Source organism: Shewanella sp. NFH-SH190041 (assembly GCF_024363255.1).
Lineage (GTDB): Bacteria > Pseudomonadota > Gammaproteobacteria > Enterobacterales > Shewanellaceae > Shewanella.
Map to the genome: position 1 here is coordinate 288358 of NZ_AP026070.1, position 115343 is coordinate 403700.

Consider the following 115343-nt stretch of genomic DNA (forward strand, 5'->3'; position numbering starts at 1 on the left):
CGGTAATGCTTAAATGTCTCAATAAAAAAGCCACAGCGAGCTGTGGCTTGGGGGATATGGCTAGCGGGATTAAGGCGTGTAGTAGGTTGCGGAGCCGGGACCGACGGGGAGGCCGAAACCAAATACCCAGATAAAGAAGAAGCTGACCCAACCGACGAAGAAGATCAGGGTATAAGGCAGCATGGTGGCGATGAGCGTACCGATCCCGAGATCCTTTTTATAGCGGCAGGCTACTGCCAATATCAAACCAAAGTAACTCATCATCGGGGTGATCAGGTTAGTGACTGAATCACCGATACGGTAAGCCGCCTGAATGGTTTCTGGTGCGTAGCCAATCAGCATCAGCATAGGCACAAAAATCGGTGCTGTGACCGCCCACTGGGCTGAAGCACTGCCCAGCGACAGGTTAATCAGCCCACACATGGCAATAAAGAACACAAAGACCAGCGGGCCGGTCAGACCAATGGCGTTCAGAGCATCGGCCCCAGCAACAGCCATTACCGCGCCTAGATTGGTCCACTTAAAGAAAGCGACAAACTGAGAGGCAAAGAACACCAGCACAATATACATACCCATGGTGCTCATGCTTTCGGACATGGCATCAATCACGTCTTTGTCTTTGTTAAATAAGCCTATCGCTTTACCGTAAACCAGCCCCGGAATCGCAAAGCCGATGAAAATAAAGGCCACGATGCCTTTAAGAAACGGTGAGCCTGCAACTTCGCCGGTTGCTTGGTTACGAAGTGGCGCGCCTTCAGGCACCACTAATGCCGCTACAATCAAGGTAACGGTTAACGCTGCCAGACCTGCCAGTTTCAGAGCGCGTTTTTCATCTGCGGTCACGGTTTCCATCTTTTGGGCTGATAAATCAATTGCCGCTTCTGCCGGGTTATATTGCCCCAGGTTAGGCTCGACAATTTTTTCAGTCACAAAGGCACCCAAGAAGGTGATCAGGAAGGTGGAGGCAAACATAAAGTACCAGTTCACTTCCGGGCCAACGGTATATTGTGGGTCGATCATCTGAGCAGCTGCTTCAGTAATGCCTGACAGCAGCGGGTCAACGGTGCCCAGCAGCAGGTTGGCACTATACCCCCCCGAAACTCCGGCAAAGGCTGCGGCTAAACCGGCCAGCGGGTGACGACCTAACGAGTGGAAAATCATCGCAGCCATAGGGATCAGAACCACATACCCCAGCTCAGATGCTGTGTTGGAGACAATACCGGCAAACACGATCACCAAGGTGACCAGTCGGCGAGATGCCCCGATCACCATCAGACGCATTGCGGCAGAGAGCATACCGGAGCGCTCTGCGATCCCCACCCCGAGCAAGGCAACCAGTACCGTTCCCAGTGGCGCAAAGCCGGTGAAATTGGTGACCAGATTGGACACTATCATGCGCAACCCTTCGCCACTCATCAGGCTGACGACATGGATCAGACCATCAGGACTGCGGCCGGAAGCACCTTCTGGCCTAGGATCAACCACGGCCAGGTCAAAATAACCGGCGACACCGGAAATTAAGATAACTGCAAGACAAAACAGGGCAAACAGGGTGATAGGGTGGGGGAGCAGGTTGCCCAACCGCTCAACAATATTGAGGAATTTAACAAACCAGCCTTTGCGGCTGAGATCGTTCGGGCCCGGGGTATTGGGAGAGGTCATAGCACCGTCACCTGATTTCAGACTCATGGGATATCCTTTTATCATTGTTATTGGCAATGCAAGGCGGTGACGGACAGTGGCCATGGGGATGCTGCTGTGGCGTCTGGCAATTAAGATTATTCTGATTATGAAGCCATTCCCGCGATGTTTATCCGGGAAACCGCTGCACCATCATACTGACTGTCTTTAATGGGTTAAAGTGAAAAAGTTAAAATATTTAACTGTTCGATGTGTTTTTTGTATCAAGTCTGCATTTTTAATAATTTTTTCATGGATAAATCGCTTTTTCAGCGATAAATTCTGTAGCCTTGTATAAAAAATAACACCACAGTTAAAATTGATATTGTTACAAATTCAGATGGTTAGTTTGTTTTTGTGAGCGATTTAAGGCTTAAATTTGTCTTCACCTAGCCATAGCGTGTATGTGCGATATTTTGTAACAAATAGCTGGTTTGGTGCGATTTGTTGCGCCGTTTGTGGGCAATTGCTTACTTGCGATTACTTGGCTTGGCCGAGTTTTCCACGACATGTTTTCTCTCAGTCTCACTGTTTTGGGTAATGGCGGCATTAACTGCTGAGATTGACTGAGATCTGGTTGGGGATGAACTTGGTTGCTTTAGGCAACGAAAGGGCATAAAGCATTCATGCGTGCAAACTTACGGTATTAAGGTGCTAGTAAGTTAAGGCATAAAGGCTAATAAGGGTAAAAACCAATGGAGATAAGCTGCCAGTGACGCAGGCATATTATTTATTGCGCTATATCCGCGCGGGGCTGGTGCTTGTATGCATATCACTTGCGCAACTGGTCTCAATACCTGTTATTGCCGCGGTTGATAACAGTGCCAACGGACAGTCCAAGGGTGTGCGAGTGTACACTTACAGCAAGCCTGACGGCACTATGGCTTTTAGTGATACGCCACCAAGTGAAGGGCACTTTATGGTGCGTTGGTATGACTGTTATGCCTGTCAGGTCGACAGTGATATTAACTGGCAGACACTGGCGCTGCATCAGCATCCTTTCCGAGACAGTATTATCCGGGCAGCTAAATTGCACCAATTGGAACCGGCCCTAATCCGCGCGGTGATCCATGCCGAATCAAATTTTGATGTTAACGCGGTATCCCGTAGTGGCGCGATGGGGCTGATGCAATTGATGCCGGTGACTGCGGCCGAAGTTGGGGTCAGTAATGCATTTGATGGCGCGAGTAATATTCTTGGCGGCAGTGCATATCTGGCAAAAATGTTACGTCGGTTTGATGGCCGGTTAGATCACGCACTTGCCGCGTATAATGCTGGGCCAGGTAATGTGGAAAAGTACCGTGGTATTCCTCCGTTTAAAGAAACCCGCACGTATATCAAACGGGTGAAACTGCTATTGCATCGATATCGTGCCCAGAGCAGTTAAATTCGTCGTATAGCAAAAAAACTTTGATTTTTTCTTGCTCTTACGTCTTTATTTCCCCTTCGTGCACTTCGTGTAGCAAACGCAGTTTGTGCTTCGTGGTGATCCGCTATTGGCTTTTACAAGCAGAATCAAAAGCTTTAACCACGAAGGACACGAAGAGCACGAAGAAGAGCAAAATCACAAGCTAGGACTTGTTGTTTTTTCTTATCTTTTTCCTTCGTGCACTTCGTGTAGCAAACGCAGTTTGCGCTTCGTGGTGATCCGCTGTTAGCTTTTTCAAGCAGAATCAAAAGCTTTAACCACGGCGAATATGGCGCAGCCATTTGCTTATGAGCGAGAGCCAAGGATTGGCGAACTGGCTTTTTAACAGGGATGTTATTGAGCACGAAGAAGGGCAAAAGCGTTAAAAATAAAAAGCTTTGAGCTTTTCTTGCTCTTACGTCTTTATTTTCCCTTTGTGATCTTCGTGTAGCAAACACAGTTTGTACTTCGCGGTGAGCTGCTGTTGGCATTTACAAGCAGAATCAAAAGCTTTAACCACGGCGAATATGGCGCAGCCATTTGCTTATGAGCGAGAGCTAGGGATTGGCGAGCTGGCTGTTATACATGGATGTATTTGCGCTACGCTCACGGCGAATATGGCGCAGCCATTTGCTTATGAGCGAGAGCCAAGGATTGGCGAACTGGCTTTTTAACAGGGATGTTATTGGACACGAAGAGTACGAAGAAGAGCAAAGACCTTTAATCACAACAGCTTTGTTCTTGCTTTGATCTTTACCCTTCGTGCACTTCGTGTAGCAAACGCAGTTTGCGCTTCGTGGTGAACTACTTTTAGCTGTGAAAGACAGCTGTGCAAGCTTATTACCGAGATAACCGAAAGGGGCTTATTCGCCCACTTCCCATTCTACCCGGGTAAAGCCACCGCCACGGTTAAAGGTGCGATCCAGCACGGCTAACGTATCGCTGGCGAGCTGATCAAACTGCCAAGGTGGGTTGATCACCCACAGGCCCGCTGCCGTCATGCCTTTTTCATCACTATCAGGGCTGATGCCTTGCTCAATCCGCAGTTGACGGCGAATGCCGCTAGCTTTGAGCTTATCGAACATGGCCTCGGTGCGGGCGCGATCCACCACGGGATACCAAATCATATACACCCCAGTGGCAAAGCGTTTGTGCGCTTTGATCACCGTGTCGGCAACATCCAGATAATCGGACTTAATTTCATAGCTAGGGTCAATCAGGATCAAACCTCGGCGCTCAATCGGGGGAACCGCAGCAATCAACCCCGCCAGACCGTCACCATTAATCACCTTGATTTGTCGATCGCCGGCAAACCCTTGGGCTAACAGCGGATAATCAGTGCCATGCAGTTCGTGCAGTACCATGCGGTCTTTTTCCCGCAGGGTCATATCCACAAATGCCGGTGAGCCGGGGTAATAATCCAGATCATCTGATTCAGTATTAAAGGCTTTTACCGCCGCAATATAATCATTGAGTGGCTCAGGCAGATCGGTCTGGGGCCAGATTTTGGCAATACCTTCAAGATACTCTCCGGTTTTCTGGGCAAACTCATCTTTTAAGCTGTAGCCACCGGCCCCGGCATGGGTGTCGATATAGACATAAGGTTTATTTTTCTTCTGCAGCAGCTTGATAGCCTGCAGTAGCATGGTGTGCTTCAGCACATCGGCATAGTTGCCGGCGTGGTAGCCGTGTCGGTAACTCAGCATCTTGATGTCATCCGGAAAAACAATATCGCCGGAGTATACCGCAATCGGGACGTGAAGGCTTTCTTCGCGCTCCGGGCACCCTTGAGGCATAATAGAGCCACTTTTGACTGACAGAACCTTATCCGTGACCCACAGCATTTTCTTCGACCAATCTGATGCCCGCGTGGCAGATATTTGTGCTCGCCAACAATTAACTTTCGCCGCCGATGCCCCGTTTGAATTGGTATTTGAACAGGACTGCCTAACCTTGAAAAAGCGCGATGAGCCTAAATTGGGCGGCATTATGGTTGATTTTGTCTCCGGCGCAGTGGCGCACCGGCGCAAATTTGGCGGCGGCCGGGGGCAGGCGATTGCGAAGGCGGTCGGGCTGAAACAGGGGGAAAACCCCACTGTAGTAGACGGAACAGCCGGACTTGGGCGAGATGCTTTTGTGCTGGCCAGCCTCGGGTGTCGGGTAACCATGGTGGAGCGTCATCCTGTGGTTGCAGCACTATTGGAAGATGGTTTACGCCGCGGATATGAAGACAGTGAAATTGGGGAATGGATGCGGGAGCGTATGCAGATGGTACATGCATCCAGTCTAAAAGCATTGCCGGATTTGGGGTTAGCGCCGGATGTGGTGTACCTCGACCCCATGTATCCCCACCGGGAGAAATCGGCGCTGGTGAAAAAAGAAATGCGAGTATTTCAGTCCCTAGTTGGGGCGGATTTAGATGCAGATGGTTTGTTGGCCCCAGCGCTGGCATTGGCGGGCAAACGGGTAGTGGTAAAGCGCCCGGATTACGCCGAAGATTTGGATGGCATTAAACCCAGCGCCGTGATTGCCACTAAAAAGAACCGTTTTGATGTGTATGTTAAAGCGGCGATGCAATAATTGCTGATACGACAGCGACAGGCTAATAGCACCTCTGTCGCTGAACCCATAAGTTGACATAAATAGATAATCGGGTTCTTGCGTCAATTCCTATTGAGGTGTTAAATCAATTTTTTTAATTATATTGATTGCCATGTATCACAGCATTTCACCTATATATCTTTAAGCAGCCATTTCTTTTATCGTGGTATAAATGGTAATTGCTATAACTTATATAGTTGATTTTAAAATTAAACTGTTATTATAAATAATATCTTTTCCTATTTTAAAGGTGAATAACGCAAACCGTTTTTAGATAATAATCTATTTTGTGGTTCATCATACTGTGGGGAATAAACATCAAATTAAAATATCAGTATGGTATTGTTTTTGGCTTTATCAGTATTGATAGTAAATTGTTATCATAATTTTTAATCATGAGAGAAAACTGAAGTAAGTAAATAAACTGTTGTAACGATAATACTGCTGTTGTTGGCACAATTGGAGTTTGTATATTAGCCTGATTTGTCTTGTTATTAGCTGTGCTTTATTCCAGCATTCATCACTATTTATATTATTTGTCATCGTCTTTAGTAAAATGATAGTGATACACTCAGTATTAATTTCAATTAAAAATAATATTTATGCTGGGATATTAAATCTATCGACTTTATATGGTTGATACAGGTTTATTCTTTTGCGGCAGATCTTGGTGAGGATAAAATGACGATTGATACCCATATTGACCAATTTTTTGGTATGGACATTGAGAATTTTGATGCTGAGCAGGGAATTAAAAATAGCCAAATAGCTATTAAAATCAGCAGTGATGATGATAACTATGATGATACTGGGTTATTTCAGCAGCAAATGGCTAAATTGCTGAGCGATAGCAAATTGCCTGAGGTCCAAGCATTGATCGTTGGCGCTTGGCCTGAGGCGTATGATGAAAGTGCGCAGGTTTATATCGATATGCTGCTGGCCAATGCGGATAAGCTGGAAAATATCAAAGCATTATTTATTGGCGAAATGACCTACGAAGAAAATGAGATATCTTGGATTGTCCAAGGTGATTATGCCCGCGTGTGGTCAGCTTTTCCGGCATTAACGCATATGCAAATTCGAGGTGGGCAGTCTTTAACCCTGTCTTTGGGTGAGCAAAGCGCCCTGAAAACTTTAATTGTTGAATCCGGTGGTTTGCCTGCAAGTGTGGTTAATGAAGTTGCCACATGTCAGATGCCAGAACTGACCCATTTGGAGTTATGGTTGGGGACAGAGGATTATGGTTGGGATGGTAATATTGATACCGTATTGCCATTACTGTCAGCAACAAAATTCCCTAAGCTGACACATTTAGCTATTAAGAATAGTGAAATTCAATCAGAGATATTATCCGCTGTGCTTGACAGTGATATTCTGTCGCAATTGACCCATATTAATATGTCAATGGGGATATTAACGGATGCTGATGCACAATTACTATTGGATAACAAAGCTAAATTAGCCGATAAAATTATTGATGTATCTCAAAACTACCTCAGTGATGTCATGGTGCTTAGATTAAAAGAAAATTTAAATGTTATTACCGATGATCAAGGTGAAGTCGAGAGTTATGATGGTGAAGATTATTATTATGTTTCGGTCGCTGAATAATTAAGAATTAATATTAATATATTTTTCCAGTTGTTATTTTTAAGTAGTAACTGGTTATTCTTTATTGATAAAAATCATATTTATATAAAATCAAAATTTAAAGTTTATTGTTGGAGTATTCCAGTGGCAATTCGTAAGTATATTAGTGAATTTTATAATTTACCTATTGAACAGTATAACCCTGAAAATGGTGTTAAAAATGAGAATGCAGCGATCAGATTAAGTTCTTATCAAGAAACTGAAGAATTAATCGAAAGTTTAATACAAGATCCTAAAATTGATAAAATTCAAGCAATTATTCTTGGGATGTGGTCTGAATGGTGTAGTGATGAATCGGATCAAACCTATATTGATTTTTTGATTGCCAATGTTGATAAGCTCACAAATTTAAAAGCTCTGTTTTTTGGTGAAATGACTTTTTATGACTGTGAGATTTCTTGGATCCAACAGGGAGATTACTCTCGCCTTTGGGCGGCATTGCCAAACTTACAACATTTACAAATTCGTGGCGCTGATGGACTTTCATTGGGGACTATTCCACAGAATCAATTGACCCATTTGATTATTGAGTCTGGTGGTTTGCATAAGGCTGTATTATCAGAAATTGCTCAAGGCTTATGGCCGCAATTGCAGCATCTGGAATTATGGCTTGGCTGTAGTGAATATGGCTGGAATGGTGATATTAGTACCGTGACCCCGTTATTATCCGCAGCATTATTGCCAAAATTGACTACGTTGGCATTGAAAAATAGTGAGATCCAGCCACAAATTCTGGCGGCACTCATTAGTAGTGACATATTACCGCAACTGACCGAGATCGATATGTCGATGGGAATTTTAGGTGATAAAGAGGCGGAATTAATTTTACAGCACAAGGACAAATTCAGTGGTAAGAAACTGAATCTATCAGAAAATTTTCTCTCGACGCCTATGGTTGAAAAACTGCAAGCCTGTCTTGATGTGATTGCTGATGAGCAGGAATATGACGAATTAGATGAAGAGGATTTGGATGATGAAGATTGTCGCTATGTTTCGGTAGCTGAATAACCGTTTGCTTATGTCTACAACAGATCCCGATACTTTGTGGTTGTTTATCGGCAATCCAGAAAACCGTCGCTGTGAGTTTTTTCTCGCAGCGCTGTCAACGCATAGCCAACGGCATATTATTAGTTACCAGCAATTGCTGGCTGCAGATGATATTGCCGGTATGTTGATTGCACAATTGGCTCCTTTTCAGTTTTCTCGACTTAATATCAAAATTGACTCGGCCGGCGAAAATTTTGCTGTTGAAAAAGCCCTGTTGTGTCAGGTTAATCTGCCACGATATCAGGCATTAGTCGATGATAAGGGGCGCTTTGCCCATTTGCATGATTGGTTCAACGGATTTTCGGCGCTGCTGATACGACTAGAAAATGCCTTACTGGAAGTGTTACTGCAGCGACAATTACCCCGTGACAGTTTGCACTATCTTAATACTCCGGCAGCCATCACCCTGATGACGGATAAGCTGGCTTGTCAACGGCATTTACTGCGCTGCGGGGTCGCTGTGCCGGCCTTATTACCCCAGATGCAGAGTTTTAGCCAGTTAGTGGCCTATATGATGCAACAGCGCTGTTTTCAGGTGTTTATCAAAACGCGTTTTGGTTCTTCCGCTTCCGGGGTTGTGGCCTTGCGCCTATCTCCTCGGGGACAGATGGTAGCCCGCACCAGTTTGGAGTTGGTTACGGACGGTACGGCATATAGTTTTTATAACTCTCTAAAAATTCGTACTTACCAACATCCAGATCAGATTGCTCTGTTATTTGATGCCATTATTGCGCAGCAAGGGTATGTGGAGCGTTGGCAGCCTAAACCTGTCCTGCAAGGTAAGCATTTTGATCTTCGTATTGTGGTTCTGGGTGGAAAAGCCATGCATTACATTGCGCGTTGCAGTAGTTCACCGATGACAAACCTACATTTAGGTAACTGTCGTGGTGATATTTTGCAGTTGGAGAATGGCCCGCAGTTGCTGGCCCAAGCGAAACAGGTTGCAGAGCAAGCTGCCGCTTGTATACCTGGTGCTGGTTGTATTGGTGCTGATGTTATTTGTGCCGCTAAAGGCGCTAAGGTGATCGAGCTTAATGCCTTTGGCGATCTGCTTCCCAATGTATTGCATCAGGGGCTAAGCAGTTATGAGGCGCAAGTTAGGTTGATGTCATGCTGCTGATTTTTGATTTAGATAATACTCTGATCGATCGAGATGCGGCTTTTGTGTGTTTAATTAAGCAGCTATTTAACCATTATCAGCAACCGCTGCCGCAGGTTGAATTAGCGTTAATTTTGCAGCAGGATAACCATGGCCGGACACCAAGACGCCCCTTTTGCCATTTTTTGATGCAGAGGTATGCTTTTTTACCGCAAGTGTTTGCTGAGCTATGGCAGCACTTTACCCATCTGCCAGACTTTATTACACCGGATTATCCCTTACAGCAAATGCTGACCCGCTTGGCTACCAAGCATGAGCTAAGGCTGCTGACCAATGGCAGTATCAGTATGCAAGAGGCCAAGCTTCAGCAGGCGCAATTGAGCGGTTTTTTTTCCAAAATTGTGATTTCAGAGGCTGTTGGGTTCAGTAAGCCGCAAACAGCTATTTTTCACCATATTCTTGGTGCCTGCCCCCCGGCGCAGAGCATGATGATCGGTGATGATCCACTGCGGGATATTGCGCCTGCCGTCCAGTTGGGAATGGGGACGGTTTGGGTCTCGCCGCAGCCTGATCCTAAGGTCACTTGCAGTGCCCACATCGCTTCCATTTACCAATTAGAACAGATACTCACCCATGCTTGATATGAACCAGATTGTTGGCAGCCATGATATTGTGCTGTTGACCTTGGATACCCTGAGATTTGATGTCGCTCAGCGGGAGTTGGCCCAGGGCAATTTACCAGTATTGTCGCGCTATATTTCAGCCTGGCAGCCGCGCCACAGCCCCGGCAGTTTTACCTACGCGGCACACCATGCCATTTTTGCTGGATTTTTCCCGACTGAGATTGATAATCCTGCCGCGCCCCGGTTGATGGCGGTGGATTTTAATGGCAGCCGAACCATTGACCCTCGCACCCGGGTTTTTAATGAGGCCAATATTGTGGCAGGGCTGGCTCAGGCCGGTTATTTCACTCTCTGTATTGGTGGGGTGGGGTTCTTTAATAAAAAGACCCCTTTGGGGATGACGTTGCCGGGCCTATTTCAGCAAAGTTACTGGGCGGAAAACACAGGTGTGACCGATCCGGCCTCGACCTTTAATCAGATTGAGATGGCAAAACAATTGCTGGATCAGCAGCAGGGGCAAAAAGCCTTTTTGTTTATCAATGTGTCAGCCATTCATCAGCCTAATTACTTTTATCAATATTCCAATAAACAGCCGGATGATATTGAGTCCCATGGGGCGGCGCTGCGTTATGTCGATAGCCAGTTAGCTAACCTGTTTGATTATTTCAAACAGCGCCGAAATACCTTGTTTATTCTCTGTTCTGATCATGGCACCTGCTATGGCGAGCAGGGTTATGTGGGTCATCGTCTGGCCCATAACAATGTCTGGACCGTGCCTTACGCCGAATTTATCCAAAGAGCAGTAGTAGAATGACCCAGCAACAATATGCATTACAGGGGCTGTTAAATAGCCCGGTTTATCAGGCTTATGCCTACTCTTATCCCCATAAAATGGCTTATCGCCCTTTCAGCGATAAAGTGGCGCTGCGCGAGATTTGGCAGCAAGAAAAACTCGATGCGCTGTACCTGTATGTCCACATTCCTTTTTGTAAAATCCGCTGCGGGTTTTGCAATTTGTTTACCTTAGTTAAGCCAGATGACAGTTTGCCGGATCTGTATTTGGATGCTCTGTCACGGCAGATTAATGCATTGGCTCCAGTGATAGAACAAGCGGGTTTTTCTCACTTCAGTATCGGTGGCGGCACCCCGACATATCTGGATGAAAAACAATTAGAGCGGCTCTTTACGCTGACGAGTTTTCCTGGCATTACTGCGGCAACGGCGAAAGGGATTGAGTGCTCTCCAGAAACTGTCACAGCAGGCAAGATCCAGCTGTTGGAGGCCAATAATATCCGCCGTATCAGTATGGGGGTGCAGTCATTTACCGAGCTGGAAGTGAAGAATTTAGCCCGGCGGCAGAATTTAGACCAAGTTATCAATGCGATAGAGACTATCCGCAGTCATAGCCAAGCTGATCTGAATTTGGACCTGATTTATGGCATTCCCGGGCAGACGGTGGACTCTTGGCTGTACTCATTGGCTCAGGCGGTCTCTTTCCAGCCGGAAGAGTTGTATCTGTATCCTCTGTATGTGCGTGATGATACAGGGCTTGGCAAGGTGCTAAATAAACAGGGAACAGCAGATACGGCGGCGCAAACCCTTGATGAACATAAACTGATGCTATTTAGGGCTGGGCGAGATTATCTGCTAGCTAACGGATATCAGCAGATCTCTATGCGCATGTTCCGGCGGGTGGGATTGCCAGCGCATGATCAGGCAAATTATTCTTGCCAACGGGACGGCATGTTAGGGCTAGGCGCCGGTGCGCGTTCTTATACCAATAGCCTGCATTACTCCTCCGAATATGCAGTAGATCGCCATAGTATCCGGGATATTATCAGCCATTATCTGGCTCAGTCAGAAACCGATTTCAGCTTTGCTCATTATGGTATTAGGCTGGATTTGGAAGAGAAAAAACGCCGCTTTGTGATCCAGTCTTTACTGATCGCTGATGGGCTGAATTTAGCTGATTACCATGCCCGTTTTCATTGCGACTGTTTAGTGGAGTTCCCTTTGCTTAATACTTTGCTGCAGGCGCAATTTGCTGTGCGGCAAGGCGATGTGATGCAACTGACGCCCAGCGGATTTGAGCGGGCAGACAGTATTGGCCCTTGGTTTGTATCCGACAAGGTGAAACAGGCGATGGCAGAGTATCGCACGGGATGCTGATCGATATTACCTACCGTGGGCCACTGGCCAGTTGTAATTACAGTTGTGGTTACTGCCCGTTTGCCACCATGGTGGACTCGGCGGCTACCCGGCAACGGGATAAACAGGCGCTGACACGTTTTTATCACTGGCTAACAGCCCAACCTGTAGGGCGACGATTTAGAATATTGTTTACCCCTTGGGGGGAGGCGCTTGTAAAGAGTTGGTATCGGCAGGCAGTAGTGGCGATATCCCAGTTGCCGAATGTGCAGCAGTTGGTGGTGCAGACTAATTTAAGTGGCGAGACAGCTTGGCTAGCGGCCGCAAATCGGCAAGCTGTGGCGCTGTGGATTACTTATCATCCGACTCAGGTGTCTTTGGCCGCATTTATCTCTCAAACCAAGCAGTTGGATGCACTGGGGATCAATTACAGTGTGGGCTGTGTCGGCATGAAAGCCCATAAAGCGGAAATTGCGGCACTGCGCCTGCAGTTACCTGAATCTATTTATCTCTGGGTGAATGCATTTAAGGATGAGGCGGATTATTACTGCGCAGAGGATATTGCATTTTTTCAGCAGATTGACCCGCTGTTTCAGCTTAATTTGACTGATTACCCCAGCCAGGGACAGGCATGCCGCGCTGGTGTGTCGGCATTGTCTCTTGATGGTGAGGGCAATGTCCGCCCTTGCCATTTTGTCTCTGAGATTCAAGGTAATATCTACCGAGATGATTTAGAGCAGATCTTGCACTCACAATACCAGTGCCCTAATCGGCAGTGTGATTGTTATATCGGTTATATCCATCTAGAGCAGTTGAGATTGGAGCAAGTCTACGGCGACAACATCCTCGCCAGGATCCCAATAAACTAGGGGCTGTTGACCTTTTATGGTTAAATTTTGTTCGAGATAAAAGCGTTTTAATCGCGGCGAGTGGTTTGCCGCCTAGTTATTCTAAGCAAGAACCGCTCAACAAAGAGTAAAACGCTTTTAGCCGAACCCTTCGGGCAGCGTTTGAGGCGCCTTTCTACTGCGTTATCGGCTTATCAGGTAGCACACTACCTATCAAAGCTTCTGCCTTGTATAAAGCACCCTCAAATCGCTGCAAAAACAAACTTGAAAGGTCAACAGACCCTAGCGTAAGAGTAAAAGCTGTTAACCAAGCAGCATGCATTAGAGAGAAAATCACAAGCTAGGACTTGTTGTTTTTCCTTATCTTTTCCCTTCGTGCACTTCGTGTAGCAAATGCAGTTTGCGCTTCGTGGTAGGTCGCTGTTAGTCATTAAAAAAGCCAAAAGCTATCACCACAAAGGACACGAAGAGCACGAAGAAAAGCAAAGTCACAAGCTAAGATTGTGCCCTGTTCTTACTCTTACGCTTTTCTTTATTTTTCCCTTCGTGCACTTCGTGTAGCAAACGTAGTTTGCGCTTCGTGGTAGGTCGCTGTTAGTCGTTAAAAAAACCAAAAGCTATCACCACGAAGGACACGAAGAGCACGAAGGAAAGCAAAATCAAAAGCTAAGATTGTGCCCTGTTCTTACTTTTACGCTTTTCTTTATTTTTCCCTTCGTGCACTTCGTGTAGCAAATGCAGTTTGCGCTTCGTGGTAGGTCACTGTTAGCAGTTAAAAAAACCAAAAGCTATCACTACAAAGGACACGAAGAGCACGAAGAAAAGCAAAATCAAAAGCTAAGATTGTGCCCTGTTCTTACTTTTACGCTTTTCTTTATTTTTCCCTTCGTGCACTTCGTGTAGCAAATGCAGTTTGCGCTTCGTGGTAGGTCGCTGTTAGCAGTTAAAAAAGCCAAAAGCTATCACTACAAAGGACACGAAGAGCACGAAGAAGAGCAAAATAAAAAGCTAAGATTGTGCCCTGTTCTTACTCTTACGCTTTTCTTTATTTTTCCCTTCATGCACTTCGTGTAGCAAACGCAGTTTGCGCTTCGTGGTAGGTTGCTGTTAGCAGTTAAAAAAACCAAAAGCTATCACCACAAAGGACACGAAGTGCATGAAGAAAAGCAAAATCAAAAGCTAAGATTGTGCCCTGTTCTTACTCTTACGCTTTTCTTTATTTTTCACTTCGTGCACTTCGTGTAGCAAATGCAGTTTGCGCTTCGTGGTGATCTGCTTTGGGCTTTAACGGGTATGAAGTCCGTATTTTTGTTGGGCTAATTTTGCTTGTCTGGGAAGTATTTTTGTACCAGCAGGCTGACTTCGGCATTAAAGGCAGCGAGGCGTTCTGGGTATGACATGGTGGCGATGTTGTCTGCTGCTGTAGCGACCTTAATATCCGGTAGTGATTCAATCATGCCGGCGGCGACAGTGGCATTGGTTACGCGGTCTATCATAATAAATCCACCTGTGGTGCGGCATTGTTGATATGTGCTCATAATCCCCTGTTGGTGCAAGGTTACCGTTACACTGGCCACTTCATTAAGCTGGAGCATCTTCGCGGGATGAGGCGTCAGGCTATTAATATCCAGTCGGTGGTGAATATTGCTTATCTGACCCGAAATAGTTTGGCCACCAAGTTTAAACAGATACGGTTGCCCGATAATCAGCGCTGTGGCCGACATCCAGATAAGATTGGCGGTTACTGTATCAGTTACCTTAACGGCATCCGTGCTAGCCGCATGCTGGTTGTTGATCAGCATATCGCCCCGAGAAATATCTAATTCATCCTCTAACGTCAGAGTTATTGCCTGCCCTGTGATGGCCTTAGACAGATTACCATCAGCAGTGACAATGGCACTGACCCGGGACTGGCACCCAGAGGGCAGGACAGTGACAGTGTCCCCGGGTCTAATCGTGCCAGAGGCTATGGTGCCACAAAATCCCCTAAAGTCTGCTTCGGCGCGGTTTACCCACTGAACCGGAAAACGAAATGGCATCTCGTGTTGCTGATCTTGCGATGGCCATAACCCCTCGCGCTGGCTGGCCAGGGGGATATTTTCCAGCGCTTGCATCAAGGTTGGATAATGAGAGGATGCGTCAGATGGCTCTGAGGATGGCAAAATATCATTGCTTTGTGTCGTTGCCGGTGTAAACCAAGGCATATGTGTGCTGGGGATGACAATGTTGTCACCCTTCAGGGCTGAAATCGGCATAAAATGAACGGTGGTGATATTTAATTGCTGGGCTAATTGACGATATTGGGCTGCAATGGTGTCGAAGACAGTTTGGCTGTAATCAACCAAATCCATTTTATTTACCGCCACAATCAGCTGTTTAATCCCCAATAAGCTAACAATACAAGAGTGGCGTTTAGTCTGTAACTGCACGCCTTTGCGGGCATCAATCAAAATAATGGCAAGTTCACAGTGAGATGCTCCGGTTGCCATATTGCGGGTATATTCTTCGTGGCCGGGGCAGTCAGCAATAACGAATTTACGTTTATCGGTTGAGAAATATCGGTAGGCCACATCAATGGTAATCCCTTGTTCCCGTTCAGCTTGCAGGCCGTCAACCAATAGCGCCAGATCCAATGGGTGTTCTGCCCGATTGCCCTTTTGTGAGTCACGTTTAATGGCCGCGAGTTGATCGTCAAAAATCAGTTTTGAATCATGAAGCAGACGGCCAATCAGCGTGGATTTGCCATCATCCACATTGCCACAGGTTAATAAACGCAAAATGGTCTTTTTTTCTTGCTGTTGTAGGTAGCCAAGAATATCGGTTTCAATCATTTGGGCTATGTGCGCCATCAAAAATACCCTTCAACTTTTTTCTTTTCCATCGAGCCACTGCTGTCATGGTCAATTGCTCTACCTTGCCGTTCAGAGGTGGTGGTAAGCAGCATTTCCTGAATAATATCCGGTAGCGTTTGGGCATGGGATGGGATGGCTCCGGTGAGGGGATAACAGCCTAGGGTGCGAAAACGTACCATGCGCTGTTGTACCGTTTCCCCATTAGCCAGTGGCATTCGCTCATCATCCACCATTATCAGCATGCCATCGCGTTCCACTACCGGACGCAGTGCAGCGCGGTAAAGTGGCACAGTATCGATTTTCTCCTGGTAGATATATTGCCAGATATCCAATTCAGTCCAGTTGGACAGGGGAAATACCCGGATACTTTCTCCTGGATGGATTCGGCAGTTACTCAGTTGCCACAGTTCTGGCCGCTGCTGTTTGGGGTTCCAGTGCTGGTGGCGGTCTCGAAAAGAATAGACTCGCTCTTTAGCGCGGGACTTTTCTTCATCCCGACGAGCACCGCCAAAGGCGGCATCAAAACCATAGTGGGTTAGCGCTTGTTTTAATGCGGCGGTTTTCATCACATCCGTATGTAAGGCTGAGCCGTGGATAAAGGGATTAATCCCTTGTTTCACTCCATCCGGATTAATGTGTACCAGTAATTCCATGCCCAGTTTGGCTGCCATATGGTCTCGAAATTCAATCATTTCTTTAAATTTCCAGCCGGTATCAACATGTAGCAGGGGAAAAGGGGGCTTGGCAGGATAATAGGCTTTGGCGGCCAGATGCAGCATTACGCTGGAGTCTTTACCGATAGAGTAAAGCATCACCGGGTTTTCACATTCCGCGACGATCTCGCGGATGATATGGATGCTTTCAGCTTCAAGTTGTTGTAGGTGGGTCAGATGTTCAGGGGACAGATTCATTCAAATAATTGCAGTATCAGGGTTGGCTTAATGCCATAAATGTATCGCGCCAGAGCGGGTCTGGACGGTTACAGACAATAAAAAACGGGTTAAGTAAATCAGCTTTTTGGCCGTATTGCAGCGGGGTTAAATCTGGTTGCAGTACCTGGCCACCGGCCTGCTCGACAATCGCCTGCGCAGCGGCAGTATCCCACTCACAGGTGGGAGCCAGGCGGGGATACAGATGTGCACTGCCTTCCGCGACCAGACATAGTTTCAGTGATGACCCCATGGATACGGCTGACACATGTTCCAGTGCGGCGGCAAATTGCGCCAGTGTGTCAGCCCCGTGGCGGCGACTGCCGACAATACGCCAGTTATCGCCACTCTGCGGTGTTGGCGCGACAGTTATTTCCCGGGGGGATTGCCCGGCATCAAGCCGAAATGCGCCTAGCCCCGCAGCGGCGTAATACAGCCGGTCGAGTGGCGGACAATATACCACGCCAAGCACGGCTTTGCCTTGATGGATAAGGGCGATGTTGACGGTAAACTCATCATTGCGCTGGATAAATTCTTTGGTGCCATCCAACGGGTCAATCAACCAGTAGGTTTGCCACTGCCGGCGTAATGCCCAAGGTTGGGTTTGGGGATCTGATTCTTCTGACAGCACAGGATAATCACTGATTTGCCCTAGCGCCGTAACAATGACCTTGTGTGCGGCTAAATCTGCCTCGGTTACCGGGCTGGCATCTTGCTTTTGGTAGCGGGCAAAATCAGTGTGGTACACCGCCATAATGGCATCACCTGCCTGCCGGGCAATATGAATTGTTTGGTTCAGCAGCTGTTGCATCTGAGCAATATCCTTCAACCTGAATCAGTTTGAATGACTGTACCATTCCCGTATAGCGCTGACACCCTTTTAGCTTTTAACTGATATTGTCGCGGTAGATATTTTTTTGCTATTCGTGGTAGGTCGTTGTTAGCAGTTAAAACACCAAAAGCTACCACCACAAAGGACATAAAGAGCACGAAGAAGAGCACAATCACAAGCTAGAACTTGTTGTCTTTTTTTATTTTTCCCTTCGTGAACTTCGTGTAGCAAACGCAGTTTGCGCTTCGTGGTAGGTCGCTGTTAGTCGTTAAAAAAAACAAAATCTATCACCACAAAGGACACGAAGAGCACGAAGAAGAACAAAATTACAAGCTAAGATTGTGCTCTGTTCTTACGCTTTTCTTTATTTTTCCCTTCGTGCACTTCGTGTAGTAAACGTAGTTTACGCTTCGTGGTAGGTCGCTGTTAGTCGTTAAAAAACCAAAAGCTATCACCACAAAGGACACGAAGAGCACGAAGAAGTGCAAAATCACAAGCTAAGATTGTGCTCTGTTCTTACGCTTTTCTTTATTTTTCCCTTCGTGCACTTCGTGCAGCAAACGCAGTTTGCGCTTCGTGGTAGGTCGCTGTTAGTCGTTAAAAAAACAAAAGCTATCACCACAAAGGACACGAAGAGCACGAAGAAGAGCAAAATCACAAGCTAAGATTGTGCTCTGTTCTTACTCTTACTTTTTTCTTTATTTTTCCCTTCGTGGTGTTCCGCTTTTGGCTTTTTGCTGTTAAACCATAAACTCCAGCGTATGTTGGTTAAAGTTGCTTAGACTGGGGAAAAGATCCAACAGCTCAGAGTCTGATGCGCCAAACCATCTAGCCAAAGTGGCAAAATACTGCTCATTACTCACTTGGGGAATTAACCGGCCACCGCCAACATCAAAAGGGCTACCCAAGCGCTGCTCCATCAGTGAGCCATAAATCTCCCCGCCTTTGACTGCGCCGCCCATTACCAGTTGATTGCCAGCCCAGCCATGGTCGGTACCATCACCATTAGACGTTAATGTGCGGCCAAAATCAGACATGGTAAATGTGGTGACACTATCACGCATACCTAATTGCCCTAATGCGGCATCAAACTCGCTAAAACCATTAGCTAACTCAGCCAATAACCCTGGGTGCTTAGTATTTTGATCATCATGGGTATCAAAGCCGCCCATAGTGACAAAAAATAGCTGCCGCTTAACACCAAACTGACTCTGCACCGAGAGTGTACGGGCTACCGCCTTAAGCTTATTAGATAAGCTGGTATCACTAAATTGATCAGTAAAATCAGTTGCCCCGCCTAAGGCTGCATTTAACTGCTCCGTATTGGCCACTGCACGGGTTAACTTCTGGCTATAAGCCATGGCCAGCGGGTGGGTAGCATTGGCAAACATCTTCTCCAGTTCAGCCCGAAATGCTAAGCGATCAGGATGGGTACTGTTATAAGCATGAATAGGGGTAATACCCGCGGTGCTCATAGCAAAGGGTGTTGCTTGGGTACCAGTTTGCCAAAGATTAGTGCCGGCCAGAGAAATATTGCTGGCATAAGATTGGCTCTGCTCAAGCAATTCTAATAGCCGTGCCCCCCAACCATAGTTAAGTGAGGCTTTTTCTCGACCCTGCATCCAGGTAGCTTGCTGATCATTATGAGAGAAAAGATGCTTAGGTATCGCAGCAGACTTTGCTTGATACTCTGCAAGAGTAATGGGGCTGATAAGGCTGCCGACTCCGCCAACAGCGGCAAGGCGCTGTTGTAAAAACAGTGACTCAAGCGGTGCCAGCGCAGGATGTAGACCTACTCCATCATTAATGGCCGTGAGCGGGCTTAACGCAATGGCATTGGTAGCCGCTAGGTTTTGTTTGCTGTCTTGATAGCTGGCAAGGGATTCGCCAGCCAACGGCAACAACATATTGAATGAGTCATTACCACCCATTAAAAAAATGCATACTAAGGCTTTATTGTCATCCAACTGCTGTTGCCCAATGGCGGATGAATTAGTGTTTGTTTTTTGGCTATTTTTGTTATGAATCAGCCCTTGCAGCGCCTGTAATTGCAAACTGGTTAATGCCGCCAGAGATACGCCACCTTTAAGGCAAAAATGTAAAAATGCACGCCGGTTAGTTGCTGTCATTACTCACTCCTTACGGATAGTCAAAACCATTCTCCTGGCAAACCATATTGACCCGGATAATAGGCTTAATTAGGTTGCAGGTGATCAGTGTTGCAATACATATTCTGGCGATACTGAAATGGTAAACAGCAGGAAGCCGACTTTTTCATAATCGGGCCAATTAGCAAAAATATTGTGGGTATTGATCAGGGTTTGACGCATTGCCACTGACATACGGCCACTGAAGAACAGCACATTGTAGTGATCCAATAGGGCATCTAACCCCTGATTATTCAGGCGATCAACATGGGGCTGCAGTGTTAAGAGAATGGTGTTTTCGTGGGGATTGTTGGCGAGTTCTTTTATTCGCCAAACTTGATAGGAAAATTGATGATTGAGCTGTCCAATTAAGGTGGCGTCATTGGCAATTTGCAACTCAGGTGCGACTAAAGGGGCGTTAAGAGAAGAGTTAAAAGGCGAAGTAGGTTGCCAGTCCTGCAATTCAGATGGTTGATAGTCGGGTCGGAAGAAATTGAACACGGAAGGAGAGCCTAATGGAACTTGGCCATGACTGTTTTGTGACCACACATAAAACCAATCACTGGCACTGGCGGCATTCAGTTCTCGCCAAAATTGCACTGTACGTAGCAGTGGCTCACGAATTTTGCCTGAATATTGCAATACGCCGCTGGGGTGGCGAGCTTCATCATCTAGCAAAATTGCTTTGATGACGGCAGCTAAATCGCCGCGAACGCCTTCGCCGTTATCAGTGAACACATCTGCAACCCGTTTAACATACTGAGGGGTTGGGTTAGAGGTGACTAAGCGTTGAATTAACTGCTTGCTGATAAAGGGGGGGACATTGGGATGATAAAACAGGTTATCTAGTGCCTGATCTAAATCTTGGTGTGCGCTTTGTCCGGCTGGTAAGACAGTGCTATTAAGCAGGATTTTTTTACCTTTATCATGAAACTCTTCCCATGGCTGCATGGAGTCAATAAAGTTGCGTGGCCATTTCCAGGATGTGGAACCGGCATAAGTCCAGCCGGTAAAAACATGGGCAAAACCGGTGATTTGATCTTGGCTATAAGTGGGAATGTGGTTGCCATTGTCATCTAATTTTGGTGTACCATCTTGATTTAACTGTACTAAGCCAATGGTGAATAGTTGCATCACCTCTCGCGCATAGTTTTCATCTGGGCGAGTATTCTTTGCTGTATCGGGCTTTTTATTACCTAAGTGGCTTAAATAGGTGCCCATAATGGGGGACAGAGTGATAGCTTCCAAGAGATCACGGAAATTACCAAAAGCATCTTGACCAAGTTGATCATAATAGTGGGCCATGCCAATAGGATTGGCTACCAAAGTGTCACTACCGGTATCTGATACCACAAATATTTCACTTAAAGCAAAAGCAATCCGTTGGCGCAGTTGATCCTGTGCACTTAATGTTGCCTGCCACCAAGCATTTATGAGAGAGACATGGTGAGGTCTATCCGTACCTGGTTCATTGAAAACTAAAGGAGTATGCAGTGTTGCCGGTTGTTCAATTTGGCTCGATAGCCACTCCTGTTCATCTAAGCCTATTGCTGCTTGAATTTCATCCGAAGTAGGCCCCATCGTAGCTTGATGCAACAAGTGCGCAGCCTCAAATTTATCCATACCGTAATGACTTGAAAAGCTGATTTCTGCGTTGGTTGATGCACCATCATCATCTGTGACAGTTACCTGAAAACGGTAACTAGAGGAATCGCTATTTTCGCCATTATCTATTTCAGGCAGCATAAAACTGAGTTGCAGGCCATCCTGGCCAGATAATTCCAGTGTGGGTCCGGCTATTTGTTGCCACTGAATTTGGTTGGTACTGCCATCAGGATCATTAGCTTGAGCGGTTAGCGTATGGCTGCGCCCTTGGCGCAAACTGGCATGAATAGGTGAGATGGAAACAATAGGGGGAATATTTTGGCTAACAATGATCTCAGCCTGAGAAGTTTTGTCAGACTCAGACCCGCAGCCAGCGAGTAGACAGCTAACAGCTAAGAAAATAGTAAGTCTGCGACCTGTCATATCCATGTAGAGAGTTATATCCATATAGCGTCCTTATGATCGAAAATCATTGTTTGCTAATGGCTTAACTGGCAAACACCTTGAGAAAATGTTGCATCTTTAGGAATGTTTAAGGAAAACAGTGTCAGTTAAGCTATGGATATAACATCGTCAGACGAGGAGATTTCTTGAGGATAAATTTAATCACCACCAAATAAATCACGGGTGTAAACTTTATCCATAACATCATTGAGTTCATCAACCATACGATTGGATACAATCACATCAGATAAGTCTTTAAACTCAGCTAGATCAGTAATCACTTTTGAATTAAAAAATTCAACTTCATTTAGTACCGGCTCATAGACAATTACTTCGATACCTTTGGCCTTAATACGTTTCATTACTCCTTGAATGGCTGAAGTGCGGAAATTATCAGAACCAGATTTCATAATTAGGCGGTAAATACCAACAACTTTTGGTTGTTTAGTTATGATTGCATTAGCGATAAAATCTTTTCTAGTGGTATTTGCATCAACAATAGCGCGAATAATATTATTGGGTACAGTATTATAATTAGCTAATAGTTGTTTGGTATCCTTGGGTAAGCAATAGCCACCATAACCAAAAGAGGGGTTATTATAATGGCTCCCAATACGAGGATCTAATCCAACACCTTTAATTATTTGTTTGCTATCCAATCTATAAGTTTGTGCATAACTATCAAGTTCATTAAAATAAGCAACTCGCATAGCTAGATAGGTATTGGAAAATAACTTAACAGCTTCGGCTTCAGTGGAGTCAGTAAATAAGACTGGAATGTCTTTTTTAATTGCCGCCTCAACTAGTAAATTAGCAAAAATTTTAGCTCGTTCGGTTTTTTCACCTATGATAATGCGAGAAGGATATAGATTATCATAAAGTGCTTTACCCTCACGTAAAAATTCAGGTGAGAAAATAATATTATCGCAATTGAATTTTTCTTTAATAGCTTTGGTATAACCAACCGGTACCGTAGATTTAATAATCATCACAGCCTTAGGGTTAATCTCCATTACCTGTTTGATGATTGATTCTACACTAGATGTATTAAAATAATTAGTTTCTACATCATAATCAGTAGGTGTGGCAATAATAACAAAATCAGCATCTTTATAAGCAAACTCTGCATCTAGTGTAGCAAATAAGTTTAAATTTTTTTGAGCTAAAAAGCTTTCGATTTCAGTATCTGCAATAGGTGATATTTTATCATTAATTAAATCTACTTTTTCTTGAATAACGTCAACAGCAATAACTTCATTATGCTGAGACAAAAGTACAGCATTAGATAGTCCAACATATCCTGTACCAGCAATAGCAATTTTCATTTTTAAAATACCATATCAAAAATAAATAATAAAATTATAGTTTTAAACTTTACAAGAAATTATCTTAAAATATTTCGTATTTAAACTAAGTGTAAGTGTCTTTCAATCTATTTACTGATGCTTAAATTTATTATTTTATTAGCAATCATATCTATTGACAATTGTTTATATAAATCTGTTTTATCATATGGGGTTGGTTTTTGTTGTTTAAGAACATTAAGGGTTGTTTCTAGAAATTGATTATCATCTACTACGTATGCGTTGGGTGAAAATTTACTTGCATATACGACGTCACCAACTTTTCGTGAAACAACAGGTAAATTTATTGCCATTGCTTCTTTAAAAACTTGTGGCGATCCTTCTCGATCTGATGTTAATAACATTATTTTGGAGTTAGAAAATAATTGAATGATCTCTGAACGATTTTTATCTTCAAGAGTTACTATTTTTGCATTTGGATAGTTTTTTTCTATGGTATGAAAAATTTTTAAAAAAAATTTATAATTTTTTTCTTTTCTTGATGGTGAGCTTGGGAAAATTATATTGTAGTTTTTAGGTGTATTATTAATTTCAAAGAAACTTTTATTTATTCCGCACGGGATAATAAAAATTTTATTTTTAAGTTTTATAGGAGATATGGAAATTAACTTATTTTTTATTTCTTTACTTACAGCAATAGATTTATAAGAAGCAATACAAGCTAAAAGAGATATGATCCTTACAATTTTGCTTTCACCAAGAACATCAGAGCCATGAAAAAATGTTAAGAGCCTAATTTTTTTTATAAAAATAATTGGCATTAATGGTAACATGGTAATAAATGACAACCCAAAATGTAAGTGTATAATATTAAAATTGTTTTTTAGTATGATAAAAAAAAGATAAGATATTGCCCTTAAATATTTCAGAAAATTATTTCCATATTTGTCTATATTAAATACACATATATTATATTTTTTATTTTCCAACTCATCATTTAACTCTTTAATAAAAATTCCTTTCATTTGTTTTTCTGCTGGGTACATATTTGTTATGCATAATATTTTTTTCAAAAAAAACTCCATTAATTATAAAAAAGATATTTAAAGTTTGTGAAGTCTAAAGCTTCTTTTCCATAGTCAGATATTATTGAAATAGGTAAGTATGCTGTTGATACAGTAATAAAAATTATAGCTGAAATATAGTTTTTATTAAATTTTAATAGCAAATAGCTCAATAAATAACTTGTGGTAAATAAATTACTCATTGTTAAATATGATAATGGTCTAAGGAATATATGATTTGCATTCATAAACATGATAGAGCAAATTCCACCTAAAATAGTTGCTGTATAGCAAATATTAAATAATGTACCTTTGAAAAATTGTTTTAATTTATCAGAAAATAATATTATAAAAAATAAATTAATTATTATGCAGTAAGTTCTTGGGCCAAAGTTTTTAATTGAGCTATTATTGATGAAATAATCTAAATTCTCTGAATATGAATCATAACCTATTACTTTCAAAAGATAAGTAGCATTGATTATATTTATAAATGAATTATCTGTTTGAGATATAAATATAGATAAAAAAAGAAGTGTAAAAGCGACATATTTATATTTAAATATATCAAATTTTAAAATAAAATAAAAAGGAATTAACACTATGGCGGACTTGTGAATAAACATTGCCAAACATATAAAAAGTAAATACTTTATAAGGTTTTTATTTTTTATGAAGTTAAACGCATAAACAAATGCAGTGGCGACAATCATTTGTCTAATACCATTTGTTAGACTCAAAAAATAAGGTCCTAAAAAAATTAATAATGGTATATAAGGATATAGAAATGGTTCATTTTTTATAGCTTTAAAGATAAAATAAATTTGTATAAAGCCTAAAAATGCAAAATAAAAAGAATAATGTATATTAAGAGATGTGAATAACTTTGTTATGTATTCAAATCCTATTTCCATATTTTGAAAAGAATAACCAGTCTGAATTAAACTATCATAGTTTTTTAAATAAGATAAATAATCAACACCAACATTCCAGCGAACTCCACAAATAGTAGCGAATATTAAATATAATAATATTAACTCAGGATTATTATGTGTGAAATTATATTGATTTATGCATCTTAGATAAGAAAGATATGCTAAAAAACTCAATATAATTAAGAATATAAAATAGGATAAAATACTTGTAAACATAATGTCTTATTTAAGTAAGCTGCGATTAATTAACTAACACCTATTTTCCGAGTGGATGCCAAAGAGCAATTTTTCGACGTAAATTTGGTCAATTTTCAAGCCTAAAATCAGCTTTATGCAACTCATTTATTTAGGCTATTTTCGGAGCATTCCTAGAGTCTGTTGACGTTTCGTGATTAAATTTCATTCGAAATAAAAGCGTTTTAATCGCGGCGAGTGGTTTGTCGCCTAGTATCCTAAGCAAGAACAGCTCAACAAAGCGTAAAACGCTTTTAGCCGAACCCTGCGGGCAGCGTTTGAGGCGCCTTTCTACTGCGTTATCGGCTTATCGGGTAGCGCAACTACCTATCAAAGCCTCTGCCTTGTATAAAGCATCCTCAAATCGCTGCAAAAACAAACTTGAAAGGTCAACAGACCCTAGGTTTTAGGTTGATCTCACCTATGCTCGTCTCATTTAATCGATTGGCATAAGGTTGACTGTGAATAAAATCGACAATTAATGATTGTTTTTAGATAGTCTCGTGAACTGAGTTCTGACAAAGCCGAGTTGATATTTGATAACCCATGGAGTTTTACTTTGGCCTTGATACTGACCTTCAGGTATTCATAATGGATAGTAATTTGTTCTTTCACGATAGTTTCTTCAGAGAATCCATCTTCCTGAGGGGAAGCAGCTAAGTTAATTTGAGCTGGACATGGCTCTGTTCCAACGTTTTCAGCCTCTGATAAACCACATCCGCAGAGATGAACGTCTCATCAGCGTGTAATAAAATTTATGATTGTTTGAAATCATGGTCATAGATTGACGTATGGACAGATCGATTTTGGCATGCGCTTTTATACTGAAATGTTACTGGTTATCTTTCTTATTTTATTTATTTCCTTATAGTGGGCACAGTCTTCATTTTTGGTGGAGCGAGATTCTTGAATTATGGATGGTATCCATCAATGTTTTCAAAGTTATCAGTCCACCGATCTCTGCATGCATTGACCAAAGATATTGTATGCCAACTGCTAGTATCTTAAATTTATGGTAGTACTACAGAGACTGGGATGGCTTTATCTAATTATAAGCGTATAATCTGTCGTATAGAGAGCACCTTCTATGACCTTTTATACCTCTACATAACTTTTAATTATAGGCTAGATTACTCTAAATAAATTTTCCTAGTGTAGTTTTCTTTCTACGAAGGAATATTTCCTTATGATTTTCACAAAGTTATTCTAAAATATACTTTTGACACAGGGCTGTTGCTGGAAAATTGTCTTATCTATTCCTTGTTTAAGTACGCCAAATTTTAATTTCTTCGTATCAGCCTTCACTATTTTAGTAGTTATTTTAACTTTCAATATGAAGTTTTAACGCCTTGGCAGAATTTACCCATGTATTTTTTTTATTACTATTTTTTATTTCATTTGAATCATAATAATGAAAATTATCAAGTAAATTTTTTAATTCATTGGCGAAGCTAATTCTATTATCATTACAAATAAATCCATTTTTATTATTAATTATTAATCTATTCTCAGATGTTGCCGTTCCTAAACAGATCAAACCAGAGTTGATATATTCATGTGTTTTTGTTGGTGGTTGACAATCAAAATACTCAGTTATTGGGATAAATGAAATCCCAATATTGCAATTATCAAAGAACTTTTTAGATAAGGTATGGTCTAGTTTTCCATGCATAAAAATATTTGAATTTAAATTCAAATTAGCAATTAAATTTTGCAATTCTTCAACTAATGAACTCTTTCCTGTTCCTACTACATCAAGAGTTAATGTTTTTTTATATTCTTTATGTTTTGTTATAAATGTTTTTATACCATAAAATAATTCATCAATATTTCTGTCATCCAAAGTTCCTATATAAAATAGTTTTGGTTCTTTGAATTCTTTTATTGTGTTTGAAATAATGTTTGCTCCAGATGGAACTAAAAATGTTTTTGTGGTTGATAAATTTAATTTATTTTTTAGTGCTAATGATATAACAGAAATTGAGTCAAAAAAGTATGATTCAAAAGTATATAAATTATTGAATAAAAAACGTTTTAATTTATTTTTTGAAATATAGCCACTCCTAAAATCTAATGTTATTTTTTTTTTGCTTAATTTCATTAAACTACAAAAAGGAAAGTATACTAGATATATATAATGATAATTTTTATTTATCTCTTTGAACACTTCTAGATAAAATCTGATGGTTCTTCTGATCAAACAACCTTTATATGTAATATATTTTACATTTACATTATATTGTTTTGCTTTATTTTGTCCGGTATCAAAACATAAATAAGTAACTTGATACCATTGACATAATTCTTTAGAAATATAGTAAGTGTCAATGTTATGACCGAATTGAGTTCTGTTAATTATTAGTATTTGTTTTTTTTTCATATTTTCAATTAAGTGTTAGATAAAAAATTTAAAATTTCATTTTTTTTGAAAAAACTAATTTTTTTATATTTCCGAGGTGAAAAAGTACGCATTTTATTTACTAATTTATCAATATCTTTAAGCTTCCAGCAAACTAAAGCGTGATTATTTTTTTCTACAAAATTAGAAATATCACTTTGATGTTTATCTACTCTATAAAGGTTAGGGACAACTAGTATATTCTTGTTTAGCTCAAGCAGTTTATAAATGCTTCCCGCACCAGCATGTGTAATTATGAAATTAAACTGATTGTAATATGAGTTAATGTCTTCAGTAAATTTAAAGTACTCCCCATTTTGTGGTTTAAATATTCCATCTGCGATTTGAAATACAAATTCAAAATGTTGATTTTTTTTTGCAAATTCATCAATTATTTCAATAAGTTTATCAAATGACGTTGTACCAACAGTAACAAATATTCTCATAGTCTACCTGCGAATATAGCTTTAGGATATATTTTTAATAGTTCTATATTTTGAATGTAAAATTTATCTGCAATATAATACATATACTTATCCGTGATAGATTTTGTATTAAATCTTGACCATGTTGCCACGTGAATTATTTTTACGCCTTTAATTTTAAAAATTATAGATGTTAATAGGCTTATACCTGGACCAGTTGTGATTACAGCTTTTACGTTAAACGATGAGTTTATTTTTAGTAGTTTATAAAAAATAAATAATGGTCCTAGGTTCGTAAAAATCTGTAAGTGGGAGTTTTTTTTTCTGACCTCTTTTGTAATAAAATGCTTATATGAATATTGAGGATTATTTTTTTCATCTGAAATTGTTACTATTTTATACTTGTTAAGGTCATTAATTAAGATATTTACTAATCGATGCATTTGAGTAGCATGACCTCCTTGGCCATAACTAAGTAATATTACTTGTTGTTTCATTTTTTGATATAACCATTTTGATATAAAAATTTTTGATTATAAATATAGTTATAGCTTGAATTATTTGGAGAGCAATAACCCCTATTAAACCATATTTAGAACAGGCTAGACCTATAAGTAAGATATATAAAGAGTTAGTTATTAATGCAATTATGAGTGCATTTTTTTCCAGCCCGGAGTATATGAAAACTGTATGTTGATAAAACATTGAGCTGGTTATAGCTATATATATCAAATATATTGTTATAAGATTTAAATTGTTTAATATAACGCTTGGGATATATTTTTCAAAAAAAAATGATAAAATATAAAATGTTATTATTAGTAGTGAGGAGTTTATTATAAATAAGTAAGTAAATTTATTACCTATATGCATAATGGTTTGCAGTTTACCTGAATGGATAAGCTTGCTTATTTCAGAACCAAAATATTGAATTAATATTGAAATTACTACTCCTACAATTGCGCCTAATTTTTCCAAAAGCTTATATATTCCTACATTTTCAATTGGAATGTTTGATGCAATAATAATAGGAGTGAATTGCTTTACTGGCAGATCTATTTGTTTTGTAATATTTGTAATCAAATTAAATTTGATTACTTTTTTGTATATTGATTTTGGAAAATCAAACTTATAAGAAATTTTTTCTTTTATAATAAAGAAATATGTAATATCAAAGATAAGTCTTATTATTGATGTTGACACCATAATGTATGCAAAATAATATATGCTTCTATTAGTTTGATAGCCATAAAAATTAAGCAGTAATATAATTCCTGAGCATATAGTATTTCTTATAGAAATCCAACTGAAATACTTATAGTATCTATATACTCCATCAAATGTTCCAGTTATATTAAATAATCCTTGCAATAATAATATTAGATATAATTCACCTGTTTTGTTATTCCATGAGAAATATTCGAATAACACCCTATAAATGGAAATTCCAATTATCACAGTAAATAGTGCTGTAATTAAATCGGTCGTAAATAGCTGATTTATTAGTGAAGAGCGAAATCCTTTTATTTCGTAAGAAGGCATGAATTTTATCAAAGCATCAAAGGATTGAATATTAAATACAGAACTTATAATGCAAACATATGAAAAAGAAAGCATTAGATAGCTATAATCTTCCAACCCAATTGCTTTTATTGTTAATGATAATGATAAAAGGGAACAAATAGATACTAACGCTGAACTTGATAACAAAGATAATAATTGTTTATACATGTTGTAAGATGGCTGATTTATATATTTCTATAGTCTTTTTAGTAGTATTTTTTATGCTGAAGTTGTTAGCTGTTTTTTGTGCATTATTTAAGATGTAATTATATTTTTCTCTATCATTATAGATGTCGTTAATTATTTCATTTAAAAATGTCATGTCATTAATTATTATACCGTTTTCATAATTTTTAATTATTTCGTGTACTACAGGAATATTTTTATTAATAGTTATTTTCCCTCTAGACATAACCTCTAATATGGCAAGACTAAAATGTTCACATTCAGAGTAAAATATAAAAACATCACATGAGTCAATAAATTTATTAATTTTCTCTCTTGGTAATATTCCATTGTAAAAAAAATTATCAGGCAATAATAATTTGTCTACATCACCTTTTCCAGCAAAATTGAAGGAAAACTTATTTTTGTCTAAAGTTTTACAAAAGTTGAAAATATCAAAAAAACCTTTTTGTTTTTTTAAACTTCCAATATATCCAATATTAAGCATAACTATATATTTACCCCGTTATAGCATATTTCGATATCTTTTTTTATATTAAATTCATTTTTTGCTTGTTCTTTAGAAAATTTAGAAACAGCAATTAAAATATCTGAATTTTCAATTGCTTTTTTTTCAAAAAACTTTATATCACTATCTTCTTTTATTTTGTAAATTGAGTTTAATACGGTTTTCGAACCATGTAATCTTATTACTATAGAATAGTTTTTGTTTTTATCCATATAAGCTCCATATCCTAGATAATCGTTAAATTCAATTATGTTTATATTATTGGCTGTTGAATATGCTTTAACGGTTTCCGCTATTTTTTTATAATATTTTATTTTAAAAAATTTAAATACTTTAGATACTCTAAGTATATTTTTTAATATAAATGTATTATCAATTAAATCAATTATAGTATTAATGTTTTCAATTTTTCCAAGGTGTATAGTCTTCAGATTTACTCCATCTTTACTTGATGTTGAATTCTTTCCATTAAAACCAAGGATATGAACATCAATACCATTTTTATAAAGATTTTCACTTAAAGTCTTAATGAATACACCTATGCCACCTGTTGGAGGAAAGTTGCCATGATCTAACTCATTTGTGACAAAACAGACTCTTATCTTTTCCATTTTCCACTACTTCATTAAAGATGATAGTTATTAAACTCTATTTAACTCAAACATAACCTTTAATATCTATATATAATTTTTCAACATAAAAAATTAATAAATAATAAGTTAAAGATATAATTAAAAATATATAGAACATTGCAAATTCAGCAATTTTATAAATGTCAGATACAATTCCTATAATTGCAAATAATGCTGATAATGAACAAATTAAACATAAAGTTTGTTTAGATGAAAACCCTAACCTTTGACAAATATGATGTAAATGTTCTCTATCAGGTTTAAAGGGAGAATGCCCTTTACTAATCCTTCTTATCATAATTGTAGCCATATCCAGAAGTGGAATAGCAATTAACCATAATGCTGTTACTGGTTTGAAGGCGGTTATTCCATGCGATTGAGAACCTTTAACTAGTAACCAAACGACAGTAAAACCGATAAACATACTGCCTGCGTCACCCATAAAGACTTTAAATTTTTTACCAAAAGGTAAGCCTAAGTTCAGCAAGATGTAAGGCAGCATAGCGACAATAAACATAAAGCAGATGGTGGATAAATAAGTGTCGCCATCAAGATAAAACATTACCCCTAATGCGCCAAAGGTTACCGATGATAATCCTCCCAGCAACCCATCAATACCATCTACCATATTAAAGGCGTTGATTGCGCCTATTACTGCAAATACGGTTACTAGAGTGCCAATAAACTCAGAAAGCTTAATCGTCTCACTACCCATTAAATAGCCTAAATTATGCAAGCTATAATCACCGACATAAATCATGACCATGGATACCAGTGTTTGTACGACTAAGCGCAACTTAAAACTGAGATCAAAATAATCATCTAATGCACCTAACACAATGAGTACTAAGCCACAGGATAGGTAAATTGATAAGCTAGGCTGATAGGGAACAAATAACATAAAACTGATAAATAATGATAGGTAAATTGAAATACCACCTACCAGAGGAATTAAACCTTTATGTTGTTTGCGGGCACTAGGTTTATCGACTAAGCCTATACGTTTAGCGATTTTTCGCATTAAAAATAAAACGATAAATGATAAAATAAAAACTAATACATACTCTTTCATATAATAATCCTTTATATTTAAGGCAATCCCTCCTTGTTTAGACTGCCACTTAATACATTTATTTTGATTTAAGGTATGTCAGTTAATTAAATCAAAGATGATTAAGATTTTTCACCATACTGGTAATGATAATAGCCATAATTACCGTAATAACTACTAGCACTTTTTATTACCGCATTGAGAATTAGTCCTTTAATTTCAATACCATTTTGCTCAAAACGATTACGGGTAACTTCAATTTCTTTTAAGGTGTTCTGGCCGAAGCGGGCAACCAGCATATTAGTTCCTGCATGTGCGGCAACAATAGCTGCATCGGTTACGGCCAATAATGGTGGCGTATCAATAATGACTAAATCATAGTGTTGTTTTGCCCAATCTAATAATGCAGTAAATCTTGGGTGCATTAATAATTCAGAGGGGTTAGGCGGTGTGGTTCCCCGACAAATTACGGCTAAATCATTTACTGTCGTGGGTTTTACTAGTTGTTCTAATGATAATTGCCCTGCCAGGTAATCTGCTAAACCGTGATTATTGCTAGTTGCTAATTGTTTGTGTAACTCACCTCGGCGCATATCTGCATCAATTAACAATACTTTTTTATTACTGTTGGCGATTACTGCGCCCATATTGGCTGAGGTAAACGATTTACCTACTGATGGACTTGGGCCTGAGATCATCACAATATTGTTTTTTGCTTCCAGCATGGCAAAGTGTAGTGAGGTTCTTAAACTGCGAAATGCCTCAATAGATAAATCTGCTGGGTTTGCTACGGCTAAAAGGGTTTGTTCAATACTTAGCTGTTTTTTATGTTTGTTTTTCTTTTCTGCTTTTTCTTCCCATTCAGAAAATGGAATGCTGGCATAAACAGGTAGACCTATGGCCTCAATATCATCTGGATTTTCTATTCCTCGGTGCATGGCTGCTTTTAACAGCACAATGGCGACTGAGAAAATACCGCCCAACAATACACTGAGTACGACGATCAGTGGCTTTTGGGGTTTTACCGGTGCGGCATACACTTGGGCATTATCTAAAATACGTACATTGCCTACTGTACTGGCTTTGACAATATTTAGCTCTTGTACTTTATTCAGTAATTGCAGATAAATTTGCTGGTTTACTTCAACATTGCGCATTAAACGCAAAATTTGCCGTTGGGTTTTTGGCAGCTTTTCTACCCGATGGTTAATACGACTCTTTTCTTGTAGTAGAGTTTTGCGTTTATCTATTAATGCAATATAAGCAGGGTGCTGTTTTGTAAAGCGCTGCGAAATTTCACTTTCTTTAAAGGTCAGTTCATTTAACTGGCCTTCTAATGCCACCATGGATTCCAGGGTGGATTTAGCTTCCAGGTTTAAGTCAACCGATTCACTGGCCTGGCGATACTGGTTTAATTCATCCTCTGCCTGAGTAAGTTTCTGTTTAATATCAGGTAATTGCTTGGTTAAAAAGACTAAGCTGCTTTCTGCTTCTGCCGCATTACGGGCGACATTTTGCAAAAAATAGTTTTCACTGATGTCATTTAAGATTGCGCGGATTAATTGCGGGTTACTGCCGGTAAAAGACAGTTGTAAAATCCCAGTTTGTTTTCCTCGCTCACTTACCGCTAAATTTTCCTGTAAGTTTTGGATAGCTTGCATGCGGGAGATTTTGCTGATGTTGAATACAAAATCATTCTCTGCTTGCATATCAGTTACCAATAAACGATAGCCATCGCGCTCTGCTAATTGGCCCACTTTACCGGTAAGAATTTTATTTCCGTCTACTGTCGTGAGTTGATATTTTCCATTGCTGTGATTTACTACAGTCAATTTAAAATCTGTATCAACTCGGTTATCTGGCGTGACGAAACGACTGATCACTAATAGGTTATTGTCTCCGCTTAGCCGGGCAATGCCTTTACCGATCACCGGTAGATAATCTGGACTTATCAAGGTGGTCAGATTTAATTCATCGACGGTTTTACCCAGTACCATGCGGGAGCGGATAATTTCAATCTCTGTGGTGGCAGAGGATTCACTGCTGAATAGATCGGCCATATCGCCAGACAGTGATGGCAGCCCAGTACTCTTTTTTTCTACTTGCAGTAGGGCATCGGCTTTGTATACCGGAGTAGCCAGCAGCGCATAGGCCACACCAATCAGGGTAAAGATAAAGGTGCAGGTAATAATAAATTTTTTGTTGTCCAGCAACAGGCCAAACAATTTTTGCAGGTCGATAACCTGAGGTTCGTTATTCATAGTTTTTCTCGGAGGGACTCAACAGCGTTATCGATAAGCTGGTAACAGAATTCAAAAGCTTCAGTACTTTGCCGAAATGGATCTGGGATCTCTTGATTGATCCATTTCCCCAGCGGGATTATTTTTCCTTGGGATTCCGGGCTAATGGCGGTGACACGAGAAACGTGTTTTTGCTCCATTACCAGAATTAGTTCCGCTTCGTGACACATTTTGGCGGTTAATTGTTTGGCTTTGTGGCTGTCGGTATGCACTCCCCGTGATTGTGCTACCGGAATTCCAGTTTTATACCAAGGGGCATTGGCCAGTCCGCTTTTATTCACCGCAATACCGGCTGAGGAGATCTGTTTAGTCGGAAATACCTGCTTTAACTGCTGTTCTGCATAAGGTGAACGACAAATATTGCCAACACAGACCACGAGAATATTGTTAAACATTTACCAGTCCTTGATCCGTTTGACGCCTTCAGTTAATTGATTAAAGCCGTTAATGGATGGCAGCAGGTTGGTCATTACTCGATTCCAACGGGCAATTGGCGCTGCGGTGACGTATACAATATCCTGTGGCCGCAGTTTAAATTGATTACCGATTATCAAATTACTGGCATTGGTAATATCTAACTGAAATACATCTGCGATAACGCTTTCATTTTTACTCTTGCGGATCACAAATATGCCGGTGGCATCTGAGCTGAGTTCATTAATTCCACCTACTGTGCCTAGCGCTTCGGTCAGTGACATATCATCTCTGCCGAGTTTGACTACGGATGGTTTAATTACCTCACCTAAAACAAACACTTTCTGCTTATCATTTACCGGTACGTGCACAATGTCTTTGGCTTTCAGCATCCGGTTATTACTGGTAACGCCATATTTCATTAAGTCCCGCAGTGAAAGTGGAATCACTTGGTCTCCACGGGTGATAGTGACATTATTCCAGTCAGCATCTTGGGTAATGCCCCCAGCTTGGTTAATGGCATCTATCAGGGTTAACGGCACATTGGTAATGGGGAGCTGCGATGGCTTAGATACTTCGCCAGTAACATAAATCCGTTGACTGCGATAGGCGGCTACACTGACATCGACTTGAGGTTGCTCAATATACACAGCTAGACGGGCGGCAATAATGTTGCGCACTTCAGAGACTGTGCTGCCATCTACTTTGACTTTACCGATATAAGGGTAAAAGATCGTGCCATCAGAATGGACCACATTGCCGGACTCTGCCGCAGAACGATAAGAACCCGCTGGGGTGGTTAATTCTGGATGATCGTAAACAATAATATTTAATACATCACCAATACCAATTCGGTATTCATATTGCTGAGCGAGCTTAATAGTTGCTAAATCCTGTTCTGCTTTTTTGATTGATGGATTAAAGCTACTGACATTTTGAAACGTTAACGGGTGGACATTTAAATTATCATAAGTAGGGTCCATATAAGACCCGGCGCAGCCTCCAAGTAAAGAGGCTGTAACTAAAAGCTTAATATTTCTGTTCACTGATAATACCTATTGAAATGAATATCTCAATTTACTCATTTTCATAGACACTATAAATTAATAGCGCAGATGTTTATAAAATACGGTTTTTATTATTTTGTTAGTTATATGAATGACTGGCTAATAGCTGCTGGAGACAACTATTAGCCAGCATTACATACTGATTTAACGATGCTGCCCGATAACAGCAAAAGGTGTGGTAAAACTGAGATGGAGACAATCTTATTATAATGTGTACATTTGAGACATTTTCGACACAATATTTTGCCGTAGAAGTTAAATCACTATGAATATCGGTTTCAGCCATGGCTACCGCACGGGTTTTAACAGCATCGCCCCTGCCGTAACTTCAACATATTGTTCAGTGGTTGATTATTCATGGTGTTATTCTCCTGAGTCATTCAGTCATGCAGTATTCACTGTATGACTGTTACATCCTTTCTATAACTTCTTTGGCTGCTTCTTCTATCAAAATAGAGGAAGTTGGTTGCCATCCTTGGCCGACCTTCCTTGGCCGTCAAATAACTGACATACCCCTTTGTGGGTAACGCATGATAACTTGCGTCAGAATTTTGACAACACTAAATTTGTTTTTAAAATTGCAAAACTGTTAGCTGAATACGCTTTTAGTTGTTTAATTGTCTCTATTGGTTGGCGGTGTGTTTTTATTATTGTTGCTCGTTATTTGCTTTAGTGTTTAGATTGACTCTATCTTTTTATTTTAGATTTATCTTATTGATTACTTGGAAATTTACTTACTATCGCATGCGCTTCGCGGTGTTCAGCTACTTATCGGCAGAATGTGGCTGTTCTTAATTGTTGATATTATGTTTTGTTAATATGTATTTGCTTGATAATTAAACTTTTCTTGGTAAGTGGACCCATCTTTCCGTCAATACGTGACGTATGTCACAAGTGGTGTTGCGCCAATATTTTGGCTTGCGAGATTTTGTACCCGCTTTCGTTGGTTTTCGATGAAAAAGCCACATTGCTGCAGCGCTAGTAAAACTCGTTTCATTAGCACGTGGGGCGACATTTGCGGTGTCGTTTTTTTGACGCAACATGCGAAAGCATCGTTCATACATCCAAAATGACTAAGATGACGGATACATACTGACTCTGTTCTGACGGCGATATATTCGCCGCGAGGTTTTGTTATTGCATGGCTACCGCACGGGTTTGTCAGCTTCCCCATTGCTGTTTAGTACCGGGCAAATTTTACTCCTTCACTAATTTTTGGGCTGAACTGGCAATAAGTTGACAGACTCAACAAATCAGTTTTAAAGGGAGTGCAAATTTAAGGTTGAGCTTAGAAATGACGAGATATGTCAGCGTAACGAGGGGCAGAAGTGGGAGGCACCATCCTGGTTGCTTGTACATTAACATCCAATTGTCAAATATAATGCTATCGCTTTAATTTAGCGCTAGCATTATTTACAGATGGAGGGATGTTGACAATAGGCTTTATGTATTAGTTTGTATCATGGATATATCTATCAGATACAAATTGAATTAAATATAGATGATTGTACTTAAAGTTATATTTCTAACTTATTATTGTTTAACAGTTGTTTTGTATCGACATTAATCAATATTTGAGTGTGCTAATCTTTGTTTTACTTAAATTGCAGTGGAGTCAGCTTTCTGAGGGCGGCGCTTATTTTTAAACTGAATAGATTAAATCTCTGTGTTAATAGGGTGTAAGCATTTATCTATTATGGCATTATTTTTGTCGGCGGCGTCATACTTTGGTTTTAATCTATTATTTGTGAGATTAATCTTACTTTGTTTTTCGATTTAAATGGCTTTTTTCATCGACTCCTATTGTAAATTTATATAAATAGATTACTTAAGTAAGAAATATATCTTTTTATTTGTAAGAGATATCTTACGTTAATTAATGTTATTCGAAAATTTTTTACAGTTTTTTATTTGAGCCATTCGTTGTTAATGCCAAACACAGATGACATATTTGATACTGTTCTGTGGATGGATGTTCTCCGTTGTTGATGAACATTCAAGCGATCATCCTTTGTCGGCCACTCAGTAAGCGTAGTATGGTTTAGAGGATTTGCTGCTTTATAACAATGACTTATGTTATTTCAGTCCTGAGAAGTGGAGGACTGATACTTTGTGTTGAAGTTAATCCTGTTGATAACTGCTTTCCCCTAGGCGTTTGGGAGTTCTACTGGGAGGGAATGCCTTTCAATCTCGATGAATATTTTGGGTGAAGAGTGTTCTAGGGACGAGTTATTACTCGGATTGAGAGCAGGCTTTATCATGGTGAAAAGAGGGACAGATTCCTGCCCCTCTTGTACTTAAGTTTGGTTACTGATTTTCCATGGTGTATTTATTTTACTTTGAGTGGCTATTTCTGCCCTATGGGCTTGTCTGGTTGTTTTCGTAGCCATACCTGAGCGCGTAGGCCGCCTTCTGGCCGGTTGGTGAGGACCACTTTGCCATGGTGGATATCAATAATGCGCTTGATGATAGCCAGCCCAAGCCCTGAACCTACGCAGCCTCTGGCTGTATCCCCTTGGGTGAAAGGTTGGAACAGCTTGCTGACCTGTTTGGGGTCAATCCCCGGGCCGTTATCTTCAACGCAAAATCCTATGGTTTCGCCGCGGTTTTGGCTGCTAAGGCGGATCCACCCATGGCCGTAGCGCAGGGCATTTTCTACCAGATTGGTGATGACCCGCTTGATAGCAATGGGGGCCATGGGAATATCCGGGCAGTCGTCTAATGCTAGTTCAATATTGGTGCAGCGGGCAGACTCAGCTTGGGCAACTTCTTGTAGCAGGCGGTTGATATTATCCGGTTGCAGATTGGGTTTCTGATCTCGGCGGATATAGGCAATAAACTGATCGATAATGATATCCATATCTTCGATGTCATTGATAATCCCTTCTTTCAGATATTCATCTTCTTTGACCATCATTTCTGAGGCTAACCGTATTCGGGTTAGCGGGGTGCGTAAATCGTGGGAAATCCCCGCCATCAGCAATGCGCGGTCTTGTTCTAGTTGCTGCATGCTTTGCGCCATCTGATTAAAGGCTTTGGTCACTTCAACAATTTCAGTGGAGCCTTTAAGAGGAAGCGGATCGGGGAAGTCCCCGCCGGAAACCGCGATGGCGGATTTTTCCAGCGCTTTTAATGGCTGATTTTGCTGCCTTGCAAACAGCCAGCCGCCAAAGACACTCAGTGCGCCAATGACTAACAAATACAGGGTCAGCGGGGACAGTTCATATTCGTTGAAACTCGACAAGGTGACACGGATCCACACTGACGGCGCTTGGGGTGGGCGGATCCAAATTTGGAACAGGTGCCCTTGTTCCACCCGAACTTCTGCTTGTCCGCCAAGATATTCAGACATTTGGGATGAGAGAAAACGATAGTAGGTAGCATGTTCTAACCCGGCGGCTTTGGCCTGCTGCGGGTTGTAGACATGGATATCCTGATTATGGATTTTTTTGTTTAGCGCTTCGGCAACGGTGAGATTTTCCCGGTTGATGCTGACGCCATCAGCAAACAGCAAATTGACTTGATGGGCAATGAGCTGATTGATCTGCTGATAAGTGGGCTTAATAAAGTACACCGCTACCGTAAGGTAGGAGACCACCTGATTAATTAGCAGCAGGCAGGCGATCAGTAAAAATACCTGACTGAATGCACTACGGGGCAGCAGCTTGCGCCAGCCTTTGCGACTCATTTACGGGCGCTGCCGTCAGGAACAAACACATAGCCCAATCCCCATACGGTTTGGATATATCTGGGGTTGGCGGCATCTTTTTCGATCAGGCGGCGTAGGCGGGAAACCTGCACATCAATGGAGCGCTCTAGTGCTGAGTAGTCACGGCCCCGGGCCAGATTCATCAGTTTATCCCGGGATAACGGCTCCCTTGGGTGGCTGACCAGCACTTTTAGTACGGCAAATTCGCCGCTGGTGAGGGCGATGGCTTCATCACCATGGGTCATTTCCCGGGTGGCGAGATTGAGTTGGAAGTCGCCGAAGCTAACCATTTCTTCTTGCTGGGATGGTGCGCCGGGAATTTCTTGTACCCGGCGGCGCATCACGGCATTGATGCGGGCCAGTAATTCGCGGGGATTGAACGGCTTGGGCAGGTAGTCATCTGCGCCCAGCTCCAGGCCAATAATACGGTCTACTTCATCACCTTTGGCGGTCAGCATAATAATGGGGAGTGGATTACCAGCTTGACGCAGGCGGCGGCAGATAGACAGGCCGTCTTCGCCGGGGAGCATAAGATCCAGCACTAGCAGGTGGAAGTTTTCCCGTTCCAATAAACGGTTCATCTGCTCAGCGTTACCGGCGGCACGGACCTGAAATCCCTGCTCGACCAGATAGCGCTCCAGTAGTGCTCGCAGGCGCATATCATCATCTACTACCAGAATTTTTGAGGTTTCTTGTCCCATGGTTGGTGTCCATTATGTGGCCGGTTTCTGCGCTGAGTTAGCAAGGCTAGAAACAGGTTAGTGACTGATCTGCAAATGATATAACGCCAGCTTGGCGCAAGACCAGCATAGGGAAGGTTCCTGCTTGTTTCCTGTTGGCACAGGATATGGACATAGCGGATAAGATAATGAATTTTCTTTATAAATCTATGTGTTATCAGAGTGAGTAAAATTGTAACCAAGTTTACCCTCGATGACTTTATCCCGCTATGACATCAGATCTTGGGAAAAGCGAACAGTTAACAGCGGATCACCACGAAGCGTAAACTGCGTTTACTACACGAAGAGCGCGAAGGGAAAAGATAAGGATAAGCAACAAATCCTAGCTTGTGATTTTGCTCTTCTTCGTGTCCTTCGTGAGCGCAGCGCTTTGTGGTAGATCGCTTTTGATTCTGCTTGTAAAAGCTAACAGCAGTTCACCACGAAGCGTAAACTGCGTTTACTACACGAAGACCACGAAGGGAAAAGATAAGGAAAAGCAACAAGTCTTAACTTGCGATTTTGCCCTTCTTCGCGCTCAATAACATCCCTGTTAAAAAGCCAGTTCGCCAGTCCTTGGCTCTCGCTCATAAGCATATAGCTGCGCTATATTCGCCGTGAGCGTAGCGCAAATACATCCATGTATAACAGCCAGTTCGCCAATCCCTGGCTCTCGCTCATAAGCATATGGCTGCGCCATATTCGCCGTGGTTAAAGCTTCTGATTTTAAAAGACAACAGCAGTTCACCACGAAGCGTAAACTGTGTTTACTGCATGAAGTTCACGAAGGGAAAAGATAAGGAAAAACAACAGTCCTGGTTTGTGATTTTTAAGGTAAATAAATGGCGCAGGTTTAGCTGCGCCATGATGATCAGGCTTTATGGGGTTTGAGTTTAAACAGTGCCAATAGAGGAATAAGCAGCAGGTAGGACACGAGAATAAAGCCGAAGGTGTAGACAAAGGCCAATAAGGTCGATTGTTGGTGTAGTAGTTCACCCCACTGCGCCAAGAAGCTTGGGTTGGTAATCGTGGTGTGTTTGAGCATGGCGGCTTGTTGTAGTAGCGGGTTATCTGGGGTTAACCCTGCGCCGAGGTTATGCCATTGGGCTTGCTCGGTGCGGCTGAAATAGGTGTTCACGATGGAGATCCCAAACGAGCCGCCGATGGTGCGACACAGGTTAAATATCACCGCACCACCCACAGTATCTTGTCTACTCAACGTGGCGTATGCCAGTTTACTCAGCGGAGCAAATACCAGCCCCATACCTGCGCCCTGAATAATACTGGGCATAATCACCCAGTGCAGATCGATATTCATGGAATATTGCGTCATAAACCAGGTGCCTAGGGCATTGAGTAATATCCCCACTAGGATCAGCAGCCTAGAATCGATCCGGTCCATAAAACGGGCTAGTCCCAACAATACAATGGCTGAGGTTAGCCCTCGGGGCGCCATCATAAAGCCGGTGGTTTCTACCGGGTATTGCAGCAATTGCTCCAGCATCATGGGTTGCAGCTGGGTGATACCAAACATGCCCATGGAAAAGCCGGACATGACCAGACAGGACACCGCCAGATTACGATCTTTGAGTAACCACATAGGGGCGATATTGCCCTTGGTGATAAAGGATCGGGTGATAAAAAACACCAATGCGATAGCGCTAATCACGGTGGAAAAGAGGATCATATTAGAGTTGAACCAACCTTCCTGATTGCCCCTGTCTAATACCATTTGCAGCAGGCCGATACCGATGGCCATACCAAATACCAGCGGCCAATCCACCGAGGTTTTTGCCCGGCCGTCAATACGAACAAAGAAATACAGTAATGCCAGACATAGCATCCCGACTGGCAGGTTGACGTAGAAAATCCAGCGCCAATCCATATTTTCCGTGATGATACCGCCTACGGTGGGGCCAAGGATCGGCCCCAGCAGTACGCCAACACTGAATAGTGCCATGGCTTTGCCGCGCTCTTCTGCCGGGAAAATTTGCACCATGATGGATTGCGACAGGGGGATCACTGACGCGCCAAAAGCACCCTGTAGTACCCGGAATATCACCATTTCGGTCAGAGATTCAGCCTGGCCACAGAGTGCTGAGGTGATGATAAAACCGGTCACGGACACCAACAGGAGATTGCGGATCCCCATCTTCAGTGACAGGTACATGGCCAGCGGAATAAAGATGGCTTCGGCCATAGAGTATGACGTCAGCACCCAGGTGACCTGTTCTGAGGTGACCCCCAATGCCCCCATCATATGGGGTAGTGCCACGTTCGCAATGGTCATATCCAGCAGTACCATCACGGCTGACAGCATGACTGCCAGCACGATTAACAGGCGTTTGCTGCCGGAGATCTGGCTATCGTCAGCGGGCGCAGTTGCGGCAGCTGTCATCGGGTTTGCGCCCCAGTGCTCAGGGTATCAACGGTTACTTCGGCACTGGCGCCGACCCGCAATGCAGGTTGGTTGGCGGTGCGCTCAATACTGATGCTAACCGGGAAGCGTTGGGGAACTTTGACCCAGTTGCCGGTAGCGTTTTCCGGTGGCAACAGGGAGAAAGATGAGCCGCTGGCTGGAGAAATCGCCTGTACTTTGCCCTGATATATCACGTCCGGATACATATCCATCACTATGGTGGCTGACATGCCGGGATGCAGATGACCAACCGCGCCTTCTTTATAGTTAGCCTGTAGCCAGAAGGTATGATCTTCCACCAGTGGCATCATGGCGGTGCCGGGGGCCACCACGCTACCGGGACGGACACTGATTTTACCTAAGTGGCCATCATGGGGAGCGGTAATGGTGGTGTAAGACAAATCCAAAGTTGCTTTGCTCAGTGCCGCTGCCGCCTGTTTCACTTGTGGTGCGGCATCGCCTTTGGCGCCTTGGGCGGTGATCAGTTGTGACATTTTCGCCCGGGCGGCTTCTACTGCGGTTTCCGCCGCGGCCAGTTGCGCTTTGGCATCATCGGCTTGTTGTTTTGACAGTAAGGATTTTTTTACTAAGTCCATGGTGCGGCGGTAGCTTTGCTGTACATCGGTCAGTTGTGCTGTTGCGCGGCGCACATCGGCACTGGCAGCCAATATGGCATCGTCGGTGGCTTTATTGCTTTGGCTGGCCATCTCATAGGCTGCTTTAGCCTGTTCATAGCTGGCCTGATAAGGCGCGGGGTCCAGCTGTACCAGCAAATCACCGGCATTAACATGCTGGTAGTCTGCCACATCAACTTTAATGATTTTGCCACTGATTTGAGGGGCGACATATAGCACATTGGCATGGACATAAGCGTCTTCAGTGCTGGGATATTGTTCCTGATGGCGGACATAAAAATAGCCGGCCGAAATAAGTGCTGCTGCGAGCAGGATCAGGATAAGGAGGTTTCTGATAACGCGTGAGCCACCTTGGGTCATCTGGTACCCCTGATTGGATATTGTGATGGGAATAATGTTTTCAAAAATAACAGAACTGCTAATGAATGGGGAGCTTAAATTTGGTAACTAATTATTTTGAAGCATAAGCTGCTGTATTGATTTTTTAAACTGGTTTTATATGTTGTTTTTAAGCTGCAGTTAATGAAAATTTTAAACAGGGGATTCGTGAGCTATGCCGCCAAGGCTTAATTAGCTGGTCTTTATACTAGCGGTGGATAAATCGGCAGTTAACTCTTCAGATAAGGTTTTTCATGAACAGACCCCTTTTGCGTGCCAGTATGCTGGCTGTGTCTTTGGCTGTGACTCAGGTAGTAGCGGGTGGCGCTATGGCGGCGACAACCGGCATGAAACCCATCCCTGCGGCAGGTGCGCCGTTGGGCTATCTTATCCACAATCCCTATGACAATGCGCCATTAACTGCGCTAGTGACCCTCAATGGTCATCGTATTACCGATGTTGCCGTGACTGTGCATGCCAAAGGCAAAAAAGGGGTACCTATCCACTATAAAGTGTCGGATATACGGGTAATGGATGAGGGCGGGGTGCCGATTTTTGGTTTATATCCAGACTACCTCAATACCTTTACGGTCAGCTGGCGGGAGAATGGTAAGCAGAAAAGTCATGACTATAAAATGCTGACGCCAGATGTGGATATGGGCTTTTCTGAAAGCCAGTGGGCCAAAGCGCCCAAGGTGGAAGTGAAGCATGTGGATGCGGATTTTAAAGACCGGCTGTATTTTGTTAATTGGACCAATGCTGACGGTAAGGCATCGCCATTGATGCACAATAATCCCAAGGCGCCGGGCGCATTTGCTTGGGATGGCACACCGGGATTTTTCATTATTGATACCGCTGGGGATATCCGCTGGTATCTCAATCCGTACACCACCCATAACTCAAAAAATTATGATGATGCCGGTTATGCCATGGGGATGAATGTCACCCAAGATGGCAATATGGTGTGGATTCAGGGGCAGAGCTGGAAACATATGACGTTGATGGGGCGCATGATTGCGTCTCACTCCCTGCCGGGTAATTTTATTGATGGTTCCCACGAAGCCATTGAAGTGGAAAACGGTCACTTTATGTTGCGGGTTGCCGCCAAGGATTATCGCCGCCCCGATGGTCTGGTGGTCAATACGGTGCGGGATCAGATCATTGAAGTGGATGCTAATGGCAAGCTGGTGGATTACTGGGATTTAAATCAGATCCTTGACCCCATGCGGGATGCGGCATTGTTATCGCTGGATGCCGGGGCGGTGTGTTTGAATATTGATTTGAAACAGGCGGGCAAAGTGGCAACGGAAGCGGATCTGCGCAATGCCCCTTATGGCGATATTCACGGGGTGGATACCGGCCGCAACTGGGCCCATGTGAACTCGGTGGATTATGACCCAACCGATGACAGTATTATTATCAGCTCTCGCCATCAGTCGGCGGTAATCAAAATCGGCCGGGATAAAAAGGTTAAATGGATTTTAAGCCCGTCAATGGGTTGGAAAGGCGAGCTGGCCGGTAAGCTGTTACAACCCGTGGATGCTGCGGGGAAAGCGCTAAGCTGCACAGCCCGTGGCTTCTGTGCTGACACTGAGTTTGATTTTGTTTATACCCCGCATACTGCCTACAAGGTCGATGAAAAGGGCACTTATACCGTGTTTGATAATGGCGATGGTCGTCATCTGGCGCAGCCAATGTTCCCTACCGGTAAGTATTCCCGCGCAGTGGAGTACAAAATTGATGAAGATAATATGACAGTGCAGCAGGTGTGGCACTATGGCAAGGATGAGCTGGGGTATGAAGGATATTCGCCGGTGACTTCGATTGTGAAATATCAGGCAGATAAAAATAGTGTGATGACTTATTTCGCCTCTGCTGGCTTATTTGGGCTTGGCGGGGGGTACGGCAATATGAAAATGGATGATACCACCGGCAAAGTGCATTCCATTTTGGTGGAGCATAGATACGGTGAGACAAAACCTGCGGTACGTATCGATATCGACAGCCATGATATGTTCGCCACCGGCTACCGTGCCCAGGTTGTTCATCCCGAGGCCATGCTGCAATAATTAGCTACAGTGGATTGCCTAAGCAAAATCAAAAGCGATCAACCACGGCGAATATGGCGCAGCCATATGCTTATGAGCGAGAGCCAGGGATTGGCGAACTGGCTGTTATACATAGATGTATTTGCGCTGCGATCACGGCGAATATGGCGTAGCCATATGTTTATGAGCGAGAGCCAGGGATTGGCGAACTGGCTGTTATACATAGATGTATTTGCGCTGCGCTCACGGCGAATATAGCGCAGCTATATGTTTATGAGCGAGAGCCAGGGATTGGCGAACTGGCTTTTTAACAGGGATGTTATTGGGCACGAAGAAGAGCAAAATCACAAGCTAGAACTTGTTATCTTTTTCTTATCTTTTCCCTTCGTGGTCTTCGTGTAGTAAACGCAGTTTACGCTTCGTGGTAAGCAGCTTTTTTAAAAGTCTTAACCTCGGCGAATATGGCGCAGCCATATGCTTATGAGCGAGAGCCAGGGATTGGCGAACTGGCTGTTATACATGGATGTATTTGCGCTACGCTCACGGCGAATATGGCGTAGCCATATGTTTATGAGCGAGAGCCAGGGATTGGCGAACTGGCTTTTTAACAGGGATGTTATTGAGCACGAAGAAGAGCAAAATCACAAGCTAGAACTTGTTGTCTTTTCTTTATCTTTTCTCTTCGTGGTGATCTGCCGGTGGTTTTTAATTTGATTGAGCTAAATCATTATGCCCCATGGAAACGCCTTTGATCTGAGCATAGACCTGCATGCCGGGGATCAATGCCAATTCATCACAGGCCCAAGGGGTGATATTGGCCCATAGCTCATCATTACCGAGAGCGATTTTTACCTGTACCTGTTGCCCGTCATCACTGGGGTGTAGCTCTTTGACTTTGCCCGATAACTGATTGCGGATACTACTGTGGCCGGGGGGCGTTGTGCTTAGTGCCACATGGTTGGCCTGAATGCGCACCTTAATCTGTCTTGCCGTGGCGGGCGCGGTGGTATGACTGCTTTGATTATTGTCACTGACCGGCCGGGTCTCTGCCAATTTGCCATTGACCCATAGGTGGTTGCCATCATCCAGCAGCAGTTTGGTCATGGCATAGTCCGGGTGGCAGCCAGCCACTTGAGCTGTGATTAGCGAACTTAACTCTTTGGCCGGAAGCCAGGGGCGCATTTCATCACTGTTCCACACCTGAGTCAGGGGACCGGAGGCGATAACCTTGCCCTGATTTAATACCAGCATATAGTCAGCCAGTTGCAGGATCTCATCCAGACTGTGGCTGACATAGACAATCGGCAATTGCATTTCCCGTGACAGACTCTGCAGATAAGGGATGAGCTCCCGTTTGCGCGGGAGATCCAATGAGGCCAGCGGCTCATCCATCAACAGCATATCCGGTTGGGTCAGCAGTGCCCGTCCAATCGCGACCCGCTGTTTCTCCCCACCAGACAGGGTGATGGGAAAACGATCCAACAGATGACCAATGCCCAGCAGGCTGACTACCCGCTCAAATAGGGCGGTATTTTTATGGCGCATGCCGTAATTGAGATTGCCCCTGACTTTATAGTGGGGAAACAGTCGCGCTTCTTGAAACACATAACCGATGCGGCGTTTTTCTGGTGGCAGATTAATGCTGCCAGCTCGGAACAGTACCTTGTCACCCAGCAGCAGTTCGCCACTGTCTGGGGTGGACAAGCCGCCAAGAATATTGACCAGTGAGGTTTTACCTGCGCCGGAGCGACCAAAGATGGCGCTGACACCGCTGGTGGGCAGTTGGGCATTGACACATAAATGGGTTTGCCCCAGCTGTTTTTCAATATTGATGGTTAACATGCGCTGGCAGTCCTCTGTTGCGCTTTCTTGGTCAAATACTGGGAAGCAACCAAAGAGAGTAGGGCAATAATGACCGACAAAATACACAGGCGCATGGCCTGATATTCTGCCCCGGGGGTTTCAATAAAGCTAAACATGGCCAGCGGAATGGTGCGGGTCTCACCGGGGATATTGGAAACAAAAGTAATGGTCGAGCCGAATTCACCCAGACTACGGGCAAAGGCGATGATCATCCCGGAGACTATGCCGGGGGCGGTTAACGGCAGGGTAATCGTAAAAAACACTTTCCAGCGGTTACTGCCCAAGGTGCGGGCGGCTTGCTCTAGGCGGATATCCACCGCCTCAAAAGATTGACGGATAGCCCGTACCATCAGTGGAAAAGATACTACTGCTGCAGCCAGCGCGGCGCCACGCCAGCTAAAGCTGAAACTGATGCCAAACCACTGATATAGCCAGTGACCGATTGGCCCTTGTCGGCCCATACTCATCAGCAGCAGATACCCCACAACCACAGGGGGGAGCACTAAAGGCAGGTGAATAATACTGTCAAATACAGGTTTGCCGGGAAACTCTACCCGCGCCAGCACCCAAGCGCACAGTATGCCCAGCGGCAAACTGCCCAGCACTGCGATGGATGACACTTTTAAGCTCAGCAGTAAGGCTGCTACTTCGTAATCACTCAATATCATTTAATACCAATCCATTTAGTCATTGATTCACCCCGTGGGAATGAATCTGTCCATCGAGAAAGCACAAGCATTTGGGCAAGCAACGAGCAGCACTCTCCTGCTGATAGATAAGAAAATAAGATAAACGCCATGCATGGGGCATAGCGTTTAGATGGGATATTGCCCGGCAGCGTTTCAGATTGAGCCGCTGCCGGGGATAAGGGGATAGTCGGTTAATTAACCCCGAAGCCATATTTCAGGAAGACAGCTTTGGCAGCCTGCCCTTGCAGATAGTTATAAAACGCATGGCTGGCATTGTTTGGTTTTTGGTTAACCAGCACCAATGGGTATTCAATAGGCTTGTGGCTGGTGGCCGGGAAAGTCGCAACGACTTTGACGTCTTTCGCAATTTGAGCATCGGTACCATAGACGATGCCCAGTGGTGCTTCTCCTCGCTCCACTAATGCCAGCGCCGCGCGGACATTATTGGCACTTGCTAGCAGAGGTTGAGCTTGTTGCCATAGTCCCAGATTTTTGAGTGCTTGCTCAGCATAGCGCCCAGCAGGGACGTGATCTGGATTACCGACAGCCATACGACTGCCATCCAGAGAGGCTTTAATATCCCAGTCCGGGTTCAATGGTACATGTTGCAGTTTGCTATTTTTAGGGGCAATCAGTACCAAGGTATTTTTGAGTAGGGTAACTCGGGTTGGGGTATCTACCGCATGTTCATCAACCAAGTAGTCCATCCATTTCTGGTTAGCAGAGAGGAAAATATCCGCTGGAGCGCCTTGGGCAATTTGTCTGGCAAGGGTGGAAGATGAAGCAAAAGAGAACACCACGTCAGTGTCGTGGGTTTTATCGAATTGCTGGCCGATTTCACTCAGGGCATTGGTGAGTGACGCTGCGGCAAACACGGTCACTTTTTCTTTGGCAAATGCCTGGCCCATGGTCAGGGCCAGACCCAGCAGGGCAGCTGAGGTAATGCGCAGTAGAGTAGTAAAGTTATTATTTTTCATCGGCTCAGAGTTCAGAAAATATTTTTCGATATATATACTTGTATATATCGGTTAAGCAAATGGTAATGCAAAGAAACTGTGAACTGGCGCATATTTTTAATTGGACAGGACGAGATGTTCTCAAATGGTTTTAGTGCGGAGATTTTGTGTTTGGAATGCAACTTCTTAGGTATTTGCCGATTGGTATTCGTGCCGGAATGGGACACAATAGCAGTATTGAAGACAATAGCCTGACACCTATGGATTTAACTGCTCAGCTGGCGTTAACCCTGAATAACAAGGTATTCGCCAACCCACGACGCATTGCACTGCTTAAGCAAATCGCTAATACCGGCTCCCTTAATCAGGGCGCGAAACTGGCCGGGATCAGTTATAAAGCTGCCTGGGATGCCGTCAATGATATGAATACGGCCATGGCCCAACCTGTGGTTCACAGTGAAAAGGGCGGTAAAGGGGGCGGCGGGGCAAAACTGACCGAGTTCGGTGAGCGTTTGCTGAAAGTCTATTCCCTTACCGAGCAGGTACAGGGGATGGCGTTGGCCGCCTTGCTGGATGATTCTATTTCCATGAATACCCTGCTGGATGTGATGGCGCATTTCTCTCTTAACACCAGCGCCCGTAACCAACTCAGCGGCGTGATCCGCCATATTGCCAGCCGGGGCATTAATGATTTAATCCATGTGGAATTAGCCTGCGGTCAGCAGGTGAAAGTCTCTATTACCCACGCCAGTAGTGAACATTTAGCGCTGGCTGAAGGAAAGCCGGTATTGCTGCTGTGCAAAGCGCCAGCGGTGGATCTGGTGCCAGATACTGCCCCGGAAGCCTGTGATAGCCGTAACCATTTGCGCGGCACCTTAGTCGAAAAAACTGTGCTGGGGGATAAAACCGAGTTGGCACTGGATATCGGCGGCGGGGATACCGTGTATTCCGTTATGGATGCCCAGCAGGCGGAGTCCCTGTGTTTACAGCAATCTTATCAGGCATGTTTCCTTGCCAGCCAAACCATTATTGCCAGTATGAATTAATCGTTACGTCATGAAAAAAGCCAATCTGATCACCCGTAAGGGCTGGCAGACTCTGGATCGGGAATTGAAATACCTGTGGAAAGAGTACCGCCCGGAAATCACTAAAAAAGTTCAGGAAGCTGCCGCCCAAGGCGACCGCTCAGAAAATGCTGACTACACCTATAACAAACGGCTGTTACGGCAGATTGATAGCCGGGTGCGTTATCTGGTGAAGCGGGTGGAAGAGCTGCAGATTGTTGATTACTCCCCCCAGCAGGAAGGTAAGGTCTTTTTCGGTGCCTGGGTGGAGCTGGAAAATGACGCGGGTGATGTGGTGCGTTACCGTATTGTCGGCAAGGATGAGCTGGACACCAAGCTGGGCTACATCACCATTGACTCCCCGATGGCCCGCGCCCTGATCGGCAAGCAGGTGGATGACGATGTTATCGTGCAGACCCCGTCCGGTCCGCGTCATTGGTATGTGAACCATATTCGTTACCAAGCGTTTGATGAACAAGAATAATGTGCTAGCAGTCCTTGGAGCACAGGTCGACGGCTGAGGCTGCTGTGCTATCTTTGGGGGCTGAATTGGTACCACTGAACACCCGAAATAAAAACTGATCATCTGAGAACTTATGCACACTATGCAGAATATTGCCCGGATTATTGCTCAGGAACTGAATGTCCGCGAGCAGCAGGTTACCGCTACTATCACACTATTGGATGATGGTGCGACTGTCCCATTTGTTGCCCGTTACCGTAAAGAAGCCACCGGCGGACTGGATGATACCCAGTTGCGCACCCTGCACAGCCGTCTGGGCTATCTGCGGGAATTAAACGATCGCCGCCAGGTGATTATCTCCAGCATTGAAGCCCAAGGGAAATTGACCCCGGCGCTCGCTGCTGAGCTGGCTCAAGCTGACTCTAAAACCCGGCTGGAAGATTTGTACCTGCCATATAAGCCTAAGCGTCGTACCAAGGGACAGATTGCCATTGAAGCTGGACTTGAGCCATTGGCCGATGCCCTTTTGGCTGACCGTCAGGCCGATCTGCAAGCCAGTGCCGCCGCATATATCAATGCTGAGGCGGGGTTTGCTGATGCCAAAGCTGTATTGGATGGCGCCCGTTATATCCTGATGGAGCGCTATGCTGAAGATGCAGAGTTGCTGCGCAAGGTGCGGCAACAGCTGGAGCAGCATGCTGAGCTTAAAGCGCATGTGATTGCTGGCAAAGAAAAAGAAGGCGCAAAATTCCGCGATTATTTCGACCACCATGAAGCCATTACCAAGGTGCCATCCCACCGGGCGCTGGCCATGCTGCGTGGTCGTAATGAAGGTATTCTCAGCCTAGCGCTGGATGCCGATCCTGATTCTGAGGCCCGCAGCAGTGTGTGTGAGCAGATTATTACTGAGCACCTCAAGCTGAATCTGACGGACTCTGAAGTCGATAACTGGTTGCGCACTGTGGTAACTGCCACTTGGCGCATCAAAATTGCTTTGCAGATGGAAACTGAATTTATTGCCCGTATGCGTGAGCAAGCTGAGGGCGAGGCGATTAAGGTGTTTGCCCGCAACTTAGGCGATCTGCTGATGGCACCACCTGCTGGCGCGAAAGCAACAATGGGGTTGGATCCGGGCCTGCGCACCGGGGTTAAAGTGGCGATTGTTGATAACACTGGCAAGCTGGTGGCCCATACCACGATTTATCCCCATGCGCCCCAAAACCAGTGGGAAAAATCCGTTCGCACTCTGGCGAATCTGGTAAAAATGCACAAGGTGCAGCTGGTGGCCATCGGTAATGGTACTGCTTCGCGGGAGACCGATAAGTTGGCCGCTGAGCTGCTGACATATGTGAAGGATGTGGCACCGGATCTGAACAAGGTGATGGTGTCTGAAGCGGGGGCATCTGTGTATTCCGCTTCTGAGCTGGCGGCAGCAGAATTCCCGGATCTGGATGTGAGTCTGCGTGGGGCGGTTTCAATTGCCCGCCGTTTACAAGACCCTCTGGCTGAGCTGGTGAAGATTGAGCCTAAATCTATTGGTGTCGGCCAGTATCAGCATGATGTGAGTCAGAGTCAGTTATCAACTGCGCTGGAAGATGTGGTGGAAGACTGTGTAAACCGCGTAGGTGTGGATGTGAATATGGCGTCTGCGCCACTGCTGGCCCAGGTGGCGGGGTTAAACCGTACCTTGGCGAAAAATGTGGTGGATTACCGCGATGCCAATGGTCGTTTCAACAGCCGTAAAGAGCTTTTGAAGGTTGCCCGCCTTGGGCCGAAAGCCTTTGAACAAGCTGCGGGCTTTTTGCGTATCAGCCAAGGTGAAAACCCATTGGATACCTCAGCGGTGCATCCTGAAGCTTATGCACTGGTAGAAAGTATTGCTGTGGCTAAGCAGGTGCCGGTTGCTGAGTTGATTGGCAATACCAGTTTGTTGCGCAGTATTAACGCCACAGACTTTACCACTGACGCTTTTGGTTTGCCGACCGTGACCGATATTCTGGCTGAGCTGGATAAGCCGGGGCGGGATCCCCGCGGTGAGTTTAAGACTGCCAAGTTCAAAGATGGCGTCGAAGAGATTAAAGATCTTAAGCTGGAGATGATTCTGGAAGGGGTGGTCACCAATGTGACTAACTTTGGTGCCTTTGTGGATGTGGGCGTGCATCAGGATGGCTTAGTGCATATCTCTTCCCTGACGGATAAATTCGTTTCTGATCCTCACACCATTGTTAAAGCCGGTGATGTGGTGAAAGTGAAGGTGATGGAAGTGGATGTGGAACGTCGCCGCATTGCCCTGTCGATGCGCTTAGATGAAAAACCTCAGCCAACAGAAGCCCGCAGTCATGGTGCTCAGCCAAACCGTGGACAGAATGGTAAAGCTGGCAACCATCAGGGCAAAGGTAAGCCGGGTAATCGCCAACAGGCTAAACCTGTTAATGCCGCGATGGGTAACGCTTTTGCCGATGCGTTTGCCAAGCTGAAAAAGAACTAATTCCAAGCTGGATGAGATGTTATCGATAACAAACCCCGCCATGGCGGGGTTTGTTTTATCTAGGGTCTGTTGACGTTTCAAGTTTGTTTTTGCAGCGATTTGAGGATGCTTTATACAAGGCAGAGGCTTTGATAGGTAGTTGCGCTACCTGATAAGCCGATAACGCAGTAGAAAGGAGCCTCAAACGCTGCCCGCAGGGTTCGGCTAAAAGCGTTTTACTCTTTGTTGAGCGGTTCTTGCTTAGAATAACTAGGCGACAAACCACTCGCCGCGATTAAAACGCTTTTATCTCGAACAAAATTTAATCACGAAACGTCAACAGACCCTAGGGTCTGTTGACGTTTGCTGTTCATTTCTCACTCAGCAATACATCGGTAGCCACATAAGCATGAATGCCAGCGATACCATACTGGCATAATTCCGTTCCAACTTATCATAACGGCTTGAAATAGCACGATAATGCTTAATCCTAGCAAAGGCATTTTCCACCAAATGACGATACCTATATAAGCACCAATCCATTGTATCCTTACCAATATCTTGCCCGTAATTACGCCTAGCTATCACAGTTTTTCCTCCTTTGCGTTGAACAAAAACGCGGAAAGATTCACTGTCATATCCTTTATCGCATACAATAGTATCTATCTCCCCCAGTTGTTCTACGAGACTTTCTGCAAGAACAATGTCATTTCGCTGACCTTCTGATAAATCAAAACAAATGGGCAAACCTCCGCTATCGACAGCTAAGTGGATTTTTGTTGTATTCCCACCTCTGCTTTTACCTATTTGCTCAGAGAAATTTGTAGCAGCGCCTGTGCTGTGCTGATGTGCACGAATAATTGAGCCATCGAGGAACACCCATTCGAAGTCTGCCATTTTTGCTAACTGACTGAAAAGATGATTTAAAATACCTTTTTTAGACCAAAGGTTAAATCGTCTATATACTGAGCTCCATTCACCAAATCCCGGAGGTAAATCTCGCCAAGGGATCCCCGTTCTCATACGGAAAAGTATCCCTTCAAAGGTCATTCTATGTTCAGATTTATTGTAGATACGACCAGTACTTTTCATTATCTGTAGTAGCAGTTCCCATCTTATGTCAGTTAATATTGTTCTCGGCATGCTTTGGGGTTGTGGTTTGTTTTTGGCGAAAGAGATTATAACCCCTCTGCATGTTGCTCAAAAATCATCCTCGAAACGTCAACACGCCCTAGTGTTGGTCTTTTTTCTTTTCCTTTTCTTTTCCTTTTCCTTTTCTTTACTGAGTGCTCTGTCTGCCGACCGTGAATCGCTTTCTTGCCGATAACTTGTATTAATTGATACGCGTGTTGCTATTTCGTGTTGTTTGTTAAATTATCTTGAGCATGATGCGGGCGACGATAAGACTTGCCCGGCAGTCGATATGTCATCTGTTGTGGCTGGATGATGCCGTAGCGTATGGGGTGGCACGATACTCAGGAGGGAATATGACAGTGGCATCACGGCCAAACACCGAGGTCAGTACCGGGCTGCGGGCAATTTTATGGTTTGGCGTTATCGCGTTGATTGTGTTGTTGCTTAGCCGTACAGGGCTAGCAATATGGCAGTTTGAACGGGTGCAGGCAGCGGATAATTGGAGTCACCTACTGCTACAGGGGTTACGGATTGATATTGCCACACTGTGCTGGTTGTGGGGGATTGCAGCGTTGGGAACAGTGCTATTCGCCGGTCACCATTGGTTGGGGCGTGTTTGGCGGATTGTGTTGCGTGGGTATTTAATCGCTGGGCTGTGGCTGCTGGTGATGTTAGAGGTGACTACGCCATCATTTATTGAAGAGTTTGGTTTTCGCCCTAATCGCCTCTATGTGGAATATCTGATTTATCCCAAAGAGGTGATCGCCATGTTGTGGAATGGTCGCCCCCATGAAATTATTTTGGCGCTGCTATTAGGATTGATAACGCTGTGGTTGGGCTGGCGACTGGCGGCGAGATTGTTGCCAATCGATACCGATGGCAGCACTTATGCTGCCGCTTATACTCAAAGTCGCCCTGCTGAACCGGGTTGGTTGTTGCGATTGCTATTGGCTTTGCTGATTATTGCCCTGACTCTGATTGGCGCTCGTTCCACCTTGGGGCACAGACCGCTAAATCCAGCGATGGTGGCATTTTCAACCGATCCCTTAGTCAATTCTCTAACCGTTAATTCAGCCTATTCCTTAGTGTTTGCCATTAAACAAATGGGGGGAGAAGCCGATGCCGGCCGAATTTATGGCCATATGGATGAAGCAGACATTATTGAGGTTGTGCGGCGGGAAAGCGGCCGGGAGACGTTTACCTCCTCCGAGCAGCCGACCCGGTCATTTAACCCTGCCAGTTACCAGGGCAAGCCGAAAAATTTGGTGATTATTCTGCAAGAAAGTTTAGGCACCCGTTTTGTTGGCAGCTTAGGGGGATTGCCGCTGACACCGAATATAGATCGATTATCAACCCAAGGTTGGTACTTTGATCAGCTCTATGCCACAGGAACCCGCTCTGTTCGCGGGATTGAAGCGATTATTACCGGTTTTACCCCCACGCCTGCGCGCTCTGTGGTGAAGTTGGGGAAGAGTCAGAGTGGTTTTTTTACCATTGCGGATTTGCTCGCGAGGCAGGGGTATTACACCCAGTTTATTTATGGTGGTGAGAGCCATTTTGACAATCTGCGCAGCTTTTTCCTCGGTAATGGTTTTCAGCACATTATTGAGGAGCAGGATTATGAAAATCCTGTATTTCATGGCTCATGGGGGGTGTCAGATGAAGATCTGATGCGCCGTGCCCATAAGGAGTTTGAGGTGCTTAACCAGCAGGAACAGCCGTTTTTTAGTTTGGTATTTAGCTCCAGTAATCACGATCCCTTTGAGTTTCCCGATGGCCGAATCGAATTGTATGAGCAGCCCAAGCAGACCCGAAATAATGCTGCCAAATATGCTGATTATGCGGTGGGGGAGTTTTTTCGTTTAGCCCAACAGGCAGATTATTGGGATGACACAGTATTTTTAGTGGTGGCGGATCATGACAGCCGAGTTGGTGGGGCGGATTTAGTGCCCATTTCCCGTTTTCGCATCCCCGGGTTAATTCTTGGCAAAGATATTGCCCCTTGGCGAGATCCTCGCTTGGTAAGCCAAATTGATTTGGCGCCAACTTTACTGTCTTTAATTGGTGTGGCGGCCGAGCATCCTATGATTGGGCGGGATCTGTCTTCGGTGCCGGATTCCTGGCCGGGGCGGGCCATGATGCAGTACGACAAAAATTTTGCCTATATGCGCGGCCGGGATGTCGTGGTGTTACAGCCAGAAAAAGCGCCAACAGGATTTGTGCTGAATGACGCTGGTCGGCTTGAACCCAGTGAGCAGTCCCGCGAGCTTAAGCAAACAGCTCAAGGGGTGGCATTGTGGGGCAGTATGGCGTATCAGCAGGGGCTATATCACTGATTGTGCCGGATGACGTTGGCCGCCATTTTTAACACGCGTGTTCTGAGCTGATTCAGTGCGCAGCAGCAATAGGCCTATTAACGATGAGCGCGTTTGGGTTATAGCAGGATATGCCGCATTGCTGGAGGCTTGGGCTGAAAGGCTCTGTGATAGGTGTGGTTGATGGTGTGTCGCACCTGTTGAAAATAGGCGTTTTGCCGCTCTTGCCCGCTCAAATGCTCTTTGGGCTGTGATACTTGGGACGTTAGAGTTGGTATGTCTGCTGGCTTTGAGCCCAATGCTAGATGATCTTTGGGTCGAGAAGATGTGATTAATGGCTCGGCTGGTGGCACGATTGCTTGGGGGGAAAATACGAGCGGTTGGGCCTGTCGCCAAGTCTGCTGCCAAGGCTGCGCTTGATATTGTTTCTGATGCTGCTTTGTCTGCTGTAGCGTTATGTTTTGCTGGGTAAGCTGTGGTAATTCTGCTTGAGTTTTAGCGTGGCGTTGCCTCTGATTGTCTGACTTATTTTTGCCCTTTGTGGCTGGGGTTTTATTTACTTCTGATGTGACTTCGCTGGGTTGGATTGCGGCGGGAATAACGCGCTGAAATGGCGTTTGGCTTAGCGGCATTTGGCCGAGTTGTGTTGACGTCGCAGTGCCGGGTTGAGAGTGGGCTGATGGCATCAAAGGGGTAAATGATAGCCCTGATAATCGCGGTGATATTACTGTTGATGCCTCGGCATTATCTTTATTGCCACTGGGTTGGCGAATACGAATATCTTTACGGCTTAGCGCTATAGGCTGGCCGGTTTGCCCCGGGCGTAGAAAATGCTGCGGCGATAGCGCTAAGGGCGGTGGCAGTTGTGGGCGCTGCATATTGTCGCGCCGCATGCTGTCTGTTGCCGGATTCGTTGGGCTGACCGGCAGGTGGGCATAGTTGGATACCGGCTGCATCATTTGCCCTCCTGCGGTGTGATGGTCATAGCGATTTGCCCTGACTGATAACTCCAGTTTAGTCGGTTATAGTGAGGTTTTCCGGCGGCTAACCGAGCAGGTTTGCCAGCCAACTTTTCAGCCCGGTAGCAAACTCTTGTGTGTGGGAGATAAAGGGAGCGTGGGAGGCTTTTGCCAGTGTCCAGTCTTTACTGTTCGGTAATGCTGGCATTTGACTGATCACCCGGTTAGGCACTAAGGCATCAAGTCGGCCCCAGCATCTGAGCCAAGGCTGAGTAATCGCGTGGAGCTGACTGCGCAAGTCCACCTGTTGCAGCATCATTAATCCCAGTGCCAGCGCTTGATTATCGGGTAGTGGCCGGGCGAGAACTTGGGTGCGAATTTGGCGGATATCTTCTTTGGCGGTAGCGCTGCCCATGGCCTGAATTGCTAAAAAGCGTTCGATGGTTTTAGCCGGATCCTGACAAAGCTGCTCGCTGAACTGAGCCAGGACTTTAGGGGCAATTCCCGGCCAGCTGTCTTGTTGCATAAAACAGGGCGATGAGGCGATGGTAATCAGTGCGCTGACCCGCTCGGGGTAACGCAGTGCCGCCTGGGTTGCGACCAGTCCGCCTAAGGACCAGCCGGCCCATATTGCTCGGTCGGGCATTTGCTGCATCAGGAGATCAACCCAGTCGTCCAGTGTGTTTCCCTCGGGTTGGCTTAGCCCAAAGCCGGGCAGATCCACATAGTGCACTCTATACTCAGTCAGTAGCTCATACAGGGGAGAAAATGCGGCACTATTAACGCCCCAGCCATGGATCATCACTAGATCCTGTCCTTGCCCGTGAACCTCTGTGTGCAGTGTCGTCACCTATTTACTACCCCGTGAGTGTGAAATCATGCTGCCTTTGACTCCGGCTCATCTGTTGCGCCAGTTGCAGCAATGGATGGCGCTTAGTTTACCCAACCGCTGTTTGCTGTGCCATCAGCATATTGCGGGTGATGAGCAAGGGATTTGTCCTGCTTGTTTGCAGGGCTGTAGCTACCGCACGCCTGTCTGTCTTGGTTGCGGCCGGGAGATGGCGCAATTGCTGCGCTATTGTGGCCGTTGCATGCCGATGGCGCCGCTTACGGTTGTGGCGCCAGGTAGTTATCACCAAGGGTTAGGGCACTGGGTGGCGGCGATAAAATATCAGCGTCAGTTAGCGGGTTTAAGGCCAATAACCGGTGCGCTGGTACAGCGCATTGAAATGTTAACTGAGGTTGGGCTGATTAGTCGTCCCCAAGTGTTGTTGCCGGTACCACTCCATCCCGACAGACTTAAACAGCGGGGCTTTAATCAGGCTTATTTGATTGCAGAGCTGTTATCGATCCGGTTGGCGATTCCGTTGGATACGACCTTACTCCAACGCTGTCGGGCCACGCAGCCCCAGGCCGGGCTTGATGGTAAAGCTCGGCGGCGTAATTTACATCAGGCATTTTGCCTTACTGGCGCTGTGCCTTGGCAACGGGTCGCCCTGGTGGACGATGTCGTGACAACCGGCACCACGGTTAAAGAGATAGCAGCATTATTGCAGCCATATGGGGTTCAGGTGCAGGTTTGGTGTCTCGCCCGGGCCGAAGCGCCGGGCTAACGATTACCGCCATCATTAGCGCATTGCGGTCGGGATAAAATAGAGGGCATTGGCAATAATTTTTTCACTGCCGCGCCAGGTATTGCGAAATAGAAGGTTATCAGCCAAAGCGACAATTTGCCCTTTGCCATGACGTTCAACTAGCATGGCCGGGCTGCCAGTCAGCTGCTGCTGATATTCATCTGCCAGATAACCACTGGATACCAATGGATCAGCGTAATTGGCGGATGTAATAAAAGGCTGTTTGGCCGGGGTAAAACCAATTTGCCGATTTTTCATCACCGTGGGTATTGGGGCGGTCAGACCGAAATTGAGGGGATGACTTGGGTCTGTATCCAAATTGAGGATCACACCACCAATGGCCCGTTTGGCAGCGAGGGTGGCTTGGTCTACAAAGGTCAAATTATCGGTAGCAAACAGAGCTTGGAAGGTGGATTGACTGATTAATGGCTGCTGCAACAAATTGTGACGGCTAAGCCAGCGTAGTGCCCGTTGTTGGGCGATAACCGTCCCGCCCCGGTGGAGGAAGCGGCGAATGTTGTCAGCAGCTTTATCTGTTAATGCTGGATAATGGCCATCGGCAAGTAATAAATGGCTATAACGGCGCAAATCAAGATTATTGAGTCGGGATGGCTCGAGTAGTGGTGTCGCAATGCCGAGCTGTTTGTCGAGAAAGTGCCATAACTGCCCAGCGGAGCTGCTATGGATACCTTTGCCCGCCAGGAGTAATGGGGTAACCGGCCGCACCGGGACGATATCACGACTGCCTAAATCCAGTCCTGTCAGGCTGGCAAAGCTAAACCCCGGGGTGGCGATAAGCTGATGCTGTTGTGCCAGTTGCAGTATTTGTTGTTGAGCTTGGAATAATGACATGCCTGACTGTTTTAGCGCGACAATCAGGCTGCCTGCCGGCCAGTGTTGTGAGCTAGGGTCGTTAGTCGATTGGGTTTCACCCCTGAGGCTGAGTGGCTGGGTGGTGAAGTTGACCGTTAACCCGACCTGGAGTAGCTGCTCTAGCAGTACTGGAGCATGGCTGTTACGCCAGTCAAACAGATAGACTACCGGCAGGGCTTGGTCACTGTCTACCTCGGTGGCAGCGCGGCTGGATACCTCAGGTTTATTGCTGGATAGTGGCGTTTGGCTGAGTTGTGAAGTTTTGAGGCGCAGTTGCGGGGTTTTCTGCAGCCCGTAGGCGGCCTGTAAATCAAAGCTTGAGATGTCGTAAAAGGTGGCATCGGTAAATGTCTGCCTTTTATCAAACATGGCCTGTAGCAGTGCCTGTTGTGGTTGGTTTGTGGGGATAAACAGGCTATCGGTTGGAGTAAATTGGTAACCGGCTTCTTCACGGGGCTGATTGAGGTAATAAAACTGGATTTGATGTTGACGCAGCAGCTGGGCAAAACTGTCCCGTCTGGCGGGGTCATGGGGGGCGCTTAGCAAAAAACCATTGATACGTCGCCCAGCTTCAGCCTGTTTATGGCGAAAGAATTGCTGCTGATAGGCTATTAACTCGTCTTTTAGCGCGATGGCTCCTCTCAGACTGGACAGTGAAGTGGCAAATTGATTGTTTATCCCTTCAGCTAAGGTGACCAGACCATGGCGAGATTCCTGTTGTTGACCTCTGGCGCTGGCCTGTTCAAACAGCACGCCGATGGCACCATTGATGTCCGGGTAGGTTGAGCCTTTGCCGTAAAAGAAATCATCAAATGCTTGACGGCTGAAATAAGGCTGATGCCGATTATCTAGAGCCTCACGGTGAAAATTTGCCAATTTATCGGTCAGTTGCTGATTATGCGGTGGGGTCAGTGGATGGGTGCGACTGGGCACACCGGGTTGGAAGAAGTAACTGCTGTGACGGCCCATTTCATGAAAGTCACCAACATAATGGGGTTGCCAGCGATGAAATAGGGCGACTCGCCCACGGCTCTCGGGATGAATTAGAAACAGCCAATCACGATTCAGATCTGCCAGATAATGGTTAAATCGCCCCCTTGGCCAGCCTTGCAAATGTTCTCGGCTGGCAGGATCTGCTGATGGCACTGTGCCCCTGTGGTTATTAACCCAATTGGCAAAACGATCCAACCCATCGGGGTTTTGCGTTGGCGTAATAAGGATTACTGCTTGTTGCAGCAGGGATTTTACCCAAGGCTCGTTACTAGCGCTTAGGTAATAGCTTAATGCGGTGGCGGCATGGGCACCGCTGGCCTCATCACCATGAATGGAATAAGCCAGCCAGATGATTAACGGGCCGGTGATAGATTTGCCCTGCTTGATTTTGGCTCGTTCGGCCAGAATATCGGGCAGGCGCTGCTGGTTTACCTCGGAGGTGATGACCGCAGTTAGTTGGCGACGAGCTTGGTGGCTCAGCCCGGTTTGTTCCAACGTGACTCTGGGGCTCAGGTTTGCTAATTGCTGCAGATAGCCGTTAATTTGCCCGTGCCGCAAATGCCAAAAGCCCAGTGGGTAACCGAGAAAATCGGCTGGGGTGGGGATGACTTGTTGTGTGAGTGCTGTTGGTGGATACCAGTCTTGTGCCTTGGCGGGTAACAGATAGCATAGCGTCAGCAGGGGCAGAAACAGGCGCCATTTCAACAGTGAAAACATCAGCATGGAAAATCCCAGTTACGATTGTTTTTTCTGTAAATTAGCAGGCCACAGAAGTAAAAGTCATTAAATTGTTAAAAATAAATCAATATTTTAACTTTGTTGGCAAAGGTTAAAAAAAGGTCAGAAGCTTGTTTTTGGGACTACACACAGAAGGTGTGCCGGAGTATGATACGGTCAATTCTTACCAAAACACTCAGGTTTACCCTGACGGAGCAGGTTGTCATGATTACCATTTCCGATGCAGCTCAGGCCCATTTCGTTAAATTGCTGGCGGATCAGCCTGAAGGCACCAATATTCGTGTGTTTGTTATCAGCCCCGGCACGCCTCAGGCCGAGTGTGGGGTGTCTTATTGTCCACCTGATGCGGTGGAAGATGATGATATTGAACTGGAATTCAATGGCTTTAATGCCATGGTTGATGAGAAAAGCGCGCCTTTCCTAGAAGATGCCAATATTGATTTTGTCACCGATCAGCTGGGTTCCCAGTTAACACTGAAGGCGCCAAATGCCAAGATGCGCAAAGTGGATGATGATGCACCATTGCGTGATCGTGTGGAGTATATGATCCAGTCTGAAATCAACCCTCAGCTGGCTGCACACGGCGGTCATATTATGCTGGTGGAAATTACCGATGATGCCATTGCCGTACTGCAATTTGGTGGCGGCTGTAACGGTTGCTCCATGGTGGATGTGACCCTGAAAGATGGTATTGAAACCCAGATGCTGGAGCGTTTTGGTGGTGAGCTGAAAGGGGTGCGTGATATTACTGATCACCAGCCAGGCGATCACTCTTACCAGTAAGCCGTTATCCGCTAGTGTTTTTACTGCAATCCCCTATCAGTGTATAGGGGATTTTTTTACCTATTGCGATAGCGAATCGCGACAAAAAACTTGAAAGGTCTACAGCGCCCTAGCGCCGTGAATATCTCGTGGTAGACATCTTTTCACTATCTCTCTTGTAAGGCGCGGCTAAGGCGAAAGCGGTAATGCAGCCCTAAAGTCAGGCTGCGAGCCAGCATAAAGGCGGCCATAGCAGCCCATAGTGCTGTGTTACCTTGTTCACGCAGTAGCCACCAAGTCGGAAAGAAAATCACAAAAGTACAGAACATCATACTGTTGCGCATAATTCGTCCCTGAGCGGTGCCAATATACACGCCATCAAATAGGTAGGAGCCAAAAGCCAGTAGCGGCATGGCGATAAGCCAAGGCAGGTATTGCTCCGCGGTGTCCCGTACGCTGGCAATATCTGTCAGTAAACTGATAATGCCATTACCAAACAGAGCAAACACCAGCATAAACAGCAGGGCAGTGATGGCTGACCACTGAAATGCCAATGCTACCGCATCGCGCAAGGCGTGACGGTTATTTTGTCCCCAACTCCGCCCTGTTTCGGCTTCAGCATAATAGGCGATGCCATCCAGCGCGTAGGAAATGAGCAGCAAAAGATTGAGCAGTACGGCATTGGCGGCGACTGTGATATCTCCCAGTGCCGCGCCATGAAACGTCATAAAGGCAAACGCAGCCTGCAAACAAAGGCTACGCAGAAAAATATCACTGTTTAGCCGCAGCAATTGCTGATAGCCGGCCACAGTGAGTTGCTGTAATTGATGCCATAGCTGAAAGTTACCTTGTAGCTGTAACTGGCGTTTGACCATGATAAGTGCCACAGTCATGGCGGTGATCTCCGCGCAGACTGAGGCTAACGCGGCGCCTTTTACTCCCCAACCAAGATAAATAACAAACAGCAAATCCAGTAAGATATTGACACTGTTGGCGGCGATTAGCTGCCACATGGCTGCTTTGGGCTGATGCCGGCCGAGCAGATATCCCAGCAGTACAAGATTCATCAGGGCAAAAGGCGTGGCCCAAATCCGCACGGCAAAATACTCGCGGCAGTAACGCATAATATCGCCGCTGGCGTCGGTCATTGACAGGGCTAGATTCAGAATTGGCTGCTGCAATAGCAATATTATTGCGCTTAACATCAGGGTTAGGCTGGCACCTTGCAGCAGTAATTGAAATTGACGCTGATCGTCTCCGCTGCCCCATGCTTGGGCGACCAAGCCGGTGGTTGCCATACGCAAAAAGCCTAACAGCCAGAATATTAAAGTGATAATCGTTGACCCGACCGCAACTCCGCCTAAATAATACGGGTCGCTTAAATGGCCGATCACGGCTGTATCGACCAAGCCCAGCAAGGGCACAGTCACATTGGATAAAATCATTGGCAGTGCCAGCGCCAGCAAATGGCGGTTTTTCTGGGCGTCAAATATTAAGGCTGTTCTGGTCATCTTTTTCTGAGGTTTATATGTTAAGAGTGTTGTTGGCGCTCATGGCTTTGCCTGTGTTCAGCGTCTGGGCGGCTAATGCCCCCGCTAAGCTACCCACTAATGGCGCAGTGATTCTGCAGTATCATCATGTATCTGATAAAACCCCGGCTGTGACTAGTGTGACACCGGCGCAGTTTCGGGAGCAGATGGCATATCTGGCCGATAACCATTTCAATGTGGTGCCTTTGTCTGAAGTGGTTAAGGCGATAGAGGAGCAGCGAGCGCTGCCAGCCAAAACCGTTGCTATCACTTTTGATGATGGTTATCGCAGTATTGGTCGCGCAGCCAGCCCTATTTTAAAAGAGTATGGCTTTCCCTACACCCTGTTTGTTGCCGTCGAGCCTATCGATAAACATTACCACGATATGATGAGCTGGGCGCAGCTGCGTGAGTTAGTGGCTCAGGGGGCGGAAATTGCTAACCACAGTTGGGCCCATGAGCATCTTAACCGCCGGTTAGCTGGGGAAACTGAGCAGCAGTGGTTGGCCAGAGTCGAGAACAATATTCTCAAAGCAGAGCAGCGCATCAGTGATGAAACTGGGCAGAACTGGAAAATGTTGGCGTATCCTTACGGTGAGTACAACAGTCAACTGCAAGCAATGTTGAAACAGCATGGTTTTATTGCTTTTGGTCAGCAGTCTGGGGCCGCTGGGGTGTATTCTGATCTGACAGCCTTGCCGCGTTTCCCTGTGGCTGGGCCTTATGCAGATCTAAAAACCCTGAAAGTGAAGATGCATAGCCTGAATATGCCAGTGCTTAAGCAAAATACCAGTAACCCAGAATTGAGCCAGGGCCACTGGCGGCCTGAGTTGCGGGTGACATTGGATATGTCTGATATTAATCCGAAGCAGTTAATGTGTTTTGTTCAGGGGCAGGGGGCGAAAAAGCCAACTTGGTTGTCGGCCAATGAGTTTAGCATTCAGGCTGATCGCGATTTGCCATCGGGGCGAACCCGATATAATTGTACCGCCCCAAGTAAGAGCCGTGGCCAGTATTATTGGTTCTCACAGCCTTGGCTGCGGCCGAATGATAACGGCCAGTGGTTAAGGGAATAATCCTTGGTTGATTAATCAATTTTCAACAGTTGCAGCAGCCGTGGGGCAATTCGGCCCAACGGTTGTTGCTCCTGACTGGCGCCGACATCTACGGCGGCGCCAGGCATTCCCCAGACCACAGAGGTCGCTTCATCTTGTACTAAGGTATGCGCACCCTGATTTCTCAGATTTAACATGGCTTCTGCGCCATCTTTTCCCATGCCGGTCAGCATCACCCCAATCGTGGTTTTAGCCGCTTCTTTAGCGATGGAATTAAACAGTACTTCGACTGAAGGCTTGTGCCGATTAACCGGCTCAGTGTCTTCCAGCCGGGTGTAGAGATGAGCACCTTGCCGGCGGACAGTAAGGTGCTTATCGCCAGGTGCAACATATACATGGCCGGGTTTGAGTTGTTCATTGCCCTTAGCTTCATGCACCGTCATTGCTGACTTACCATCCAGACGTCGGGCAAAGGAAGCGCTAAAAGCTGCGGGAATATGCTGGGCAATGACGATGGGGGGAAAATTATCCGGTAATTGGGCGATGATTTGCGCTATAGCTTCAGTGCCTCCTGTGCTTGCACCTATCGCAATCAGGCGGCTTTTCAGCTTGTGTTTTTCGCCCGTGGTTGAGGCCGCAGGCTGAGGCGGAATGATGCTGGACGGACGCACATTACAGCGGGCGGCTAGGCGAATTTTAGCAATTAAATCGTCTTGATAGGCCAGTAACTTATTACTGAGATCGGATTTGGGTTTCGCAATGTAATCAATGGCTCCCAGACTGAGGGCTTCCAGTGTCACTGCTGCGCCTTTTTCTGTCAGGGTGGAAATCATAATGACCGGCATAGGGCGCAGTTTCATCAAATTGCGCAAGAAAGAAATACCGTCCATTTTGGGCATTTCCACATCTAATGTCAGTACATCCGGGTTGAGTGATTTTATCATTTCCCGAGCCTGATAAGGGTCTTCGGCACTACCAACCACTTTAATATCAGGTGCCTGTGACAGCATATGACTCAACAGCTGTCGGACTAGGGCTGAATCATCTACCACCAATACTTTTATCATATTCCTTTCCTGTTATGTGACCGGCATTATACGGGCCGGTATATGGTCTGGCCGATCAGCTCAAAGTCTTGGGATATTTGATGCAGGGTTTCAGAGTGACCGATAAACAGCAGCCCATCATCACTGAGCATTTGTCTGAAGCGGCTGATAATTTTCTGCTTGGTTGGGTTATCAAAGTAGATCAGTACATTACGGCAAAAAATCACATCAAAAGGGCCCTGCATCGGCCAGTCACCAAGTAGATTAAGGTGTTTGAAATGGACCAACTGCTGCAGTTTGGGTTTGATTTTCAGGTGCGTGTCGGAGCGTTGCAGGTATTTTTCCCGATGGCGGCTGGGGATACTCTCCATCACCTCCAAGGGATAAATGCCCTGCTGTGCCCGCTGCAGCACATTGGTATCCAAATCAGTTGCCAGTATTTTTAAATCCCATTCGGCCCCCTGAAAAGGCTGAGCTAAAGTCATGGCGATACTGTACGCCTCTTCTCCGGTTGAGCAGGCTGATGACCAGATCCTGAGCCGTTTATGGCGTCGTTGCTGCCATGTCGGGGTTAATTCTTGTTCCAGATAGTCAAAGTGGTGGGACTCACGAAAAAATGAGGTCAAATTTGTTGTCAGTGCATTGGTGAACTGGCCGATCTCGTCGGGATACTCCAGCAGATACTGACAATACTGGCGAAAATTATTTAACTGTAGTGCCCGTACTCGCCGACATAGTCGGGAGTACACCATATGCTGTTTGCGATCCGGCAGTACAATCCCTGTCTGCCGGTAGGCGAGCTCCCGGATAAACCGGAAGTCCGCCTCTGTCATCAGAAATTCCTTTTCTTCTCTGAGCTCCAATGGAAATACTCCTAAAATTCATTCCATTCTTCTTGATTGATTTTGACACTGGCCGTTTCGCCTGACACTAGGGCCAGAGGGGCCGCTTGTGCATCTTGTGTCGCAGCTAGCGCTGTTTCATCCATTTTGAAAAAGCCTAGCTGACGACGCATATTACGAGCCTGCTCTGCCATGGCATCGCCAGCAGCAGATACCTCTTCGACTAGGGCTGCATTTTGCTGGGTCATTTCATCCATTTGAGATACCGCTTTATTAACCTCCTGAATACCAGAAGATTGCTGCTCAGAGGCCACGCTGATCTGATTGATCATCTCAGCAACCCGGCTAACGGCGGAGACAATCTCCTGCAGTGTTTCACCGGACTGATTGACTAGCTCTGTCCCGTCGGTGACTTTGTTGACGCTGTCGCGGATTAAATCCTTGATCTCTTTAGCGGCTCCTGCACTGCGCTGTGCGAGATTACGGACTTCTCCGGCCACGACGGCGAAACCTCGGCCTTGCTCTCCGGCTCTTGCTGCCTCTACCGCCGCATTCAGTGCCAGCAGATTCGTTTGGAAGGCGATTTCATCGATAACGCCAATAATGTCAGAAATGCGTTTACTGGAATCATCAATGGCTTCCATGGCACTGACTGCTTGCTTTACTACCTTGCCGCCATGGTTGGCTTTATCACTGGCTTCCTTAGCCAATTTGTCAGCCAATCCGGCATTGTCAGCGCTCTGTTTTACTGTGGTGGTCATCTCTTCCATGCTGGAAGCCGTTTCTTCCAGCGAGGCGGCCTGCTCTTCAGTGCGTTGGCTTAAGTCGGTATTGCCCTTGGCTATTTCTTCCGCTCCTGCGGTCACTGTGCTAGCGGATTCTCGGATGCCGTTAAGCACATCGGTTAAGCGGCTGACAGTCGCATTGGCATCGGTTTTTAGTTTGCCAAATTGACCTTGATAATCGCCGTTTATCTTACGGGTGAGATCGCCTTTGGCTAAACCATCGAACATATCCACCACATCGGAGATAACATCATCGGCAATATTCACCAGCTGGTTCAGGCCATTGGATAGGTTGAGGAAGAAGCCTTGCTTGCCTTCGGTATCGATGCGGCGGCTCAGATCCCCGGCGTTAGCCGCAGAAATAATGCCATCAATTTCATGTTCAATTGCTACTTCTACGGTGCGATCGGCCCACTCAACGACGGTACCAATTCGTTCACCGCTATTGTCAGTAATCGGGTTGGCGATAATGCGGAAGGTGCGTCCGCCCACTTTCAGCTGGCTGGTGAAGGTACTGCTTAACCCTGCCAGCAGATTGCGCTGGTGTGCTGGATTTTTGTGGAAAATATCAATATTTTTGCCAATCAGTTGGCTACTATCAAATTTAGGCAGATCTTTGACAATATCACTTTGAGCATCGCGGAACATATTCTGCACCGCATCATTGAGATAAATGATATTGCAGTCAGCATCAGCCAGCATGGTGTTGGCCGATACGTTATCCAGTGCTTGGCGGATACGGGCATTTTCTGACGCCAGCTGCTGCTCTTCAGCTTCTTTTTTCAGCTGGGCTGTCATATCGGCCCATTCAACCACAGTGCCAGTGCGCACGCCGTTATCAAATACCGGTGTGGCAATCAGATTAAAGGTCAGTCCGGAGACATTGATCCGGGTTCGGTAGCTGCTCGTGAGATTTTCCAGCATATTGCGTTGGTGGGCTGGATTCTTGTGGAACACGTCGATATTGGTACCCAAGAGGGTTTTCATATCAAACCGATTGAGGCTTTGTTTCAGTGTGTGCTCATTTTTACTGAGCATTTCTTCCAGTGAGTCATTGAAATAGATGATATTACAGTCGGCATCTGCCACCATCACATTGGCCTGACACACATCCAATGCTTGTTTGATGCGGTTGGTTTCCCGGCTGAGGCGTTGATTTTCTTCCGATTGTGCGAGCTCTTTGGTGATATCCGCCCATTCCACTACTGTGCCGGTACGCTCGCCATTATCAAATACCGGGGTAGCAATCAGGTTAAAGGTAAGGCCGGAGACTTTGATCTGAGTTTCATAGCTGGCGGTCAGATTGGCTAGCATATTGCGCTGATGCGCTGGGTTTGCATGGAAAGTGTCGATATTAGTACCAACCAGCCCCTTGGTGCTGAAGCTGCTGATGCCTTCTTTTAGCTTACTTTCATTCGCTTCCAGCATTTCTTGCAGTGAGTCATTAAGGTACACAATATTAAGATCCGCATCTGCCATCATGACATTAGCCTGACAGACATCTAACGCTTTTTTAATGCGGCTCGTTTCTTGCGCTTGTTGCTGTTCTTTATGTTGTTTGGCAAGTTCTGCGGTTTTATCGGCCCACTCAATCACGGTGGCAATACGTTGATGTTTTTCGTCAAAAACGGGTGAGGCGATCAGGGTAAAGGTGCGCTCACCAACATTGATATTGGCGGTGTGGGCGCTACGCAGTCCGGCAATTAATTGGCGTTGGTGGGCAGGATTTTTATGGAACATATCCATATGGGCGCCTTTTAGGCGACGGGCACTGAAATCTGGCAGTTGTGACTGAATATCACTTTCCGCTTTGTCCAATGTGTGTTGCAGAGAGTCATTCAGATATAGGATTTCTCCGTCCGGGCTGGCCAGCATGACATTCGCTTGACAGATATCCAGCGCGCGGTTGGAAATTTGTTGCAGTTGTAATTGCTCTCTGTGCTGATTGAATTGGGTGCAGAAACCTGCCCAACCCGGTAGGACGCGACGGGAAATTAGCGCGCTACCTCCGGTAATGGCACGGCTGATATCATTGAGGGCATGTTTAATCTGTCCTTGTTGTTGGGACACCCTGAATCCGGCAAAGCCAAATAGGATTAGGGCGATAAGTTGGGTGGATATCACCCAGCCAGTATCCTGTTGCAACAGGGTTAATATCAGGCCAAGAGCGGTGATAAATAATCCTGCACCAATCACAGCTGTGGCGGTGACAGGCGTGGCTCCTGCTGTGGGGACAGCCGTGGTGTTGCTTGCATCCATTCTGAGTTCCTCTATGCCTTTTATGCGGTAGCAGCCTGGGGCTGACTGAGTTCAAGTTGTTCGGTTAACTGTGTCAGTTTGCTGGCATCGGGCAGTACTTCTGTTCCCAACAGCAGATTGATGTCCAACAGGATCACCATTTTGTCTCCGACATTCGTCAGGCCGCGAATAAACTTAAGATCGGCATCTTGGCCAAAGTCTGGCGCTGAACGTATCTCGGTCTGATTGATACTGAATACATCAGAAACGGCATCGACAACGATGCCGATGATTTTCTGCCCACCTTCAAGGCTGACTTTGACCACAATGACCACTGTGGTGGGGCCATATTCCAAGGTGGCAATATTGAATTTCTGCCGTAGATCAATAATGGGCACTATGGTGCCGCGCAAATTAATCACGCCTCTAACATGGGATGGTGCATTGGGTACAGCCGTGGTGGGCTCCCAGCCACGAATTTCCTGCACCGAGAGAATATCCACGCCATATTCTTCATCGGCCATAATAAAGCTGAGGTATTGCTGGCCGTCATTTTCTGTGCCGGCAGGCTCAGTGGTTGCCGCTGGATTCATGTTCATTTCCTTATGCTGCATTTTCAGTGCCCTGACCGATCCCGGCCAGTGAGACTAAACCGGCGACATCGATAATTAGTGCAACGGTTCCATTACCGAGAATAGTAGCGCCTGAGATACCCGGGATTCGGGTATAGTTATCTTCCAAGTTTTTAATCACAACTTGTTGCTGGGCCAGTAATTCATCTACCAATAGGCCGACTTTTTCATTGCTGTTATCGACCACCATCACTAGTCCATCTTTAATGTCAGAGGCCCGGGCTTGATGACCAAATTCACGATGAACCTTTACCACCGGCACATACTCATCCCGCAGGCGGATCAGCTCGTATTCATCATTGAAGCGGTTAATGCGATCTTCTGTGACTTGCAAAGATTCATAGATAGACACTAAAGGAACCACATAGATATGCTCGCCGATCCGGACCAATTGACCGTCTAAAATCGCCAGCGTCAGTGGCAGTCTGATGGTGAAACGACTGCCTTGATCCCGGCGTGATTGCAGCTCTATGGTGCCATTGAGCTCATGAATATTGCGTTTCACCACATCCATGCCCACCCCGCGGCCGGATAAATCGGATACAGCATCAGCCGTGGAAAAGCCGGGTTTAAAGATAAGTTGGTGGATGGCATCGTCACTGAGCTCTTCATCCGGGCTGACTAATCCTTTACTGATGGCTTTTTCTAAAATTTTGGCGGTGTTGAGTCCCGCACCATCATCGATGATTTCAATAACGATATTGCCCCCCTGATGGTAGGCCTCCAGGGTGATGGTGCCAGTCTCTGGCTTGCCTTTGGCTTGTCGTTCGGCAGGATTTTCTAAGCCGTGATCCAATGAGTTGCGTACGAGGTGCACCATGGGATCAACAATTTTTTCCATCACGGTTTTGTCTAGCTCGGTTTCTTCTCCTCGCAGGACTAATTCAACTTTTTTTCCCAGTTGTTGACTGGTGTCTCGAACCAAACGGGGGAAGCGGTTAAAGGCAAAGCTGATAGGCAACATGCGGATTTGCATAACGCTTTCTTGTAAATCACGGGTGTGGGAAGCCAGTTGTTCCAACCCTTGCTGCATCATTAAGATAGATTGCTGAGTGATCTCTTCCTGTTGGCCGATTTGGCCTAACATGGCTTGGGTGATGACCAATTCCCCAACCATATTGATCAGGGTATCGATTTTATCTGTACTCACTCGGATAGAGCCGCCTTCGGTATTTTTATTCTTGGTCGGTTTCGCTTTTGTTGTAGCGGTGGTCTCTGTTGGTGGCGCGATATTAGCTACAGGTTCTACTGTAGCGATTGCCTCAGGTTGAGATGAGGTTTCTTTTTCGTCTTGGTCGCTGTTGATTGGGGTATAGCTGATATCACATTCATCCTCGACCCATTCAAAGGCTTCTTTGATTTTTGCCAGTGGTTGAGCCGTGGTTAATTGCAATTGCCATTTTAAATAACAGGCTTCAGCATCAAAGGCGTCTCCTTGTGGGAGCTCACTTGTCAGCAGGGTGACTTGAAGCTCGCCGATATCCCGTAGCTCATTAAACATCAACATAGGGTCATTGCCACAGCGCATAATATCTTCGCCACCGGCAAAGATGATTTGCCAATCTTGCATGCCAGATTCAGCCAGAGATGGCGCTGATGAAATAGCGCTGTTTGTTGTCGCGGTGACATCAGTCGATATGGTTGCGGGGGGATTTTCCCCTGCCAGGGTGGCGGTTAGTTGCTGCTCAAGTTCTGCCAGTTTGGGATCGCTATATTCTGTTTCAGCCATCAACGCATCGAGCATACCACGTAGGACATCTACCGAATGTAATAGCATATCCACATGTTCAGGCAGCATTTTGCGCCGACCATCGCGGATTTCATCCAGTAGGGTTTCTAGCAGGTGAGTGAAATTAGCGACTGAGGTAAAGCCAAATGTGCCGCTGCCACCCTTGATAGAGTGTGCGGAGCGGAAAATAGTGTTGATGGCTTCATCGTCAGGGGTATCAACATTCAGGTTTAGCAGCTCAGTTTCCATGGCTGCCAATCCCTCGATGCTTTCTTCAAAAAACACCTGACTGAATTGGCTGAGATCGATATCCATATTTGCAGCGGCTCCTTCGGGCGCGTTATCCCAGCACTTTGCGGACCGTGGCCAGCAGTTGATCAGGGTTAAAGGGTTTGACTATCCAGCCGGTAGCTCCGGCAGCACGACCTTCTTGCTTTTTCTCACCGCCTGATTCAGTGGTGAGCATTAACAGCGGCGTGAACTTATAGGTCGGCAATGTTCTAAGGTTACGGATCAGGGTGATACCATCCATCACCGGCATATTGACGTCAGAAATCACCAGGTCGTACTGCCCTTGCTGGGCAACCTTCAGTGCTTCATCGCCGTTGGATGCTTCGGTCACATCAAAGCCGGCGGTTTTCAAAGTAAAGCCGACCATCTGCCGCATTGATGCTGAATCATCAACTGCCAGTATTTTTTTCATGTGATGTATTCCTTTCAGATTTCAGAACTGAGTCCAGGGATGTGGATGCCAAGACTGTTGAGTTGAGTCAGTAGCTCTGGGCTACCAGCTTGCCAACTCAGATTGAGTTCGCCTTTGTCGGCGTGCAGGGAAAGCCAAAGCAGTAGTTGTGCTCCGGCAGTGTCTATGCGAGATAACTCGCAGGTATCCAGCGTTAGAGCGTTATGCTGACTGAGCTGCTCCTGCAGATGAGAGTGGGTGTCTTGAACTGATCGTATAGTCAGCTCAGGCGCAAATTTAAATGTGCATCCTGCCATTGGTCATTCCTGGGTTTGACCCGGTACTTTCCTTGTGTATTCAAAAGATAGACGGCAAAAAGCAGGATTGCCTGCGGAATAAATATTTTTTTCCAGCCAAATGTCTACTTAGTGACGCCGGATTGGGATCACTTCAGTTGCGAAAATTTCAGATAAGACTATTGATGGCGCATTGATGCGCAGAACCCTATGACGTTCTCTAACCGATGAAAAGCCAGAAGGGATAAGCGGGATATACGTAAGGTTAGTTTGGTCCTAGTGCCACTGATATTGCTATTGGTGGGCGAGGGGAGGGTAACTCCCCTCAGCAAACGGATTATTGATTCAATTCAGAGACGCTGGATTTGTTGCACGTCAGCTACTAATTCACTTAGGCGGATATGGGGTTGGTTACTGCCCTCTGAGCGGGGTTTTATGACAGCAACTTTTTCCCCTTGGGGATTGACCAGCACCATGGAGGCACTGTGATCCACAGTATAATCCTGCCCTTCACCGACCATGGTATAAATCATCCCCAGCTCGCGGGTAAGGGGATAAAGCTGGCTGTGAGGCGCAGTTACTGCAATAAATTCCGGATTAAAAAATGCCATATAGTTTTTCAGTTTTTCTTTGCTATCCCGCTCGGGGTCAACGGAGAGAAAAATTACTTGCAACGGAGCATATTGGTTTAACCCCTCATAAGCGGCAGTGAGTTTGCCCATTGTGGTTGGGCAGATATCCGGACAGGAGGTAAAACCGATAAAAAACAGGCTCCACTTTCCTTTTAATTGCTCGGTACCAAATGGCTGACCATGTTGATCTGTTAGCTGTATCTGAGACAGAGGCTTCGGGGCCGGGAACAGATAACTGGTTTGCAGTGTGGGGGTTTGATTTTGTTGCCAGCGCAGACTGGTGCTAATCCCGCCCAGTAAGAGCAATATTGCCGCTGCGATTGTTAACCATTTTGCCATCGATTTAGCTCCACAGGTAATGATCCAGCATTAATGCTAAAAACAGCAGCATTAGGTGATAGATAGAGAATTTAAATACTTGCATCGCAAGCCCGGGATAGTCGGCAAATTTCAACTGCCATGCTTTATAGATAAAGCCGCAACTGAGTAATGTTGCGCTGACCAGATAAAGTGGCCCTGACATGCCGACTAAGACGGGGAGCAAGCAGGCGATGGCGAGTAAAATGGTATAAAGCAAAATGCAGGTTTTGGTAAATTCGGTGCCGTGCGTCACCGGTAACATAGGAATATCTACCTTGGCATAATCCGCTCGCCGGTGAATGGCTAATGCCCAGAAGTGTGGGGGTGTCCAAGCAAAAATAATGATCACCAGTAACAGACCATGCCCATGAAATTGCCCAGTAATTGCCGTCCAGCCTAATAGCGGCGGCATAGCCCCGGCTAAGCCGCCGATAACAATATTCTGAGGGGTGGCTCGTTTTAGGTAGGTGGTGTAGATAAGGGCATACCCCAGCAGACTGGCCAGTGTTAACCACGCGGTTAGTGGATTAACCTGCAGGTAAAGCAGGGCAAAGCCGATGAGCGCTAGCGTCGCGGCGAAAATGGCTGCGCGGTTGGCGCTGACTTTGCCTTTAGGCAGAGGGCGGTTATATGTTCTGGCCATTTTGGCATCAATTTCGCGGTCAATCAGATGATTGAAGGCCGCCGCCGCAGCGGACATCATGCCGATCCCAATCAGTCCAAACAGCAAAGGTTTGAGGGGCAGAGTTCCGGGTTGGCTTAGACACATACCGACCAGTACTGTCAGTAGCATCAGTGCCACCACTTTAGGTTTGGTCATTTCATAATAAGCCTGCCATTGGGGCCAGCTCCGGTTGCCTATTGCGCTGAGAGTAAGATTTTTTGCCATAACTGAGCTCCTTGTTATGCCTTGCGCCATAGGGCGTAATTGATAAAGACCATGGTCAGCAACAGCAGCGCCGCACCGACATTGTGGGAAACTGCAATACCAAGCGGCAGGTGCAGCACAATATTGGAAATGCCCAACAGTAGTTGAACAATCAAAAGAAGGACCAGTATGACAGCGCTGCGTTGTAGGGTGCGGCTGCGGGCTTGCCGCCAGAGTTGCAGGGCCAGATATAACAGCACTGCAGCGGTAATAATGGCACCGATACGGTGGGCCACATGGATGGTCATTCGCGCTGGATAATCCAGTACCCCATATTCAAAACTGGCGTGTTGCCCCTGAAATGGCGAGAAAGCCTCTATCAGTGTGAGATTGCTTGACCAGTCGCCCTCACATAAAGGAAGCGCCGTGCAGGCCAGTGCAGCATAGTTTGAAGAGGTCCAGCCGCCCAGTGCAATTTGAGCAATTAAAATGACTAAGCCTATGGCTGCTAAGGGCGCCAGACGGCGTGCGGGGGCATCGCCGCCGGGGATCCGCAATGGCCGGGTTCTGAGATATAGCAGTAGTAATAATGACAGTAGAGTAAAACCACCGAGCAAATGTGCCATCACGACAATGGGCATCAGTTTCATGGTGACAGTCCACATTCCCAGTGCAGCCTGAAACAAAATTAATACTGCAATTGCTGCCGGTAATTTATTGGGAGAGTCTTGATCTTTCCAGCAGCGGATACCTATCCAGAGCACCAGTAAACCAAGGGTGCCTGCCACATAACGGTGGATCATTTCTAGCCAAGCTTTGTATTGATCAACTTCAAGCCCGGGAAATAACTGTTGTGCCTGTTGTATGTCCCCTGTTTGGGTTGGCACGGTTAATTGGCCATAGCACCCCGGCCAATCCGGGCAACCGAGTCCTGCATCTTCTAGTCGGGTGTAAGCGCCGAGGATGATCACTATCAGGGTAAAAACCAGCGTTATCCGCAGTAGTGTGGTTAATGTCATCAGCCAATCCTCGACAGTTTGAGCATTTTACGCAGATCAGCCAGTAAATCTTTCCCTTGGGCTAACTGAGCGTTGTGATCTGTTACCTGAGGATATTGCATCACTAAATTGCCTTGAGGATCGGCAATTACGATGGCGCCTTGTGCTAATGCTATTTGCATGGCTTGATTGGCTTGATGCTGGGGGAGGGATAACTCTGCTGCAATGGCTGCATCCGAGTGAGGCGTTAGCATAATCAGCGGGGTTACCCGGTCTCGGTGCTTGCCCAATGCAGTGTGGCTTTGTTGCAAAATGTAGAGTCGGTCTAAGCATTGCTGGTGGCATTGTGACGGCAATAAATAAAGCAACTGCCAACGGCCAGGCTGGGGATTATCTTGCAACATGCCCTGATAACTCAGGGGCGTCGGAAACAGTTGGCCTTTATTGGTTACGCCGGTTTCATACCATTGGTTGTCCAGAACCAGTTTGGCCAGCGCGACCGGGAGAATAAAGGCAAACAGCACAAGTATCAGGCTCATTTTACTTCGGGTTTGGGAGTTCATTCCTGCTCCTCTCGTTATCAAACGATTATCCATAAACATTAGGTGGGTGGTTGCACCCTTGATTTAATTTGGCGGATGGCAAATAGCGTACTCAGTAGTGCCAGTGCACCGGCCAATGAAAACCATTGCAGGGCGTAACCAAGGTGACGCTCTGATGGCATGGGAATAGGCTGCCAGGGGCGGGGGAGATTTATGCTGGGGATAGTGTCCGGTTGCAGCACCACGGGCAGCACATCATGCCCCATTAATTTCGCGAGCTGCTTGAAGTGGAGGTTTTGTATCCGACTTGGCCAGCCTGGCTCTGGTAATAAATCTTTGCTCAAGGGATTGGCTTCTCGGCGATAAAGCTTGCCCGTGAGGTGGTAATGCCCTTGCATTCGGGGTGTTTGGGGCAGGATTGCTCGCTCAGCCCCAGTGGCAATAAACCCCAGTTCAATCAACAGCCAGGGTGATTGCGTCGTTAGCTGCAGCGGCTGATAAGCGAGATAGCCTACTTGCCCCTTGACGACTTGATTGTCTAATAGCAGCACTTTATCAATGGCAATGCCGGCAATATCAGCGCGAAAACCACTGGGGTTATCTTCCTTTTGTAACTGGCGTTGTAATTGACTCAGGCTCAATGGGCTGACATTGATGCGGTGCTCCAGTTGTTGTTGCCAGCGCTGTTTTTGTTCGGCTCTATCGAGTTGCCAATAACCGAGCTTGACCATCAGGCTAAAAATCCCCAGAGTAAAAACGATAAAAAACAACCTTACCCACCGGCGTAACGGCCAGGGAGATAAAATGGATTTTGTGATTGTTTTTAAAGTGATACTCGTACTCCTACTGCTGATGGTACTGTTTAATCTTGGGCGAGCCATGGTGATTATGATCCGTAGGGACCGCCGCATGCCCATGAGCCGTTTCCTTGGCCGCCGGGTCTGGTTTTCTGCCGTAATTATGCTGTTACTGTTGTTGGCATTAGCACTGGGGCTGATAACACCCAACCCCAGACCTTACTGAGTACGGGCTCAGAGAATGTAAACAAACACAAATAGACACAGCCACACCACATCAACAAAGTGCCAATACCAACTACCGGCTTGGAAGGCAAAGTGATGTTCCGGGGTGAAATGCCCCTTTTGGATGCGCATAAATAGCACGATTAAAAACACTGCCCCCAAAGTGACATGCAAACCATGGAATCCGGTGAGCATGAAAAAGGTGTTGCCATAAATACCGGCATCGAGTGTTAGTCCCATATCCCGATAGGCATAGATATATTCCAGTACCTGACCAGATAGGAATAACAATCCCAGTACAATGGTGGCCCCGAGCCAAGCAGTTAGCGCACTGCGTTTTCCTGCTTCTAAGCTGGTGTGGGCAAAATGCAAAGTAAAGGATGAAGTTAACAGCAAAATGGTGTTGATGAGCGGCAGCCCAGCCCAACCCATGGCTTCAGTTGTGGTGCCGTCTGGGGTCAGGGTGAGGGGCCAGATGGCCTGAAATCCGGGCCAAAGCACTTCATGGGTCATTAGGTTATTGGATGCGCCGCCAAGCCAAGGGACTGCGAACATCCGGACATAAAACAGTGCCCCGAAAAATGCGCCAAAGAACATAATTTCCGAGATAATAAACCAACTCATTCCCTGCCTGAATGAGCGATCCATCTGTTCAGAATACAGACCTGACATGGACTCATGGATGACATTACGAAACCAGCCGACCAGCATAAATAGGATCACTGCAATCCCGAGTAGCAGAATATAGCCGCCACTACCGCCGCCTTGTTTTAGTTGGGAGATAAAACTGCCAGCGCCGAAAGCAATTAGAAATAACCCGATAGCACCGATAATGGGCCAGGCACTTTGGGCTGGAACATAATAGGCTTGTTGTTTGACTGTCATTTGGCGACTCCTTGCCCCGCATTCCCGCCGCCTGACTCCCGGGCGGTAATATCAAATAGGGTGTATGAAAGCGTTAGCGTGTTAATGTCCGCGGGAAGATCTGGATCCACATAAAAAATCAACGGCAATTCAGCACTGGCACGGGCATCGAGTTGCTGCCGGTTAAAGCAGAAACATTCGGTTTTATTGAAATAGGCTGCGCCCTGTCCGGGGGAGACGGAAGGAACCGCTTGGCCAGTCAGGGGCGTGTCCGATAAGTTGGTGGCAATAAATGCGGTACGGATTAATTGGCCTGGGTTAACCTGCATGCGTTTGACTTTAGGGCCAAACTCCCAGGGCATACTCCCTGGGATTTGGGCAATAAACTCCACTGTCACCAATCGGTTTTCATCAACCACCATGGCTTGGTACTGCTGCGGGGTATCATTGGTTTTACCATTAATCCCTAACGCCTGACACAGCACATCGTAGAGTGGCACTAATGCAAAGCCAAAACCGAACATGCCAGCCGCCCCCAGCAGTAGCAGGGCGATCAATCGACTATGGCTTCGCCCTTTCTCCTGCGTCATATTATTTCACCTCCGGTGGTGTGCTGAAGGTGTGGTACGGTGCTGGGCTTGGAATTGTCCATTCCAGCCCTTCGGCCCCTTCCCATGGCTTGGCCGGGGCTGCCTCACCGCCGCGAATACACTTGATGACGACGGCAAGGAAGATTAGCTGGGATAAGCCAAAGGCAAAGCCTCCGATAGAAACGATTTGATTGATATCGGCAAACTGCAGCGCATAATCTGGAATACGGCGGGGCATGCCTGCCAAGCCAACAAAGTGCATGGGGAAAAACAGTACATTGACTGAAATGAGTGAGCACCAGAAGTGCCATTTTGACAGTCGGTCGTCATACATATGTCCAGTCCATTTGGGCAGCCAGTAATATGCGGCGGCCATAATGGAAAAGACTGCCCCTGATACCAAGACATAATGGAAATGGGCGACAACAAAGTAGGTGTCATGATACTGGAAATCCGCCGGGGTGATTGCCAGCATCAGGCCGGAAAACCCACCTATGGTGAACAGAATAATAAAGGCCAGTGAGAACAGCATTGGGGTTTCAAATGTCAGCGCGCCACGCCACATGGTGGCAACCCAGTTAAAGACTTTAACCCCTGTAGGCACTGCGATCAGCATGGTGCAATACATAAAGAATAGTTCGGCGGCAACCGGCATTCCAGTGGTGAACATATGGTGAGCCCAGACCAGAAATGACAGGATGGCAATACTGGCGGTGGCGTACACCATAGAGGAGTAGCCAAACAATTTTTTGCGGCTAAACGCGGGGATAATCGACGAGATAATGCCAAAAGATGGCAGGATCATAATGTAAACTTCCGGGTGCCCGAAGAACCAGAAAATATGCTGGAACATCACAGGATCACCGCCGCCGGCGGCATCAAAAAAACTGGTACCAAAGTATTTATCCGTCAGTACCATGGTGACCACTCCGGCCAGTACCGGCATCACCATAATCAGCAAAAATGCCGTGATAAGCCAAGTCCAGACAAATAATGGCAATTTCATCCACGTCATCCCCGGCGCCCGCATGTTGACTATGGTGACAATGACATTGATGGCGCCCATGATGGAGCTGATCCCCATAATATGGACAGAGAAGACGAATAACGCGGTACTGTCTGGGCTATAGGTCGTGGACAGTGGCGCATAAAAGGTCCAGCCGAAGTTAGGGGCTCCGCCCTCCATAAACAGGGAACTTAGCAGGATCAGAAACGCAAATGGCAGGATCCAGAAACTCCAGTTATTCATCCTCGGCAGCGCCATGTCCGGCGCACCAATCATCATAGGTATTAACCAGTTCGCGAGTCCGGTAAAGGCTGGCATTACCGCGCCAAATACCATAATCAGGCCATGAACTGTGGTCATCTGATTAAAGAAGTTGGGCTCTACCAATTGCAGGCCAGGTTGAAATAATTCAGCACGGATCACCATGGCCATGGCACCGCCAATTAAAAACATAATAAAACTGAACCAGAGATATAGGGTGCCGATATCTTTGTGGTTGGTGGTTAGCAGCCAGCGCATGATGCCTTTCGGTGGTCCATCATGGTGATGATCGTCCTGATGACCCTGTGCCAGTTCGATATCGGGTTCTTGTGTTGTGCTATTCATATTAATTCCCTTTACTGACCGTGGCTGTTGACATCAACGGCTTGCACCATATCTCCGGTATCATTACCCCAGGCATTACGTTCATAGGTAATCACTGCGGCAATTTCCTGTGCGGTGAGCTGTTTACTGAAGGATTGCATTGCAGTGCCGGGTTTACCGTTAATCACAATATCTAAATGCCCAGCAAGCGGGCCTTCGATGACGGGGCTTTTTATCAGTCCAGGGAAGACCCCTGGCAGACCGGCGCCATTGGGTTGGTGACAGGCGGCACAATGGGACAGATAAACCTGTTCCCCTTGCTGCATCAGCTGATCCATCGACAGCGTTTGACTCAGTGCTGCTTTAGCCTCGACCGCTGCAGTTGTGACAGCTTGCTTCTGTTCAGCCATCCAAGCAGCGTACTCTGCCTGTGGTAGTGCTTTAACAACGATGGGCATAAAGCCATGGTCTTTGCCACAGAGTTCAGCGCACTGGCCCCGGTAAGTGCCGGGCTGATCGATTTTGGTCCAAGCTTCATTAATGAACCCAGGATTGGCATCTTTTTTAACTGCAAAATCAGGTACCCACCAAGAATGAATTACGTCTTCTGATGTCATTAAAAAGCGGATTTTTTTATCAATGGGCAGCACCAGAGGTTTATCAACTTCCAGCAAGTAATTGGTTCCTTTTGGGGCATTGCCATCGATTTGGTCTCTGGGGGTGGCGAGAATGGAGTAAAACTCCACATCATCATCGAAATATTTGTAGTGCCATTTCCATTGTGAACCGGTGATCAGCACGGTTAAATCTGCATCTGAGGTATCTTCCATGGCAATAAGAGTGCTGGTGGCTGGGATTGCCATGCCGATCAGAATCACGAATGGAATCAAGGTCCAGATGATTTCAACTTTGGTACTTTCGTGAAATTGCGCCGGTACAGCGCCTTTAGATTTGCGATGTTTAATCATGGCATAGAACATCAGTCCAAATACCACGATACCGATAACACAGCAGATATAGAGGATGATCATGTGAAGGTCGTAGACCTGTTGACTGATTTCAGTCACACCCTTGGTCATATTCAGTGGCAATTCAGATGCCATTACGGGAGAACTTAACCCCGCTATCAAATACAGCAAATGCTTCAAAAGACATCTCCTCTGTCAATTGCAAATGCAACTACAAAGAAGAGCCACACAGTAATACTATGCTCTATGCAAACTCTTCAGTTCCCACAAAAAGCAACGATGACTGCAAGTGTATTGATGTGATTAACACAGTCTGACTGACATCAAACGGCACACTTATCGCTGGTGTTCATTATCGATTTATATGTCCAAGTGTCTGATTTTAGACGATGCAAAACAAATGCGGCTAAAAATGCAACACCATGAAGTTACATTACTTGCTGTTTAAAGTTTGATCAAGGTCAAGAATTATCTTTGATATAGCGGGTACAGCCCCGAAAGTTGGGGCTGATAAATAAATCAACTAATGTACAGCGGGTAAGTTAGTGGCCGGTAATAAAGGTAAACAGTAGTTATTTTCTACTTCTTCGTGTTTGTGAACACTTACATTTTCAATCAGCCATCCTGTTGCTCGAGCACTCTTAGCCACAAGCTGGAGTCGGCGGTTATCTCTGTCATCCAAAGGTGTCGACCAAGTGACTACAGCACTGGACGTACCACTGGTCAGGGCTTTTTCCATGGCCCATAACGCCTCAACTTCGTCTCTTGCACGCACCAGTAACACCCGGTCCATACGCACTTCGGCATTGGCAAGAACCTGTTTGTAGCCAATATTGGGCGCATTAATCAGCACAATCCAACGCCCCTGCTGGCTGAGTTGTGCCAGTACAGCTGCGTGAGCCCGCAGTTCATTAAGGCCATGATCCCTGGATTTTAATGTGTGAATCACTTCTGCTGGTGTTTTGCTGAAAGCCGGGTTTTTCCATAGCCCCGGATGCCTAGGCGCTACGCCCAATACTTTTTTCATAGCCAGTCCCCGTTGCGGATTACCCCAACAGCCAGACCTTCGATGGTTAAATGCTGATAGCGCAGATCCACTTTAATAGGTGCGTAATTTTCATTTTCTGCATGGAGGTAGACGAGTTCACCTTGTTTTTCGAAGCGTTTTACCGTGACATCATCTTCAACGCGAGCAACAACAACTTGGCCATTTCTGGCTTCTTGCATTTTGTGCACTGCCAGCAAATCACCTTCCAGAATACCGATATTCTTCATGCTGTCGCCCCGTACCCGAAGCAGAAAATCTGCTGATGGTCGGAACATTGCGGGATCGACTTGGTAATACTGTTCGACATGTTCTTGGGCCAGGATAGGTTCCCCGGCAGCAACTTGGCCGATTAATGGCAAACCTGCATCGTCATCATTACTACTTTCTTCCTGGATTAGGCGGATACCACGGGACGTGCCGGGCATAATTTCAATACAGCCTTTTCTGGCCAGGGCTTTGAGGTGTTCTTCTGCGGCATTGGCACTTTTAAAGCCTAATCTGGCAGCAATTTCAGCCCGGGTTGGCGGCATGCCAGTATCCTGGATATTTCGTTTAATCAGCTCAAGAATTTCTGCTTGGCGTGGCGTCAGCGGTCTCATGTTGTTCCCTGTCTTTTCATACAGTAACTGTTAGTATATACAGTATTTTAACCAGTGCAAGTATTAACCAATAGGGCAGATTTTGGCAGTAATAGCGCAAGGTGTTGTATGTCTGATATTCTATGCCGCAATTCGATGTGAAGCAGATTGCTATAAATAATGTCAAAACATGACTCTTTGGGGTTTAAGGCCCTGCGATGGATTCAGAAAAAGCTGGTACACACCATTACGGTACCGCAGGATCCGTTCGCTGATCTTAATTTGGATGCCAATCGGCCCATGGTGTATGTCCTAAAAACGGAATCGTTAAGTGACATCAATGTATTAAGAGAAACCTGTCTTAAGTTGGGTTTGCCTTCCCCAGATGAACCGTTATTACTGAAGGGGCAGCAAGTGCCGCGTCTGGTCTGTTTAGAAGGGGCGCAGCCCTTGTTTGGACAGCGTTGCGGCGATGAAGAGTTCCTTCAATCATTTACCCGCCTGTTAACTATGCATCAGCAGGATGAAGAGTTAGATGTACAGTTGGTGCCTGTCAGTCTGTTTTGGGGGCGTACACCAGGTAAAGATGATGACACCATGAAAGCCGCGGTGTTGGAGCGTGAAGATCCTAGTTGGTTGCGTAAAAGTTTGATGATCTTGTTCCTGGGTCGACATAACTTTATCCAGTTCTCTAATGCGGTTTCTCTGCGTTATATGGCCGATGAACACGGCACAGATCATTCCATCGCCCACAAATTGGCCCGAGTAGCTCGGGTGCATTTCCGTCGGCAGCGTAAGGTGATGACAGGGCCTGCCCTGCCAAACCGTCAGGCGTTATTCCACTCCTTACTTAATTCGGACTCAGTGAAACGGGCGATAGCAGAAGAAGCTATTAGTAAAAAGATCCCGGAAAGCGAAGCCCGTGATAAGGCCATGGAGTATATGGATGAGATTGCAGCAGATTATTCTGACAGTCTGATCCGGATCGCTGAGCGGTTATTGACCTGGCTATGGAACAAGTTATATAGCGGCATCAATATTAAAGGTGCTGAGCAGATCCGCCAATTACACCATGATGGCCATGAAATTGTGTATGTGCCTTGCCACCGCAGCCATATGGATTATTTGTTGCTGTCTTACATTCTTTATTTCCAAGGAATGGTGCCACCGCATATTGCCGCCGGGATCAACCTGAATTTCTGGCCCGCAGGGCCGCTGTTCCGTCGGGGCGGTGCATTCTTTATCCGTCGCAGTTTTAACGGTAATAAACTTTACACTGCGGTGTTCCGCGAGTATCTGGATCAACTGTTCGCTAAAGGTTATTCGGTGGAATATTTCACTGAAGGTGGCCGTTCCCGCACAGGTCGTTTACTGGTACCCAAAACCGGTATGTTGGCCATGACAGTAAACAGCGTACTGCGTGGTATTGAGCGCCCGGTAACCTTGGTGCCAGTTTATCTGGGGTATGACCATGTTATGGAAGTGGCTACGTACCATAAGGAATTGAGCGGTAAGAAGAAAAAGAAAGAGTCCGTTTGGCAAGTATTTGGCGCTATCCGCAAGTTGGGTAACTTCGGTCAGGGCTATGTTAACTTTGGTGAACCAATCACCCTACAGAACTTTTTAACTGAGAAAGTCAGTGATTGGCGCGAACAGTTAGCTCAAGAACCTGATAATAAGCCAAGCTGGTTGACACCTGTGGTTAACTCTTTGGCGACTGAAGTGATGACCCATATCAATGGCGCGGCGGCTGCCAGTTCAGTGACTTTGAGCAGTGCAGTTTTGTTGGCGGCAGAGCAGAATGCTCTTGAGCGTAATCAGTTGGAAAACCAACTGGATTTTTATCTCAAGCTGCTAAAAGAAGTACCTTACACGCCTTATGCATCTGTGGTGGATGGCGATGGTCAGTCATTAGTTGATCAGGGACTTGAGTTGAAAAAGCTGGTGCAGGAAAGTGACGCGCTGGGCAATATTATCAGCCTCGAACCTGCCCATAAGCTATCAATGACCTACTACCGTAATAACATCATTCACTTACTGATTATTCCGGCACTGATTGCGAACATTTTATTGCGTTATGACAACTGTTCCCGTCAGCAGTTGCTGCAAATCGCTAAGGCATTTTATGCCTTACTGGAAGCTGAACTGTTTATGGATATCAAGGATCTAGATAGTTATATCGATCAGCTTTTGGTGCAGTTTAAGCAAGAGGGTTTGATCAGTGGCAATGAGTCCTTCGAGGTAAACAACAGTAAGATCAATACGCTGCTATTACTGTCAGGACTGATCAGCGAGACAATGCAGCGTTATGCCATTATCTTCAATCTATTGGCATCTCGTCCGACGATTGAGCGGGCAGAGTTGGAAGCGGAAAGTCATCTGTTGGCTCAGCGCCTTGGTGCCTTGCATGGTGTTACTGCACCTGAGTTTTATGATAAGAAGCTGTATGCGACGTTGAGTATCAGACTGAAAGATCTTGGTTATTTGGCTGGTAATGCTGAGCTGGAGCAAATTGAGCAAATGCGAGGTTATACTAATACTCTGTTGCGTTCCTCAGTTAGACAAACAATTGTGGATGCGGTAGCAGCTGAGCACTAAATTGCTGGTAATCTAACAATAAAGCTGATTATATGACTGAAAACGCCTGCTTTTTGCAGGCGTTTTTGTATCCTGTGAAAACCTGTTATCCAATAGGTTAACGGCATAACTCTAATAATTGGTAAGTAGCCATGGCGAATCATATGAATGCGGCCCCTGCGGGCAAATCGTTATTGGGTGGAGCAATGATTATTGCTGGCACCACCGTGGGGGCGGGGATGTTTTCCCTGCCAGTCGTTAGTGCCGGTATGTGGTTCGGTTACTCACTGATGGTACTGATCGGGATCTGGTTTATTATGCTGATGTCCGGCCTACTCTTGCTTGAAACCAATCTGCATTTTGAGCCTGGTGCCAGCTTTGACACCCTTACTCGTCATACCCTTGGCCGATTCTGGCGTATTGTTAGCGGTGCCTCTATTACATTTGTACTGTATATCCTGACTTATGCTTACATCAGCGGCGGCTCTTCGATTGTGAATCACAGTTTGACCAATCTTGGCATAGTGTTGCCACAGAGTTTGGCCGCATTGGTTTTTGCCGTTGTTTTGGCGGCGGTTGTGTTAGCCAGCACGAAAGCAGTCGATCGCATTACGACCGTGATGTTAGGTGGCATGGTGATCACTTTCTTTATGGCGGTGGGCAATTTATTAATTGAAGTTGAGCCGGCTAAATTATTTATCCCAGATGGGCATAATAGTTTTGCCCCTTACTTGTGGGCGGCCTTACCATTTGGTTTGGCGAGCTTCGGGTATCACGGCAATGTGCCAAGCTTAGTGAAATATTACGGTAAATCGCCGAGTAAGATTGTTGCGGCTATTTTTAGTGGCACATTCCTCGCGTTAGTGATTTATATTTGCTGGTTAGTGGCGACTATGGGCAATATTAGCCGTAGTGATTTTGTGCCTATTATTGCTGAGGGTGGCAATATGGGGGTATTGGTGTCGGCACTGCAGCAAGTTATTGCCAGTGATTGGCTTAACTCGATGTTGACTCTATTTGCCAATTTAGCCGTAGCGTCTTCTTTTCTGGGGGTAACCTTAGGTCTATTTGATTATCTGGCGGATCTGTTTGGCTTTGATGATAGCCTTAAAGGTCGAACTAAAACTGCATTGGTGACATTTGTGCCGCCTGCTGTGATGGGCATGTTATTCCCTAATGGGTTTCTGGTGGCGATAGGTTTTGCGGCACTGGCTGCCTGTATTTGGGCCGTGATTGTGCCGGCATTGATGGCCTATCGGGTTAGACAATTACATCCATCTGGCTGTGGTTTTAAAGTGCCCGGTGGTACCCCGTTGATTTTACTGGTTATTGTTTTCGGTATTGTTACTGGAGCGTGTCATCTGTTAGCGATGGCGAATCTTCTGCCGGTTTATGGATAAGTATCACGCTTTTAGGGGATGAACTGCTTGACAGATTTTTAAAAAACAGTAATTTATCATCCCATTCGCGGGTGTAGTTCAATGGTAGAACTGGAGCTTCCCAAGCTTCAAACGTGGGTTCGATTCCCATCACCCGCTCCAGAATTAATAACGCCGCAGTGCTCAAACACTGCGGCGTTTTTTATTGTCGTTTGATTAGGCTTTTAAACTGGCATTGGCTTCCCTTGCGGCGATAAAGCCATAAAACAGATAACCCAACAAAGTAAGAATCGCACCATAGAAGACGGCTTGGGCCCCACAGGCATAAACACCGTAAATGCTATAGATAACGGCTAGACTGCCAATGACAGCGCCAGTTTTGTATTCCTTACTTCCCACTTTATTATTCCGCAGTATGACCTCCAATCCGGTGAGAGACAGGATATACGGCACCATATTGATAAATACAGCCAAGTTGACCAACACATTAAATTGTTTCACCAGACTTGGGGAAATTGTCATTACAGCTAAAGCTAGTTCCAGTGCCAACATAATCAGCATGCCTTTAATGGGGGCATTATCTTTAGTCACTTCGCCAAAGATCTTAGGAAACAACTTAATATCAGCTGCTGCCCGGGATACTTGGGCATTAGTAAATTGCCAACCAAGTAGGGAGCCGATACAGGCAATCACCGCCAGTGCGGTAATAATGAGGCCAACTTCTTTATTAAACATATAGGTGTAAACCAGCCCAAATGGCGCGTCGGCGGTGGCGAGTGCGGCATTGGGTACAATCCCTTGGATTACCGCGGTGGAAGCGATATAAACCACCGCGGTAAAACTGGTGGCGAGCATGCAAGCCAATGGCACATTTTTCTGGGGATCTTTTACTGTCCCAGAATTAGCCCCTGCAGACTCAATGCCTAAAAAGGCCCACAAGGTTAACGCAATACCAGACGACACTGCGTCCATGGTCCCCATATTGTGAGGGTTCCAAGCTGAGGCAAAAACTTTTGGATCAAACCAAAACCAACCTATGATGGACAGACCTACCACGGGGATAATGACTCCCCAAACGGTAAACGCGGAAATCTGGCCTGTGATACGTGGACCTTTAAAGTTGGCCACCATGGTTAAAATCAAAATGGCCACTACGCCGATAAAGGTGTTGATAGGGCTTTGTTTTAACCATGGAATAAAGGGTTCTAAGTAACCGGTACAAGATACTGCGATTGCAACGGCACTGATCACCAAGCATACATAGTAAGTGTAAGATGCGATAAAAAAAGAAGAGCGACCATGAGCCTCGGCGGAATAGGCCGACATCCCGCCATCTTTATTGCAGTACATGCCACATTTGGCAAACGCATAGGCGATACACATGGCACCGATGGCTGTGACTAGCCAGCTGAGTAACGAAATTGCTCCGGTTTGCGCTAAACTTGCCGGTAACATGATGATTCCAGAGCCCATCATGTTGACCGTCACTATGGTTGTCAGCCCCATCAGGCCCATTTTATTTGCTTCGGATGCCATTCAATATCACTCCCAGATTATCTGCGGGTTGAAATGGATTTATGAACTCCTTTAACTCATTTATTTAAAATGAAATATAAGGTTAATAACTCAAATTCGATTATTTTGAAGTGGGATTCAATGGCCGAATTTGTCCCTGTACAATTACAGCAGTCTAGATAAATTATTCGGTGAATTTCAAACAAAAATTTATCTTATTATTTTACTTTTAAATTAAGTCTATGAAATTAAACAAGCTAATAATTTAACTCGACACAATTGACTGAATAATAAGATATCTTTCTCGTTATTATTGGCTGCTAGCTATTTAAGTTGTTGTAATTAATTGATTTATTTTTATTTGTCAAAAGCGGATTTAATCAGCTAAGTTAAATGTCTGATATATGATCATTTTATTAATGACTTACTAAGTCAAGAATTAGTGACTGAAATGTCTTGAAATCTAACTGCTACTCAATAATCGTTTCAGCTGTAAAAGTAGTTTATCAGAGTAATCTTACCGAATAATTCTGGAGATGGTTCATGCGAAGCTACGGGAAAAAACTGACAGTATTAATTCTAGAAGAAGCCCCAAAAGAAGGTGTTATTGGTAATGCTATCAGCCGATTAATTGATGAATTAAATAACTCCGGGGCGATTGTCACTGTCGCCTCATCCTATGAAGATTGTTATTCCATTCTCTATGCCAATACCGCCATTGATTGTTTGATGCTGACGTCTTCCATGAGTGGCTCTCAGGCAGATGAAAATGATAGGTTTTATACACTTATCGATAAACTGAATAAACGCCAGGAGAATGTACCGGTATTTCTGCTTGCGGAGCGAAAAAAAATCACCCTGTCAGTCAGCCGGGAACTGATGGCAAAAGTGGATGAGTTTGTCTGGATTTTAGAAGATACCCCAGATTTTATTGCTGGCAGGGCAGTGGCTGCTATGCAGCGTTATCGGGAACGGCAGTTGCCACCATTGATGTCTGCTTTAATGAAATATGACGATGTCCATGAGTATTCTTGGGCTGCGCCCGGGCATCAAGGTGGGGTAGGCTTTACGAAAACTCCCGCGGGGCAACGTTTTTACAGTTACTATGGCGAAGGACTGTTTCGTACCGATATGGGGATTGAGCGAGGGAATTTGGGCTCCTTACTGGATCACACCGGTGCATTTGGTGAGAGTGAAAAATATGCAGCCAGAGTATTTGGTGCAGACCGTTCATTTTCTCTTGTTACCGGGACGTCAGGGGCGAACCGGACCATTATGCAGATCTGTATGAAGGAAAATACCCTCGCCATCTGTGACAGAAATAGCCATAAATCTATTGAGCAGGGACTGATGCTTTCCGGGGCGTTGCCTGTGTATATGGTTCCTACTCGTAACCGTTACGGAATTATCGGGCCTATCTATCCAGAGCAGATGACTAAGGCCGCACTGGAAGCCACGGCTAAAGCCAATGCCCTGACGCAAGACCAGGCTGGAGAAATGGCTCCTTATGCCGTGTTGACTAACTGTACCTACGATGGCTTGTGCTACAACGCAGAGCGGGCGCAGGATATTTTAGCTCAAAGCTGTACTCGGCTGCATTTTGATGAGGCTTGGTATGGTTATGCCAGATTTAACCCTGTTTATCAGGGGCATTATGCGATGCGTGGGGAGCCGCAATCTGATTATCAAGGGCCAACGGTGTTTGCCACGCACTCGACCCATAAACTGCTTAATGCTTTGTCCCAGGCTTCTTGGCTGCATGTTCGTAATGGTAAAGATGCCATTGATTTTCAGCGTTTTAATCAAGCGTATATGATGCATGCGACTACGTCTCCGCTCTATGCAATTAGCGCGTCTAACGATATTGCGGTTTCTCAGATGGATGGCAATCGTGGTTTATCTCTGACCACTGAGGTCATTCGTGAGGCGGTGGATTTCCGTCAGGCGATGGGACGGCTGCATAAAGAATACCTGGCTGATTGCGATTGGTTTTTTAAACCTTGGAACGCAGAAACAGTGACAGATCCAACAACAGGGAAAAGCTTTGCTTTTGAGGAGGCGCCAGCAGAGCTGTTGGTAACAAACCAGGATTGTTGGAAGATGCACCCAGGTGACACTTGGCATGGGTTTAAGGATATGCCTGCGGACTGGTGCATGTTAGACCCTATCAAAGTCAGTATCTTAGCCCCTGGCATGGGGGATGATGGCAAGTTACTGGACTCAGGTGTGCCAGCTGCGTTGGTAACCCAGTATTTAGGGCGCTTTGGCATTATTCCTACCCGGACCACGGATTTCCAAGTGATGTTTCTGTTTTCGATGGGGATCACTAAGGGGAAATGGGCGACCTTGGTGAATACCCTGCTGTCGTTTAAAAAGCATTATGATGCCAATACGTCATTAGTAAATGTATTGCCCGGATTAACTGAGAGTTTTCCGGAAATGTATGCCGAGATGGGATTGCAGGATCTTGGCTGCAAAATGTTTGCTTATCTTAAGGCGCATAATCCCTCTGAAAAGCTGAATACCGCTTATTCTATCTTACCTGTAGCTGATGTGACCCCAAGAGCTGCGTTTCAGGCCATTGTGGAAAATAAAGTGGAAATGGTGCCAAGTCATCAATTGTCTGGTCGGATGGCAGCAAATGCGGTTATCCCCTATCCGCCGGGGATCCCCATGCTGATGTCGGGGGAGAATTTTGGTGATGATTCCAGCCCTCAGATTGGTTACCTCAAAAGCTTGGAAGTGTGGGATCGCGAGTTTCCCGGGTTTGAGCATGAAACAGAAGGGACTGAGGTGGAAGAGGGTATCTACCATGTGATGTGTATTCGACGCTGAATTAAGCGCGATATCGAGGAAAAAACAGCCCGGCTTTAGCCGGGTTGTTTGTTGCTGTGAAGCGTAAAAATAGGTTGAATTTCTGTCAGTCCTATTGGCATTAAAGCCATTTTTTACCGGACTCAGTCAAAAGGTGGAAAGGATGACTGAAGGATTGTTATCACTGGAAAAAAAACACGGTCAGCACTAATTTTAGCAAGATAACAATCTCAATAATCATGGCTTTTTACCCGGTAATTTGCTGTGCCCACCGGATAATGCTGACAGGAGTGGAGCGATGCAGGCAATTCAATATCAACAGGGGCAACCCTGCTGGATAGAGTTGGCAGCCCAGAGTACAGAGACTGCCAAACCCTTTTATGCGGCGCTGTTTAATTGGCAGTTGGCTGATATTCCCTTACCTGATGGTGCTTATACCATGTTCAGTATTGAGGGGCAGAATCAGGGAGCCATGTATCAGATTACTGCCGCGATGGATTTTGTGCAGCCGGGCTGGAACATCTATTTTGCTGTTGATGATATTGATGCTGCGGTGGCCCGAGCCTTGGCTGCGGGGGGAACGGTGAGACTGGCACCGCAGCAGGTGGGAGATGCCGGGCGGATGGCAATGTTGTCCGATCTTGAAGGTGCTGGTTTTTGTTTGTGGCAGGCGGGAAAGCATCAAGGCGCAGCCAGTTTTGGAGGCTCAAATAGCTTGTGTTGGGTTGAGCTGGCGTGTCGTGAGCCGCAAAAGGCGCGGCAGTTTTATCAGGCTGTATTGGGGTGGAATATCCGTGTGCTGGAGGACGGTAAACAGCCCTATTCTGAATTGAGTCAGGGTGATATGACTTTTGGTGGCATTTTACCCATGGATGAAGATTGGGGAGATATGCCCAGCCATTGGATGCCCTATTTTAGTGTTAGCGACAGTGATGCCATGTTGGCGATGGCGCAAGATCTTGGTGCCAGCGTTTGTGTTCCCGCGACAGATATTGAGGGCGTTGGTCGATTTGCGGTGATTAATGATCCCCAGGGGGCACCACTGTCAGTGATTACGCTTAGCTGTTAAAAGTTACCAATACGATGAGTGAAAAAAATGCCCGTTTACGGGCATTTTTTATAGCGCCTTAATTTAGTTACCGGCTAGCGCAGTAATACAACGACATAATTTCGCGGCTAGCTGAAATGATCAGTCCTCAAGCCGAAATTTATTGGCGCAACTGCCTTTGTGGGCTTTATCCGCCTGTTGCAGTAGGGCTGGTAAGGTACCTGTCAGCGAGGCTGGCAACTGTAGTTGAATTTCGGTCAGCATGCCGCGTTTGCACTGTAGTTTGACTTTGCGATGGGCGCCAGAGCCAAAACTGGCATCAAAAGCGCGGTTCCATTCATCTCGGGTGACTTTTCGTCCCTTATGTTCATGAATAAATTCACTAACAAAAGCCGACTGATTTACCTGCTGGGTTAAGGTTATGGCTTGGGCAAAATATTGCGCCGGATTATCACTCATACAAGTACCGTGTTTCCAGTATTCATGCCGTTGTAGACAAGTGCCGAATTTAGCACTGGGCATCACCTCGTCAAGCTGGCTGCGGACATCGCCACGTAAGTCTAGGGCTGGATAATCACAAAATCCGCCAGTTTTATGCTTCACTTGGCCACAATAGCCATATTGGCTGCCACAACTGCGTTGATTCGGCCACAAGCCATGTAGGGTGAAACTGTTGCCCGCTGGCATTTGCGGGTGTTTACGTAGCGCCTGACATTCGGCTTTGTGGCGACCTCCTAGCTCACAGAAGGCTGATTGCCAACTCAGTGCCAGAATATAGCTGTCCTGTTTACCCTTAGTTGAACAACTTGATGCTGACGTTTTGCTGCCTGTGTCAGCCTTATTGTGGCTAAGGCCATTGACGGTGCCGCAGTCAGCAGCGACCCAGCGCAGGGGTGATTGATTGGCTTGGGTATCAATTCGGAGCCATTGTGGCTGGTTTGGTTTGCCCAACATTTCGCGAATACGATATTGCTGACCGGCTGCAGTTTGTTCATTACCCGGGTTGGTGCGCTTATTTTTCGATTGATACAAGGGACAGGGCTTGGTGGCAATAAACTGGCCAGAGGCTGGTGCAGCTTGAACCTGTGCCGTCAGACTGATGGCAGCCAAGAGTATAAAAGTAAGAAATTTAGTCATGGGAATATGCTGATTGATAAATATCGCGATTTTGGCCGTAAGCTTACTCATAGGTGTTATCTGGCTGAATGGCTAACACGGCAGTTTGTGATAAAAGTGGTGTTCTATCATTTTTTTCATCCGGCTTTAAAGGACGACGCGGCTGATCGACTCATGAATAGGCAAAAAAAAGCTGAACCCTGGAGTCAAGTTCAGCCAATGGTAACAGGGGCAATGCGAAAGAGGCATTGGGCGCTGTCCAAATTAGTATCGAATTTATCTATGTCATTTTTATGACAATTATCCTTAATAAGTTCACTTCAACCTTTCGTCTTACTTATGACTATGTTTGTCCATGGAGCAAAAAAGAAGCCGTTCCGGGAGGCGGATACGGCTTAAAAGGACTGCTGAATAAGTCGGGATACAAGTCGAAACAGGGATAAACCGAGAGGGCTGTTCCTTGTTTCCAGGGCTAGATTAGCCCGTAATAATTATCTAAAACAAGCGGGTTAAGCTGATTTCGAGTCTATTCCTGCTCACTTAAATATCTATTTAATATTATTATTTTAAATCAATTATTTAATTTGGTGCTCTGTTGTTTTTTCTGCGTTTTACTATCCTTGTTATAGGCTAATTTCAATAAGATTAAGGATAAAATTGAGTTTCTGGTTTAATGCGAGTGATTTTTTGCCATCATGGTTTTATAGGCTATTTAGCCGGTGGATATATCAGCTTGAGATGGGCATTTAGAGTACAGCTTTAAGCATCAAGTGCCTGCAGCGTTAGCTACACCGCAGGCATTTGTTGTTTAATCAACGCTGACACTTAACTTTTCATCTCGTGTCAGCATTATGGGCAAGGATGCACTATCCATTATTAAATGATATTTGCTCCAGTGGTTTATAGCGATCACTATGATGCTTTTTTACTCCTGTCGCGTTTGGGTTGCATCAGACTGGATTAAGGTTCGCCGGTACAGGAGCAAATACAGTGCCGGCAGCACAAACAGGGATAATAGTGGCGCAGTGATCATGCCGCCAACCATAGGCGCGGCGATTTTTTGCATCACTTCATTACCACTGCCGCTGCCCCACATAATCGGCAACAGGCCAAAGAAGATGGTGGCTACCGTCATCGCTTTGGGGCGGATACGCATGACAGCACCTTCCATCAGGGCAGCCTTAAGATCCGCTTCGGTATTAAAGTTACCGCTGCTGCGACGTTGTTTAATCGCGTTGTTAAGATACACCAGCATTACCACACCAAACTCTGCCGCTACCCCCGCCAAGGCAATCATCCCTACTGCCACCGCCACTGATAGATTGAAATTCAGCAGGTACAATAGCCATGCCGAGCCAACTAAGGCAAAGGGCAAGCTCAGCATAATAATGCTTGCTTGCAGCATGGAGCCAAATGTCAGCATCAACAGGATAAAGATCACAGCCAGCATCATGGGGATCACGGTTTGCAGTTTGGCCTCAACCCGCTGCATATATTCATACTGACCGGCAAAGCTGTAACTGTAGCGCGGAGGCAAGGTTAGCTCTGCAGCCAATTTTGCTTTCGCTTGGTCGATATACTCGCCGACGGACATCTGCTGGATATCAACAAAGACCCAGGAAATCAGTCGACCATTTTCACTTTTCAGCATGGGCGCACCATCACTGATGCTGATCTCCGTCAGGTTTTCCAGCGGCAGATAGTGCCCCGAGCGAGTGACCACAGGTAACTGGCGCAGTTGCTCAATATTATCCCGTAGCTCCCTTGGGTATCTCAGGTTGATGGGGTAGCGCTCTGCCCCTTGTACTGACTCTCCTATGGTCATGCCGCCGATGGCGTGGCGCACGACATCCTGGATATCCGACAGTGTCATGCCATAACGGGAGGCAACTTCCAGCTTAGGATTGATATCAATGTAACGTCCTCCACCGACCCGTTCGGCATAGGCAGAGCGGGTGGCGGGCAGGGTACTGAGTATGGCCTCGATTTTTGCCCCGATTTGTTGCAGTTGGTTGACATCTGCGCCGGTGATCTTGATACCCACTGGAGTTTTGATGCCAGTGGACAGCATATCGATACGGGTTTTAATCGGCTGCACCCAGGCATTGGTCATGCCGGGGATTTTCACTCTGGCTTGCAGTTGACTGATAATGCCATCTAAGGTCATGCCTTCGCGCCACGCATCTCTGGGCTTAAGCATAATGGTAGTTTCTAGCATGGTGAGCGGTGCGGGATCGGTTGCGGTTTCCGCCCGGCCGACCTTACCAAATACCCGGGCGACTTCCGGTACCGTTTTGATTAACCGATCGGTCTGCTGCAGAATTTCAGCCGCTTTACCGGCACTGATCCCCGGCAAAGTGGTGGGCATATAAAGTAGGTCCCCCTCTTCCAATTCCGGCATAAACTCCCGTCCCATTTGGCTGTAGGGATACCAGGCGCTCAGTAATGCGACCAGTGCTAGCGCCAGGGTGAGTTTGGGATATGACAGCACTAATTTTAACGCGGGGCGATAAGCAGCGATTAACACCCGACTGATGGGATTACGTTGCTCTGGCGGGATCTTGCCGCGGATCACATAGCCCATCAGTACTGGCACCAGAGTAATGGAAAGTATTGCGGCAGCGGCCATGGCAAAGGTTTTGGTGTAGGCCAGCGGGGTAAATAGTCGCCCCTCTTGCGCTTCCAGTGCAAAAACCGGAATAAAACTTAGGGTGATGATCAGCAATGAGAAAAATAGCGCTGGACCAACTTCAGTGGCTGCTGTTGCGACGATTCCCCAGTGCTCTGTTTTACTGGGTAAGCGACCATGTTGCTGACGGAATTGCTCCAGATGTTTGTGTAGGTTTTCAATCATCACGATGGCACCGTCAACAATGGCGCCAATGGCAATGGCGATACCGCCCAAACTCATAATATTGGCGTTCACCCCCATATAATTCATCACAATAAAGGCGCAAAGGATCGATAGCGGTAAGGTGATTACCGCCACTAAAGTGGAGCGGGCATGTAACAGAAACAGCAAGCAGACCACTGCCACAACCAACATCTCTTCCACCACTTTATGTTGCAGGTTGTCCACTGCACTGTTGATCAGCTGGGATCTGTCGTAGGTGGGGACTATCTCGACCCCGGGCGGTAGGCCGGATTTCAGCTGGGTCAGTTTGGCTTTGACCGCGTCAATGGTGGCTAAAGCATTTTCTCCATAGCGCATCACCACAATGCCGCCGACCACTTCCCCTTCGCCATCGAGCTCGGCAATACCCCGGCGGGCGGCCGGGCCAATGCGCAGAGTGGCGATATCTTTCAGTAGCAAGGGCGTGCCAGCCGGGCTGGTGATCCCCAGTGGGATATCACCAAAATCGGTCAGCGTCTGGCGATATCCCTTGGCTCGTACCATATATTCAGCTTCAGCCATTTCCACCACTGAGCCACCCGCTTCGCTGTTGGCGCGGGTGACAGCCGCTTTGACCGTGGCAATATCCAGCTTATGCAGCGCCAGTTTGTCCGGATCAAGGACGATTTGATAGGTTTGCTCCATCCCGCCAACAGTCGCCACTTCGGCCACCCCAGCGACACTTTGCAATTCCAGTTTCAGATACCAGTCCTGTAGGCTTTTTAGCTGGGCTAAATCTAAGTTTCCGCTGTTATCCACTAGGGCGTATTCATAAATCCAGCCGACCCCGGAAGCATCTGGCCCCAATGCGGGTTGTACCCCGGCAGGAAGGCGGGCGGAGACCTGGCTTAAATATTCCAATACCCGGGAACGGGCCCAGTAAATGTCCGTGCCATCTTCAAAAATGACATAGACATAGGAGTCACCAAAAAAAGAGTAGCCGCGAACGGTTTTGGCACCAGGTACGGCCAGCATGGCGGTGGACAGGGGATAAGTGACCTGTTCCTCCACCAATCTGGGGGCCTGCCCTGGATAGGGGGCTTTGATAATCACTTGGACATCGGACAGATCCGGCAGGGCATCAAGCGGCGTTTTACGCAGCTCCAGTATGCCCCATGCCGCCAGCATTGCCGCCAGCAGTAACACCATCACCCGCTGATGCAGGGCTGCATGGATAATTTTATTTAGCATGAGCCTTTCCTCAATGGTTATGTGGACTGCTTAAGCGCAGTAGACTGCCTTTGAGGCTGGCCTCGGAGTCCAGTAAAAACTGGCCGGAGATCACGACTTGCTCTCCTAATTCCAGGCCGCTGATGATTTCGGCTTTGCCCTGGCTTTGCATGCCGACTTTGACTTGGCGAACGCTAAAACGATTATCCGCTTGTTTGATGATGACTCGATTGGCTTGGCCGGTTTGGATCAATGCCTCGCGGGGTATGGTCAGCGCCTGACGTTTCGCGCCACCAAACAGTGCTACTCTCGCCAGAGTATTAGGGCGCAATGCCGCTTTGGGGTTATCCAGCACAATCCGTACCCGCAGGCTGCGGGTCACTGGGTCTAGTTCTGGATAGATATAATCCACCCGTCCTTTGATATCGCGGATATTCAATGCGGGAAGGGAGATTTCTGCTTCTTGTCCTACGGCTAACCAGCTTTGTTGGTTTTCAAACACATCGGCAATTACCCAAACCCGGGATAAATCCACCAGAGACATCATTTCTGTTTGTGGTTGGATATACATGCCTTCGCGGACATTAAGGGCTTTGACGACACCGTCTTGCTTGGCATAAAAAGGCACGCGATAACGGGTTTTACCACTGTCTGCCAGGTGTTGTATCTGTTGCTGGGTTAGCCCCAGTAATTCCAGCCGCAGACCCGCTTTCCGCACTAACTCCTGATAGCTTTGGCTGCTGTCGCTGGTCGCGGATGATTGGCGGCTTTGTTTTAGGGTTGCCAGTGCCAGCAGATAATCATCTTGAGCATTAATAAGCTCTGGCGAGTAGATCTCATATAAGAGTTGGCCTTTGGTGATTTTCTCTCCGGCAGATTGCACTTTGAGGGTTTCTATCCAGCCATTGACTCTGGCATGGATATGGCTGATTTGACCCTGGTCGTATTCCACTTCTCCGACGGTGCGTACGTATTTCCACAGGGTGCCGCGTTTTACGGGGGCTGTGCGCAGGGCGAGTGCCTGCTGCATGTCACCAGAGACATTAATGCTGATTTCTTCACTGCTTTGGGCTTCTAGCTCAACCCGTTCCAAGTTCATGCCACAGATAGGACAGGTACCCGCTTCATCACTGACAATTTGCGGGTGCATAGGGCAGACATACTGATGGGTTGCGTGTGCCGCAGCCGGTGCTGAGATAAGCGGTTTGGGTTGGCTGAGTTGTACTGTAGCTAGGTTGTGAGTATGGCCTTTATTGCTAGTTAGCTGCTGAGTTTCTGCGTCTGCGTTTGCGTGGTCGTGATTGTGCTCGGCTGGTTGTTGCGGCGTGAGAAACATATTGCAGATCGGGCAGCGGCCGGGCTGGTGGCTGGTTTGCTTTGGATGCATGGGGCAGGCATACAGGGTTGAGGCTGGGCTGCTCTTGGTTGAGGGGACTGTCGTTTGAGCCGGTGGCGCATCAGCTGGCGGCGCTTGCTCATGGTTTGGGGCACTGGATATTGATGTTTGTGCTGCGTAGGTGGGGTAACTCCCCAACCCTATGGTGAGTAAGAGTATGGCAGTGGATAACAAGGTTTTGCCCCGCTGTGGTAAAAGGTGCAACTGCGCTGGATATGCAGCCTGATATGACCGGACGATAACAGGAGTCCGGTAGCAAGATTTGTTCATGAGTGACCTCAGTTTTTATCTTCGCTGGGCCAGCACAACAATGTTATGCCGGCCCGGAGCTGTTAGTGTCGGGAAGAATGATGATGCATATGATTATGATGGTCCTGACAGCGGCTTTCTAACGCCATACCGCATTTAGGGCAGTTATCACCTTCTGCGCCGGTCATATCGGCATGCCTTGGGCAGTGGGGTTGGGCGCTTGCGATAAGATCCATACCGCATTTGGGGCAGGTGTCATCCTGGTTACCGACGACTTCTGGATGCATTGGGCAGTGATATGTTTGATGGCTGCCGGTCAAATCCATGCCGCATTTGGGGCAAGTATCGCCTCGTTCCCCGACAATTTCTGGATGCATTGGGCAGTGATATGTTTGATGGCTGCCGGTCAAATCCATGCCGCATTTGGGGCAAGTATCGCCTTGTTCCCCGACAATTTCTGGATGCATAGGGCAGCTATAATCTGCGGTATTTTGATGATGTATCTGGGCTTGGGCCGGGGTAGTTCCCAGCAGCATCATGGTGGCGAATACAAGACTGAATAAAATTTTCATTGGTGTCACTCCATCTGATTGATGGCCGCTACCGTATGGCTGCAATTATGCTGTAGCAAATGGCAGACCCAGTAGTCGGCTGCATACTTATTTACCTGAGATAATGGCTCAGTGAGGCTGAGCAAATAGGGTTGCAAGCGCTGCAACCTAGAAGGATCAGGCTATTGGCGGGCGAAGCGCCTGAGATAAGGACACAGAGTGGAAGTGAGGCAACTTGGTGGACACAGCGGCTTCAGAAGGAAAACGTTCCGGCCAGTAGTTGTCACTGAGCAGAGTGCCTGTTACCGAGATAGTCATACAGTGGCCGCAGTCTTCACTACAACCATTATTGCCATCACAGCAGTGGGGAGCTGATGCCGGTGTTTGGCAACAGTCCATTTCTGCTATCGGGGATGACAAATGATCAGTATCGCAAGGGTGGGATGATGACAGAGATGCTGTGATATGTGAGAGGGGGGCTGAATCTGGCTGAGCAATCACCTGTCCACTCAATACCATGCCCTGCAATAAAATTGCCAGCACAGTAAATAGCGATAACAGTCGATGTTGCAGCGAAATTGGCATATCTACCCCGTCATGAAAACGATTTTAGTGTATCACAGCATTTCCCGTTAAGTGGATATCTCTTTACAGAAAAAAACGATTGAATCTAATTTGGGATAATAACTTTTTGATGTGTTCTTGTGGGTATAAAAATATCGCGATGACAAAAAAATGATTATTTTTATGCTTTGATAGTGATGTTGAAAATATTGGGTATAAATAACTGCCCAAAACATAACGGAATATTCTATCAAAAGTCAGAGTAATTAAGCTTTGATTAATATTATCGGATGTTTAGTCAGTCAGCACTTCGTTTGTATGATGCTAATTTAGTGATATTGATGGAAATGTGGAAAGAATCACGGTTAACCCTATCTTAATTATGATTTACTAATCAACAGGAAAACTCAGGTTTATTCGCTATTTCACGATAATTAAAGTTGAGGTGAATTATGATTTCTGTCACAAATTTAAAGTGTAAAAATAATAATTCGATCTGTGTCTCATTTTTATATTAAAGCAGCGGATTTCGCAGTGATATCGGTTCGGTATCAAATTTATTAAAAGTCAAAAAACATAAAATACGAAAATATAATTCCAGATTCCAAAATTTATAAAATCGGAGAGAGTGATGAACTGGCGTGCTTTATTTAAACCCAGCGCAAAATACTCAGTACTAGCACTGTTAGTGGTTGGTATTGTGATTGGGGCGATCGGCTTTTTTGCCACCCAACAGACGCTGCATGCAACCAGTACTAATGCCTTTTGTATGACCTGCCACGCAGGGCATTCACTGGAGCAGGAAGTGCTGCAATCCCCACATGGTGCTAACAGCGCTGGTATCGTAGTGCAATGTCAGCAGTGTCATATTCCTCAGGAGCCTTTTGCTTACCTGATGAAGAAGATCGTGGTATCCAAAGACATTATCGGCTTTATGACCATTGATGGTTTTGAAACCCAAGATTGGTTGGAGACCAACCGTAAGCAGCAGGCTGAGTTGGCTCGTGACTTCCTGCGTTCTATCGATTCTTCAACCTGTCAAAATTGCCATAACCGCATTTATGAGACTCCATCTCCAGAGATGAAGAAAATGGCGGTCAGAATGCACGCGATGAACTTTAAAAAGCCAGCCGATAAGAGAAAGACCTGTGTTGACTGTCACCGCGGTGTAGCGCATCCATATCCTAAAAACTAATTATTCTGGATGACGCAACCTTAATTGGAACGCATAAAACCCCCGCCTAAGTGCGGGGGTTTTCTTTTTTGGCATGTTATTGCTGAGGACGGTTTGTCATTGCGGTTATCACCTGTAGCCGATATGCCAGCAGACTGAAAGCGCCAAAGGTAAACACGCTCAGATAATCTTTGCTATTCAGTGACAGCAAAGGTTTGAATGCAGTGTGGAAAATTGCCAGCTGAATACTGTGCATTAGCAAGGTTATGGCCAGCATAAGATATAGGATGACACTGATCTGGCCGCCCAGCGGTTGGATCAGGTTGTACAGCATGATTAGCCAAGCGCCGGCGGTCAGCAATTTGCCACCCCAAATTATCCATTTCATTGTGTTATCTCAGAGTCCGGTTCATACCGGAACAGACGGTAACATACCTGACCGGCCTTTTTTTCCTTTAGTGGCTGCCAGCTTACAGGGACTGTCAGGGATGTGAGCTCGGTTTCAGTTTCCACATAAATTAAGGCGTTCGGCTTAAGCCACTGATGTTGTATCAGGGCATTAATGCAATTTTGTGCCAGCCCTTTGCGAAATGGCGGGTCAATAAAGACCAAATTAAATCCTTCGCTTGGCGTCGAATCCTGAGGCGCACGTTGCCCAGCCGGCCCTTGGGCCAGCAATGCCAGAGAATCGCCAGCAATTACATCGGCCTGTTCACATTTCAGGGTGCGCAGATTTTGCTGCAATTGGGTGACAGCACTTTTTTGCAGTTCAAATACTCTGGCGTAAGCGGCATAACGGGAGAGTGCTTCCATCGCTAGTGCACCGCTGCCACCAAAACAATCCAACACTCTCGCTGCGGTAATTGAACCGATCAGCCAGTTGAATAGGGTTTCCCGTACTCTATCTGTGGTGGGGCGCAGGCCTTCTAAATCCTGAATGGGTAAACGACGTGACCGCCATTGCCCCGCAATAATCCGTACCTGCCCACTGCCGGGTTTGTTTCTGGCCATCGTGCCCCCATGATTTTGCCTGAAGAAAGAAAGTGGTAGACTATGCAGCCTTATTCGGAGCGATATTTTACATTAACTTGACGGTGAAAGGTGAGCGCTTCTTCACCGCAATAACCCGCATTGGCGCTGTATTGCACAGGTCCTGGTGCAAGGCGATACACAGGCGGATGTGACAGTAACCAACTCATTTAACGGGTTGGTTCTTTTGATCAGACATCTGAATCTGCCCCGCGGGCGATCCATCAACAATTAATCTAACCAAGACTGGTAGCACACATGGCAAAAAAAGGTTTCTTTTCCTGGTTCCGCAGAGATAAATCCAAACAAGATGATAATGCCGCGGAATTGGCAGCCCAGCAGGCAGAGGCCGAGCGTCTAGCGGCAGAGCAAGCTGAAGCAGAAAAACAAGCCGCAGAGCAGGCCGAAGCTGAACGTCTTGCTGCGGAAAAATTAGCGGCTGAACAAGCTGAGGCAGACCGTCTTGCTGCGGAAAAGCTGGCAGCGGAGCAAGCCGAAGCAGAACGTCGTGCTGCGGAAAAGCTGGCAGCAGAGCAAGCTGAGGCAGAACGTTTTGCAGCAGAAAAGCTGGCAGAAGAGCAAGCTGAAGCAGAACGTCTTGCTGCGGAAAAGTTGGCAGCAGAGCAAGCTGAAGCAGCACGTCTTGCTGAAGAAAGATTGGCAGCAGAGCAAGCCGAAGCGGAACGTCTTGCTGCAGAAAAACAGGCTGCAGATCAAGCTGAAGCAGAGCGTTTAGCTGCAGAACTGCTAGCTGCAAAGCAAGCGGAAGTGGAAAGATTAGTGGCTGAACAAGCCGAGGCAGCACGCCTGGCAGCGGAAAAGCGGGCAGCGGAGCAAGCCGAAGCAGCACGCCTTGCTGCAGAAAAGCATGCGGCTGAACAAGCTGAGGCAGAGCGCCTTGCTGCGGAAAAATTAGCGGCTGAACAGGCTGAGGCAGCACGTCTTGCATCGGAAAAGTTAGCAGCGGAGCAAGCCGAAGCAGAACGCCTTGCTGCGGAAAAATTAGCGGCTGAACAAGCTGAGGCAGAGCGCCTTGCTGCGGAAAAGTTAGCAGCGGAGCAAGCTGAGGCTGCACGTCTTGCTGCAGAAAAATTGGCAGCGGAGCAAGCCGAAGCAGCACGTCTTGCTGCGGAAAAATTAGCGGCTGAACAGGCTGAGGCAGCACGTCTTGCAGCGGAAAAGTTAGCAGTAGAGCAAGCCGAGGTAGCACGTCTTGCAGCAGAAAAGCATGCGGCTGAGCAAGCTGAGGCAGCACGCCTTGCAGCAGAAAAGCTGGCAGCGGAGCAAGCCGAAGCAGAACGTCTTGCAGCGGAAAAGTTGGCAGCAGAACAAGCTGAGGCAGAACGCCTTGCTGCAGAAAAGCATGCGGCTGAACAAGCTGAGGCAGAACGCCTTGCTGCAGAAACGCAGGCGGCTGAACAGGCGGAGGCTCAGCCAGAACCTCAGGCAAAACCGGCTAAGGAAGGTTTCTTTGCGCGGTTAAAGCGCGGTCTGATGCGCACCAGCGAAAATATCGGTTCCGGTTTTTTGAGTTTGTTCCGGGGCAAAAAGATCGATGATGATCTGTTTGAAGAGTTGGAAGAGCAGCTGCTGATCGCTGATGTGGGTGTAGAAACAACAACTCGCTTGATCGATAGCCTGACTGAACATGCTAGTCGCAAACAACTTAAAGATGCTGAAGCTCTGTATGATCTGCTACGTCAGGAAATGCAGGATACTCTGGCCCCAGTGGATGTGCCTTTGGTACCGGAAAATGCCAATGGGCCTTTCGTGATCCTGATGGTTGGGGTTAACGGCGTGGGTAAAACCACCACCATAGGTAAATTGGCCAAACAATATCAGCGTGATGGTAAGTCAGTGATGTTGGCTGCGGGTGATACTTTCCGTGCCGCGGCGGTAGAACAGCTGCAGGTATGGGGACAGCGTAATGATATTCCCGTGATTGCCCAGCACACAGGAGCTGATAGTGCCTCGGTATTGTTTGATGCATTGCAAGCTGCCAAGGCTCGTGGTGTTGATGTGTTGATTGCTGATACTGCTGGACGTTTGCAGAATAAGAGCCATCTGATGGAAGAGCTGAAAAAAGTGGTGCGGGTGATGAAGAAATTGGATCCCGATGCGCCGCATGAAGTGATGCTGACCTTAGATGCCAGTACCGGCCAAAATGCCATCAGTCAGGCACAGTTATTCCAAGAAGCAGTGGGTGTGACTGGTATCAGTATCAGCAAGCTTGATGGCACTGCCAAAGGCGGGGTGATCTTTGCCATTGCAGATAAGTTCGGTATTCCTATTCGTTATATTGGTGTGGGTGAACAGATTGATGATCTGCGCCAATTTAATGCCAAAGACTTTATTGATGCCCTATTTAGCCAAGATAAAACGGCTCAGGACAATCACTGAGAGCGACAGCCATGATTCGATTTGAGCAGGTTAGCAAGGTGTATCCCGGTGGGCAAAAGGCGCTGACGGATATCAGTTTTCATCTTAAAAAAGGCGAAATGGCATTCTTAACCGGTCACTCAGGGGCCGGTAAAAGTACCCTGCTCAAGCTGATGACGGTGATTGAGCGTCCCAGTGCCGGTAAGGTATGGATTGATCAATATAATGCCGGTGAATTAAGTCGGGCGCAGGTGCCACTGTTGCGGCGGCATATCGGCATGATTTTTCAAAACTATCACTTATTGATGAATAAGAGTGTGTTTGACAATGTGGCTTTGCCGCTGGTGATTGAGGGCTTTTCGCTCGGCGAGATCCGTAAACGGGTTCATGCGGCGCTGGATATGGTTGGACTCTATGGCAAGGAAAAACATGCGCCTGTGATGTTGTCTGGCGGTGAGCAACAGCGGGTCGGTATTGCCCGGGCTATCGTCAATAAGCCGGCATTACTGTTGGCGGATGAGCCTACAGGTAACCTGGACCCCAAATTGTCGATGGATATTCTGCGTTTGTTTGAAACCTTCAATGACGCAGGGACCACGGTACTGATCGCGACCCATGATCTGGGGCTGATCGCCCGGATGAAATACCGCACCCTGACATTGAAGCAGGGACGGATGTTGGGAGCCGATGAACTGGCTTCCGCCGGTTTGTAAGGGACAGATATGACGCAGCCAACATTAAAGCGCAGTAAATTGCCTTTGTCCGGCCGAATTGTGATGTTTTTTATCCGCCATGTGCAGCAGGCGATGGCCAGCTTAGGTGAGCTGTGGCGCAATCCCGTATCGTCGGTGATGACCATGGCCGTGTTGGGGGTCAGCTTGAGCTTACCTGCGGCGCTGCAGGTTCTGGTGAAAAATGCAGAAACTATCACCCATAGCTGGAACGGGGCGGCACAGATTTCGTTGTTTATTCATGACGGCCAATCAGATCGGGCGATTCAGAGCCTGATCACCCGCTTGCAGGTTTACCCAGAAGTGGAGAGTGTCAGCTTTATCAGCCGAGATGATGCGCTGAAAGAGTTTCAGGCGCAGTCTGGTTTCGGCGAAGCGTTATCTTATCTGGATTCAAATCCATTACCCGCGGTAGTTATGGTTACGCCAACCCAGGACAATGCTACGCCAGTGCGTGCCAAGCAATTACTACAGAAATTGCAGATGGAGCCTGAGGTTAGTTTTGGCCGCTTAGATATTGAATGGCTGGAGCGACTACAGGCGGTGGTACATGTATTGGAGCGTACGGTAACGGCTGTGGCCCTGTTATTGGTGCTGGCCGTCGTGCTGGTCATCGGTAATACCATACGGCTAGCGATTATGAACCGCAGGGATGAAATTGAAGTGATGAAGCTCGTGGGAGCAACAGATAATTTTATTCAGCGTCCCTTCCTTTATACCGGTGTGTGGTATGGCATTATCGGCGGCTTATTGGCATGGATCATAATTAATCTGCTGGTCTGGTACCTGGATGGTGCTTTATCTAATCTGCTGGGGTTGTACGGCAGCCAAATTGAGATGAAATCATTGGATTTCAGTGAGTTAATTGAATTATTACTGATGGCGTCTGGCCTGGGATGGCTGGGTTCATATATTTCTGTTCGCCAGTATATTCGGGCGATTGAACCTTCCTAAATGCAAGGTGCAACTATGCCATGAAATATATTATAACAATATGTTTTATTTGGTTATTTTTCTGCTGTATCGATGGCGTTGCCCTATGGCTAGCGGCATAGATGAAGTGGGGTTCATGGCTGGGAAAGCGGTTTTATGCTGAGGTATCGCCCCTTAGGTTGACAGCCGAAGTCAATTAGTCGATAGTTCAGCAGCTGAGAATTGTTGCAAAAAACAGCAAATTTAATTTTCAGCAAAGTAAATTAAGGTGTTACAGGAGCTTGCATGACTGAACAAACGCAATCAATGGCACTGATGGTTCCTCAGGGAAGCGCCAGTCTTGATGCTTATATCCAATCGGTAAACAGTATTCCGGTACTGGATGCTGAGGAAGAGTATCGTTTTGCCAAGCGTTTGCAGGAAACCGGGGACCTGCAGGCGGCAAAAATGCTGGTAATGTCCCATTTAAGATTTGTTGTACACGTTGCTAAAGGTTATGCCGGTTATGGTTTGCCTCAGGCGGATCTGATCCAAGAAGGCAATATCGGTTTGATGAAAGCGGTGAAACGCTTTGATCCGGATGTTGGGGTGCGGCTGGTGTCTTTTGCCGTGCATTGGATTAAAGCTGAGATCCATGAATATGTGCTGAAAAACTGGCGCATTGTTAAAGTGGCAACCACTAAAGCTCAGCGTAAACTGTTTTTTAACTTGCGTAAAGCGAAGAAGCGTCTTGGGTGGTTCACCGATGATGAAGTCTCTATGGTGGCGGAAAACCTCGGGGTATCGAAAGAAGATGTGACCGAGATGGAGTCCCGCATGGCGGCGCAAGATCCCGCTTTTGATCTGGCCAGTGACCATGATGATGACATGGGGGATTATGCCCCGGCGTTGTATTTAGAAGACCAAGCTTCAGATTTAGCTGCGCAAGTAGAGCATGATAATTGGGAAAATGATGCCCAAGCTCGCTTGTTTGCTGCGATTAAAACCTTGGATGATCGCAGCCAGTATATTTTGCAGACCCGTTGGCTGGATGAAAACAAGGCAACATTGCAAGAGTTGGCAGAGAAATATCAGGTTTCTGCTGAGCGGATCCGGCAATTGGAAAAAAATGCCATGAACAAGCTTAAGCTGCAGATGAGCCTGTAATCGTTACGTCTTTTTCAACAAAGCCCGCACTAGGCGGGCTTTGTGTTTTCTGCCGTTCAAACAAGGGGTAACAAAAGCCAGTTATAATTGAAATTGGCGCTGAACGGCGGCAATGACAGCTTTGCGGTTGATCTTCAGGCCGGTTTGGCTGATATCTTCCGGCCAAGGGAAATAGCGGCGCGGGCGTTTGAATCTGGCGATGTGCTGGCCGATATATGTCGCCGCCATATCTGGCTTGGGTATTACCCCGCGGATAATTGCTGCTGGCAAATGACCAAATTCAGGATCTGGCAGCGCAAAAACCAGAGCATCTTCCACCCCGGGAAGCTGTTTTAGTACGGCTTCTACCTCTTCTGGCTGAAGATTTTCCCCGCCACAGACAAACATATTGTCACTGCGGCCGGTGATATGCAGTCGACCTGCGTCATCCCAAAACCCACAGTCTTTGGTGCAGAACCAGCCTTGCTCATCTCGCATCGGCTCAATACCCTTATCACTGAGATAGCCAGCAAACAGGGTGTCGCCCCGAACCCAGATAACGCCATCACGAAGACATAACTCCCTGCCCGGCAGCAGTGTGCCGCTACTGCCATCGGCTCTGGCTGGGCCAGTGGTAATTTGCGAAGCCATTTCTGTCATACCATAGCTGGTAAAACTGGCAATACCTTGCTCACCGAGTTTATCCAGTAGTGGTTGACTGATTGCGCCACCGCCTAATAACAGCGCTTTTAAGCTGGCAAGGCAGGAGGGGAAGTCCTGTAATAGCCGTTGTAATTGGGTCGCCACGAGGGACACATGGGTAATGTTATCTTGCTGTAGTTGCTCGGCTAATGCATCACGTCCCCGGCTTAATACCACACATGCTCCAGCCAACGCGCAGCGGTTAAGAATGGCTAAACCACCTATGTGGAAAAGGGGCAGGGAAAGTAGCCAATGATCGCCAGGTTGAAGCTGAATTAAAGAGGTGGAGCCAGTGGCGCTGGCAATGTGCTGACGTAAACGATGCAGCGCAGCCTTGGGGGTGCCACTGGAGCCAGAGGTAAAAATAATATTACTCAGATTATTTGGATTTACCTGTGGCGCTTGTTGTGGCGCAGTGACGACAGTGGCGTCGGTTGTTATGTCTAATGGCGTTAGTGCCTGTCCTGGCAGAGACATGTCGATGCTAGGTTGCAGAGAATACGTTTGGATTTGATGACGCTGCATCAATGTGCGAATTTGCGACTCGGGAAAACGGGGCGAAATGGGACAGAATAAAATGCCGCAGTCGATACAGGCCCAATAAAGCCGGATCATCTCGGCACTGTTTTCACTGATAATGGCCAGAATGTCACCGGATTGCAGACCTGCTTGACGCAAATGCGTTCCCAGCGTTAATACCTGCTGACTGAAGTTAGCGTAATCTATGCTGCCATGACAGTCTTGTAGTGCTGCCAAGTTAGGATGCTGCGCCGCCATTTGGTGCAGGGGGGATGGGGTATGGTTAGTGGATTTCAGTGACATTGCAGTAGTAATTCCAGAACATCAGGGCTTAAACAGGGTTTATGGCCGAAGGGTTGGATCAGGCTGTGGCTGAAGGCGTTAAGAGTATCTAGCCCCGGCGCTTCGTCCGGGGTCAGTAATGCCGCCAGCATTCGGATATCACTAATACCAAGTGATGTTTCCAGTGCCGAGCTCAGTATGCAGCGCACGCCCTGTTCATGGGCTTGTTGCACCAGATTGGCCAGCCGGTTGAGTGAGCCACAGAGCATAGGCTTGATCACCAATGCCGTTAGACCTGGGGTGACTGAAAAATGGTAATTGGGATCATTTAGGCTTTCATCTAGGGCGTAATGTATCCCCAAGCTTTGGTACAGCGTTGGATTGTCCTGCGGGTTTTGGCATGGCTCTTCAATATAATCAATGGCATCTAACGGTAGCGCCGCACAGAAATCAATCGCTTGTGTCAATGTCCATGCCCGGTTGGCATCCAACCGGATCTTCAATGTTGGATTAACTGAAAGTACGCGGTAAATCAGAGCTATTTCATCTTCTGGCGGCAGTTTTCCCACTTTGATCTTAACGGCTTGGCAGCATAGTGCCGGATCGTTGCTGGCGTATTGCGCCAGTTGGTGGTGTATATCCGCTGCTGATACGGACTGGCCTGCGGGGCTGTAGATGAGTGGCACGGGGCGAAAAGAGGGCGCAATCAGGCTTGGGCGCGTTGTTAATAGACCAGTGAGTTTTGCCTGATTAAGGCTTAACCCCAATGCAGCTGCTGGCAGCGGGCAGGTATCGGCTAAGAGTGTCAGTGCATCCAGTGACTGCCCGATAAGCGCGGGTAAATGATGACGCAGGTAGTCAATGGTCTGCGTGAGAGATTCATGGCTAAAGCCGGTTAAGGGGACGCCGTTGATATCGTTGCCGGACAAAGGAGCGATTTCAGTATATGCCTGACTGGTAGCGGTGTTGATGCTGAGTAGCAAGCCGTGGCGGGTATTGATACGTTGCCCTGCCACAGGTAACAGAGGCATTAGGTCAATAGCATATTGATACAGGGCTATTGCAGTAATGGTGTCAGTGTCTGCTACCTGTGCTTGCTGTGGTTTATTCATGACGTTTGTCCGGTTTATGACGCTGTGGCGACGGGGTATTCGCTTGGGAGGGATGCTCATTTAGAGCTGGTGCCGGGCTCAAGGCTGATTCTTGGCTCAAGGCTGCTTCCTCAATCAGCGCGGCGGCCATTGCTGTGGGGTTGACGAGATGGATATTGTGCCCGGCATCAGGGATGGCGATGCATCGTAATGGCTGTTGCTGCTGCCAACGCTGGGCCAGAGCAGAAAATTTGCTGTCCTGTTGTCCGGCAAGGAAATAGCAGCGGCCTGACATCTGAGCTGGTACTCCACGTAAATCCTGCTGCAGCGCTAGCGAGGTGGCGCGGTAACAGTTCAGCAGCCCAAGACGGTTTGCGTGGCGACGTTTTTCTACTAATGCTGCCCGGGCATTTTCGCTCAACTCAGCAAAGACTCCTTGACGGTACCATAGCGGCAGAAATTCAGTCAGTGGTAGTTGCGCCAGTTTATCAGCCCAAGCCGTGTCGTTATGTTGCCTGGCGAGAATATCATTCTCGGTTTGCAGCCCAGGATGGCAGGATTCCAACCCGAGGCTGAGCAACGCGCCGGGCTGTTGCTGATTCAGCTCATCTGCTAAATGTAGGGCAATTCGCCCACCCAGTGAGTATCCCAGTAGATGAAATCTATGTATACCAAGCTGTGCTAGGGTGTCACGTATTAACTGACAGGTGCGGGAAAATCCTGGCACAGGCAGCTCGATTGCGGCACTGCCGCCATGGCCGGGTAAATCAATACAAACACAATAAAACTGCTTTGTTAGATATGGCAGCAGAGGCTGCCAGTCTGATTGGCTACCGAGAAAACCGTGCAGCAATACCAAGGGTGGCAGCTGACTGTCACCATGACATGACAGCGACAGAGGGGTCATGCCAATTGCCTCACCCAGTGGCCGATGGTAGCGATTTGATCGCTGGCCTGCGTTGGCGCGACTCTGACTTCAATGACTGATGCGCCTGGGTAACTCATGGCATCACGGTATGCTTGGTGGAAGCTGTTGATATCAGTCACCCGTTTATAGGGGCGGTTGAACATGGCGGCGGCGCCAGCAAACTCCAATCCGTGACTGAGACGGTAATATTGATCCCGCAGCGTTTCATTAGGTACGGGCAAGAGATTGAAAATATTGCCGCCATCATTATTGAGCACCACAATAGCCAATGGTCCGCTTGCATGGGCGGCGATGGCCATAGAGTTGAGATCATGTAATTGAGATAGGTCTCCGATAATCAGGGTGGTGGCTTTGTCTGCATGGGCGGCTACCCCACAGGCGGTGGCCAACAGACCATCAATACCTGATGCCCCTCGATTGGTATAAGTGTCACATGGCTGAGTGCGGCTTGGCGCAAACATATCAAACAGTCGCACCGGTAGGCTGTTACCAATAAATAATTGCTGCTGAATGCCATCAGCCGCAATTGCGCGGATAACCTGCGCTTCTCCGAATTCGCCTTGATCAATGTGTTGCACAAAGCCCTGCTCTAGGGTGCGATTGAGCGCAATCAGGCCATCGGCCCAGCCGTGTTGGACTGATGAGGTTGGCCAAGTCAGGCCGGTCAGATCATTTATGCTACCCAGAAACAGTTGTTTACTGTTATGGCTAGGGTCTAGCCGTTGCTGATGTGGCAGCAGTTGCCAGTATTGTTGCCAGTGATGTTCTGCTAAATAACTGATTAACCGTTTGGACAGCAGTCTGCCACCGAGTAACAGAACATGCTCAGCTTGGTTGAGGATCTTTTGTGCGGCAGGGCTTTGCAATAGCTGATCAATATGACCAATTACACCAGGGTGTTGGCGCAGCTGACATTGGGCGTCGGTTAGTAGTGGCCAGCCGAGTTGTTGGCTCAGTTGCAGTAGCTGTTGTGGATCCTCTTCCGGTGACAGCATACCGGCAATAATGACCCCTTTTTTCTCGGCAAATTGCTGGCACTGGCTGGCAAGCGGTAATGCTTGAGGCTGACATGTTGCGATTTGATTCCAAGGCTCACAGCTTTGTTGCCATTGACGCAGTGGCTGCAGGTAGTCGCTAAAGTCATCGGCCTGAATGTCTCTGGGGTAGAGGGGTTCGCGGTACATACAGTTGATATGCAGCGGCTGGAATTGATTGGCTACTGTGTCATCCAATGCGCTGAGTAGGGCTTGGGGAGCAATATGAATATCTGGCGTTGGCAGGTTCATCTGTCTGGCATAACCGGCAAAAATTCCCGGCTGGATGATGGCTTGATTCGCACCACATTCCAATAATTCTGGCGGCCGATCACCAGAAAGTACAATCAGAGGTACATGGGTTAACCAAGCTTCGACGATAGCGGGGTAGAGGTTGGCTACCGCCGTGCCGGAGGTTGTGATAATGGCAACGGGGGCGCGACTGGCTTTGGCCAGCCCCATGGCCATAAAGCCAAGCCCGCGTTCGTCAAAATGTAGATGTTGCTTTAGTTTGTTCTGCTTAGAGGCGGCCAGTGTCAGTGGTGTGGAGCGGGAGCCAGGGGCCATACAGACATGCTGTACTCCCAAACGGGCTAATTCTTCCAGAATTAATGAACCCCAGAGCAGGTTCAGCTCGGCGATCTGATCACTTTGCATAGATGATTACCATTAAAAAAGTCGGAATGCCAATCCTGAGCGGTTATGGATTAACAGTAGCTTGAATGGAGTGGGATTTTAACCCGATTTTGACTAACCACGAATTAAAAAAGGCCCGCACCTGATGAAGAGCGCGGACCTTGCAGGGAAATCACGGACTATTGCCCAAGCGCATCCGACTAACAGGGCCGGATACTGAGTGGATGAGATGTGCCGAGGATGTCACATCTATCCTGATACGAGTCAATACGAGTAGCGCTTTTACCGGTAACAGCTTCTACGGCAGTTTTTTATTACCAGTGACGCCCAATAAGGCGCTCTTGCTTGAATATGTTGATATAGATCACGTTATTCTGAATTTATACGTCTTATCTGAGAGGATAGTAAAGTTTTCAATAAATAAGGGAATAAAGATGTTTCTGATTTGTGAACTGATGCCGTTGTTTCAAATATAAACAAATATATTTTTATATTTGGAGATGCATTTTTATAAAATTTAATTTTACCCTCAGGGAAAATTGGCTATGCTATCAATCGATTAAATAATATTAATAATAAAGTGGCAGTCGAGTATGTTGGATCAGGAAGTAAGATCACTCTTTATATTTAAGTCGATTTATGAAACAGGGAGCGCACGGCTGGTTGCTGAGATGTATGGTATTTCTCAGTCCAAAGTTAGCCGATATTTGGCTGGGTTGAGAGATTTATATGCCGACACGCTTTTTATTCGTAAAAAGTCGGGTTTTGTCCCCACAGTCAGAGCCCATCAGCTTTACCCTATGATTAATCAAATTGCTCAATTGACCGAAGAGTTGATTAGCATGAATGACAGAAACCTCGATGTGAAGGAGTGTGTCATTGCGGTGCCACCGACCTTTTCTGTTGGTTTACCCGAGTTTCTGGAGAAGACACTGAAGCTGGTACATCCCGGTTTATCTTTTGCCGTTAAGGCTACCCGAAGAGGGGTATGTGAAGATGTGGTCAAGGGAAATGTGTGTATAGCGATTACTCACCGAGAATGCACCCGTACTACTGAATGTAGTAAACAGGGGGTATCGATGATTAGTATGGATACTATCACTAAAGGGGAATTGGTTTATTTGGTCGCTTCTCAGGAGCACCCTGTATGGCAGTCTGATTTATCATTGGAAAATATCGCTAAATATCCCTATGTTGTGACCCAGGTTCCTGGCTTTAATGATGATGTTGACCCATTAGAAGTGTATTGCCGTGAGCACAGTATCCCCCTGAAAGTTGCTCAGCGGACGACCTCATTGGCGACCTTATTGGAGAGCTTATTGGATTCAGATGGGGTGTCTTTTTTAGGCGCAGGATGTGCGGCTGAGTTTATGTCCCGTTTCCCAGGAATAAAGGCCGAGAGGCTTTCTCAGCATGAATTTGAGCTATTACATGAGAAGGCTCCTACGCCTAAATACGCTTTTATTTGTCGGCATGATCGGCGGGAAAAAATTCCACCATTACTTATTTCAGCAATAAAGAATTATATTATTGAGCAGGTAACAAATAAGGTTGGTTAAGTGAGTTATATGGTGAAATTGTCAGTTGTATTGATATTTCAATATATGGATTAATTTCATTTATCTCTGGTGACCGGAAAATGATATCTATGCTGATGGATATTAATTTCCGGCTTTTTGTTTCCGCTCATAGTTTCGGGTTTTATGGGAACATTGCCGCGAAAATAATAAGGATTCAACAAATGCTGCTAAATTGTATTTTCAATGCGTCAGGTGTTGAATAAATGAATCATTTTCGCAGT

Annotated in this window: 90 protein-coding genes, 1 tRNA gene and 1 pseudogene; 29 read left to right on the top strand and 63 right to left on the bottom strand. The window is 46.3% G+C overall.

Annotated features, from left to right (window positions below; genetic code table 11):
- Positions 1-69: 69 nt before the first annotated feature.
- Positions 70-1689 carry an AbgT family transporter gene (locus tag NFHSH190041_RS01365; protein ID WP_315972960.1) on the bottom strand — a complete coding sequence of 540 codons (1620 nt, stop codon included), beginning with the start codon at positions 1687-1689 and terminating at the stop codon, positions 70-72.
- A gap of 703 nt (positions 1690-2392) precedes the next feature.
- Here NFHSH190041_RS01365 and NFHSH190041_RS01370 point away from each other — a divergent pair.
- Positions 2393-3067, top strand: a complete 675-nt coding sequence (locus NFHSH190041_RS01370; RefSeq protein ID WP_261923542.1) for a lytic transglycosylase domain-containing protein — start codon at positions 2393-2395, stop codon at positions 3065-3067.
- A gap of 137 nt (positions 3068-3204) precedes the next feature.
- On the opposite strand, the gene NFHSH190041_RS01375 is transcribed toward NFHSH190041_RS01370, so the two are convergent.
- Together NFHSH190041_RS01375 and NFHSH190041_RS01380 are read right to left on the bottom strand one after the other, a co-directional pair.
- Positions 3205-3579 (bottom strand): hypothetical protein, encoded by a 375-nt coding sequence (locus NFHSH190041_RS01375; protein ID WP_261923543.1) that lies wholly within the window; start codon positions 3577-3579, stop codon positions 3205-3207.
- A gap of 372 nt (positions 3580-3951) precedes the next feature.
- Positions 3952-4794: a 23S rRNA (adenine(2030)-N(6))-methyltransferase RlmJ gene (locus NFHSH190041_RS01380; protein WP_261925004.1), complete on the bottom strand. Its 843-nt coding sequence runs from the start codon at positions 4792-4794 to the stop codon at positions 3952-3954.
- Positions 4795-4918: 124 nt separating this feature from the next.
- On the opposite strand from NFHSH190041_RS01380, the gene NFHSH190041_RS01385 reads away from it, so the two are divergent.
- The 8 genes from NFHSH190041_RS01385 to NFHSH190041_RS01420 all read left to right on the top strand — a co-directional run bounded on the left by NFHSH190041_RS01385 (position 4919) and on the right by NFHSH190041_RS01420 (position 13125).
- Positions 4919-5668: a class I SAM-dependent methyltransferase gene (locus NFHSH190041_RS01385; protein ID WP_410010861.1), complete on the top strand. Its 750-nt coding sequence runs from the start codon at positions 4919-4921 to the stop codon at positions 5666-5668.
- A gap of 702 nt (positions 5669-6370) precedes the next feature.
- Complete coding sequence (locus tag NFHSH190041_RS01390) at positions 6371-7300, top strand: STM4015 family protein (RefSeq protein ID WP_261923544.1); 930 nt, start codon at positions 6371-6373, stop codon at positions 7298-7300.
- Between the two features lie 123 nt (positions 7301-7423).
- A complete protein-coding gene (locus NFHSH190041_RS01395; RefSeq protein WP_261923545.1) occupies positions 7424-8347 on the top strand; it encodes an STM4015 family protein in 924 nt (307 codons plus the stop codon).
- A gap of 10 nt (positions 8348-8357) precedes the next feature.
- Complete coding sequence (locus NFHSH190041_RS01400; RefSeq protein ID WP_261923546.1) at positions 8358-9506, top strand: STM4014 family protein; 1149 nt, start codon at positions 8358-8360, stop codon at positions 9504-9506.
- Positions 9497-10126, top strand: a complete 630-nt coding sequence (locus NFHSH190041_RS01405; RefSeq protein ID WP_261923547.1) for an HAD family hydrolase — start codon at positions 9497-9499, stop codon at positions 10124-10126. Before NFHSH190041_RS01400 ends, NFHSH190041_RS01405 begins: the two co-directional genes overlap by 10 nt.
- Entirely contained in the window at positions 10119-10922 is an 804-nt protein-coding gene (locus NFHSH190041_RS01410) for an STM4013/SEN3800 family hydrolase (RefSeq protein WP_261923548.1), read from the top strand. The genes NFHSH190041_RS01405 and NFHSH190041_RS01410 overlap by 8 nt, the downstream gene beginning before the upstream one ends.
- Complete coding sequence (locus NFHSH190041_RS01415) at positions 10919-12277, top strand: STM4012 family radical SAM protein (RefSeq protein WP_261923549.1); 1359 nt, start codon at positions 10919-10921, stop codon at positions 12275-12277. The genes NFHSH190041_RS01410 and NFHSH190041_RS01415 overlap by 4 nt, the downstream gene beginning before the upstream one ends.
- On the top strand, positions 12271-13125 hold the full coding sequence (locus tag NFHSH190041_RS01420; protein ID WP_261923550.1) for an STM4011 family radical SAM protein: 855 nt from the start codon (positions 12271-12273) through the stop codon (positions 13123-13125). The genes NFHSH190041_RS01415 and NFHSH190041_RS01420 overlap by 7 nt, the downstream gene beginning before the upstream one ends.
- 1295 nt (positions 13126-14420) lie before the next feature.
- Here NFHSH190041_RS01420 and cysN read toward each other — a convergent pair.
- From cysN to NFHSH190041_RS01540, 22 genes are all read right to left on the bottom strand, one after another.
- On the bottom strand, positions 14421-15953 hold the full coding sequence (gene cysN / locus NFHSH190041_RS01430; protein ID WP_261923551.1) for a sulfate adenylyltransferase subunit CysN: 1533 nt from the start codon (positions 15951-15953) through the stop codon (positions 14421-14423).
- Entirely contained in the window at positions 15953-16867 is a 915-nt protein-coding gene (gene cysD / locus NFHSH190041_RS01435) for a sulfate adenylyltransferase subunit CysD (RefSeq protein WP_261923552.1), read from the bottom strand. Before cysD ends, cysN begins: the two co-directional genes overlap by 1 nt.
- Before the next feature lie 16 nt (positions 16868-16883).
- Positions 16884-17696, bottom strand: a complete 813-nt coding sequence (cysQ, locus tag NFHSH190041_RS01440) for a 3'(2'),5'-bisphosphate nucleotidase CysQ (protein ID WP_261923553.1) — start codon at positions 17694-17696, stop codon at positions 16884-16886.
- Between the two features lie 761 nt (positions 17697-18457).
- A complete protein-coding gene (locus NFHSH190041_RS01445) occupies positions 18458-19846 on the bottom strand; it encodes a DUF1501 domain-containing protein (protein ID WP_261923554.1) in 1389 nt (462 codons plus the stop codon).
- 84 nt (positions 19847-19930) lie between these two features.
- Positions 19931-21916 carry a DUF1800 family protein gene (locus NFHSH190041_RS01450; RefSeq protein ID WP_261923555.1) on the bottom strand — a complete coding sequence of 662 codons (1986 nt, stop codon included), beginning with the start codon at positions 21914-21916 and terminating at the stop codon, positions 19931-19933.
- A 155-nt stretch (positions 21917-22071) separates the two neighbouring features.
- Positions 22072-23238 carry a nucleotide sugar dehydrogenase gene (locus tag NFHSH190041_RS01455; protein WP_261923556.1) on the bottom strand — a complete coding sequence of 389 codons (1167 nt, stop codon included), beginning with the start codon at positions 23236-23238 and terminating at the stop codon, positions 22072-22074.
- Between the two features lie 107 nt (positions 23239-23345).
- Entirely contained in the window at positions 23346-24290 is a 945-nt protein-coding gene (locus NFHSH190041_RS01460) for a glycosyltransferase (RefSeq protein WP_261923557.1), read from the bottom strand.
- Between the two features lie 11 nt (positions 24291-24301).
- Complete coding sequence (locus NFHSH190041_RS01465) at positions 24302-25432, bottom strand: EpsG family protein (RefSeq protein WP_261923558.1); 1131 nt, start codon at positions 25430-25432, stop codon at positions 24302-24304.
- A gap of 1339 nt (positions 25433-26771) precedes the next feature.
- Entirely contained in the window at positions 26772-27830 is a 1059-nt protein-coding gene (locus NFHSH190041_RS01475; RefSeq protein ID WP_261923560.1) for a glycosyltransferase, read from the bottom strand.
- Between the two features lie 8 nt (positions 27831-27838).
- Positions 27839-28294, bottom strand: coding sequence for a PssE/Cps14G family polysaccharide biosynthesis glycosyltransferase (pssE, locus tag NFHSH190041_RS01480; RefSeq protein WP_261923561.1), 456 nt, complete (start codon positions 28292-28294; stop codon positions 27839-27841).
- The gene (pssD, locus tag NFHSH190041_RS01485) at positions 28291-28770 is read right to left on the bottom strand and encodes a PssD/Cps14F family polysaccharide biosynthesis glycosyltransferase (protein WP_261923562.1); all 480 of its coding nucleotides are present in this window, start codon (positions 28768-28770) and stop codon (positions 28291-28293) included. Before pssD ends, pssE begins: the two co-directional genes overlap by 4 nt.
- Entirely contained in the window at positions 28745-30004 is a 1260-nt protein-coding gene (locus NFHSH190041_RS01490; protein WP_261923563.1) for a lipopolysaccharide biosynthesis protein, read from the bottom strand. The genes pssD and NFHSH190041_RS01490 overlap by 26 nt, the downstream gene beginning before the upstream one ends.
- Complete coding sequence (locus tag NFHSH190041_RS01495; RefSeq protein WP_261923564.1) at positions 29997-30509, bottom strand: glycosyltransferase; 513 nt, start codon at positions 30507-30509, stop codon at positions 29997-29999. The genes NFHSH190041_RS01490 and NFHSH190041_RS01495 overlap by 8 nt, the downstream gene beginning before the upstream one ends.
- Before the next feature lie 2 nt (positions 30510-30511).
- Positions 30512-31141 carry a glycosyltransferase gene (locus NFHSH190041_RS01500; RefSeq protein WP_261923565.1) on the bottom strand — a complete coding sequence of 210 codons (630 nt, stop codon included), beginning with the start codon at positions 31139-31141 and terminating at the stop codon, positions 30512-30514.
- A gap of 46 nt (positions 31142-31187) precedes the next feature.
- Positions 31188-32234, bottom strand: coding sequence for a UDP-N-acetylglucosamine--undecaprenyl-phosphate N-acetylglucosaminephosphotransferase (gene wecA / locus NFHSH190041_RS01505; protein ID WP_261923566.1), 1047 nt, complete (start codon positions 32232-32234; stop codon positions 31188-31190).
- Between the two features lie 101 nt (positions 32235-32335).
- The gene (locus tag NFHSH190041_RS01510; RefSeq protein ID WP_261923567.1) at positions 32336-34474 is read right to left on the bottom strand and encodes a polysaccharide biosynthesis tyrosine autokinase; all 2139 of its coding nucleotides are present in this window, start codon (positions 34472-34474) and stop codon (positions 32336-32338) included.
- Complete coding sequence (locus tag NFHSH190041_RS01515) at positions 34471-34908, bottom strand: hypothetical protein (RefSeq protein WP_261923568.1); 438 nt, start codon at positions 34906-34908, stop codon at positions 34471-34473. The genes NFHSH190041_RS01510 and NFHSH190041_RS01515 overlap by 4 nt, the downstream gene beginning before the upstream one ends.
- Positions 34909-35910, bottom strand: a complete 1002-nt coding sequence (locus tag NFHSH190041_RS01520; protein ID WP_261923569.1) for a polysaccharide export protein — start codon at positions 35908-35910, stop codon at positions 34909-34911.
- Between the two features lie 2431 nt (positions 35911-38341).
- Positions 38342-39682, bottom strand: a complete 1341-nt coding sequence (gene envZ / locus NFHSH190041_RS01525) for a two-component system sensor histidine kinase EnvZ (RefSeq protein WP_261923570.1) — start codon at positions 39680-39682, stop codon at positions 38342-38344.
- Positions 39679-40404, bottom strand: coding sequence for a two-component system response regulator OmpR (ompR, locus tag NFHSH190041_RS01530; protein WP_261923571.1), 726 nt, complete (start codon positions 40402-40404; stop codon positions 39679-39681). The genes envZ and ompR overlap by 4 nt, the downstream gene beginning before the upstream one ends.
- An 889-nt stretch (positions 40405-41293) precedes the next feature.
- Complete coding sequence (locus tag NFHSH190041_RS01535; protein ID WP_261923572.1) at positions 41294-42820, bottom strand: DHA2 family efflux MFS transporter permease subunit; 1527 nt, start codon at positions 42818-42820, stop codon at positions 41294-41296.
- Positions 42817-43836 carry an HlyD family secretion protein gene (locus tag NFHSH190041_RS01540; protein WP_261923573.1) on the bottom strand — a complete coding sequence of 340 codons (1020 nt, stop codon included), beginning with the start codon at positions 43834-43836 and terminating at the stop codon, positions 42817-42819. The genes NFHSH190041_RS01535 and NFHSH190041_RS01540 overlap by 4 nt, the downstream gene beginning before the upstream one ends.
- A 272-nt stretch (positions 43837-44108) precedes the next feature.
- On the opposite strand from NFHSH190041_RS01540, the gene NFHSH190041_RS01545 reads away from it, so the two are divergent.
- Complete coding sequence (locus tag NFHSH190041_RS01545) at positions 44109-45923, top strand: aryl-sulfate sulfotransferase (RefSeq protein WP_261923574.1); 1815 nt, start codon at positions 44109-44111, stop codon at positions 45921-45923.
- Positions 45924-46607: 684 nt separating this feature from the next.
- On the opposite strand, the gene modC is transcribed toward NFHSH190041_RS01545, so the two are convergent.
- From modC to modA, 3 genes are all read right to left on the bottom strand, one after another.
- Positions 46608-47744, bottom strand: coding sequence for a molybdenum ABC transporter ATP-binding protein ModC (gene modC, locus NFHSH190041_RS01550; RefSeq protein WP_261923575.1), 1137 nt, complete (start codon positions 47742-47744; stop codon positions 46608-46610).
- Entirely contained in the window at positions 47738-48433 is a 696-nt protein-coding gene (gene modB, locus NFHSH190041_RS01555) for a molybdate ABC transporter permease subunit (protein WP_261923576.1), read from the bottom strand. The genes modC and modB overlap by 7 nt, the downstream gene beginning before the upstream one ends.
- 212 nt (positions 48434-48645) lie before the next feature.
- The gene (gene modA / locus NFHSH190041_RS01560; protein ID WP_261923577.1) at positions 48646-49431 is read right to left on the bottom strand and encodes a molybdate ABC transporter substrate-binding protein; all 786 of its coding nucleotides are present in this window, start codon (positions 49429-49431) and stop codon (positions 48646-48648) included.
- A 239-nt stretch (positions 49432-49670) separates the two neighbouring features.
- On the opposite strand from modA, the gene NFHSH190041_RS01565 reads away from it, so the two are divergent.
- The 3 genes from NFHSH190041_RS01565 to NFHSH190041_RS01575 all read left to right on the top strand — a co-directional run bounded on the left by NFHSH190041_RS01565 (position 49671) and on the right by NFHSH190041_RS01575 (position 53425).
- Complete coding sequence (locus tag NFHSH190041_RS01565) at positions 49671-50456, top strand: TOBE domain-containing protein (protein ID WP_315972979.1); 786 nt, start codon at positions 49671-49673, stop codon at positions 50454-50456.
- A 10-nt stretch (positions 50457-50466) separates the two neighbouring features.
- Complete coding sequence (gene greB, locus NFHSH190041_RS01570) at positions 50467-50958, top strand: transcription elongation factor GreB (protein WP_261923578.1); 492 nt, start codon at positions 50467-50469, stop codon at positions 50956-50958.
- Between the two features lie 121 nt (positions 50959-51079).
- Positions 51080-53425: a Tex family protein gene (locus tag NFHSH190041_RS01575; RefSeq protein WP_261925007.1), complete on the top strand. Its 2346-nt coding sequence runs from the start codon at positions 51080-51082 to the stop codon at positions 53423-53425.
- 360 nt (positions 53426-53785) lie between these two features.
- On the opposite strand, the gene NFHSH190041_RS01585 is transcribed toward NFHSH190041_RS01575, so the two are convergent.
- On the bottom strand, positions 53786-54547 hold the full coding sequence (locus tag NFHSH190041_RS01585) for an IS5 family transposase (protein ID WP_261922116.1): 762 nt from the start codon (positions 54545-54547) through the stop codon (positions 53786-53788).
- Between the two features lie 344 nt (positions 54548-54891).
- On the opposite strand from NFHSH190041_RS01585, the gene NFHSH190041_RS01590 reads away from it, so the two are divergent.
- A complete protein-coding gene (locus NFHSH190041_RS01590) occupies positions 54892-56874 on the top strand; it encodes an LTA synthase family protein (RefSeq protein ID WP_261923580.1) in 1983 nt (660 codons plus the stop codon).
- Positions 56875-56972: 98 nt separating this feature from the next.
- Here the strand turns inward: NFHSH190041_RS01590 and NFHSH190041_RS01595 are convergent, their stop codons facing one another.
- Together NFHSH190041_RS01595 and bioH are read right to left on the bottom strand one after the other, a co-directional pair.
- Positions 56973-57812 carry a hypothetical protein gene (locus tag NFHSH190041_RS01595; protein ID WP_261923581.1) on the bottom strand — a complete coding sequence of 280 codons (840 nt, stop codon included), beginning with the start codon at positions 57810-57812 and terminating at the stop codon, positions 56973-56975.
- Positions 57813-57897: 85 nt separating this feature from the next.
- Positions 57898-58662: a pimeloyl-ACP methyl ester esterase BioH gene (bioH, locus tag NFHSH190041_RS01600; protein ID WP_261923582.1), complete on the bottom strand. Its 765-nt coding sequence runs from the start codon at positions 58660-58662 to the stop codon at positions 57898-57900.
- 28 nt (positions 58663-58690) lie between these two features.
- Between bioH and NFHSH190041_RS01605 the strand changes: the two genes are divergently transcribed.
- Positions 58691-59425 carry a ComF family protein gene (locus NFHSH190041_RS01605; RefSeq protein WP_261923583.1) on the top strand — a complete coding sequence of 245 codons (735 nt, stop codon included), beginning with the start codon at positions 58691-58693 and terminating at the stop codon, positions 59423-59425.
- A gap of 15 nt (positions 59426-59440) precedes the next feature.
- Here NFHSH190041_RS01605 and NFHSH190041_RS01610 read toward each other — a convergent pair whose 3' ends face one another.
- Complete coding sequence (locus NFHSH190041_RS01610) at positions 59441-62035, bottom strand: M14 family zinc carboxypeptidase (RefSeq protein ID WP_261923584.1); 2595 nt, start codon at positions 62033-62035, stop codon at positions 59441-59443.
- Between the two features lie 219 nt (positions 62036-62254).
- On the opposite strand from NFHSH190041_RS01610, the gene nfuA reads away from it, so the two are divergent.
- Entirely contained in the window at positions 62255-62833 is a 579-nt protein-coding gene (gene nfuA, locus NFHSH190041_RS01615; RefSeq protein ID WP_261923585.1) for a Fe-S biogenesis protein NfuA, read from the top strand.
- Positions 62834-62979: 146 nt separating this feature from the next.
- On the opposite strand, the gene NFHSH190041_RS01620 is transcribed toward nfuA, so the two are convergent.
- Positions 62980-64323 carry an MATE family efflux transporter gene (locus NFHSH190041_RS01620; protein WP_261923586.1) on the bottom strand — a complete coding sequence of 448 codons (1344 nt, stop codon included), beginning with the start codon at positions 64321-64323 and terminating at the stop codon, positions 62980-62982.
- A gap of 17 nt (positions 64324-64340) precedes the next feature.
- On the opposite strand from NFHSH190041_RS01620, the gene NFHSH190041_RS01625 reads away from it, so the two are divergent.
- Entirely contained in the window at positions 64341-65417 is a 1077-nt protein-coding gene (locus tag NFHSH190041_RS01625; RefSeq protein ID WP_261923587.1) for a polysaccharide deacetylase family protein, read from the top strand.
- 11 nt (positions 65418-65428) lie between these two features.
- Here the strand turns inward: NFHSH190041_RS01625 and NFHSH190041_RS01630 are convergent, their stop codons facing one another.
- From NFHSH190041_RS01630 to NFHSH190041_RS01685, 12 genes are all read right to left on the bottom strand, one after another.
- Positions 65429-66463, bottom strand: a complete 1035-nt coding sequence (locus tag NFHSH190041_RS01630; RefSeq protein ID WP_261923588.1) for a chemotaxis response regulator protein-glutamate methylesterase — start codon at positions 66461-66463, stop codon at positions 65429-65431.
- 26 nt (positions 66464-66489) lie between these two features.
- Positions 66490-67275: a CheR family methyltransferase gene (locus NFHSH190041_RS01635; protein WP_261923589.1), complete on the bottom strand. Its 786-nt coding sequence runs from the start codon at positions 67273-67275 to the stop codon at positions 66490-66492.
- 41 nt (positions 67276-67316) lie between these two features.
- On the bottom strand, positions 67317-70328 hold the full coding sequence (locus NFHSH190041_RS01640; RefSeq protein ID WP_261923590.1) for a methyl-accepting chemotaxis protein: 3012 nt from the start codon (positions 70326-70328) through the stop codon (positions 67317-67319).
- Between the two features lie 20 nt (positions 70329-70348).
- Positions 70349-70900, bottom strand: a complete 552-nt coding sequence (locus NFHSH190041_RS01645; RefSeq protein ID WP_261923591.1) for a chemotaxis protein CheW — start codon at positions 70898-70900, stop codon at positions 70349-70351.
- Positions 70901-70910: 10 nt separating this feature from the next.
- Entirely contained in the window at positions 70911-72983 is a 2073-nt protein-coding gene (locus tag NFHSH190041_RS01650; protein WP_261923592.1) for a chemotaxis protein CheA, read from the bottom strand.
- A 25-nt stretch (positions 72984-73008) separates the two neighbouring features.
- Positions 73009-73371 (bottom strand): response regulator, encoded by a 363-nt coding sequence (locus tag NFHSH190041_RS01655; protein WP_261923593.1) that lies wholly within the window; start codon positions 73369-73371, stop codon positions 73009-73011.
- 14 nt (positions 73372-73385) lie between these two features.
- Positions 73386-73667 carry a lipid asymmetry maintenance protein MlaB gene (locus NFHSH190041_RS01660; RefSeq protein ID WP_261923594.1) on the bottom strand — a complete coding sequence of 94 codons (282 nt, stop codon included), beginning with the start codon at positions 73665-73667 and terminating at the stop codon, positions 73386-73388.
- A 329-nt stretch (positions 73668-73996) separates the two neighbouring features.
- The gene (locus NFHSH190041_RS01665; RefSeq protein ID WP_261923595.1) at positions 73997-74617 is read right to left on the bottom strand and encodes an SCO family protein; all 621 of its coding nucleotides are present in this window, start codon (positions 74615-74617) and stop codon (positions 73997-73999) included.
- A 4-nt stretch (positions 74618-74621) separates the two neighbouring features.
- A complete protein-coding gene (cyoE, locus tag NFHSH190041_RS01670; protein ID WP_261923596.1) occupies positions 74622-75527 on the bottom strand; it encodes a heme o synthase in 906 nt (301 codons plus the stop codon).
- 14 nt (positions 75528-75541) lie between these two features.
- Positions 75542-76525 (bottom strand): COX15/CtaA family protein, encoded by a 984-nt coding sequence (locus NFHSH190041_RS01675; protein WP_261923597.1) that lies wholly within the window; start codon positions 76523-76525, stop codon positions 75542-75544.
- Positions 76525-77067: a hypothetical protein gene (locus NFHSH190041_RS01680; protein WP_261923598.1), complete on the bottom strand. Its 543-nt coding sequence runs from the start codon at positions 77065-77067 to the stop codon at positions 76525-76527. The genes NFHSH190041_RS01675 and NFHSH190041_RS01680 overlap by 1 nt, the downstream gene beginning before the upstream one ends.
- 38 nt (positions 77068-77105) lie before the next feature.
- Positions 77106-77816, bottom strand: a complete 711-nt coding sequence (locus NFHSH190041_RS01685) for an SURF1 family protein (protein WP_261923599.1) — start codon at positions 77814-77816, stop codon at positions 77106-77108.
- A gap of 34 nt (positions 77817-77850) precedes the next feature.
- Here NFHSH190041_RS01685 and NFHSH190041_RS01690 point away from each other — a divergent pair, with 34 nt between their 5' ends.
- On the top strand, positions 77851-78069 hold the full coding sequence (locus tag NFHSH190041_RS01690) for a DUF2909 family protein (protein ID WP_261923600.1): 219 nt from the start codon (positions 77851-77853) through the stop codon (positions 78067-78069).
- Positions 78070-78077: 8 nt separating this feature from the next.
- On the opposite strand, the gene NFHSH190041_RS01695 is transcribed toward NFHSH190041_RS01690, so the two are convergent.
- From NFHSH190041_RS01695 to lexA, 6 genes and pseudogenes are all read right to left on the bottom strand, one after another.
- Positions 78078-78953, bottom strand: coding sequence for a cytochrome c oxidase subunit 3 (locus NFHSH190041_RS01695; protein WP_261923601.1), 876 nt, complete (start codon positions 78951-78953; stop codon positions 78078-78080).
- The gene (locus tag NFHSH190041_RS01700; RefSeq protein ID WP_261923602.1) at positions 78950-79522 is read right to left on the bottom strand and encodes a cytochrome c oxidase assembly protein; all 573 of its coding nucleotides are present in this window, start codon (positions 79520-79522) and stop codon (positions 78950-78952) included. Before NFHSH190041_RS01700 ends, NFHSH190041_RS01695 begins: the two co-directional genes overlap by 4 nt.
- A gap of 1 nt (position 79523) precedes the next feature.
- On the bottom strand, positions 79524-81134 hold the full coding sequence (gene ctaD, locus NFHSH190041_RS01705; RefSeq protein WP_261923603.1) for a cytochrome c oxidase subunit I: 1611 nt from the start codon (positions 81132-81134) through the stop codon (positions 79524-79526).
- A gap of 20 nt (positions 81135-81154) precedes the next feature.
- Positions 81155-82261, bottom strand: a pseudogene (coxB, locus tag NFHSH190041_RS01710) (cytochrome c oxidase subunit II); the annotation flags it as partial.
- 343 nt (positions 82262-82604) lie between these two features.
- Positions 82605-83108 carry a cell division inhibitor SulA gene (locus tag NFHSH190041_RS01715; RefSeq protein WP_261923604.1) on the bottom strand — a complete coding sequence of 168 codons (504 nt, stop codon included), beginning with the start codon at positions 83106-83108 and terminating at the stop codon, positions 82605-82607.
- Positions 83105-83728 (bottom strand): transcriptional repressor LexA, encoded by a 624-nt coding sequence (gene lexA / locus NFHSH190041_RS01720; RefSeq protein WP_261923605.1) that lies wholly within the window; start codon positions 83726-83728, stop codon positions 83105-83107. Before lexA ends, NFHSH190041_RS01715 begins: the two co-directional genes overlap by 4 nt.
- A 159-nt stretch (positions 83729-83887) precedes the next feature.
- On the opposite strand from lexA, the gene plsB reads away from it, so the two are divergent.
- The 3 genes from plsB (at position 83888) to NFHSH190041_RS01735 (ending at position 87825) form a co-directional block, all read left to right on the top strand.
- Entirely contained in the window at positions 83888-86305 is a 2418-nt protein-coding gene (gene plsB, locus NFHSH190041_RS01725) for a glycerol-3-phosphate 1-O-acyltransferase PlsB (RefSeq protein ID WP_261923606.1), read from the top strand.
- A 131-nt stretch (positions 86306-86436) separates the two neighbouring features.
- Positions 86437-87684, top strand: coding sequence for a tryptophan permease (gene mtr / locus NFHSH190041_RS01730; RefSeq protein ID WP_261923607.1), 1248 nt, complete (start codon positions 86437-86439; stop codon positions 87682-87684).
- A gap of 67 nt (positions 87685-87751) precedes the next feature.
- Positions 87752-87825: transfer RNA gene (locus NFHSH190041_RS01735), tRNA-Gly, on the top strand.
- Positions 87826-87879: 54 nt separating this feature from the next.
- On the opposite strand, the gene potE is transcribed toward NFHSH190041_RS01735, so the two are convergent.
- On the bottom strand, positions 87880-89199 hold the full coding sequence (gene potE / locus NFHSH190041_RS01740) for a putrescine-ornithine antiporter (RefSeq protein WP_261923608.1): 1320 nt from the start codon (positions 89197-89199) through the stop codon (positions 87880-87882).
- A gap of 522 nt (positions 89200-89721) precedes the next feature.
- Between potE and adiA the strand changes: the two genes are divergently transcribed.
- Positions 89722-92013 (top strand): arginine decarboxylase, encoded by a 2292-nt coding sequence (adiA, locus tag NFHSH190041_RS01745; RefSeq protein WP_261923609.1) that lies wholly within the window; start codon positions 89722-89724, stop codon positions 92011-92013.
- Positions 92014-92290: 277 nt separating this feature from the next.
- A complete protein-coding gene (locus NFHSH190041_RS01750) occupies positions 92291-93061 on the top strand; it encodes a VOC family protein (RefSeq protein WP_261923610.1) in 771 nt (256 codons plus the stop codon).
- A 120-nt stretch (positions 93062-93181) separates the two neighbouring features.
- Here NFHSH190041_RS01750 and NFHSH190041_RS01755 read toward each other — a convergent pair whose 3' ends face one another.
- The 5 genes from NFHSH190041_RS01755 to NFHSH190041_RS01775 all read right to left on the bottom strand — a co-directional run bounded on the left by NFHSH190041_RS01755 (position 93182) and on the right by NFHSH190041_RS01775 (position 101000).
- Complete coding sequence (locus NFHSH190041_RS01755; protein WP_261923611.1) at positions 93182-94228, bottom strand: ribonuclease T2 family protein; 1047 nt, start codon at positions 94226-94228, stop codon at positions 93182-93184.
- Positions 94229-95081: 853 nt separating this feature from the next.
- Positions 95082-98240 (bottom strand): efflux RND transporter permease subunit, encoded by a 3159-nt coding sequence (locus NFHSH190041_RS01760; protein WP_261923612.1) that lies wholly within the window; start codon positions 98238-98240, stop codon positions 95082-95084.
- Between the two features lie 10 nt (positions 98241-98250).
- Positions 98251-99885, bottom strand: coding sequence for an efflux RND transporter periplasmic adaptor subunit (locus tag NFHSH190041_RS01765; RefSeq protein ID WP_261923613.1), 1635 nt, complete (start codon positions 99883-99885; stop codon positions 98251-98253).
- Positions 99886-99947: 62 nt separating this feature from the next.
- Positions 99948-100436 carry a heavy metal-binding domain-containing protein gene (locus NFHSH190041_RS01770; RefSeq protein WP_261923614.1) on the bottom strand — a complete coding sequence of 163 codons (489 nt, stop codon included), beginning with the start codon at positions 100434-100436 and terminating at the stop codon, positions 99948-99950.
- A gap of 156 nt (positions 100437-100592) precedes the next feature.
- Positions 100593-101000, bottom strand: a complete 408-nt coding sequence (locus NFHSH190041_RS01775; RefSeq protein ID WP_261923615.1) for a hypothetical protein — start codon at positions 100998-101000, stop codon at positions 100593-100595.
- A 610-nt stretch (positions 101001-101610) separates the two neighbouring features.
- On the opposite strand from NFHSH190041_RS01775, the gene NFHSH190041_RS01780 reads away from it, so the two are divergent.
- Positions 101611-102174, top strand: a complete 564-nt coding sequence (locus tag NFHSH190041_RS01780; RefSeq protein ID WP_261923616.1) for a NapC/NirT family cytochrome c — start codon at positions 101611-101613, stop codon at positions 102172-102174.
- A 76-nt stretch (positions 102175-102250) separates the two neighbouring features.
- On the opposite strand, the gene NFHSH190041_RS01785 is transcribed toward NFHSH190041_RS01780, so the two are convergent.
- Both NFHSH190041_RS01785 and rsmD read right to left on the bottom strand, forming a co-directional pair.
- On the bottom strand, positions 102251-102541 hold the full coding sequence (locus tag NFHSH190041_RS01785) for a DUF1145 domain-containing protein (RefSeq protein WP_261923617.1): 291 nt from the start codon (positions 102539-102541) through the stop codon (positions 102251-102253).
- Positions 102538-103164 carry a 16S rRNA (guanine(966)-N(2))-methyltransferase RsmD gene (gene rsmD, locus NFHSH190041_RS01790; protein ID WP_261923618.1) on the bottom strand — a complete coding sequence of 209 codons (627 nt, stop codon included), beginning with the start codon at positions 103162-103164 and terminating at the stop codon, positions 102538-102540. Before rsmD ends, NFHSH190041_RS01785 begins: the two co-directional genes overlap by 4 nt.
- 276 nt (positions 103165-103440) lie before the next feature.
- On the opposite strand from rsmD, the gene ftsY reads away from it, so the two are divergent.
- The 4 genes from ftsY (at position 103441) to rpoH (ending at position 108371) form a co-directional block, all read left to right on the top strand.
- Positions 103441-105582 carry a signal recognition particle-docking protein FtsY gene (gene ftsY, locus NFHSH190041_RS01795; protein WP_261923619.1) on the top strand — a complete coding sequence of 714 codons (2142 nt, stop codon included), beginning with the start codon at positions 103441-103443 and terminating at the stop codon, positions 105580-105582.
- A gap of 11 nt (positions 105583-105593) precedes the next feature.
- On the top strand, positions 105594-106274 hold the full coding sequence (gene ftsE / locus NFHSH190041_RS01800) for a cell division ATP-binding protein FtsE (protein ID WP_261923620.1): 681 nt from the start codon (positions 105594-105596) through the stop codon (positions 106272-106274).
- Between the two features lie 9 nt (positions 106275-106283).
- On the top strand, positions 106284-107246 hold the full coding sequence (gene ftsX / locus NFHSH190041_RS01805; RefSeq protein ID WP_261923621.1) for a permease-like cell division protein FtsX: 963 nt from the start codon (positions 106284-106286) through the stop codon (positions 107244-107246).
- Between the two features lie 264 nt (positions 107247-107510).
- Positions 107511-108371 (top strand): RNA polymerase sigma factor RpoH, encoded by an 861-nt coding sequence (rpoH, locus tag NFHSH190041_RS01810; protein WP_261923622.1) that lies wholly within the window; start codon positions 107511-107513, stop codon positions 108369-108371.
- A gap of 81 nt (positions 108372-108452) precedes the next feature.
- Here the strand turns inward: rpoH and menE are convergent, their stop codons facing one another.
- Genes menE through menD form a run of 4 tightly spaced genes read right to left on the bottom strand, consistent with a single transcriptional unit; the run spans position 108453 to position 113563 of the window.
- Positions 108453-109874 (bottom strand): o-succinylbenzoate--CoA ligase, encoded by a 1422-nt coding sequence (gene menE / locus NFHSH190041_RS01815; RefSeq protein ID WP_261923623.1) that lies wholly within the window; start codon positions 109872-109874, stop codon positions 108453-108455.
- Positions 109865-110965: an o-succinylbenzoate synthase gene (menC, locus tag NFHSH190041_RS01820; RefSeq protein WP_261923624.1), complete on the bottom strand. Its 1101-nt coding sequence runs from the start codon at positions 110963-110965 to the stop codon at positions 109865-109867. Before menC ends, menE begins: the two co-directional genes overlap by 10 nt.
- The gene (menH, locus tag NFHSH190041_RS01825; protein ID WP_261923625.1) at positions 110958-111851 is read right to left on the bottom strand and encodes a 2-succinyl-6-hydroxy-2,4-cyclohexadiene-1-carboxylate synthase; all 894 of its coding nucleotides are present in this window, start codon (positions 111849-111851) and stop codon (positions 110958-110960) included. The genes menC and menH overlap by 8 nt, the downstream gene beginning before the upstream one ends.
- Entirely contained in the window at positions 111848-113563 is a 1716-nt protein-coding gene (gene menD / locus NFHSH190041_RS01830) for a 2-succinyl-5-enolpyruvyl-6-hydroxy-3-cyclohexene-1-carboxylic-acid synthase (RefSeq protein ID WP_261923626.1), read from the bottom strand. The genes menH and menD overlap by 4 nt, the downstream gene beginning before the upstream one ends.
- A gap of 572 nt (positions 113564-114135) precedes the next feature.
- Here menD and NFHSH190041_RS01835 point away from each other — a divergent pair.
- The gene (locus tag NFHSH190041_RS01835; RefSeq protein ID WP_261923627.1) at positions 114136-115101 is read left to right on the top strand and encodes a LysR family transcriptional regulator; all 966 of its coding nucleotides are present in this window, start codon (positions 114136-114138) and stop codon (positions 115099-115101) included.
- Positions 115102-115343: the final 242 nt, after the last annotated feature.

Coding starts and splice junctions, on each gene's coding strand:
- NFHSH190041_RS01365 (WP_315972960.1), bottom strand. CDS start 1,689: ATGAGTCTGAAATCAGGTGACGGTGCTATGACCTCTCCCAATACCCCG.
- NFHSH190041_RS01375 (WP_261923543.1), bottom strand. CDS start 3,579: ATGCCAACAGCAGCTCACCGCGAAGTACAAACTGTGTTTGCTACACGA.
- NFHSH190041_RS01380 (WP_261925004.1), bottom strand. CDS start 4,794: ATGCTGAGTTACCGACACGGCTACCACGCCGGCAACTATGCCGATGTG.
- NFHSH190041_RS01390 (WP_261923544.1), top strand. CDS start 6,371: ATGACGATTGATACCCATATTGACCAATTTTTTGGTATGGACATTGAG.
- NFHSH190041_RS01400 (WP_261923546.1), top strand. CDS start 8,358: ATGTCTACAACAGATCCCGATACTTTGTGGTTGTTTATCGGCAATCCA.
- NFHSH190041_RS01405 (WP_261923547.1), top strand. CDS start 9,497: ATGCTGCTGATTTTTGATTTAGATAATACTCTGATCGATCGAGATGCG.
- NFHSH190041_RS01410 (WP_261923548.1), top strand. CDS start 10,119: ATGCTTGATATGAACCAGATTGTTGGCAGCCATGATATTGTGCTGTTG.
- NFHSH190041_RS01415 (WP_261923549.1), top strand. CDS start 10,919: ATGACCCAGCAACAATATGCATTACAGGGGCTGTTAAATAGCCCGGTT.
- NFHSH190041_RS01420 (WP_261923550.1), top strand. CDS start 12,271: ATGCTGATCGATATTACCTACCGTGGGCCACTGGCCAGTTGTAATTAC.
- cysN (WP_261923551.1), bottom strand. CDS start 15,953: ATGGCGCACATAGCCCAAATGATTGAAACCGATATTCTTGGCTACCTA.
- cysD (WP_261923552.1), bottom strand. CDS start 16,867: ATGAATCTGTCCCCTGAACATCTGACCCACCTACAACAACTTGAAGCT.
- cysQ (WP_261923553.1), bottom strand. CDS start 17,696: ATGCAACAGCTGCTGAACCAAACAATTCATATTGCCCGGCAGGCAGGT.
- NFHSH190041_RS01445 (WP_261923554.1), bottom strand. CDS start 19,846: ATGACAGCAACTAACCGGCGTGCATTTTTACATTTTTGCCTTAAAGGT.
- NFHSH190041_RS01450 (WP_261923555.1), bottom strand. CDS start 21,916: ATGGATATAACTCTCTACATGGATATGACAGGTCGCAGACTTACTATT.
- NFHSH190041_RS01455 (WP_261923556.1), bottom strand. CDS start 23,238: ATGAAAATTGCTATTGCTGGTACAGGATATGTTGGACTATCTAATGCT.
- NFHSH190041_RS01465 (WP_261923558.1), bottom strand. CDS start 25,432: ATGTTTACAAGTATTTTATCCTATTTTATATTCTTAATTATATTGAGT.
- NFHSH190041_RS01475 (WP_261923560.1), bottom strand. CDS start 27,830: ATGAAAAAAAAACAAATACTAATAATTAACAGAACTCAATTCGGTCAT.
- pssE (WP_261923561.1), bottom strand. CDS start 28,294: ATGAGAATATTTGTTACTGTTGGTACAACGTCATTTGATAAACTTATT.
- pssD (WP_261923562.1), bottom strand. CDS start 28,770: ATGAAACAACAAGTAATATTACTTAGTTATGGCCAAGGAGGTCATGCT.
- NFHSH190041_RS01490 (WP_261923563.1), bottom strand. CDS start 30,004: ATGTATAAACAATTATTATCTTTGTTATCAAGTTCAGCGTTAGTATCT.
- NFHSH190041_RS01495 (WP_261923564.1), bottom strand. CDS start 30,509: ATGCTTAATATTGGATATATTGGAAGTTTAAAAAAACAAAAAGGTTTT.
- NFHSH190041_RS01500 (WP_261923565.1), bottom strand. CDS start 31,141: ATGGAAAAGATAAGAGTCTGTTTTGTCACAAATGAGTTAGATCATGGC.
- wecA (WP_261923566.1), bottom strand. CDS start 32,234: ATGAAAGAGTATGTATTAGTTTTTATTTTATCATTTATCGTTTTATTT.
- NFHSH190041_RS01510 (WP_261923567.1), bottom strand. CDS start 34,474: ATGAATAACGAACCTCAGGTTATCGACCTGCAAAAATTGTTTGGCCTG.
- NFHSH190041_RS01515 (WP_261923568.1), bottom strand. CDS start 34,908: ATGTTTAACAATATTCTCGTGGTCTGTGTTGGCAATATTTGTCGTTCA.
- NFHSH190041_RS01520 (WP_261923569.1), bottom strand. CDS start 35,910: ATGGACCCTACTTATGATAATTTAAATGTCCACCCGTTAACGTTTCAA.
- envZ (WP_261923570.1), bottom strand. CDS start 39,682: ATGAGTCGCAAAGGCTGGCGCAAGCTGCTGCCCCGTAGTGCATTCAGT.
- ompR (WP_261923571.1), bottom strand. CDS start 40,404: ATGGGACAAGAAACCTCAAAAATTCTGGTAGTAGATGATGATATGCGC.
- NFHSH190041_RS01535 (WP_261923572.1), bottom strand. CDS start 42,820: ATGACAGCTGCCGCAACTGCGCCCGCTGACGATAGCCAGATCTCCGGC.
- NFHSH190041_RS01540 (WP_261923573.1), bottom strand. CDS start 43,836: ATGACCCAAGGTGGCTCACGCGTTATCAGAAACCTCCTTATCCTGATC.
- NFHSH190041_RS01545 (WP_261923574.1), top strand. CDS start 44,109: ATGAACAGACCCCTTTTGCGTGCCAGTATGCTGGCTGTGTCTTTGGCT.
- modC (WP_261923575.1), bottom strand. CDS start 47,744: ATGTTAACCATCAATATTGAAAAACAGCTGGGGCAAACCCATTTATGT.
- modB (WP_261923576.1), bottom strand. CDS start 48,433: ATGATATTGAGTGATTACGAAGTAGCAGCCTTACTGCTGAGCTTAAAA.
- modA (WP_261923577.1), bottom strand. CDS start 49,431: ATGAAAAATAATAACTTTACTACTCTACTGCGCATTACCTCAGCTGCC.
- NFHSH190041_RS01565 (WP_315972979.1), top strand. CDS start 49,671: ATGGATTTAACTGCTCAGCTGGCGTTAACCCTGAATAACAAGGTATTC.
- greB (WP_261923578.1), top strand. CDS start 50,467: ATGAAAAAAGCCAATCTGATCACCCGTAAGGGCTGGCAGACTCTGGAT.
- NFHSH190041_RS01575 (WP_261925007.1), top strand. CDS start 51,080: ATGCAGAATATTGCCCGGATTATTGCTCAGGAACTGAATGTCCGCGAG.
- NFHSH190041_RS01585 (WP_261922116.1), bottom strand. CDS start 54,547: ATGCCGAGAACAATATTAACTGACATAAGATGGGAACTGCTACTACAG.
- NFHSH190041_RS01590 (WP_261923580.1), top strand. CDS start 54,892: ATGACAGTGGCATCACGGCCAAACACCGAGGTCAGTACCGGGCTGCGG.
- NFHSH190041_RS01595 (WP_261923581.1), bottom strand. CDS start 57,812: ATGATGCAGCCGGTATCCAACTATGCCCACCTGCCGGTCAGCCCAACG.
- NFHSH190041_RS01605 (WP_261923583.1), top strand. CDS start 58,691: ATGCTGCCTTTGACTCCGGCTCATCTGTTGCGCCAGTTGCAGCAATGG.
- NFHSH190041_RS01610 (WP_261923584.1), bottom strand. CDS start 62,035: ATGCTGATGTTTTCACTGTTGAAATGGCGCCTGTTTCTGCCCCTGCTG.
- nfuA (WP_261923585.1), top strand. CDS start 62,255: ATGATTACCATTTCCGATGCAGCTCAGGCCCATTTCGTTAAATTGCTG.
- NFHSH190041_RS01620 (WP_261923586.1), bottom strand. CDS start 64,323: ATGACCAGAACAGCCTTAATATTTGACGCCCAGAAAAACCGCCATTTG.
- NFHSH190041_RS01625 (WP_261923587.1), top strand. CDS start 64,341: ATGTTAAGAGTGTTGTTGGCGCTCATGGCTTTGCCTGTGTTCAGCGTC.
- NFHSH190041_RS01630 (WP_261923588.1), bottom strand. CDS start 66,463: ATGATAAAAGTATTGGTGGTAGATGATTCAGCCCTAGTCCGACAGCTG.
- NFHSH190041_RS01635 (WP_261923589.1), bottom strand. CDS start 67,275: ATGACAGAGGCGGACTTCCGGTTTATCCGGGAGCTCGCCTACCGGCAG.
- NFHSH190041_RS01640 (WP_261923590.1), bottom strand. CDS start 70,328: ATGGATGCAAGCAACACCACGGCTGTCCCCACAGCAGGAGCCACGCCT.
- NFHSH190041_RS01645 (WP_261923591.1), bottom strand. CDS start 70,900: ATGAATCCAGCGGCAACCACTGAGCCTGCCGGCACAGAAAATGACGGC.
- NFHSH190041_RS01650 (WP_261923592.1), bottom strand. CDS start 72,983: ATGGATATCGATCTCAGCCAATTCAGTCAGGTGTTTTTTGAAGAAAGC.
- NFHSH190041_RS01655 (WP_261923593.1), bottom strand. CDS start 73,371: ATGAAAAAAATACTGGCAGTTGATGATTCAGCATCAATGCGGCAGATG.
- NFHSH190041_RS01660 (WP_261923594.1), bottom strand. CDS start 73,667: ATGGCAGGATGCACATTTAAATTTGCGCCTGAGCTGACTATACGATCA.
- NFHSH190041_RS01665 (WP_261923595.1), bottom strand. CDS start 74,617: ATGGCAAAATGGTTAACAATCGCAGCGGCAATATTGCTCTTACTGGGC.
- cyoE (WP_261923596.1), bottom strand. CDS start 75,527: ATGGCAAAAAATCTTACTCTCAGCGCAATAGGCAACCGGAGCTGGCCC.
- NFHSH190041_RS01675 (WP_261923597.1), bottom strand. CDS start 76,525: ATGACATTAACCACACTACTGCGGATAACGCTGGTTTTTACCCTGATA.
- NFHSH190041_RS01680 (WP_261923598.1), bottom strand. CDS start 77,067: ATGAACTCCCAAACCCGAAGTAAAATGAGCCTGATACTTGTGCTGTTT.
- NFHSH190041_RS01690 (WP_261923600.1), top strand. CDS start 77,851: ATGGATTTTGTGATTGTTTTTAAAGTGATACTCGTACTCCTACTGCTG.
- NFHSH190041_RS01695 (WP_261923601.1), bottom strand. CDS start 78,953: ATGACAGTCAAACAACAAGCCTATTATGTTCCAGCCCAAAGTGCCTGG.
- NFHSH190041_RS01700 (WP_261923602.1), bottom strand. CDS start 79,522: ATGACGCAGGAGAAAGGGCGAAGCCATAGTCGATTGATCGCCCTGCTA.
- ctaD (WP_261923603.1), bottom strand. CDS start 81,134: ATGAATAGCACAACACAAGAACCCGATATCGAACTGGCACAGGGTCAT.
- NFHSH190041_RS01715 (WP_261923604.1), bottom strand. CDS start 83,108: ATGAAAAAAGTATTGGGCGTAGCGCCTAGGCATCCGGGGCTATGGAAA.
- lexA (WP_261923605.1), bottom strand. CDS start 83,728: ATGAGACCGCTGACGCCACGCCAAGCAGAAATTCTTGAGCTGATTAAA.
- plsB (WP_261923606.1), top strand. CDS start 83,888: ATGTCAAAACATGACTCTTTGGGGTTTAAGGCCCTGCGATGGATTCAG.
- mtr (WP_261923607.1), top strand. CDS start 86,437: ATGGCGAATCATATGAATGCGGCCCCTGCGGGCAAATCGTTATTGGGT.
- potE (WP_261923608.1), bottom strand. CDS start 89,199: ATGGCATCCGAAGCAAATAAAATGGGCCTGATGGGGCTGACAACCATA.
- adiA (WP_261923609.1), top strand. CDS start 89,722: ATGCGAAGCTACGGGAAAAAACTGACAGTATTAATTCTAGAAGAAGCC.
- NFHSH190041_RS01750 (WP_261923610.1), top strand. CDS start 92,291: ATGCAGGCAATTCAATATCAACAGGGGCAACCCTGCTGGATAGAGTTG.
- NFHSH190041_RS01755 (WP_261923611.1), bottom strand. CDS start 94,228: ATGAGTAAGCTTACGGCCAAAATCGCGATATTTATCAATCAGCATATT.
- NFHSH190041_RS01760 (WP_261923612.1), bottom strand. CDS start 98,240: ATGCTAAATAAAATTATCCATGCAGCCCTGCATCAGCGGGTGATGGTG.
- NFHSH190041_RS01765 (WP_261923613.1), bottom strand. CDS start 99,885: ATGAACAAATCTTGCTACCGGACTCCTGTTATCGTCCGGTCATATCAG.
- NFHSH190041_RS01770 (WP_261923614.1), bottom strand. CDS start 100,436: ATGAAAATTTTATTCAGTCTTGTATTCGCCACCATGATGCTGCTGGGA.
- NFHSH190041_RS01775 (WP_261923615.1), bottom strand. CDS start 101,000: ATGCCAATTTCGCTGCAACATCGACTGTTATCGCTATTTACTGTGCTG.
- NFHSH190041_RS01780 (WP_261923616.1), top strand. CDS start 101,611: ATGAACTGGCGTGCTTTATTTAAACCCAGCGCAAAATACTCAGTACTA.
- NFHSH190041_RS01785 (WP_261923617.1), bottom strand. CDS start 102,541: ATGAAATGGATAATTTGGGGTGGCAAATTGCTGACCGCCGGCGCTTGG.
- rsmD (WP_261923618.1), bottom strand. CDS start 103,164: ATGGCCAGAAACAAACCCGGCAGTGGGCAGGTACGGATTATTGCGGGG.
- ftsY (WP_261923619.1), top strand. CDS start 103,441: ATGGCAAAAAAAGGTTTCTTTTCCTGGTTCCGCAGAGATAAATCCAAA.
- ftsE (WP_261923620.1), top strand. CDS start 105,594: ATGATTCGATTTGAGCAGGTTAGCAAGGTGTATCCCGGTGGGCAAAAG.
- ftsX (WP_261923621.1), top strand. CDS start 106,284: ATGACGCAGCCAACATTAAAGCGCAGTAAATTGCCTTTGTCCGGCCGA.
- rpoH (WP_261923622.1), top strand. CDS start 107,511: ATGACTGAACAAACGCAATCAATGGCACTGATGGTTCCTCAGGGAAGC.
- menE (WP_261923623.1), bottom strand. CDS start 109,874: ATGTCACTGAAATCCACTAACCATACCCCATCCCCCCTGCACCAAATG.
- menC (WP_261923624.1), bottom strand. CDS start 110,965: ATGAATAAACCACAGCAAGCACAGGTAGCAGACACTGACACCATTACT.
- menH (WP_261923625.1), bottom strand. CDS start 111,851: ATGACCCCTCTGTCGCTGTCATGTCATGGTGACAGTCAGCTGCCACCC.
- menD (WP_261923626.1), bottom strand. CDS start 113,563: ATGCAAAGTGATCAGATCGCCGAGCTGAACCTGCTCTGGGGTTCATTA.
- NFHSH190041_RS01835 (WP_261923627.1), top strand. CDS start 114,136: ATGTTGGATCAGGAAGTAAGATCACTCTTTATATTTAAGTCGATTTAT.